This is a genomic window from Amycolatopsis sp. NPDC098790, assembly GCF_044759945.1.
Lineage (GTDB): Bacteria > Actinomycetota > Actinomycetes > Mycobacteriales > Pseudonocardiaceae > Amycolatopsis.
The window spans coordinates 335,696-449,746 of record NZ_JBIWAI010000004.1 but is presented as its reverse complement, the minus strand read 5'-3'; the positions used below and the strand labels follow the sequence as shown (position 1 = coordinate 449,746).

Sequence of the window (114,051 nt, the reverse complement as noted above, 5' to 3'; positions counted from 1 at the left end):
CGCGCCCGACGCCTCCGCGATCCAGGGCACCGGCGAGGGGCACGCGACGCTGGTCGTCTCGCGCAGCCGCAACCAGGCCGTGCTGCTCGCCTCGGACCTGCCCGCGCTCGACGCCGGCCACGTCTACCAGGTGTGGCTGATCCGTGCCGGCGAGGCGCACTCGGCCGGGCTCCTGCAACCGCGGATGCTCATGTCCGACATCCCGCCCGGCACCGACCGGATCGGCATCACCGTCGAACCCGCGGGCGGGTCGGCGGGCCCGACGACCCCGGCGGTCACCCGGATTTCCCTTGCCTAGTCCCCTGACAGGAGTGCGATGAGCACCGCAACCGAACGACCGGCGCCGCGCCGGTGGGTGGCCGCCCTCCTGGGCGTCCTCGCGCTCGCGGCGGCGCTGGCGGCGGGTCACCTCGTCGCCGGGTTCGTCGGCGTCAACGCGTCGCCCTACCTGGCGGTCGGCAACGGCGCCATCGACCTGACGCCGGTGTGGCTCAAGGACTTCGCCGTCCGCACCTTCGGCACGTACGACAAGCTCGTGCTGCTCTCCGGCATGGCCGTGGTGATGGTGCTGGCCGCCGCGGCGGCGGGCCTCGCCTCCCGCCGCACGCCGTGGCCGGGGCTCGTCGTGGTCACCGGGTTCGGCCTGGTGGGCGTCGTCGCGGTGTACGCGCGGCCCGACCTCGACACCGTCGCCCTGCTGGCTCCGCTGGCGAGCCTGGTCGCCGGCGTCGCGACGTTCGCCTTCCTGCACCGGGCCGCCCGGCGCGACGCCGCCCCGGACGCGTCGCGCCGCACGGTCCTGCTGGCCGGCGCCGGCGTGGTCGTCGGCGCGGGCGTGGCGGGCCTCGGTGGTCAGCTCCTCGCCGGCAGCCGGGACGCGGCGTCGTCGCGCGAGGCCGTCGGACGGCTGGTGCCGGCCCGGACCGCGCCGATGATCCCGGCCGACGCCGACTTCGCGAAGCTCGGCACGCCGACGTTCCTCACCCGCAACGCCGACTTCTACCGCGTGGACACGGCGTTGTCCGTCCCGCAGGTGCGGACCGAGGACTGGAGCCTGCGCCTGCACGGCATGGTCGACCGGGAAGTTCGTTACGGCTACGGCGACATCCGCAACCGGCCGCTCGTGGAACGCACCATCACGATGACGTGCGTCTCGAACGAAGTCGGCGGCACGTACGTGTCCACCGCCAACTTCATCGGCGTCGACCTCGCCGACCTCCTCGAAGAGGCCGGCGTCCGGCCCGGGGCGGAGCAGCTGTACTCGTCCAGTGTGGACGGTTGGACGTCCGGTAGCCCGGTGGCCGCCGCGCTGGACCGCGGGCGCGGCGCCATGCTCGCCATCGGGATGAACGGCGAACCACTGCCGATCGAGCACGGGTTCCCGGCGCGCCTGGTGATCCCCGGGCTGTACGGTTACGTGTCGGCGACGAAATGGGTCACCGATCTCGACGTGACGACCTGGCAGGCCCGGCAGGCCTATTGGCTGAAACGCGGCTGGGGCCGGGAAGCGCCGATCAAGACGGAATCGCGGATCGACACGCCGAAGGGTTTCGAAACCGTTCCTTCGGGGAAGGTGCGCGTCGCCGGGATCGCGTGGGCGCAGCACACCGGCGTCGAGAAGGTCGAAGTGCGTATGGACGACGGCCCGTGGCGCGAAGCCACGTTGTCCCACCAAGTGAACGTCGACACCTGGCGCATGTGGTGGGCCGAGTTCGACGCCGCGCCAGGCGGTCACCAGGTCGTCTGCCGGGCGACCGACAAAAGCGGGTACACGCAGACGGACCAGCGCGCCGGAACCGTGCCCGACGGGGCCACCGGATGGCACAGCATCAATTTCACCGCACGGTGACCCGGATCACCCGATCGGAGTCCAATCCGTTTCCGGAACAGTCTCGAATGACTCGTAAGAAGAAGTTCACAGCCGCTTTTTTGGAGTGATTTTCGTGACCAAGCTTCGTGTCGCCGGTATCGGTTTCGCCGCCGTGGCCGCCCTTTCGCTGACCGCGTGCAGCGGCAGCGACACCGCTTCCTCCGGGAGCTCCAGCAGCGCCCCGGCCCCCGCGCCGTCGTCGTCGATGGCGGCGCCGTCGTCCAGCATGGCCGCCGGCGACGGCGTGACCACCAACGCCGACGTCTTCGGCACGGCCTGTTCGCAGCTGCCGCAGGGATCCGCGCCCGGTTCGCTGGACTCGATGGGCCCGCAGCCGGTCGCCTCGGCCGCGTCGACGAACCCGTTGCTGACCAAGCTGGTGGCGGCCGTCAAGGCCACCAACCTGGTCGACACGTTGAACAGCCAGCAGGCCATCACGGTGTTCGCGCCCGCCGACCCGGCGTTCGCGGCGCTCGGTGACGCGAAGTTCAACGAGCTCGCGGGCAAGCCGGCCGAGCTGGCGCCGATCCTGCAGTACCACGTCGTCGGCAAGCGCTACGACGCCAAGGGCCTCGAGTCCGCCGGCACGCTGGAGTCGCTGAACACCGCGGGCGGGCCGCTGAAGATCGAGGGCTCGGGCGAGAACATGACCGTGAACGGCGCGAAGGTCCTGTGCGGCAACATCCCCACGAAGAACGCCACGGTCTTCGTGATCGACAAGGTGCTGACCCCGGGCACCAACAAGTAGGTCAGCGACCGAGTTCCGGGCCCAGGCGTTCCGCGACGTCGGTGAGGATCTGCACGTAGTCTTCGTGTTCGAAGGTGAACGGCAGGGCGAAAGCCACCTCGTCGATCTCGCGGAACGCCTGGTGCGCGTGCAGCCGCTCGGCGATCTCGGCCGACGTGCCGACGAAGTCGGGGGAGAACAGCATCCGCGCCGGGCCCTGCGGTTCTTCGGTGCGCGGCAAGCGTTTCGCGGCGTAGGCCTCGTACTTCGCGCGCTGCTCGGGCGTCGCGGAGTCGGTCGGGATGACGACGAGTCCCTGCGAGACGCGGCCGGCGGGGTGGTGCTCGCGGAACGTCCGGATGTGCGACAGCTGGATCCCGGCGAAGTCCGTGCTCTCGCCTTCGGCCTTGACCACGCTGCTGGTCAGGAAGTTCATGCCGTGCTTGCCCGCCCACTCGGCGGAACGCAGGCTCGCGCCGCCGTACCACAGGCGGTCGCCGAGCCCGGGTGCCTGCGGCTGGACGCGGTCGGAGAAGACCTCGAAGCCCTGGGTGCCGCTGAACCCGGTGGCCGGCTCGCCGCGCACGAAGTCCAGCAGCCGCCGCACGCGGTCGTAGGAGAAGTCCTCGACGTCCGCGGTGTCCGGGTAGAGGGCGCGCTTGACCTCGTCGTAGCGCATCGGCGGCCCGACGCTGATCCCCGGGTTGAGCCGGCCGCCGGAGAGCAGGTCGACGGTGGCGAGGTCTTCGGCGAGCCGCAGGGGGTTCTCCCAGCCGAGCGGGATGACGGCGGTCCCGAGCTCGATCCGCCGGGTCCGCTGCGACGCGGCGGCCAGCACGGCGACGGGCGAGGAGATCCCGTGCTGCAGGTGCCGGTGCCGCACCCAGGCGCTGTCGAACCCGAGCTGTTCACCGAGCTCGATGATCTCCAGGGTCGACTCGTGCCCCCGCCGCGGGTCGGCGGGGTCGAAGAGGCCGATGGTCAGGAAGCCGAGCTTCCGCAGTGGTCGCGACACACCGCCGATTCTGCTCCGGCGCGCGGCGGTGTCCCACGTGCTGGACTACCGGTCCCGCAGCAGGTCCAGGCCGGCGAGGATGAGGTCCAGGCCGAACTCGAACTCCGCCTGGTCGTCGCACCAGCCCAGCGTCGAGTCCGGGTCGTCGTGGGCGATTTCGCTCAGCATTCCGACGAGGTTGGGCAGCTGCGCCGCCAGCTCGGCCGGGATCTCGGCCGACGCGCCCGCGTTCGGGTCGAACACCTCGTGGCTGAACCCCAGGGCCCGGCTGCCGAGCGCGTGCAGCGCGTGGTGGATGCGGTCGTGCGTGAAGCCGCCCTCGTGCATCACCCCGACCAGGCCGTCGTAGTACTTCAGCACCGCGAGGCTCGTCGACGACCGCGTGTCGAACAGCGCCGGGGCCCAGCGGTGGCGCAGGAACACCTCGCGGGCCGTGAGGATGCGCCGCCGGGCCGTCTGCCGCCAGTCGGGCCCCGGCTCCAGCCGGTCGACGGCCTCGTTGATCTCCTGCGCGACGACGTCGACGATCCCGTCGAGCACGTCTTCCTTCTTCGCCACGTGGTAGTAGAGCGACATCGCTTCGGCGCCGAGGTCCTCCGCGAGCCGGCGCATCGTCACCGCGCGCAGGCCGTGCTCGTCGGCGATCTCGACGGCCGCGCGCAGCACGCGCTCTCGGCTCAGCGGGGTCCGGGCATCGGTGGTCACGCCCAAGATCGTACAACGTAAGGCTCAATGATCCCGTACTTGCGTTCACGCACCTTACGGCGTAAGACTTACATTGTACGACTTACAACGTAAGGGAGGCGCCGTGAAAGCTCTAGTTCAGCGTGTGTACGGTCCGCCGGAGGCTCTGGCCTGGGAAGACGTGCCCGATCCGGCTCCGGGGGACGGCGAAGTGCTCGTCCGCGTGCACGCCACATCGGTCAACCCGTACGACTGGCATTTCATGAGAGGCGAGCCCCGCGTCGCGCGCCTGATGACCGGCGGGTTCGGCCTGCGTCGTCCGCCGGCCGGCGCCCTCGGCTGCGACCTGGCCGGCCGGGTCGTGACCGCGGGGAAGCGGTTCTCGCCGGGCGACGACGTCTACGCCCTGCTGCCGAGGGGCGCCCACGCCGAGTACGTCTGCGTGTCCGAGGACCTGCTGGCGCCGATGCCGGCGAACCTGTCCCACGAGCAGGCGGCGACGATGCCGATGGCCGCCGTGACCGCGTTGCTCTCCCTGCGGGGTGTGGAACCGGGGCGCCGAGTCTTGGTCAACGGGGCTTCCGGCGGCGTCGGCACCTTCGCCGTCCAGCTGGCCAAGGCGCTCGGCGCCCAGGTGGACGCCGTGTGCAGCGCCGCGAACGCCGAACTGGTCCGCTCACTCGGCGCCGAAAGTGTCGTCGACTACCGGTCCGAGGACTTCACGCGCGGCGGGCGCCGCTACGACTTCGTGCTGGACGTCGCCGGGGGCCGGTCGGTGTTCGCCTGCCGCCGGGTGCTGGAGCGCGACGGCACGTTCGTCGCGGTCGGCGGCCCGGCCGGGCGCTGGCTGCAGCCCGCCGGGCACGTCTTCGCCGCGCTGGCCGCCGGCCCGTTGGCGCGGCGGCGCGTCGTGCTCGCGGACGCGGTCGCCTGCCGGGACAAGAAAGCCGCTCTGGAGGAGCTGACCGCGTTGGTGGAGCGTGGCGCGGTCACGCCGGTGATCGACCGGACGTACCCGTTCGACGACCTGCCCGCCGCGTTCGCCTACCAGGAAGCCGGGCACGCCAAGGGAAAGGTGTCGATCACCCTCGGCGTGCCCGGCTGACCGGTCAGCCGTTGTGCGGGCAGTTCCCGCGGTAGTCCGAAATGGACAGGCTGGTGTTCGGGATGGGACACAGGAACTGTTCGTAGCGGGTGTCGTTGTCGATGAACCGCTTGAGCCAGGAGAGGGTGTACTTCGCGATCGTCGTGTTCGACGAGTTCGGGGCGAAGTGGCTGGCGCCGCGCAGTTCGAGGTACGCCTTGTCCAAAGAGGACGGCAGGCTGGTGTAGAACGGGATCGAGTGCGTGGCCACCGGGGCGACGGCGTCCGACTGCGCCCCGACGACGAGCGTCGGCACGCGGAGGCTCGACCAGTTCTTGGTCAGGTTCCAGCCGGTCAGCGGGATCGCGGCCTGCAGCGACGGCCGGGAGCGCGCCGCTTCGAGCGTGCCGCCGCCGCCCATCGAGTGCCCGACCACGCCGAGCCTGCTGCTGTCGATGCGGGACCGGACGCTGCTCTGCTGGGTCAGGTAGTCGAGCGAGGCCAGCAGCTGCCTGCCGCGGCTGTCGGGCTGGTCGCTGGTGGTCAAGGTGTCGATGGTGAACACGACGAACCCCTGCGACGCGAGCCGCGGGCCCAGCCAGGCGATGCTCGACTGGAGGGCGGTGAACCCGGGCGCGATCGAGATCGCGCCGAAGGTGCCGGCGGTCGTGGTGGTGGGGTAGTAGATGGTCCCGCCGCCGAAGCCCGAGACGGCCAGCCGCGATACGGTGACGGTGCTGGTCGCGAAGCTGCCGCGGCTCGCTTCGATGCTGGAGGTGGTCGGGGCAGGCCCCCGTTCGTAGGGGTTGTCGGCGGCGGGTGCCGGCGACGCGACGACGGTGGTGACCGTCAACGCGGCCGCCAGGACCCCGGCGGCCTTGGCCCGCCACGAGCGGCGGCGGGAAATTTTCTCACCCGAGCCAGGCGACGTCGGCGGACTGGTGAGTACGGACATGGATCGCTCTCTTTCCCCGGGCAGGGCGAAGCGCGCCCGGACACGGACGGGCAGACCGATGGAACCGTTGCACGGCAACGAAGGGCGTGCCGCGTGCGGGACGCGGGGTAACCGCTTTCCCGTGGACTCATGAAACACTTCGCCGAAATGTTCCACAACACCCGAACGGGTGAGTAGTTGACCGACTGTGCGCTTGCTCAGTGATTCGGGGAGGGGAGGCACTCACGCAGGTGAGCAAAAGCGAGGCAACGATCCGAAGCGGCGGCGCAACTTCCCGGGATGAGTGGCGAGCCGCTGGACCCGCGAACCCCGCGTCAGCGAGCCGCGGCCGGCTCCAAGGCCCCCTGCACCAACGTGTCCAGCAGGGTCGTCGCCACCGTCAGATCCACCGTCCGCGCCGCCAGCACGTCCGAGTACAAGAACGACTCGCCCAGCCGGACCACCGCGAACGCCAGGTCCGGCAACCCCACCAGCGGCGTCAACCCCGCGGCCGAGGCGTCCGCGCGGAACAGGTCCACGTGCGCGTCGACCAGGGCCGGCTGGACCGCGCCGCGCGGGTCCGTCAGCACCCGCAGCGCCACCGTCGACTCCGCCTCGATCAGCTTGCGCATCCCCTCGTTGCCCGCGACCTCGCGGCGGTACTCCTCCATCACCCACAGGCAGCGCAGCCGTCCCTCGGGGGTGCGGACGGCGGACCCGTGGGTCTCCCGCCACAGATCGAGCGCCCGCTGCCACGTGCGGTCGGACAGCAGCCGCAGGCCGGCGCCCATCAGGTCGTCGCGGTTGCCGACGCGGCGGAAGAACGTCGTGCGCGAGATCCCCAGTTCGGCCGCCATCCGGCCGAGGTCGAGGCGGGTTCCGGCGAACAGCAGCCGCGCGGCGTGGCGGACGATGTCGTCGGTTGAGACGGTCACGGCGTCACCCTATCCGCGGGGGGTCCGGGTGGCGGAGCCCCCGGCTCGGGGCGAAGCCCCGGATGTCGCAGCAGGTGATCGCCGGTTACCTTGAAGTGCGTGCCACCGGCCGGGTTAGCTTGGTGACGTGCGCGTCGACATCTGGTCCGATCTCGTCTGTCCCTGGTGCTACCTCGGCAAGCGCCGCTTCGAACGGGCGGTGGCCGAGGTCGGCGCCGACGTCGAGGTCGTGCACCACTCGTTCCAGCTCGACCCGTCGTTCCCGCGTGGGACGTCCCGGCCGACGCGCGAGGTGCTGTCCGAAAAGTACGGCCGGACGCTCGAAGAAGCCGACGCGATGGAAGCGCAGATGGAACAGCGCGCGGCCGCCGACGGGCTCGAGTACCACCTGGACGGCGTCCACATGGGAAACACCGTCGACGGCCACCGCCTGGTGCACCTCGCGGGCGAGCGCGGGCTGGCCGACGCCGTCGTCGACCGGTTCTACAGCGCGCACTTCACCGAGCGGCGGTCGCTGTTCGACCGCGAGTCGCTTGTGGAGCTGGCCGCCGAAGCGGGCCTCGACGCCGCCGAGGCCCGCGCGGTCCTCGAGTCGGACGCCTACGAAGCCGAAGTCGCGGCGGACGGCGAAGAAGCGCGAGCCCTCGGCGCGACCGGGGTGCCGTTCTTCGTCATCGACCGCCGGTTCGGCGTCGCGGGCGCCCAGTCGCCCGAGGTGTTCGCCCAGGTGCTGCGGCGCGTCAGCGACGCCGCCGCCGGCTGAACCGCGACCGGTCGGTGGCGACGCCGGCCAGGTGCAGGGCGACGCACAGCAGCCCGGCGGTGGTGAGGGTCCCGGTGGTGATGATCGGGCCCAGGCCGAACCCGGCGAGCTCCATGAGCAGGGCGAGCCCGAAGAGCACGGCGGCGAGGATGGCGAGCATGACGGCCTCGTTTCTGCTGTGGTACGGCCAAATGGTCCACACCACTGCGACGTTCGCGGGACCGGCGGTCCCGGCTTGGTGGCCGGTAATGCCCGCGGTTCCGCGCGCTCAAACGAGGTTCGTGTTCCGAAGGCGTGGCGATCGCTTGGCGAGGTCGCGAATGGCTCATTCGCGGCTTCGCAGGTCCCGAATGCGTCATTCGCGACCTTGCGTGTTCGTGCCCAGCGCGCAGCCGCCCGGGCCGAGCCGCCGGGGCACCCCCCGTTTTCTACTTTACCGGCGGCCACCGACAATTCCGGACCGCCGCGACACCGCCCCAGGTCAAGCCGGGGGCGGCGCGGTGCTCGAACGGACCACCAGCTCCGTCGGCACCGTCACCGGCTCGCCAGCCTCCGCGCCCGTCTCGATCTCGGCCAGCAGTGCCGAAACCGCGTGCCTCCCCACCGCCTCGAACGACTGGCGGATCGTCGTCAACGGGGGCCAGAAGTGGGCCGACTCCTCCATGTCGTCGAAACCCACCACGCTGACGTCCGCCGGCACGCGGCGGCCCGACTCGTGCAACGCCCGCAGCAACCCCAGCGCCATCTGGTCGTTCGCCGCGAACACCGCCGTCACCGATGGGTCACCGGCCAACGTCAACCCCGCCTGGTAACCCGACGACGGGGACCAGTCGCCGGTCAATACCGGCGGCACGAAAGCGCCCGCCAGTTCCAACGTGGCCCGCCACGACTTGCGCCGACGTTCGGCCGAATAGGACTGCGGTGGCCCCGCGATGTGCCACACCGTCGCGTGCCCCAGTGACAGCAAGTGGCGGGTCGCCGTCGCCGCGCCGTCGGCCTGGTCCGTGTCCACCACCGGGTAGTCGTAGCGCGCGCTCGAGTCGATCACCACCACCGGCAACCCGTGCGGCAGCTCGATCGAGCTCTGGTCGAGCTGGTGCTGCTCGATCAGGATGATCACGCCGTCGACGGCCTGCTCGTTCAGCTTGCTGAACGCGCCCGTCACCTCGCCCTGCGTCGGGCGCGTCACCGGCATCAGGATGATCGAGAACCCCTCCGGCACCACCGCCGCCGCGATCGCGTCGAGCGTGCGGCTGTTGCCGAACGTCGGGAGCGCCGAAATGATCACGCCGATGCTGCGGAACTTGCCGTTGCGCAACGCCCGCGCCGCGCTGTTGGGCCGGTAGCCGATCCGGCGCATCGCCGCGAGGACGCGTTCGCGGGTCGCGTCGTCGACGTTCGTCCTGCCGTTCGCCACCCGGGACACCGTCTGCCCCGAGACACCGGCCTCGCGGGCCACGTCCGCCATCGACGGTCCACGACGGGGGGAAGCAGCCGGCACGAGTGTCTCCTCGGGAGTGTCCTGGACATGTTTACGTCAACACGTTACCCTTCGCCGCGAGAATGTTGACGTAAACATCCACAAAACCCCGGAGGGACGATGACGTCCACAGCGGCACCGCCCGTCGCGGCACCGGCTCGCCCGGCGCCGTCGGCCCGCCGTCCACGGCGGAACTGGCGGGGCTGGCTCTTCGTCGCCCCCTTCATGCTCGTGTTCGCGCTAACGTTCGTCGCGCCCGTGGTCTACGCCTTCGTGCTCAGCCTCTTCCGGGACCAGGCCTTCTTCGGCGGCACGGTGTTCGTCGGCGGCGACAACTACGCGCAGGTGCTCGCCGACCCGAAGTTCTGGGAAGCCTTCCGGCGGGTGCTGGTGTTCCTCGCCGTGCAGGTGCCGATCATGCTGGTGCTCGCACTGATCGCGGCACTCGCGATCGACAGCGCCCGGCTGCACGCCGCCGGGTTCTTCCGGGTCGTCATCTTCCTGCCCTACGCCGTGCCCGCCGTGGTCGCCGCCCTGATGTGGGGCTTCATCTACGGTGACCACTTCGGACTGGCCGCGGACCTCAACCACCTGTTCGGCACCGACGCGATCAAGCCGCTGTCCCAGAACTGGCTGCTCACCTCGATCGGCAACGTCGTCACGTGGGAGTTCGTCGGCTACAACATGCTGATCTTCTACTCCGCGCTCAAGGTGATCCCCAAAGAGCTGTTCGAAGCGGCTTCGATCGACGGCGCCGGAGCGTTCCGCACGATCCTGTCGGTCAAGCTCCCGGCGATCCGCGGCGCCATCGTGATCGCCACGATCTTCTCGATCATCGGCAGCTTCCAGCTGTTCAACGAGCCGAACATCATGCGCAACCTGGTGCCCAACGTGATCGGCACGTTCTACACGCCGAACATGTACGCCTACAACCTTTCCTTCGCCGGCCAGCAGTACAACTACTCCGCCGCGGTCGCGATCGTGATGGGCGTGATCACCGCGGTCATCGCCTACGTCGTGCAGCTGCGCGGCTCCCGGAAGGGGATGTGACGTGGCGACCTTCTCGGTGACGCGGCCGCGCAAGTCCCGCGTCCTCACCGCGGTCATGGCGCTGTACCTGCTCTACACCCTGGTGCCGCTGGCCTGGCTGCTGATCAACGCGGCCAAGACCCAGGACGCCCTGTTCACGACGTCGGGCCTGTCCTTCGGCGGCTCGTTCGCGCTGTTCGACAACATCGCCCAGACGTTCACCTACAACGGCGGGATCTTCTTCCGCTGGCTGGGGAACACGCTGCTCTACGTCGTGGTCGGTGCCGGCGGCGCGACGATCCTGGCCACCGCGGCGGGTTACGGCCTCGCCAAGTACCGCTTCCCCGGCCGCCGCGCGGTGTTCGCCGTCGTCCTCGGTGCCGTGGCCGTCCCCGCGACCGCGCTCGCCGTGCCGACGTTCCTGATGTTCAGCAAGCTCGGCCTGACCAACACGCCGCTGGCCATCATCATCCCGTCGCTGATCAGCCCGTTCGGCCTCTACCTGATCTGGGTCTACGCCGCCGACGCCATCCCCGACGAACTCCTGGAGGCGGCGCGGATCGACGGCGCCGGCGAGCTCCGGATCTTCCTGACCGTGACGCTGCGCCAGCTCGTCCCCGGGATCGTCACGGTCGCGCTGTTCACGATGGTGCAGACCTGGAACAACTACTTCCTGCCGCTGATCATGCTCAGCGAGCCCAAGTGGTACCCGCTGACCGTCGGGCTCAACCAGTGGAGCGCGCAGGCCAACGGTGCCGGCGCCCAGCCGATCTTCAACCTCGTGCTCACGGGGTCGCTGCTCACGATCATCCCCCTCGTCCTCGCTTTCCTGCTCATGCAACGGTTCTGGCAGTCCGGGCTGAGCGCCGGAAGCGTCAAGCAATAAGCCGTCACACCGTCGTGAAGGGACACTCGATGTCACGCATCCGCAGTCGTGCCAAGGCGTTCGCCGCAGTGGCGCTCGCCGCCGCCCTCGCGGTCGGCTGCTCGTCCGGGAGCACGTCCGGCCCCGCCGCCGCCACCGGCACCCAGGACCCGGTCGACGCCGCGCTCAAGGCGGGCGGGACGATCACCTACTGGAGCTGGACGCCGTCGGCCAAGGACCAGGTCGCCGCGTTCGAAAAGGAATACCCCAACGTCAAGGTCAACTACGTCAACGCCGGGACGAACAAGGACGAGTACACCAAGCTCCAGAACGCGATCAAGGCCGGCAACGGCGCGCCGGACGTGGCGCAGATCGAGTACTACGCGCTCCCGCAGTTCGCGTTGACCGACTCGCTGGTCAACCTGGACCAATACGGCTTCGGTTCGTTCGAAAAGGACTACAGCGCCTCGACGTGGGCGCAGGTGAAGAACAGCACCGGACTCTACGGCCTGCCGCAGGACTCCGGCCCGATGGCGCTGTTCTACAACAAGGAAGTCTTCGACAAGAACGGCATCGCCGTGCCGAAGACGTGGGACGAGTACCTCGCCGCGGCCAAGAAGCTGCACGCCGCCGACCCCACCAAGTACATCACCTCCGACACCGGCGACCCCGGTTTCGCGCTGAGCATGATCTGGCAGGCGGGTGGCCGCCCGTTCACCGTGGACGGCAAGAACGTGAAGATCAACTTCGCGGACGCGGGCGTCAAGAAGTGGACCGCCGACTGGGACCAGCTGATCCAGGGCAAGCTGCTCGCCCCGGTCAAGGAGTGGTCCGACGACTGGTTCCGCGCTCTCGGTGACGGCACCATCTCGTCGCTGGTCACCGGTGCCTGGATGCCCGGAAACTTCATGTCCTCGGTGGCCGCCGGCAGTGGGAAGTGGGCGGTGGCACCGATGCCGACCTACGACGGCAAGCCGGTGACCGCGGAGAACGGTGGCAGCACCCAGTCCGTGGTCAAGCAGAGCGCCAACCCGGCGCTGGCCGCGGCGTTCGTCCGCTGGCTCAACCACGGCGGCGGCGTCCAGCCGTTCATCAAGAGCGGCGGCTTCCCGTCCACCACGGCGGACCTGACCTCGCCCGCGTTCGTCGACCAGGCCGTGCCGTACTTCGGCGGCCAGAAGATCAACCAGGTGCTGACCCAGGCGTCGAAGGACGTCGCGCCGGGCTGGACCTACCTGCCGTACCAGACCTACGCCAACAGCGTCTTCAGCGACACCGTCGGCAAGGCCTACCTGAACGGCACCGGGCTCGACGCCGGCCTCGCCGCGTGGCAGCAAGCGCTCGTCGACTACGGCAACCAGCAGGGCTTCACGGTCAGCGCGGGATGACCGTCCACATCGAAGGCGACGCGGGCCGGGTCATCGGCCCGGTGCCGCGTCGCCTCTTCGGCTCGTTCGTCGAGCACATGGGCCGGTCCGTCTACACGGGACTGCACGAGCCCGGTCACTCCACTTCGGACGACCGCGGCTTCCGCGGTGACGTCGTGGAACTGGTCCGGGAGCTCGGGCCGACCGTGCTCCGGTACCCGGGCGGCAACTTCGTCTCCGGGTACCGCTGGGAGGACGGCGTCGGCGCCGACCGGCCGGTCCGGCTCGACCCGGCCTGGCACAGCGTCGAGTCCAACCGCTTCGGCCTGCACGAGTTCGCCGCGTGGGCCGAAGCCGCGGGCGCCGAGGTGATGTACGCCGTCAACCTCGGCACCCGCGGCATCCAGGAAGCCGCCGACGTCCTGGAGTACTGCAACCACGCGGGTGGCACGGAACTGAGCGAGCGGCGGCGCGCGAACGGCGCCGACCGGCCGTTCGGCTTCAAGCTGTGGTGCCTCGGCAACGAGATGGACGGCCCGTGGCAGATCGGCCACAAGACGGCCGACGAGTACGGCCGCCTGGCCGCCGAGACCGCGCGGGTCATGCGGATGATCGACCCGGGCGTCGAGCTGGTCGTCGCGGGCAGCTCGCACGCCGACATGCCGACGTTCGGCGACTGGGAGCGCACGGTGCTGCGCCACACCGCCGAGCTGGTCGACCACATCTCGCTGCACGCCTACTACCAGGAACTGCACGGCGACACCGACAGCTACCTGGCCAGCGGTGCCGCGCTGGACCGCTTCATCGGCACCACCGCGGGGATCATCGACGAGACGCTCGCCGAACTGGGCCTGGACAAGAAGATCGGCATCAGCGTCGACGAGTGGAACGTCTGGGACCTGCGCCGCTGGAACGAGGTCGACCAGGCGCGGCTCGCCGAGGGCGGCTGGCGCGAGCACCCGCGGATCATCGAGGACGACTACACCGTGACCGACGCGGTCGTCGTCGGCTCGCTGCTGAGTTCGTTGCTGCGCAACGTGGACCGCGTCACCATGGCCAACCAGGCGCAGCTGGTGAACGTCATCGCGCCGATCCGCACCGAGCCCGGCGGGCCGGCGTGGCGGCAGACGACGTTCCACCCGTTCCAGCGGGTCGCCGCGCTGGCGAGCGGGGAGAGCCTGCGCCTGTCCGTCGAAGGCGACCGCCTCCGCACCGCGCAGCACGGCGAGGTCGACCTCGTCGACGTCGCCGCGACGGCGGGGGAATCCGGGCGTGGTGCGGTGTTCCTGACCAACCGCGCCACCGCGTCGCACACGGAAGTCCGCATCCGCCTGCGCGGCGCGCGGTACGGCTTGTACGCCGCCGAAACGCTGACCACACCCGACGGCGGGACGCGCCACACGACCAACACCGCCACCGCACAACCGGTCCGGCCGGTGCCGCTGCCCGGCGCCGCCGCGACGTCCGACCCAGGGGGGACGACCATCACCGTGACACTGCCACCGCTGTCCTGGACCGTGCTCCAGCTGAGCCCGGAGGCGGCTTCGCATGCCTGAGTTCGCCATCGGGGAGACCGACTTCCTGCTCGACGGGCAGCCGTTCCGGATCCTTTCCGGTGCCCTGCACTACTTCCGGGTGCACCCGGACCTGTGGGCCGACCGGATCGACAAGGCCCGGCGGATGGGCCTGAACACCATCGAGACGTACGTCCCGTGGAACGCGCACGCCCCTTCGCCGGACGTGTTCGACCTGTCCGGCGGGCTCGACCTCGACCGGTTCCTCGGGCTGGTCGCCGAAGCCGGGATGTACGCGATCGTCCGGCCCGGCCCGTACATCTGCGCGGAGTGGGACAACGGCGGCCTGCCGGCGTGGCTGTTCCGCGACCCGGCGGTCGGGGTCCGCCGGTACGAGCCGCGTTACCTCGCGGCCGTGCGCGACTACCTGACGCGCGTCTACGAAGTCGTTGTCCCGCACCAGGTCGACCGCGGTGGGCCGGTGCTGCTCGTCCAGGTCGAGAACGAGTACGGCGCGTTCGGCGACGACAAGCAGTACCTGCGCGCGCTGGCCGACCACACGCGCGCGGCCGGGATCACCGTGCCACTGACCACAGTGGACCAGCCGGACATGCTCGAAGCCGGCAGCCTCGACGGGCTGCACCGCACCGCGTCGTTCGGCTCCGGCGCGCGCGAGCGGCTGGCGATCCTGCGCGCGCACCAGCCGACCGGACCGCTGATGTGCAGCGAGTTCTGGAACGGCTGGTTCGACCACTGGGGCGCCCACCACCACACGACGCCGTCCGCGGACGCCGCGGCGGAGCTCGACGCGCTGCTCGCCGCGGGCGCGTCGGTCAACCTGTACATGTTCCACGGCGGCACCAACTTCGGCCTCACCAACGGCGCCAACGACAAGGGCGTCTACCAGCCGCTGGTGACGTCCTACGACTACGACGCGCCGCTGGACGAAGCCGGCGACCCGACGCCGAAGTACCACGCGTTCCGGGACGTGATCGCCCGCTACCACAAGGTGCCGGACTCCGTCCCGCCGCCGGCGCGGCCCGCGCCGACCGCGCACGCCGTGCTGCGCGACCCGGTCCGGCTGCTCGACGCCCCGGACCGCTGGGGCACCTGGGAATTCCACGAAGAACTGCCCGCGTTCGACGACCTGACGCCGATGCCGCGCCTGGCGCTGCTGCGCACGACCGTCTCGGGCGACCGGCCGGGCGTGCTGACGTTCGGCGAGGTCCGCGACCGCGCGACCGTGTTCTTCGACGGCGACCCGGTCGGCACGCTGCAGCGCGACCACCACGAGCGGGCGATCGCGTTGCCGCGGGCGCGGGGCGAGCTGCTGGTGCTGGTCGAGGACCAGGGCCGCGTCGACTACGGCCCGCGGATCGGCGAGGCGAAAGGCATCATCGGCGGGGCGGCGCTGCACGGCGAGCCGCTGACCGGCTGGGACGTGCTGCCGCTGGAGCTGGACGCGCTCCCGGAGCTGCGGCCGTCGGCGCCGTCGCTGGTGGCCGGGGCGGTGGCCGGGCCGGTGCTGCTGCGGGCCTCGGTCGACGTCGACGCGTCCGCGGACCTGTTCCTCGACACCGGCGAGTGGGGCAAGGGTCTCGTGTGGTTCAACGGGTTCCCGCTCGGCCGGTACTGGCGGCGCGGGCCGCAGCGGACGCTGTACGTGCCGCGTCCGGTCGTCCGCGCGGGTCTGAACGATCTCGTCGTGCTCGAACTGGACACGATGCTCGACCCGGCGGCCCGGTTCGTGCCGCGGCCGTTGCTGGGCCACACGGAGGCCTGACCCCACCGAAACCGAAGGGCAGTTCGACGATGAACCTGCGGCGTTTGCTGACCGTCCTTTGTGTACCGATCACGGCCGCGGGGCTCGCGGCCGCACCCGCGGAAGCGGCCACGGCGGTGACCGTGAAACCCGACCCCAGCTACCGCCAGCAGCCCTTCGAAGGCTGGGGCTCGAGCCTGGCGTGGATGGCCGAGGCGACCGGCGGCTACCCCGACTCGGTCCGGACCAAGCTGGCCGACCTGGTCTTCGGCCCCGACGGGCTGAACCTGAACATCGCCCGGTTCAACGTCGGTGGCGGCAACGCCCCGGACGTCCCGGACTACCTGCGGCCGGGCGGCGCGATCCCGGGCTGGTGGAAGGCGCCCGCCGGGACGACCCGCGCCGACAAGGACTGGTGGACGCCGGGCGACCCGGCCGAGTTCGACGCCGCCGCGGACCCGAACCAGCGCTGGTGGGTCGACAAGATCAAGAACCGCGTCACGAAGTGGGAGGCGTTCAGCAACTCGCCGCCGTACTTCCAGACCGCGTCGGGGTACGTCTCCGGCGGCTTCACCGCCACCGACGAGCAGCTGCGCCCGGACAAGATCGGCGACTTCACCGCGTACCTCGCGCAGGTGGTGCGCACGCTGGAACGCGCGCACGGCATCAAGTTCTCTTCGGTGGACCCGCTGAACGAGCCGAACACGAACTACTGGAAGACCACCCTCGGCGCCGACGGGAACCCGACCGGCGGCCGTCAGGAGGGCGCGCACATCGGGCCGGCCGTGCAGTCGCGGCTGATCCCGGCGATGGCCGCGGCGCTGCCCGGGAAGGTCGTCTCCGCGCCCGACGAGACCAACCCGGACATCTTCGCCGCGGACTGGGCGGGCTGGTCCGCCGACGCGCGGGCGGCGGCCGGACGGCTCAACGTGCACACCTACGGCACCGGCAACCGGCCGATCCCGCGCGACATCGCGAAGGGCGCGTCGAAGCCGTTGTGGATGAGCGAGGTCGGCGGGAGCTGGCTGGACCGGCAGGACTTCACCAGCATGGACCCGGGGCTCGGGCTGGCCGGCCAGATCACCGACGACCTGCGGCTGCTGGAGCCGGCCGCGTGGGTGAGCTGGCAGCCCATCGAGGACTACGACAACATGAAGCCCGGCGGGGAGTCGGCGGCCGGGATGAACTGGGGCGAGATCCAGGTTCCGTTCGACTGCACCACTTCGGACTGTCCTATTCGGACGAACACGAAGTTCGACACGATGCGGAACTTCACCCACTACATCCGGCCGGGTGACCGGCTGATCGCGTCGGACGACACCGCTTCGACGGCCGCGATGCGCGGCGACGACCTGTCGTCGGTGGTCCACGTCAACTCGGGGACGGCGGAGCAGGACGTCACGCTGGACCTGTCCGGCTTCGGGTGCGTCCGGCCGGGCGCGTCGGTGACGCCGGTCGTCACGGACGTCACGGGTGCGCTGCGCCGCGGCAAGCCGGTGCGGGTGACGTCGGCCAGGGCGACGCTGCGGGTCCCGGCGCGATCGGTGACGACGTTCCTGGTCAACGGGGTGTCGTCGACGGCCGCCGGCACGGGGCTGGGTTCGGGAAAGCCGTTCACGTTCACCGGGGTGCAGAGCGGCAAGTCCCTGTCGGCGGAGAACGGCGGGCTGGTCCAGCGCACGACGGACGCGTCGGCGGCGGCGCAGCGCTGGACGTTGACCGACCGCACCGGCCGCTACGGCAACCGCGACCGGTTCTCGATCACGTCGGCGGCGACGGGCGAGGTGCTGAGCACGTCCGGTGGCGCGGTGACGCTGGCCCCGCCGGGAACGTCGGACGCGGCGGCCCAGTGGACGCTGTCCACGACGGGTGACGGGACGTGGACGTTCGTGAACGCGGCGAGCGGCCAGCTGCTGGACGTGACGGGCGAATCCCGCGACGACGGGGCCCGGATCGGGCTGTACCGGCCGACCAACGGGCCGAACCAGCGCTGGCAGGCCGTGGCCCGCTAAGGCTGTGGACAACCAGGCCGGCCGCGCGCGGAGGGTGCCGGGAACTGTCGGTGCCCTCCGCTAGCGTGGAAACCGGGGGCTGCTCAGCCCGCCGGCTTGAGCGGGTCGTGGCCGATCGACATCAGCCGGTGCCGCCAGTGGACCTCGCCGGCCGTCGGCTCCAGGTCGTCGCGGCGCTGCGCGTGGACCCGGTCGATCACCTTGCGCATCACGTCGGCGTCGTGCTCGTCGGCGTCGCCGCGGCGTTTGCGCAGCACCGACAGCACCTGGTGGCCGGTCAACGGGCCCGCCTCGTCGGGCAGCGGTTCGGCCTCCGGGCCCGCGTCGCGCGTGCGGAGCCAGTCCTCCAGCTCGCGCGACGTCATGTTCACCACCCGGTGGAACTCCGCCCACAACTCGTCGTCGACTGCCGTGTTGCTCATTTTCCCGGGCTACCCGGCGCGGCCCTCGCCAAACCGCACGCACGCGGCCGGTAAGGTTCTCCCGGACCCGTTGAAACGCCAGCGGTGGTCTCGGTTGACGCTGCTGGCGAGCTCTTTCCCATGGCTCGCCGCTTGACGCATGGGAGGGGTGGATCTTGCCGACCACTGGCGACGCCATGGCGGAGCGGGTCGACGAGCTGAACGCCGTCCTGTCCGATCTCGTCGGGGTCCTCGAATCGGTCTCGGACACGCCGGGCTTGCTGGACGCCGTGTGCGGCGAAGCGGTCCGGGTGGTACCGGACGCGGACCTGGCGAGCATCGTGGTGGTCCGCGACGGCGTGACGCAGACCGCGGCTTTCACCGACGAGCGCGCCCGGCGCATCGACGACGTGCAGTACGCGGCCGGTGACGGTCCCGGCCTGTTCGCGGCGCTCACGGGCGAGGTCGTGCGGGTCGCCGTCGGCGACACCGGCGAGCGGTGGCCCGAGTTCGTCGTCGCGGCCAAGGACCTCGGCGTGGGCAGCTACCTGGCGGTCCCGCTGCGCGTGGACGACACGCTCGTCGGGGCGATCACGCTGTTCGGCTTCGGCGCGCACGGCTACCACGAGTTCGACACGAAGGTGCTGCGGCTGTTCACGTTGTGCGTGGAGACGGTCCTGCGGCTGACCCGCCGCTACCGGGAGGCCCGCCGGCTCGCCGACGAACTCCGCAACGCGATGGAAACGCGGGCGGTGATCGAGCAGGCCAAGGGCATGCTGATGCTGATCCACCGCGCGAGCGAGGACGCGGCGATGCAGCGCCTGATCGTCGAGTCGCAGCACACGAACACGAAGCTGCGCGACGTCGCGGCCCGCTTCACCCAGCGGATGAGCTCGGCCGACGGAGGTCGCAGCTAGCGCGGGTCGTGGAGTGACCCAGCTCACAAGCCCTCGTGAGCGGTTGGAACTGCCCTAACCGCTCACGAGGGCTTGCCGGACGGGCGGCGGTGCAGCAGGTCGAACCGCGACCACATCGCCTCCGCGGCCTCGATCGACTCGCTCGTGCGCGCCGGGTCCACCGTCGCCAGCTGGGCGACGATCGCCTGGACCAGCGCCATGCCCGCGGTCAGCGACGGGAAGAACGTCACGCCCTCCGCCGGCACCATCAGCACCTGCTCGACCGCACCCGCCAGGGCCGGGCTCGCCGCGTCCGTCACGGCGAACACCCGCGCGCCGCGGCTCTTCGCCTCGCTCGCCGCCAGGACCGTGCTCTCGTACAGGCGCCAGAAGCTGATCGCCACCAGGACGTCGTCCGACGTCAGTTTCGCCGTCTGGTTGGCGAGTTCCGCGTCGCCCGCCGTCACCGCGTGGACGTCGTAGCCCGCGAGACGCGCGTTGTGCGCGAAGGCGATGCCGACCGCCGCGTAGCTGCCGTCGGCGATCACCAGCGTCCGGCGTGCCGCCGCGATCGCGCGGGCGACCTCGCGGATCACCTCTTCGTCGAACCGCCGGTTCAGCAGGGCGAGGCTGTCGAGGTCACGGCGCAGGGACGCCGACCCCGGTGAGTCGACGCCGCGGTGCTCCTCGGCGACCTGCGGCGCGCTCAGCGACGACATGTACCGGGCCCGCAGCTCCTGCTGCAGCGCCGGCCAGCCGGCGAAGCCCAGCGCCTGCGCCGTGCGCGTCACCGTCGCGACGTTGACGCCGGCCAGCTGCGCCAGCTCGGCCGTCGAGCCGAAGGACGCCCGCCTCGGCTGGGAGACGAGGACCTCCAGCACCGCGGCCGATTTCGGCCGCAGCCCGCGCTCGGGCAGCCGGTCCCGCAGCCACGCCTCGAAACCGTCGTCGGTCTCCGCCACTCGTCCCCTCCCTCGGATCGCGTAAACCGTAACGCAGGGGTGTCGACTTGCAATGAAAATTGCAAAACCGTGAAAACGCAGTATACGTTGTCCGCACTCCCCGGCGCCCGGACACGGAAGGCGTTCCCCCATGACCCTGCTGGCACGACTGGATCGGCTGCCGCTCAGCCGGCCCCACTACAAACTGCTGCTCATCGGCGGGCTCGGCTACACCTTCGACGGCATGGACTCGGCGGTCGTCGCCTTCCTGCTGCCCAGCGCCAAGGCGGCGTGGGGCCTCGACAACGGCCAGCTCGGCCTGATCGGCTCCGCGACGCCGTTCGGCTTCCTCTTCGGCGCGATCGCGGCCGGCCTGCTCGGCGACCGCATCGGCCGCAAGAAGGTCATGATGTACGCGCTGGCCTTCTACGCGGTGTTCTCCGTCATCGCGTCCTTCTCGCCCAACTACGAGGTCTTCCTCGGCGCGCGGGTGCTCGCGGGGGCGGGCGCCGGCGCGGAAAGCGCGATCATCGCGCCGTTCCTGTCCGAGTTCGTGCCGGCCAAGCGGCGCGGCTGGTTCGTCGGCGCGCTCGCCGGGTTCTTCTCCTTCGGGTTCGTCGCGGCCGCGCTGATCGGGCGGTTCGTCGTGCCGTCGTTCGACGAGGGCTGGCGGGTCGCGCAGCTGGTCACCGCGCTGCCGATCGTGATGCTGCTGTGGTGGCGGCGGTCGCTGCCCGAGTCGCCGCGGTTCCTGCTCGCGCAAGGACGGGTCACCGAAGCCGAAAACGTCGTCGCCAAGATGGAACGGGACGTCGAAAAGGCCACCCGCACCACGCTTCCGCCGGTGCCGCCCGCCGACGCGCAGCCGGCCACCGAGACGCCGAAGGTCAACCTGTTCAGCGCGCTGAAGTTCCTGTGGAGCCCCGCGATGCGGCGCCGGACGGCGGTGATCTGGACCGTCTGGTTCGTGATCACGTTCTCCTACTACGGCTTCTTCTCGTGGATCCCGACGCTGCTCGTCGAGCGCGGCATCACGGTCACGAAGAGCTTCGAGTTCTCGATCATCATCTACCTGGCGCAGGTGCCCGGGTACTTCTCCGCCGCGTGGCTGTCCGAACGGCTCGACCGCAAGCACACGATCGCGCTGTACCTCGCCGGTTCGGCCGTGAGCGCGTTCTGGCTGAGCCAGACGAGCGCGCCGTGGTCGATCACGCTCGCAGGGGCGGTGCTGTCGTTCTTCCTCAACGGCACGTACGCCGGGGTGTACTCCTACACGCCCGAGGTGTTCCCGACCTGGATCCGCGCCAGCGGCACCGGCCTGTCCAGCGCGTTCGGCCGGGTCGGCAGCATCCTCGCGCCGACGATCATCGGCCTGTCCTCGGCGAGCCTCGGGTTCGCCGGCGTCTTCGGCATGACGACGGCGGTGCTGGCGGCCGGCGTGCTCTGCGTGCTCGTCTTCGGCCTGTCCACCGCGGGCCGCTCCCTGGAAGAACTGACCGAACACGGTGCGCCGAAGGCCGCCGCGAAGGAGATGACGAAGTGAGTCTGTCCACTGTGGAGGAACGGGTGCGCGACGCGATCGGCGTGCGGCTGTTCACGGTGCTCGCGTGGGTGCCCGAACGCCGTGCGTTGCGGCGGGTGCACAGCAGCCACCCGGCGGAGTACCCGGTGGGCGGGGAGAAGACGGTCGAGGTCGCCGCGGGCTGGCTCGACCGCTGCATCACCGCGCAGGAGCCGTACTTCGGGCGCGACCGCGCGGCGGTGCGCGAAATCTTCGCCGACCACGACCTGATCGAAGGGCTCGGCTGCGGGTCGATCATCAACGTGCCGGTGGTCGCCGACGGCCGGACGCTCGGGGTGCTCAACATCCTCGACGCCGAAGGCAGTTACGACGAAGATGCCGTGGTGGTGGCGGAATCGCTCGCCCCGCTGGCCGTGTCCGCCCTGCTCGACCTGGAGAAGGAGAACCGGTGACCGGATCCCTGCTGCTGCGCAACGCCCGGCTGCTCGACCCGCTGTCCGGCGAGTACACCGAAGGCGACCTGCGCGCTTCGGACGGCCGCATCGTGGAGGCCGGGCCGGGCCTCGCTACTGCCGACGTGCCGACGCTGGACGTGCGCGGCGCGGTCGTGCTGCCCGGGCTGGTCGACGCCCACGTGCACGTCACGGCGTCGACGGCGGACCTGGGTTCGCTGCCGTCGTCGTCACCGTCCTATGTGGCCGCTCAGGCCGCGCAGACCATGAGCCGCATGCTCGACCGCGGGTTCACGACGGTCCGCGACGCGTCCGGCGCGGACTACGGATTGGCCGACGCTCAGGCGGACGGCCTGTTCCGCGGGCCGCGCCTGCTGTTCTGCGGGCGAGCGTTGAGCCAGACGGGCGGCCACGGCGACAGCCGCACCCGCGGCACCCAGGTGAAGGACGACCACCCGTGCTGCGCGGGACTCGGCCGGGTGGCCGACGGCGTCGACGCGGTCCGCGCGGCCGCCCGCGACGAGCTGCGCAAGGGCGCCCACCACATCAAGGTGATGGCATCCGGCGGCGTCGCGTCCCCGACCGACCGCATCGACTCGACGCAGTACTCGGCGGAGGAGCTGACCGCGATCGTCGAAGAGGCGACGGCGGCGAACCGTTACGTGGCGGCGCACGCGTACACCGCCCGGGCGGTCAACCGCGCGCTGGAGCTGGGTGTCCGCTCGATCGAACACGGCAACCTGCTGGACGACCGGAGCGTCTCGCTCTTCCTGTCTCAGGACGCTTACCTGGTCCCGACGCTGGTGACTTACTGGGCGCTCAAGGAGGAGGGCCGCGAGCACGGGCTGCCGGAGTCGAGCTGGCGCAAGGTCGACGACGTCCTGGGCGCGGGCATGGCGGCCCTGGAGCGAGCCGCCCGCGGCGGCGTGAAGCTGGTCTACGGAACGGACCTGCTCGGTGGGATGCACCGCCACCAGAACCACGAGTTCCGCCTGCGCGGGGAAGTCCAGACACCGTTGGAGGTCATCCGTTCGGCGACATCGACAGCGGCGGACTTGCTGAACCTGACGGGTGAAATCGGCACGTTGGCCGTGGGAGCGCACGCGGACCTGCTGGTGGTGGACGGAGATCCGCTGGCGGACATCGGGGTGTTGGCGGACCCGAAGCACTTCACGCACATCATCCAGGGCGGCGAGGTGGTTTCGGGCACGGCGGTCTGACGCCGGAGCATCCCCCGCGGCGGGGGCTGTCGGCCAATTCACGTGCGCGCCCACTGACTTTTCCGTGCTCACCCTGTAGACAGGGAAGTTCCGGGTGCGTCGGGGGTGTTCGGGTGAACGGCGTCAGCGAGGGTGGTCGCAAGGCGGCGACGGGGGCGGATGAGCAGAACGTCGCCCGGTCACCGGGCAGCGAGTGGTTGCCGGACGTGCCGGCCCAGCACGGTGCCGCCGACCCGGAGCCTGCCGCCGTGCCGGGCAGTCCCCGTCAGCTGCCCCCGCCACCCGCGCACTTCGTCAGCCGCGCCGACGAACTCTCGGACCTCGATGCGCTCGTCGGCCCCGGTGGGGGCGCCCGCGCGCAGGTGGTCGTCGTGGTCGGTCCCGGCGGGGTGGGGAAGACGGCGCTGGCCGTGACGTGGGCGGCCGGCCATGCCCACCGCTACCCCGACGGGCAGCTCTACACCGACTTGCGCGGCTTTTCCGCGGACACCGCCGTGGCGCCGGAGGAGGTGCTGGGCATCTTCCTCCGTGCGCTGGGCGTCCCGCCGGAACGGGTGCCGGCCGGGCTGTCCGAGCAGGTCGGGCTCTACCGGACGGTGACCGCCGGGCGCCGCTTGCTGGTGGTGCTGGACAACGCCGTGTCGACCGCCCAGGTGCGTTCGCTGATCCCGGCGTCGGCCGCGTGCGCGGTGGTCGTGACGAGCCGGCTCCGGCTGGACGGGCTACTCGCCGACGGCGCCCGGTTCGTGGACGTGGCGCCGCTGCCCCGTGAAGACGCGATTACGCTGCTCACCCGGACGTTCGGGCCGAGCCGGGCCGGCGCGGAGCCGGCGGCGGTGGCGGAGCTGGCCGAGCTGTGCGGCCGGTTCCCGATCACCCTGCGGGTCGCGGCGGCCCGGCTGGCCGCTCGGCCGCGCTGGCCCGTGTCCCGGGTGGTGGCGCAGCTGCGCGACGAGCGTTCGCGGCTCGCCACGCTGTCCCGGCTGGCGGGCGCTGAGGAGTCGGCGACGGCCGCGTTCGACTGGTCCTACCGCGAGCTGCCGGAGCACGCGGCGGCGCTGTACCGGCTGACAGCCGAAGCCCCGGTGCCGGAATTCACCGCGGGGCTCGCGGCCGCGGTCACCGGCCTGCGGGAGCACGACGTGGGCGACGCGCTGGAGGTGCTGGTCGACGCGAGCCTGCTCGAGGAGGCCGACCTCGATTTCTACCGGTTCCACGACCTGGTCCGGCTGCACGCGCGGGCCCAGCGGGACGAGGACCGGTTCGAAGCCGTGCCCCGCGCCGCCCGGTGGTACCTGCGGGAGCTGACCCGGGCGAACCTGGTCGTGATCCCCTCGCGCTGGCGCCTGAGCCCGGTCGCCGACGAGGTGCGGGCCGAGCCGGCGTCGTTCGCCACGGACGGCGAAGCGCTGGACTGGCTGGCCGGCGAGCTGCCGAACGTGCTGCCGCTGCTGGAGGAGGCGGTGGCCGACCGGCACGACGAACTCGCGTGGCAGCTCTGCGAAGCGTTGTGGGAGCTGCTGCTGTACCGCAAGCACTATCCGGAGTGGCTGCGCTCGCACGAGCTGGGCATCACCGCGGCCCAGCGCTGCCAGGACCGGGTGGCCGAGTCGCGGCTGCGCTACCAGCTGGGGCGGGCCCACCTGGACCTCGGGCAGCTCGACCCGGCCGAGCGGGAGACGCGCTGGGCGGCGGAGCTGGCACGGGAGGCCCACGACCGGCGGAACGAGTCCGCGGCCCTGGAGCAGCTGGGGATGGTGATGCAGAGCCGAGGCGACCTCGACGCGGCGGTCGGGCTGTTCGCCGACAGCCTGCGCATCGAAGAAGAGCTGGGCTTCGAACGCGGGGTGGCGGCGCGGCACTGGCGGATCGGCGAAGCGCTGCTGCGAGCCGGCCGTGAAGCGGCGGCGGCGCGGCACCTCGAGGCAGCAGCGCAGGTCTTCGCGGAAATCGGTGACGACAAGGGAGCGGCCAGGACGGCCATCGGACTGGCCCGGATCGACGCGCGATCCGGGCGTCCCGATGTGGCGATCCGGCGCCTCGAACACGCGCGGGGCGTGCTGGGCCGGCTGGGATCAGCGGTGCACGAGGCGAACGTGCTGCTCGCGCTGGCCGAAGTCGCCGAGGCTGACGACCAAGTCCGTGCCTATCTCACCGAGGCGGTCGAGCTGCTGGCCGACGTCGGCGGCGCGTCGCTGGACCGGGCACGGGCCGCGCTCGAGGCGGTGGACGGCGGCGAGGGCGGGTAGCCGTCGCCCGGTGATCAGCCAGAGGCAGGCGGCGGCCGCGGCGAGTTCGCCGGCGTCGGGATCGACGAGCGTGGTGTCGCCGCTGTGGTCGCCGAGAAGCAGGCCGGACGCACGGATCTGGACGGCGGCCACGGTCAGCCCGGGAAGCCGGTCGAGCAGCGCGGCCAGTGCCGCCCGGCCGTCGGCGTGGCAAGCGCGGGGTTCGGTGAGTATCGCGTCGGCGAGCGAAAGCCGGCCCGGTGGTGTGCCGGTGATCGTCGTACCGCGGCGGTTTTCGCCGCCGTCGGCCGGGAAGCGCCGGTCGGATGGCGAGTCCGTCATCACCGTGCCGTACCGGCCTTCCCAGCCGCAGTACCAGCGCGTGAGGCTCATGCCGGCACCGGCTTCGGCAGCGGCACCGGGGAAACCGGCACCGCACGAGCCGGCTCCGGCAGACCCAGCAGCCGGTAGCAGGTGCGGCGCAGGACGTGCCCGGCCCGCCCGGGCCGGGACGTCAGCAGCTTTCGCACCAGCCCGGGCAGCCCGGCGGCGTCGCGCGCGTCGGCCGCGGCGCACAGCTGAGGCGGCAACGGCTCCTCCGGCCGCCACCGGGGTGCGTGCCGGGCGAGGACCTCGCTCGGCGTGCCGGGCAGGAGCGGCCGGTCCCGGCTCTCCGCGAGCAGGACGGCCGCGCCCGCCGCGGCGCCGTAGCCGGTCACGGATCCGTAGTCGCCGAGGACGTGGTCGGCGGCGGCCAGCGCGGCACGCCACCCCTCGTCCGGCGGGATGAGCGTGAGGCCGGCGCGGACGGCGTCGGCGAGCCAGGACCGGACCTGCCACGCGCCGTGGTGGGCCCAGATCTGCGGGTGCAGGGCGCCGACGACGTGGTAGCGGTCGCGGGGCAGCCCGGCCAGGACGCGGTCGAACAGGTCCGGGTGGCGGCCGAAAGCCGACTGCGGTGACCAGGTGGTCGAGACCACGACGACCTCCTGCCCGTCGGTGGCGCCGAGAGCCCGCCGGTACCGGTCGCGGTGCGGCAGGCTGGCGGTGAGGCGGTCCAGTGCGATGTCGCCGGCGACGACCGCGGCGGGCAGCGCCGCCGGGCAGGCTTCCGCGAGCAACTCGTGCTCGCGGTCGTGGACGAGGACGATCGCGTCGGCGCGGACCCGGCCTTCGTGCATCAGCTGGTCGGGGCCGAGCCCCGTCTGAGGCTGGTGGGTCCGCGCGGTGGCCGGCGGACGCCACGGCCGGTACTGCCCGAACCCGCCGCCGTGGGGGACCAGCACAGCCGGGGCGGTCAGGTCGTCGAGTCCGCGCGTGCTGCCGGCGAGGACGAGGTCGACGTCGGCGCGGCGTGCCTGGGCCCAGGGAAGCACCGTGCCGCCGTGCGCGCGGAGGAAGTCGTGCAGGGCGGGCCAGCTGTCCCCGTCTCCGGGATCGGTGAACACGACCTGGACGCGGTGGTCGGCTTCGAACAGCGGCAGCAAGTCGAGCAACCGCGTCCCGGCCACGATGTGCGGCACGAGCACGAGAACGGATTTGGTGCCGTGCCGGGTGGCGAAGTGCGCGTCGGCGGCTCCGATGGGGCTGCGTACCCAGGTGCTCTCGGTCATCACGGTCCTCCGGAAGTCGTGTCCATTAGTTGTCACGAAAGTCGGGGACCCGTCTGAGAAATGCCTTTCGGCCTGTGCTTTCGCTGCTTGACAATGGATCAACGTTGATCGTCAGCGAGCCTCCCGAATCGCTCTGACCTGGTCCTTCCGTGGAATCAATGGGAAAGTGATCGCGGAGGAGCGGGCGGTGGACGGTGTTCACCGTGGGGAAAGGGGGGCGGCGTGGAAATGGTGTTCGGAATTCTCGGGCAGACGGCCTTGCTGATGCACGGGAAAGTGGATGTGAAGTGGGCCCAGCCGCGGTCGAGGCAGGTGCTCGCCGCCTTGCTGACGTGGCCGAACCACCGGTTCTCCGTCGACGACGTCGTCGAATGGGTGTGGGCCGACGACGAGAGCGTGCCGCGGGGAGCGCTGGCGACCCTGCACCAGAACGCCGCGCACTTGCGGCACGCCTTGCAGGCGAAGGGCATCGACGCACGCGTCGCGGTCGGCAAGACCGGGTGCGTGGTCGAGATCGACCCCGGACTCGTCGACCACGTCGCGTTCGGCCGCCTGCTGGCGCCGGCGCGGCAGCTGCGCGACCAGGGCGACCACCACCGCGCCCACGTCGAAGCGCAGGCGGCGATGCGGCTGTGGCGCGACGAGCCGCTGGCCGACCTGCGCACGCGCCGAGCCGCGGGTTGGCGCGCGCAGTGGCTGCGCAGCCACTGGCTCCCGGCGAACGCGTTGCTGGTCGCCGAACTGCTGGCCGTCGGACAGGCCGACGTCGCGCTCGGCAGGTTGATGGAGCTCGAACAGGCCCACCCGCTGGAGCTGAGCCTCGCGAAGCTGCGGATCCGCGCCCTCGCCGCGGCTGACCGCCCCGGAGAGGTGACCGAGTTCTACCTCGCGATGCGCCGGCAGTACCTCGAAGCGGGGGAGCTGCGGGCCGCGGACGAACTACGGGCGGCGCACGAGGAGGTGCTCGCCGGCGACGGTGCCTTCCCGCGGCAGGTGGTCAAAATCCCCGCCGTCGCGGAGGAACCGGAGTGCCCGCCGGTGTGGCACGTCCCGCCGGACTGCGACGAGCTCGAGGGGCGGGCCGAACTGCTCGCGGAGCTGGACGCGTTCACCTCCGACTCGAGCGGTGCACCCCGCCCGGGCGTGGTCGTGGTGACCGGCGGACCGGGCGTCGGCAAGTCCACCGCGGTGGTGCGGTGGGCGCACCGCACGCGGCGGCGGTTCCGCCACGGCGTCGTCTTGCTGGACCTGCGCGGGGACAGCCAGGCGACGGCCGCGAACGGCGGCGAGGTCGTCGACACGTTGTTGTCGCTGCTGGACTTCCCGGTCGACCAGGTGGTGAACCCGGTGGCGCGTGCGGCGAAACTGGCGGCGTTGCTGCGGCGCCGCCCGCTGTCGGTGGTGCTCGACAACGTCCGCAGCCGCGAGCAGGTCGCCCCACTGCTGGGCGTGCTGGCCGCGTGCACGGTGCTGGTGGTGTCGCGGTGGCGGCTGCCTTCACTGGCCGCCACGGTGTCCCCGCCCGTGGTCACCGTGCAGCCCTTGGCCGCCGCGGACGCGACGGCGATGCTGGAGCGCAGGATCGGCAGGCGCGCCCGGGAAGACCGCCGCGGCCTCGCCGAACTGGTGCGGGTGTGCCGGGGCAACCCGCTGGCGCTCACGCTGGTGGCCGATCGGGCGCTGGCACGCACGGGCATGGTGCTCCCGACGCTGGCCGGGCTGCTGCGCGACGCCGACCTGCTGCTGGACCTCGGGCACGAGGGCGACTGGCCGCAACGCAGCCTGCGCGCGGCGTTCACCGTGTCCTACCAGGCGCTGGCCGCCGACGAGCGGCGCGCGCTCGCGGTGATCGGGCTGCACCCGGGCGCGGAGGTCACGGTCGAAGCCGTCGCGGCCGCGGACGGGCGGCCGCCGGCCGCGGTGCGCCGCTCGCTCGACGTCCTCGTCTCGGCGCACCTGCTCGAGCACCCCGGCGACCTCGACCGCTACCGCGTCCACGACCTCCTGCACGCCTACGCCGCTTCGGTCGCGGCGCAGCTGGACGACGTCGCGGCGGTACGGCGCCGGCTGTTCGAGTTCTACCTGCTGATGGCCCGCGACGCGCACTGCCTGGTGTTCCCGCACAAGCCGCCGCCCCAGCTGCCCGCCACGACCCTGGAGTGGCGAGGTGCCGGTTTCGCCGGCGCCGCCGCGGCGCGGCAGTGGGTGATCCGGGAGAGGAGCCTGCTGGCCGAGGTCGTCGCCGGCGCCGCCGCGGTGGGACTGCACGAGATCGCCTACCACCTCCCGGCGCTGTTCGCGGAGTTGTTCGTGGCGAAGGGCTACTTCGCCGACGCGATCGGCTGCCTCACGACCGCGGTCGGCAGCGTCGAAGCGGTGCTCGCGGAGGCAGGCGGTGAGCAGGCGCGGCTGCGGCAGATGCTGGGCTCGCACCTGAACGACCTCGGCGTCGTCCTGATGCACCGCGGGGAGGAGAAGCAGGCGGAACAGCACCTCCGGCGCGCGCTGGAGCTGGCGGAGGCGGACGGCTTCCCGCTGGGCCGGATCGCCTCGACGCTGAACCTGGCCCGCTGGCACCTGCGGTCCGGTCGCGCGGCGGAAGCCGCGGTGCTGGGTCGGCTGGCGCTCGAGGTGGCCTACGAGCTGGGCGAGCCGTCGCTGTGCGCGGTCGCCGCGCACCGGCTCGCGAACGCGCTGGTGGCGGCGGGCGGGTTCGAGCAGGAGGCGGCCGAGCTGTACGCCGAGGCACTGGCCGACCTGCGGGACACGGCGGAGGTGACGACGCGGCTGGAGATCCACACCGCGTGGGCGTCCCTGCTGACCGACCAGGGACGGCTGGCCGAGGCCGACGAGCAGTGCCGGCGAGCTTCCGAGCTGACGTCCGCGAGCCTGAGCCTGTCGTCGGTGATGAAGCTGAACACGGTCCTGGCCCGGCTGAGGCACGAGCAGGGCAACGCGCGTGCGGCTTTGTGGTACGCGTACCGGGCGGTCGAGCTGGCCGACCGCACCGGGCACGCCACCGGGCAGGCCAGGGCGTTGTCGGCGTTGGCGGCGATCCTGCGCGAGCGCGAGAACCGGGCGGACGCGCGGGCGCTGTGGTTGCAGGCGGCGGAGCTCTACCGCGGGCGGGAGCGTGGCATGCGGGTAGCGGAGCTGGGCGAGCTGATAGCGGAGCTCGACGCGTCGGAGCCGGCCGTTCCGGCCGCGCGCGACGGCGATCGCGACACGGTGGCGATGCTTCCGCCGCGGTTGCAGCGAGAGCGGTAGTCCGGGAATCCCACTTCGTCCGGAGTGCCGGGTTTCCCTTGCGCAGCCATGATCCGCAGATGATTGTCCACAGTGGATTCATTCGATTCGGTGATTGGTGTCCACGGCATGCGATGCGGAGACTCGAACCCGCGGGAGCGGTGGCGTCGGCCACAGAATCGCCGATCCGCGTCATCATCGCCGACCGCGGTCGTTCCACCAGGGGCAGTGAGGGGAGCGGCCATGAGCAGGGAGCGACCGAGCACCACACTCGCGGCGGTTTACCAGCCCGCGGCGATGCCGTTGGCTGGTTGGGTACGGAGTGCCGCGCACCCGGACCAGCTGGGCGGTTGATCTCGTGAGCGACGACCACAGAGCCGAGCCCGCACCTGTGCCCGACGACGTGGTCCGGGAGCTGGCCGAACACTACGCGGCCGGGGAGACGATCGAAGGGCTGGTCGCGCGGTACCCGTACAGCTACCGCAAGATCCGGACGGCGTTGCTCGACGCCGGAGTCACGTTGCGGCCGCCGCGCATCCCGCTACCGCCGACACCGCCCGGGCTGGTCAACGCCTATCTCGACGGGCGGTCGATCCGCCAGCTCGCGACGACCTACGGCATGTCGTACAACCAGACCAGGAACCTCCTGCTGGCCGAAGGGGTAGAACTCCGGCGGCGCGGTCAACCCTGACGCTTCCTGCGCGGCCGGGCTTCGCGAGAGGCGCGAACCCCGGCCGCCATGCGGTCGCGGTCAGTTGGCGCCACGCATGATGATCCACCACAGGGGCAGCATCATGGATTCCTCCTTCGTCGTTCGGGGACCGGCGCGGCGTTGGCGTCGCAGGTGGACGAGGATGAAGATTGGACCTCATCCAACTTGGGACACTTCACGAGTAGGCCTCTTTCGACGGTCATTCGATGGGGTGGGTTGCGTCAAGAGTACGCACCGGATCGAAGCCAATCTTAGCCGGGTCGTCACTCGGCTGAACGACACGGTCGGGTAAATGCCACCCGAAGGTCTGACCTGCGGTGATTGGCGGTTGATCCACAGATTGTGTCGCCGTTGTCGCTCCACTGTAGAGCTTCGCTGGGCAGTGAAGCCGTGGCGCGGCAAGGGATTTGACTTCCCTCACCCCGGGTAGAGCAATGCGGCCACCCGTCCGAGTGGCCGCATTCCTGTCCTGTTCTCGTTCGCCGACAAAATGCGAGAAATATTCACTCGAAAGGGTGGAGTTACCAGTTTAGTATTGCGGGTGCGTACCCCGCCGGCTTGTCGCCCACCTTCGTGTCCGGTGAGACGATCCAGTTCTGGTACTGCGCCGTGAACATCCGGTACACCGACGCCGGCGGGACCGCGCTCGCCTCGTCGAGCACCGTGCGCAGCTCGGCCGGGATCTCGAAGTCCAGCGCCGCCATGCTCGCTTCCAGCTGGCCCGCGCTGCTCGCGCCCACGATTGCCGCGGCTATGCCCGGTTGGGTGGCCACCCAGTTGATCGCCACCTGGGCCATCGTCACGCCCAGCTTGCCCGCCACCTCTTCCAGCGGCTTCAGCAACTGCCAGTCGTGGTCCGTCCACGTCTGGGCGGACGGGTCGGCGAACCGGCCGGAACCGCCGTCGCGGTACTTGCCCGTCAGGAAACCTCCGGCCAGTGGGCTCCACGCCGTGACGCCGAGACCGAGCTCCTGGCCCATCGGGACGTGCTCGGTCTCGATCTGGCGCTGCACCAAGGAATACGGCAGCTGCAGGTTGATCATCGGACTGAGCGAGTTCGCCTCGGCGATGCTCTGGGCGCGAGCCGCGTACCAGGCCGGTACGTCGGACAGGCCCGCGTAGCGGATCTTGCCCGCCCGAACCTGGTCGTCGAGCGTGCGGACGACCTCTTCGACCGGCGTGAGGCGGTCCCACGTGTGCAGCAGGAACAGGTCGACGTAGTCGGTGCCCAGCCGGCGCAGCGACGCCTCGAGCGCGCGGACCAGGTGCTTGCGGCCGTTGCCGCCCGCGTTGGGGTCGCCCGGGTCGACGCTGTTGGTGAACTTGGTGGTCAAGACCACCCGGTCGCGCACCTTCGCTTCGGCGATGAGGCGGCCGAGGATCGTTTCGCTTTCGCCGGCGGTGTAGAAGTCCGCCGTGTCGACGAAGTTGCCGCCCTCGTCGAGGTACTTGCGGAAGATCGGGCGGGCTGCGTCTTCGGTTTTGCCGTAGGCGGCGTGGAAACCGCCGGTGCCGAAGTTCATGGTGCCGAGCGCGAGCCTGCTGACGCGGAGGCCGGAGCGGCCGAGGAGGTAGTACTGGTCGAGTGCCATGACTCCACCGTGCCGAGCCATTTTTGGACCCGCAAGTCCATTCGCTGTGGGTGCCGGAGGGAGGCCGGCACCCACAGCGAACGGTCAGCGGCAGCGGTAGCTCGACGCCACCGCCGGGTCGCCACCCGTGTACCGCGACACCGACGGGAGCGGGCACAGGTTTCGCGTCTTGCCGTCCGCCGAAGCGGCCGTCAACGTGGCCGGGGCCTTGCCCTTTTCGACCCAGTCGACCAGCTGGCCGAGCGCGTTCGTCGGCTCCGGGCCGCCACCGCCGAAGCAGTGCTCGACACCCGGCGCCGAGAACAGCCGGTAGAAGTCGTTCACCCGCTGCGCGCCACCCATGGTGCGCTCGACCTCACGGCGGTAGGACAGCGTGCCGCCCGGCGGGATCAGCTGGTCGTTCGCGCCCACGAACGTGATCAGCTTGCCGCCGGCGCGGCGGAAGGCCGACAGGTCGGGGTCGGACGTGCCGATGACGTCGTCGTACTCGCGCACCGACTGGCGGAACACGTCGGCGAACTGGGCGTACGTCAGCTTCGCGGTGTCGAAGCCCGCCTGCTTCTCGACGAACGACTGCACCCACTTGACGGCCACCGGGAAGCCCGGCGCGACGAGCGTGCCGTCGGGGCCCGGCTGCGTGCCGGCCAGCCACGTGAAGTCCGCGCCCTTGGGCAGCCCGGACCACAGCTTGCGGCCGCGCTCGTCGGTCGGGCCGGCCCAGATCTTGCGCATGACCTCGGCGTCCGCCGCCGTGACGGTGAACTCCTGGCCGTCGCAGACGACCTTCGTCCCGACGAGGGTGCGCGGGTCGTAGCTGCATTCGTCCGGCCGGTCGACGATGCCGTTGGTGACGCCGTCACGCGCGTCGCACGCCTGGACCGCGGCGTTGCGGAACGCCGTGAGCACGCAGGTGCTCGGGAAGTCGTGGCTCTGGTTCATCACGACCTGCGGCCACAGCGTCGCGACGGCGAACTGCGTCCAGTCGACGGCCGGGGCGTTGGCGAGGATGCCGTCGAAGTCGTGGGCGTAGTTCTGCGCTTCGGAATAGCCCTGGCGGCCGCCGGTCGAGCAGCCCGTCCAGTAGGAGTACGCCACCGGGCGGTGGTAGTACCGCTGCGTGACGGCCTTGCCGATCAGGGCCTCTTCGTGCACCGAACGGGTGGCGAAGTTGGTCAGGAGCGTCTGGTCGACCTTGCCCGGCGCGGTCAGCGCCCACGACGTGTCGAGCCCGTCCAGGGACACGCCGGCGTCCGTCGTGACGCCGGTGTAGCCGTCCTTGACGGCCTGGGCGAGCCCGTCGAAGTTGCCGGCGGCGTAGGCGCTGCCGCCGAGGGCCTGCAGGCGGCCGGTCCAGCCGGTGTCGGGCAGGGCCACGGCGACCTTGACGTGGTCGGTGCCGGAGTGGGTCAGCGTGACGGTGATCTGGCAGTACGCGGACTTGTGGTCCGCCTGCACCGACTCGATCTTCGCGCCGGCGGGCGCCTCGACCGGCACCGCGGCGCAGACCGGCGTCGTGGCCGACGCGCTGGGCGCGAGCGGGACCAGGCCGGTCAGCAGGAGCGGCACGGCGGCCGCCAAGAACTTGGGGATGCGTCTCATCGGTTCCTCGGGTCGCTTGCGTGGACGCTGCGAAGCTAGGCGGCCGGGTGCCGCGGCGGCGCCCGTCGGATGACGCTGCCGGTGTACGTCACCCGGCCTTGAGCTGCGGAAACGCGGGTTGGGTAAGGTCGGTTGCATGGCGTTGCACGGGCGGGAAGCCGAGCTGAAGGAGCTGGGCGAGCTCGTCGACGGTCCCGCGGACCGCAGCGGCGTCGTGATCCGCGGCGAGGCGGGCATCGGCAAGTCGGCGCTGGTGGCGGAGACGGCGGACGCGGCGTCGGTCGCGGGCCTGCGCGTGCTGCGGACGACCGGTGCGGAGGCCGAGCAGAACCTCGCGTACGCGGGGTTGCACCAGCTGCTGTACCCGGTCCGGGCGGGGGTGGCCGAGCTGCCGGCGCCGCAGCGGGACGCGCTGAGCACGGCGCTGGGCCTGGCGGACGGCGCTTCGCCGAGCGCGTACCTGGTGGGGTTGGCGGCGTTGACGTTGCTGGCCGAAGAGGCGGTCGCGAAGCCGTTGCTGCTGGTGGCCGAGGACGTGCACTGGCTGGACCGGGCGAGCGCGGACGTCCTGGCGTTCGTGGCGCGGCGGATCGAGAACGAGCCGATCGTCCTGGTGGCGACGCTGCGGGAGGGGGCTGCTTCGCCGTTGCTGGACGCGGGGCTGGCGCCGATGGTGCTGAACCGGCTGGCGGCGGACGACGCGGCGGATCTGCTGGACGCGGTCGCGCCCCGGCTGGCGCCGGCGGTGCGGACCAGGTTGCTGACCGAGGCGGCGGGGCACCCGCTGGCGTTGACGGAGTTGCCGTCGGCGCTGGCGGATTTCGACGGGTTGGACCCGGTGCTGCCGTTGACGGAGAGGCTGGAGCGCACGTTCACGGCCCGGGTGGCGGGGTTGCCGGAGGCGACTCGGACGGCGCTGCTGGTGGCGGCGCTGAACGAGACGACGGCGCTGGCCGAGACGCTCGCGGCGACGGGAGCGCTCCTCCGCGGGGCGTGCGGTGCCGGACCGGGTGGTGGTCGTGCGGGGTGGGCTTTGGGCGGCGGTGTCGAGTGGCCTGGCCAGGCGGTCGCCGGCGGCGCGGGGCCAGCTTCACGCGGCGAGGCCGAGGGGTCGGGTGGCCAGGTGGCTGGTGGCCGCGCGGGGTGGGCTTTGGGCGGCGAGGCCGAGCAGTCGGGCCAGGCGGCTGGTGGCCGCGCGGGGTGGGTTTTGGGCGGCGAGGCCGAGCAGTCGGGCCAGGCGGCTGGTGGCCGCGCGGGGTGGGTTTTGGGCGGCGAGGCCGGGCAGTCGGGCCAGGCGGCTGGTGGCCGCGCGGGGTCGGCTTCGGGCGGCGAGGCCGAGCAGTCGGGCCAGGCGGCTGGTGGCCGCGCGGGGTCGGCTTCGGGCGGCGAGGCCGAGCAGTCGGGTCAGGCGGTCGGTGGCCGCGCAGGGTCGACTCTGGGCGACGATGCCGAGCAGCCGGGCCAGGTGATCGCTGGCCGCGCGGGGCGAGCTTCACGCGGCGATGCCGAGCAGTCGGGCCAGGCGGCTGGTGGCCGCGCAGGGTCGGCTTTGGGCGACGATGCCGAGCAGCCGGGCCAGGCGGTCGGTAGCCGCGCGGGGCGAGCTTCACGCGGCGATGCCGAGCAGCCGGCCCTCGTCGTCGAGCCCGACATTCTCACGCCCGCCGTCGAGGCTCGGCTTGTCGAACTCTCCGCCGGGACCGTCACCTTCCGGCACCCCCTCATGCGCTCCGCCATCCCCGCCGCCGCGACGCCCGCCGAGCGGCGCCACGCCCACCTTGCCCTCGTCCAAGCCCTTCACGACCAGCCCGACCGCCGGGCCTGGCATCAAGCCGCCGCGACCGCCGGGCCCGATGAAACCGTCGCCGGTGAACTCGAACGGACCGCCGAACGCGCCCGCTACCGGGGTGGGGCCGCCGCGGCCATCGCCGCTCTCGAGCAGGCCGCGCGGCTGAGCAAGCCCGACACCCGAACCGCTCGGCTGCTCAAAGCCGCCGAACTGGCCGTCGAGTCCGGGCGGCGCGAGACCGCCGAACGGCTCGTGCACGCCGCCAACCCGGCGAGCAAAACCCACCGCGCCACCGCGAGCCGGCTGCTCAGCGAGTTCGAAGACGGCCTCCGCGAAGATCCCGCCCGCGTTGCCGAACTCGCCGCCACTGCCGAGACCGTCGCCGCCGATGGGGAAACCGCCGCCGCCCTGCGGATCCTCTGGAGCGCCGCCATGCGGTGCTTCTGGACCGAACCCGGGCCGGCCGCGCGAAAAGCGCTGCTCGACGTCGCCGACGCACTGCCCGTCCCGGCCGATGATCCGCGGATCGTGGCCGTCACCGCGTACGTCGCTCCCTTCGAACGCGGCCGGGGCGTCCTGGAAAAACTCGACGAGCTGGCCGCGCGGACCGGGGCCGATCCCGAAGTCGACCGCTACCTGGGCAGTGCCGCCCTGCAGGTCGGGGCCTTCGACCTCGCCGCCCGCTTCTCCGCGGCAGCCGCGCCGGGGCTGCGTGCGCAAGGGCGGCTCGGGGCGCTGCCCCGCGCGCTGGCCGTGCTCGCGTGGAGCCGCGTCCGGCTCGGGGACCTGGCCGGTGCCGTGCCCGCCGCCGCCGAGGCCGCCCGGTTCGCCCGGGAAACCGGCCAGCCGTTCATGTACGGGCTGGCCACCGCCGTCCAGGCCGAGATCGCCGCCCTGCGCGGCGACCACAAGCAGGCGAAAACCCTGACCGCCGAAGCCGAACGCACCGGGCTGGCCGCCGGGGCGCGACCCGTGCTCGCCACCGTCCAGCTCACGCGCGGGCTCACCAACCTGAGCGAGGGCCGCTTCGAGGACGCCTTCGCCGACCTGCGCCGGCTCCTCGACCCCGCCGACCCCGCCTACCAGCTGGCTTTGCGCGCGTACTGCGTCGCGGAGCTGGCCGAAGCCGCGGTGCGGGCCGGGCGGACCGGCGACCTGCGGGACGTCCTGGCCGAGCTGGAGTGCCTCGACTCGCCGTCGCCCGCGCTGCACATCGGCCTGCGGTACGCCCGCGCGGTGCTCGACCCGAGCGACGAGCGGTTCGCCGACGCGCTGGGCGCCGACCTGGGCGGCTGGCCCGCCGAACGCGGCCGCGTCCACCTGGCCTTCGGCGAGTGGCTGCGGCGGCAGCGGCGGGTCGTCGAGTCGCGGACGCACCTGCGGACCGCGCGCGAGGCGTTCGACGCCCTCGGCATGACGGCCTGGGCCGAGCGGGCGCGGCGCGAGCTGCGCGGCGCGGGCGAGTCGAGCCCGAACCGCGGCCCGGACGCGCGCGAGAAGCTGACCCCGCACGAGCTGAGCATCGCCCAGCTGGCCGCCGAAGGGCTGACGAACCGCGAGATCGGGCAGCGGCTGTACCTTTCGCACCGGACCGTCGGCACCCACCTGCACCGGATCTTCCCCAAGCTGGGCGTGAGCTCCCGCGCCGACCTCGCCGCGACGCTGAAAACCCTGGACGGGTGACGTACACCGGCTGCGTCACCTGACGGGCGCGCAAGTCACCGGACCGGCTCTAACGTCGTGAAAGTCCCACGGTCTTTCGCACAGGAGTGAAGATGATCAGCAGGAGAAGGTTCGGGCAGGCGTTCGCGGCGGGGCTGGCGGCGACGTCCTTGGCGGCCTGCTCGTCGAACGCGGCCGCCCCCGCCGCGGCGCCGTCGACGACCCCCGACCTGCGAGCCGGCTCCGGCGAACACACCTCGCTCGGCGAGGTCAAGCACGCCGACGCCGGGGTGCTGACCATGGCCTACTACGAGTCCGGGCCCGCGACCGGGCAGCCGGTGCTCCTGCTGCACGGCTGGCCGTACGACCCGTACAGCTACGTCGACGTCGCGCCGATCCTGGCCGCGGCCGGCTACCGGGTGATCATCCCGTTCCTGCGCGGCTACGGCCCGACGACGTTCAAGTCGGCCCAGACCGTCCGCAACGGCCAGCAGGCGGCGGTCGCGCTCGACGTCGTCGCGCTGATGGACACGCTCAAGATCGACAAGGCGGTCCTCGGCGGGTACGACTGGGGTTCGCGGACGGTCGACGTCATCGCGGCGCTGTTCCCGGAGCGGTGCAAGGCGGTCGTCGCGGTGAGCGGGTACATCGTGACGAACCTGGCGGCCAACCAGAAACCCCTGGCGCCGCAAGCGGAACTCGGCTGGTGGTACCAGTACTACTTCGCGACCGAGCGCGGCCGCGCGGGTTACGCGGCCAACCGCCACGACTTCAACAAGCTGATCTGGAAGACGGCGTCCCCGGCGTGGCACTTCGACGACGCGACCTACGACCGCAGCGCGGCGGCGTTCGACAACCCGGACCACGTGGACATCGTGGTCCACAACTACCGCTGGCGGCTGAGCCTCGCCCCGGGCGAGCCGCAGTACGAGGCGTACGAACAGAAGCTGCAGGCGGGCCCGCCGATCCCGGTCCCGGCGATCACGATCGCGAGCGACTTCGACGGCGCGGCCAAGGACGGCAAGGCGTACCGCTCGAAGTACACGGGCAAGTACGAGCACCGGATCCTGGACGGGATCGGGCACAACGTACCGCAGGAGGCGCCGAAGCCGTTCGCCCAGGCGATCCTCGACGCCGCCCGCATGTGACACCCGTCAGCCGCGCACCTCACCGCCTTCGAGCCGCAGCCACCGGTCGATCCCGATCGCGTCCAGGAACCGTTCGTCGTGGCTCACCACCACGAACGCGCCGCGGTACGCCGTCAGCGCGCTCTCGAGCTGGCCCGTGCTCACCAGGTCGAGGTTGTTCGTGGGCTCGTCCAGCAACAGCAGCTGCGGCGCCGGCTCGGCGAACAGCACGCACGTCAGCGTCGCGCGCAGCCGTTCCCCACCCGACAACACACCCACCGGCAGGTGCACCCGGGACCCGCGGAACAGGAAGCGCGCCAACAGGTTCATCCGCTGCGCCGGCGGCAGCCCCGGCGCGAACGACGCCAGGTTCTCGGCCACCGTCCGCTCGTCGTCCAGCAGATCCAAGCGCTGGGACAGGAACGCGATCCGCCCGTCCGCCCGCGACACCGAACCGGCGTCCGGCGCGAGATCCCCGTTCACCAGACGCAGCAAAGTGGACTTCCCGGCGCCGTTGGGCCCGGTCAGCGCGATCCGCTCCGGCCCGCGGATCGCCAGGTCGACGCCGTCCGGGAACAGCCCGCGCGCCCGCAGGCCCTCGCCGACGAACAGCGTGCGGCCCGCCGGGACCTCCGTGCGCGGCAGCTCCAGGCTGATCTTCTGCTCGTCCCGCCGGGCGCGTTCGGCCTGGTCGAGCTTGGCCTTCGCCGCGCCGACGCGGGCCGCGTGCGTGCCGTCCGCCTTGGCCGCCGACTCCTGGGCGTTGCGCTTCATCGTGCCCGCGAAGATCTTGGGCAGCCCGGCGTTGCCGAGGTTGCGTGACGCCGTGCTCGCGCGACGGGCCGCACGTTCCCGCGCCTGCTGCATCTCCCGCTTCTCGCGCTTGACCTCCTGTTCGGCGTTGCGGATGTTCTTCTCGGCAACCTCCCGCGCGGCGTGGACGGCCTCTTCGTACGACGTGAAGTTGCCGCCGTGGAACCGGATTTCGCCGCGGTCCAGCTCGGCGATCCGGTCCATCCGGTCGAGCAGCGCGCGGTCGTGGCTGACCACGACCAGGCACCCGGACCAGTCGTCGAGCACCGCGTACAGCCGGTGGCGGGCGTCGAGGTCGAGGTTGTTCGTCGGTTCGTCGAGCAGCAGCACGTCGGGCCGCTTCAGCAGCTGCGCGGCCAGCCCCAGTGAGACGATCTGGCCGCCGGACAGCGTGCTCAGCGTCCGGTCCAGTGCGAGGTCGAGGCCGAGCCGGTCCAGCTGGGCGCGGGTGCGTTCCTCGATGTCCCAGTCGGTGCCGATGGTGGTGAAGTGCGCCTCGGCGGCGTCGCCGGACTCGACGGCCGCGATGGCCGCCAGGACCGGCGCGACGCCGAGGACCTCGGCGACGGACGGCTCCCCGCTCAGCGGCAGTTCCTGCGGCAGGTAGCCGAGGACACCGCCGGCGGTGACGCTGCCCGCCGACGGCCGCAGGACACCCGCGACGAGCTTCAGCAGCGTCGTCTTGCCGGAGCCGTTCGGGGCGACGAGCCCGGTGCGGCCGCCAGGGAAGGTGGCGGAGAGGCGGTCGAACACGGGGGTGTCGTCCGGCCAGGAGAAGGACAGGCCGGACAGCACGATTTCGGACATGGTGAAGACCTCGAAGGGGTGTGAAGCGAAAGGGGGACGTCGAAAGCGGCCCGCACCGGCACTGCCGGGGGCCTGCACACTCCGGAGCTACCCGGAGATGTCGACGTCACCTGCCACGACTGGTCTCCTCCACAAGGATCTTCCTTCGAACATAGCAGGGTTGTCCGGCGACCGGCCGGGTAACCGCCCCCGATGCGCATCGTGGTCACGGGAGCAACGGGCAACATCGGCACCGGCGTCGTCGCGGCGCTGAAGGCCGATCCGCAGGTCGAGAAGGTCGTCGGGCTGGCGCGGCGGCCGGCCGAGGGCGTCGTCGCGGCCGACGTCGAGCGCGCCGACCTCGCGCCGCTCTTCCAGGGCGCGGACGCGGTCGTCCACCTGGCGTGGCTGTTCCAGCCGACGCGCCGGCCGGAGACGACGTGGCGCGCGAACGTCCTGGGATCACTGCGCGTGTTCGAGGCCGCGGCCGCGGCGGGCGTGCCGAAGCTCGTGTACTCGTCGTCCGTCGGCGCGTACTCGCCGCGTGTGGACGACGAGCCGGTCACCGAAGACTGGCCGACGCACGGCTGGCCCGGCGCGGCCTACACGCGCGAGAAGTCCTATGTGGAGCGTTACCTCGACGCGTTCGAGCAGCGCCACCCGAACCTCGACGTCGTCCGCGTCCGGCCCGCGTTCGTCTTCCAGCGCGCGGCCGCGACGGCGCAGCGCCGCCTGTTCGGCGGCCCGTTCGTGCCGGGCAGCCTGGTCCGGCCGGGGCTGATCCCGCTGATCCCGGACGTCCGGGGCCTGCGCGCGCAGGTCGTCCACACCGAAGACCTGGCCGACGCGGTCCGCCGCGTCGTGACGCGGCCGGTGAAAGGGCCGTTCAACATCGCGACGGGCCCGGTCGTCGACCCGAAGTTCGCCGCGGAGCTGCTGCACGCCCGGACGATCCCGGTGCCGGCGGGCGTGGTCCGGACCGCGGTGGACGCGGCGTGGCGGCTGCACGCCGTCCCCGCGACCCCCGGTCTCTTCGACGCCGTCATGCGGCTGCCGCTGATGGACACGAGCCGCGCGGAGTCCGAGCTGGACTGGCGGCCGAAGCACGATGCCGCGTACACGCTGAACGAGTTCCTCAAGGGACTTCGCGAGGGCGCGGGCGGAGACACGGCCCCGCTCGCGCCGGACGAGCACCGGCTGCACGAGATCGCGACGGGCGTCGGCAAGCGCCCCTAGCCGCTGGACGGCGCCTTGCTGAGGTCGACGACGCAGAAGCGGTTGCCGTCCGGGTCGGCGAGCACGACGAAGTCCGGTTCCGCGGGATAGCGGTCCCAGTCGACCTCGGTGGCACCCAGCCCGAGCAGCCGGGCGACCTCGGCCGTCTGCTCCGCGGTCGTGTCGACCAGCAGGTCGAGGTGCACGCGCGGGTACGGCTCGACCGGTGACTCGCTGTGCATCAGCCCGAGCGCGTGCCCGGAGCCGTCGGCGTGCTCCAGCGTGCGCCAGCGGTCGCTGGCCCACTCTTCGGCCACGACGAGGTGCAGCGCCGCCGACCAGAACGTGGCGGCGCGGTCCACGTCGGAAACGCCGATCACCGGAAATCCGAGCCTCAGCATCTTTCCGAGGGTAGCCGTTTGCGGGACGCGCGAGCGGGCAACCGCCCGGGAACCGATCCTGGAGGCGACCGTGAAGGCAGTGGTGTGGCACGACGTCGGGGACATCCGGCTGGACGAGGTGCCCGACCCGAAGATCCTCGAACCGAGTGACGCCGTCATCCGGATCACCCGCAGCGCGATCTGCGGCACCGACCTGCACCTCGTGCGCGGCACCATGCCCGGGATGGTGCCCGGCACCGTGCTGGGGCACGAGGCCGTCGGTGTGGTCGAGGAGGTCGGGCCCGCCGTGCGCGGCTTCACCCCCGGTGACCGCGTGGTCGTGACCTCCACGATCGGGTGCGGGACCTGCTCGTACTGCCGGGCCGGCTACTACGCCCAGTGCGACACCGCCAACCCGAACGGCCCGGCCGCCGGCACGTCGTTCTTCGGCGGCCCCGAGACCACCGGCCCGGTCGACGGGCTGCAGGCGGAGTACGCGCGGATCCCGTTCGCGATGACGACGCTGGTCCGGATCCCGGACAACGTCACCGACGACCAGGCGATCCTCGTCTCCGACATCTTCCCGACCGCGTGGTTCGGCGCGCGCCTGGCCGAGGTCGGCGCGGGGGACAGCGTGCTCGTGCTGGGCGCCGGCGCCGTCGGGCAGTTCGCCATCGCCTCCGCCAAGCGCCAGGGCGCGGGCCGCGTGTTCGTCGTGGACGGCATCGCCTCGCGCCTGGACCTCGCCCGCGGCCAGAACGCCGAGACGATCGACTTCAACGTCGAGGACCCGATCGCGCTGGTCAAGGAGCTGACCGGCGGCATCGGCGTGGACCGGGTGATCGACGCGGTCGGCGTCGACGCCCAGCGCCCGGCCCGCGGGCCCGCCGCCGGCCAGGGGAAAGACCTGGAAGCGGAACGCGAGGTGGCCGCGCCGGACGCCGCTCCGGACGGCGACCAGTGGGTGCCCGGGAACGCGCCCAGCCTGGCCGCGCGCTGGGCGGTCGAGGCCGTGGCCAAGGCCGGGACCATCGGCGTGATCGGCGTCTACCCGCCGGGCTTCGACCGATTCCCGTTGGGGCAGGCCATGAACAAGAACTTGACCGTCCACATGGGCAACTGCAACCACCGCCGGTACGTGCCCAAGCTGATCGGGCTGGTCGCCTCCGGGGCGGTCGACCCGACGCCGTTCATCACCCAGCACGAAGAGCCCACGTCCGCGATCGACGCCTACCGGACGTTCGACCGCCGCGAGGAGGGCTGGCTCAAGACGGTCCTGGACGTCGCATGACCACCGAGGTGGCGCTCGCCCTGACGGTCGACGGGAAAGAGCGCCGGGTCACCGCCGACCCGCGGCGGACGCTGCTCGACCTGCTGCGCGACCAGCTCGGCGTGTACAGCCCGAAGAAGGGCTGCGACCACGGCCAGTGCGGCGCCTGCACGGTGCTGCTCGACGGCCGTCGCGTGCTCGCCTGCCTCATCCTCGCGGTGACCTGCGAAGGCGCCGAGGTGACGACGGCGGCGGGCCTGGCGCCGGACGGCGAGCTGCACCCGGTGCAGCGGGCGTTCCTCGAGCACGACGGCTTCCAGTGCGGCTACTGCACTCCCGGCCAGATCTGTTCCGCGGCGGGGCTGCTGACCGAGTTCGCCGAAGGCGCGCCGAGCCACGTCACGGTCACCGAAACTCCACAGTGGACGGATGAGGAGATCGCCGAGCGGATGAGCGGGAACCTCTGCCGCTGCGGGGCCTACGCCGGGATCGTGGCCGCCGTCCGGCAGGCGGGAGGCGGGAGATGAGACCCTTCACGTACGGCAAGCCGGTCACGGCGGCGGACGCGGTCGACGCCGTCGCGGGTGACCCGGCGGCGGCTTTCCTGGGCGGTGGCACCAACCTCGTCGACCACCTGAAGCTCGGGATCACCGCGCCCGGCCGGCTCGTCGACGTCACGGCGTTGACGTCGAAGGAGATCCGCGAAGACGCCGACGGCGGCCTGGAGATCGGCGCGGGCGTGCGCAACAGCGACCTGGCGGCCGACCGGCGCGTGCGCGAGCGCTACCCGGTGCTGGCCCAGGCCCTGCTGTCCGGCGCGTCGGCGCAGCTGCGGAACATGGCGACCACCGGCGGGAACCCGTTGCAGCGCACGCGGTGCCTGTACTTCCAGGACGTCACGACACCGTGCACCAAGCGCAACCCGGGCGAAGGCTGCTCGGCGCTCGGCGGGGCCACCCGCCAGCACGCGATCCTCGGCGCGTCCGAGCACTGCGTCGCCACCCACCCGTCCGACCTGGCGGTGGCGCTGGCCGCGCTGGAGGCCCGCGTCCACGTGCTCGGGCCCGAGGGCGACCGCGAGATCCCGTTCACCGGCCTCCACCGCCTGCCCGGCGACCGGCCCGGCCGCGACACCGTCCTCGAGCACGGCGACCTGATCACCGCGATCACCGTCCCGGCGCTGCCGTGGGCCCGCCGGTCTGCTTACCGCAAGGTCCGCGACCGGGCGTCCTACGCGTTCGCCTTGGTTTCCGTGGCCGCCGTGGTGTCCATTGTGGACGACAAGATCGACGACGTCCGGGTCGCGCTCGGCGGCGTCGCGCACAAGCCGTGGCGCGCCCACCGAGCCGAAGACGTGCTGCGCGGCGAACGACCGGGGGAAGCGCTGTTCCGCGCGGCCGCCGAAGCCGAACTCGCCGACGCCCGCCCGCTCGACGGGATCGACGGGGGAAACGCTTTCAAGCTCCCGCTCGTCACCCGCACCCTGACCGCCGTCCTGCGCGACCTGACCGCCGAGGAGCCGGGCCGATGACCGAACTGCTGGAACCACGGGCCATCGGCCGCGCCCTCACCCGCCGCGACGGGCCGGCGAAGGTCACCGGCACCGCGCCGTACGCCTACGAGGCACCCGTCGAGCACGCCGCCTACTGCCACCCCGTGCAGGCGACGATCGCCCGGGGGCGCTGCACCCGCGTCGGCACCGTCGAGGCCGAGTCGCTCGACGGCGTCCTGCGGGTGCTGACGCCGTTCACCGCCGAACGGCTGGCGGACACCGAGGACGCCGAGCTGGCCGTGCTGCAGGACCGGGAAGTCCCGTTCCGCGGGAGCGTGCTCGCCCTGGTGATCGCCGAGAGCCCGGAGACCGCCCGGCAGGCCGCGGGACTCGTCGAGATCGACTACGAGCGCGACGAAGCCGACGTCGAGCTGCGTGCCGATCGCGACGACCTGTATAAACCGGAAAAGGTCAACCCGTCGTTCCCGACGGACACCGACGAGGGCGACGTCGACACCGCCCTGCGGGAGTCCGAAGTGACTCTCGACCAGACCTACACGACGGCGATGTACCACAACAACCCGCTCGAGCCGCACACCACGACGGCGTTGTGGGAGGACGAGACGCTCACGCTGTGGGATTCCACGCAGGGCGTCCACCCGGTGCGCGGCACGGTCGCGAAGGTGTTCGGCCTGCCCGAAGAGCAGGTTCGGGTGATCTGCCCGTACGTCGGCGGCGGCTTCGGGTCGAAGGGCACCGCGCACGCCCACGTCGTCCTCGCGGCACTGGCCGCGCGGGCCGTGCCGGGCCGCCCGGTGAAGCTCGCGCTGACCCGGCAGCAGATGTTCAGCCTGGCCGGCTACCGCACGCCGACGATCCAGCGGATGCGCCTGGGCGCCGGCCGCGACGGGCGGCTGACGGCGATCCGGCTGGACGTCGTCGAGCAGACGTCCCGGATCAAGGAGTTCGCGGAGCAGACCGCGGTGCCCGCGCGGATGATGTACGCCGCCCCGAACCGGCGCACCAGCCACCGGCTCGCCGCGCTCGACGTGCCGGTACCGTCGTGGATGCGCGCGCCGGGCGAGTGCCCCGGCATGTTCGGGCCCGAAGTGGCGATGGACGAGCTCGCGTACGAGCTGGGCGTCGACCCGGTCGAGCTGCGCGTCCGCAACGAACCCGAGCGCGACCCGGAGACCGGGAACCCGTTCTCCAGCCGCAACCTTGTCGAGTGCCTGCGCACCGGCGCCGCCGAATTCGGCTGGGCGGACCGGGATCCGCGGCCGGGCGTGCGCCGGGACGGCCGGTGGCTGGTCGGCACCGGCGTCGCCGCGTCGGTCTACCCGGCGAAGCGGATGCCGGGCTCGACCGCGGTCGTCCGGTTCGCAAACGGCCGCTACACGGCGGAAATCGGCGCCGCCGACCTCGGCACCGGCGCGTGGACGGTGCTGCCGCAGATCGCGGCGGACGCCCTCGGCGTGCCGGTCGAGGACGTCGACGTCCGCATCGGCGACACCGAACAGCCGAAGGCGACGGTCGCCGGTGGGTCCACCGGCACGACGTCGTGGGGTGCGACCCTCATCGCGGCCGCCGAGGCGTTTCGCGACAAGTACGGCGACGACCCCGGTGACGGGGACGAAGTTTCGGCGGACACACCGGAGAACCCGGACGAGGACCGGTACGCGATGTACGCCTTCGGCGCGCAGTTCGCCGAGGCCCGCGTCGACGCCGACACCGGCGAGGTCCGGGTGGCACGGCTGCACGGCATGTTCGCGGCCGGCCGGATCGTCAACCCGCGCACCGCGCGTTCGCAGTTCCTCGGCGGCATGACGATGGGCCTGTCGATGGCCCTGCACGAGCACAGCCTGCTCGACCCGCGGTTCGGCCACGTCGTCAACCACGACCTGGCGGAGTACCACATCGCGGCCAACGCGGACGTCCTCGACCTGAAGGCGGACTGGCTGGACGAGGTCGACCCGCACGTGAACCCCATGGGCAGCAAGGGGATCGGCGAGATCGGCATCGTGGGGACGGCGGCGGCGGTGGCCAACGCCGTCTTCCACGCCACCGGCGTCCGCGTGCGCGACCTGCCGATCACCCTGGACAAGCTGCTGCCGGGACTGCCCTGATCATTGCCCCTGGATCTCCGGTTCGGGGTACTGGCCGCGGCGGCGGTCGATCGCCGTCGTCGCGATGCCGAGCGCGATCATCGCGACGCCGAGGCCGAGGTGCAGCCAGTCGTCGGCGTCGTCGACCGGGATGAAGTTGGCCGGACTGTCGTGGTTCATCGCCAGCCCGAAGACGAACAGCAGGACGTAGATGCCGCCGCCGATCATCAGGAACGCCCGCGACCCGCCGTTGCCGCGCGCGGCCAGCACGCCGAGCACGCCGAAGAGCAGGTGGACCAGGTTGTGCAGCACGGAAACGGTGAACACGCCGAACAGCCGCGCCCCCGACTCGTGGCCGGCGAAGTGCAGGTCGCCGTAGCCGGCGGTGATCCCCGGCACGAACCCGAGCACTCCGACGACGAGGAACGCGATCCCGACCGCCAGTGCGGCGGTCCGCGCGGTGCTCCGCCGCGACCGGATTTCCGTTGTCATGACACCTCCGCGTGAGTGGTAGCTGCGTGGCTACCCGGCGGGGGCGCGGACAAACCGGTCAGGCCCCGACGGCCGCGCGCACCTCCTCGAGCACCCGGCGTAGGGGCTGCCCGGTGGCGTCCGCGGCGGCCTTGACCTCGTCGTACTCGGGCTGCGCGGTGACGACGGACCCGTTGAGGAACCCGCGTTTCACGCTCACCTCGTGGCCGCGGTAGTCGACGGTGACGCGGTCGCGCGGCAGGGACCGCCGCTCGACCGGGGACAGCCGCACGCCCAGCGTCGACGTGTGGGCGAACACCGCCGCGCAGACGCCGTCGACGCGGTCGTCGGCCGCCAGTGCCGTGAGGACCATGCCCGGCCGGCCTTTCGGCGCGGTCACCGGCGCGCACCACGCGTCGGCGGCACCCGCGCCGCGCAGGGCGGCCAGGACTTCGGGCCAGAGGCGGGGATCGAGGTCGTCGACCGTCGTCTCGACGACGGTCATCTTCGCGCGCACCCACGCGCGGTCCTCCGACGCCGCACCGACGACCACCCGCACGATGTTCGCGTGCCCGGGCGGGTCGGCCGTGCCCGCGCCGACGCCGACCTTGGCCGGCACGCACGCCGGCATCGGGCCGTAGGCATCCGCGAGCGTGACGAGCAGCGCGGCACCCGTGGGCGTGCACAGTTCGCGGGCGGCGGTGTGCTCGGCGACCGGCGCGCCCGCGTCGGTGAGCAGCGCGAGCACGGCGGGTGGCGGCACGGTGAGCCTGCCGTGCGCCGCGGTCACCGTGCCGCCGCCGACGGCGATCGGCGAGACCGTCACGGTAGCGTCCAGCAGTCCCAGCCGGTCGAGCCCGATGGCGCACCCGACGATGTCGGCGATCGCGTCCAGCGCACCGACTTCGTGGAAGTGCACGTGGTCGCGGCCGATGCCGTGCACGGCGGCTTCGGCGTCCGCCAGCCGGTCGAACACCTTGGTGGCAAAGGCTTTCACGGCGTCGGGCAGTGCGGCGGCGGAGATCAGGCCGAGGATTTCCGGCAGGTGGCGGGCATGCCGCGTCTCGGGTGCTTCGACGACGACGTGGCGCGCCCGCAGGCCGTGCCGCCGCACCACCTGCTCGGTCAGCCGGATGCCCTCGACGCCCAGCCCGGCCAGGCCTTCGGTGATCGCGTCGAAGTCCGCGCCCGCGTCGACGAGGGCGGCGAGCAGCATGTCGCCGGCACAGCCGTTGCCCGCGTCGATCCACGCGACGGTCACGGCGCCACCGACTGCCGGGCGACGCGGGCCGCGGCGACGCCCGCGCCGAAGCCGTTGTCGATGTTGACCGTCACCACGCCGGGCGCGCAGCTGTTGAGCATGGTCAGGAACGCGGTCAGCCCGTCGAGGTGCCAGCCGTAGCCGACGCTCGTGGGCACGGCGATCAGCGGCTTGCCGCACAGTCCACCGAGGACGGTCGGCAGCGCGGCCTCCATGCCGGCGATCGCCACGACGGCGTCGGCCTCGGCGATCCGGTCGCGTTCGGCCAGCAGCCGGTGCAGCCCGGCCACGCCGACGTCGACGACGAGGTCCGGCTCCGCGCCGAAGACCGCGACCGTCGTGGCGCACTCCCGCGCGACGGGCAGGTCCGAGGTCCCCGCGCACACGACGGCCACCTTGCCGCGCGGCGGCGGCACCGCGCCCAGCGTCACCGTCCGGCCGGCGTCGTCGATGTCCGCGCCGGGCAAGCGATCCCGGCACAGCGCACGTGCCTCCTCGCCGACCCGCGTGGCGAGCACCGCGCGGCCGGGATGGGCCTCGTGCAGCCGCGCGAGCGCCGCCGCGATCTGCTCCGGCGTCTTCCCCGCGCCGAACACCACTTCCGGATCCCCGGTCCGGGCGGCCCGGTCGAGATCCAATCGCGCAAAACCCAGATCGGCGGTCGCCGCCGTAACCCCAGTCGATACCACCTTCGACACGTTAGCCTTCTTCCGCGTCGTATGTAAACTGCTCCCGGGGGATGCCGCACGAATACGGCAATGGGTTGACTGGGTGGACCCGCCGCGATCGACTTACCACACGCAACACGCCTCGAGTGGAGGACAAGTGCTGTTCTTTTGCCGAAATCGGCTCGCCGTGCCCGCACCACCAGCGGGGACGCCGCAATGATCGCCGGAATCGAAGATCGGCTGCTGGACCGGGTGCGGGCGCTCGGCGGCGTCGCCGTCGCCTTCTCCGGCGGCGTCGACTCCGCGCTCGTGCTGGCCGCGGCCGTGCGGGCGCTGCCCGGCGGCCGCGTGCTGGCCGCGATCGCCGACTCGCCGAGCCTCGCGCGGGCCGAACTGGCCGCGGCGCGGGAGCTCGCGGCCGGCCTCGGCGTCGAGCTCGCCGAGGTCCCGACCGGTGAACTCGCCGTTCCCGGATACCGGGACAACGCCGGGGACCGCTGCTACTTCTGCAAGCGGACGGTGCTGGACGCGATCGGTGCGCTCGCGCTGCGGCGCGGGTTCGCGCACGTGGCGACCGGGACGCACGCCGACGACCACCGCGCCCTGCACCGCCCCGGCCTGCGCGCGGCCCGCGAGCTGCGCGTCGTCGAGCCGCTGGCCGAGGCCGGGCTGGGGAAAGCCGAGGTCAGGGCGCTGGCGGCCGCGTGGGCGCTGCCCGTGGCGGACAAGCCGTCGACACCTTGCCTCGCCTCACGTATCTCCGTGGGCGTGCCCGTCTCTTTAGGGAGGTTGGGACTGGTGGAACGCGCCGAGATCGCGGTGGGCGCGCGGCTGGCCGAGGCGGGGATCCGCCCGCACGACCTGCGCGTCCGCTTGCTCGGCCGGGGATTCCGGGTGGAGGTGGATGGCCCTGCGCACGTGGCTGTCGCAGCGCGGCCGGGGCTCGCCGCGGCCGTGGTCGGCGAACTCGCCGGCCTCGGCCTGACCGGCCACGGCGAGGTCGGGGCCTATCGGGCACCGGCGCTCGCGCCACCTCCTTAGCCCATTCACCCACGCGGCCGTCGTGGTTATTTGTGCCGTCACCGAACGGGCTATGAAAAAACCACACACCGAACCCGCCGCTATCACGTCGGACATATTCGTCGGCCAATTGCGACGATTCGTGCACGGACCGAGTCGATCATTCCCGGCGAGGCCGTGTCGAAAACGCCGTGGCGGTTATTACGTCTTGCCGAGCGCATTTCTCGGCTATATTTCCCGAGATCGGCGGTGACCGCTGCGAGCGGTAGCCGCCCGCACACGGTGGGGGAGGATCGCATGTACTTCGAGTTGCTCGGCACCTTGCGGGTCCGGCGTGACGGGGAGCGGGTGGACCTGGGCGGCCTGCGCCAGCAGCGGCTGCTGGTGATGCTGCTGCTGAACGCGAACAAGGTGGTCGGCGCCGACCGGCTGCTGGAGGCCATGTGGGACGGTGAGCCGCCGGTGACCGCGCGAAGACAGCTGCACAACGCCGTCGCCGCGCTGAGACGCAGCTTCGGGGCGGCCAAGCACCTCGTCGTCAAGGACGGTCCCGGCTACCGGATCACCGCGGACGCCCACGACGTCGACGCGCACCGGTTCACCGCGCTGGTCGCCTCCGCCTCGGCGGCGGCCGCGGCCGGGCGCACCACCTCCGCCGTCGCGCACCTCGAGGCGGCGCTCGCCCTGTGGAACGGGCCCGCGCTGTCCGGGTTGAACAGTTCGGTGTTCGAGATCGCCGCCGCGCGGTTCGAGGAGAACCGGCTGACCGCGACCGAACGGCTCATCGGCCTGCGCCTGGACGGCGGCGAGGCGTCGGCGCTCGTGCCGCAGCTCGGCGAGCTCGTCTCACGGCACCCGTTGCGCGAGGAGACCCGCAAGCTGCTGATGCTGGCCCTGCACCGGTGCGGCCGGACGGCCGACGCGCTCAACGCGTACGAACAGGGCCGGCGGATGCTGCGCGACGAACTGGGTGTCGACCCCGGGGCGAGCATCCGCGAGCTGTACGAACGGATCCTGCGCGACGACCCGCCGAAGCGGCGGCCCGAACCCGCGCCGGGCCGATCGTTCCTGCCCTACGACACCGCGCACTTCACCGGCCGCGCCGAGGAGCTGCGCTTCCTGGCAGGCAGCCGGCCCGCCGGGACCGCGCTGGGCATCCTGGCGATCGACGGGATGGCCGGCGCCGGCAAGACGACGCTGGCCGTCCGGCTCGCCCACCAGCTCGCGCACCGCTACCCCGAGGGGCACCTCTACATCGACCTGCACGGGCACACGGCCGACCAGGAGCCCCTCGAGCCGGACGCGGCGCTGGAGCGGCTGCTGCTGGACTTCGGGCTCCCGGCGTCCCGGATCCCCCGCGACGCCCGGCAGCGCGCGGCCCGCTGGCGGGCCGAGGTCGCCGAGCGGCGCGTCCTGGTCGTGCTGGACAACGCCCTCGACACGCGGCAGGTCCGCCCGCTGCTGCCCGGCACGGGCAAGGCGCAGGTGATCATCACCAGCCGCCGCCGGCTGACCGGCCTCGACGGCGTGACGTCCCGCTCGCTGGACGTGTTCCCGGCGCCGGACGCGGCGGCGCTGTTCACCCGGATCGCCGGCCCGGAGCGGACCGCGGGCCGGCCGGACGCGGTCACGGAGATCGTGGCGCTGTGCGGGAACCTGCCGCTGGCGATCACGATCGCCGCGTGCCGCTTCCACAACCGTCCGGCGTGGTCCTTGGAGGACTTGGCGTTCCGCCTGCGCGACCGCGTGCGGCGCCTGGCCGAGCTCAGCCTCGAGGACCGCAGCGTGGCTTCGCGGTTCGAGGTGTCGTACGAGCGGCTGACGGCCGAGCAGCGCCGGCTGTTCCGGGCGCTGGGCGCGTTCGCCGGCGAGGAGTTCGACGCGGCCGACGCGGCGTTGCTGCTGAGCCGGCCGGTGCCGGAGGCGGAACGGGTGCTGGAGGAGCTGTTCGACGCGCACGTGCTGCGGCAGCGGACCGCGGGCCGGTACCACTTCCACGCCCTGCTCCGGGAGCACGCCCGGGCGAAGGGGGAGCAGCCCGAGGCGCTGCTGACGACGTTCGGCCGGACCACGCTGCCCTCGGTCGGCGAGCTGGAGTGCAGCGTCGGCTGACCCCCGCTGCGATGTAGTGAATGACTCATTCCTGTCGCCAGGCGACAGGAATGAGTCATCCACGTCGTCCGGGCTGCCTTCCGTGACACCTCCGGTACCCAGCGCGAACCCTTGCCTTGCAACGCATCCGCCCCGATGCACCGCCGATGCACCGGTGAGGCAACGCCGATGGTCCCGCCCGGCATCCTCGGGTCCAGGAGCCAAAACCGTGGTCCCGCAGCAGAAAGTGATGCCATGGAGTTCACGCGCAAGACCGTCCTGAGCCCCGAGCTGCGCGCCCGGGTGCTCGCCGACCCGGGCATCGGCGGGGGAAACCTGCTGCCCGCGATGCTCGAGCTCAACCCCTTCCCGGACGAGCCGTTCATCCACTCGCTCACGCCGATCCCGTACACCGACGGCGAAACGAGGCACTGGTTCAGCCTCCGCGACCTCGACCACCTCGTGCAGAGCTGGTCGGTCTGGTACCTGGAGCAGGGCGTCCGCCCGCACGACCGGGTCGCGGTCTTCCCGCCGGACTCCATCCAGTACTTCCTGCACCTCTCGGCGCTCGCGCAGATCGGCGCCATCTCCATGCTGATCAACAGCAACGCCAAGCGGGACAGCGCCGTCGCCCTGATCGAGCGCAGCGGGGCCACCGGTCTCTACACCGACGCCGAGCGGCTCGCGCGCATCGCGCCGGACCTCGACCGGCTGAACCTGAAGTGGGTGCACACCGACCAGGACGGGCCGCCGTCGGCCGTGCTGGCGGACGCGGACCGGTTCCGGCACCACCCGGACGACCCCGTCGGCCTCATGCACTCCTCCGGCACCACCGGCCTGCCGAAGCCCGTGATCCACACCCACAAGACCATTTTGGACGGTCCGAAGTGGCGTGCGGTGAACTACAAGGAAGAGCCGGACGCGCTCATCCTCAACGCGCTTCCGCAGTCGCACCAGGGGTGTGTGTCGTTCAACGCCTACGCCGTGCTGGGCGGGCAGCCGATGGTCGTCCACCGGGACGTCTCCGGGAGTGAGCTGGCCGAGGCCGTCGAAACGCACAAGCCGACGATGGTGATGGCTTTCGGCCACGCCTACCCGGAGCTGGCGGCGATCGAGACGCCGAAGGGTGCGCTCGACTCGGTCAACATCTGGGTGTCCATGGCGGACGCCATCCACGAGCGGCACCTGAAAAACATCCTCGGGCGCCGGTCGCCGGAGCTGCCGCCGGCCGCGTTCCTGGACCGGCTCGGCACCACCGAGCTGGGCTGGGGTGTGCTCATGCAGCCGCGCACCCTCGCGACCGAGCGCAACGACCGCTGCGTCGGCAAGTCGGTCGGGTTCGCCGAGGTCGCCATCGTGCGGGAGAACGGGACGCTCGCCGAGCCCTACGAGTACGGCTTCCTCGGCGCGAAGCCGCCGTCGATGACCGTGGGGTACTGGGGCAACCAGGACACCTACTACCGCAGCAAGCTCGCCGGCTACTGGCTGACCGGGGACGTCGCCTACCGCGACGAAGAGGGCAACTTCTACCAGGTCGACCGCGCGGTCGACGTCGTGCACACCGCGGACGGCCCCGGTTACTCGGTGCTCATGGAAGAACTGATCCTCAACGAGGTCGCCGGCGTCGAGGACTGCACCGTCGTGGCCGGCGGCCACGACGGGCGGAAGGTGGCCGTGGCCGTCGTGACGGGCCGGGACGTGGACGCCGAGAAGGTGCTGTTCGCGGCCAACGAAGCCCTGCGCGCCAACGGGAAACCCGAGCTGTCGGTCGTCGAGGTCGCCACCGGTGACGACGACTTCCCGCTCGGCGTGACCGGGAAGTCGCTCAAGCGCTTCCTGCGCGACAAGTACAAGGACCTCGCCGTCCACGTCCGGGACCGCCGGGGCAAAAACCTCGCGACGAGCGACGCGCTCGCGTGACCACCGGAGAAGAGACGATCGCCGTGACCCACCAAGACCAACTGCTCGTGTTCGACGAGACCGTGACCCGCGCCCGGGTCGACGGCTGGCTGCGGTACCTGGAGTCCGCCGGCTCGCCGACGCAGGTGTACCGCCTCGGCGCCAGCCACGTCCTCCCGGTGTCCGGAGTGGACAACCCCGAGCTGCTCGCCGCGGCGGCGGACCTGCCGTCGCCGACCCGGCGCGTGCCGCGGGGCGGCGAGGCGTGGCTGGGCCGCCGGGAGCTGCGCCCGGCCGGCACCGAGGTCACCCTCGGCCCGACGACGATCGGGGACGGCTCGGTGGCGGTGATCGCCGGGCCGTGCGCGGTCGAGACGCCGGAGCAGATGCTGGCCACAGCGGAGATCGTGGCCGAGCACGGCGCCGTCGCCTTGCGCGGCGGGGTGTTCAAGCCGCGGACGTCACCGCATTCGTTCCAGGGACTCGGGTTCTCCGGGCTGGAGCTGCTCGTCGAGGCGCGGAAGCAGACGGGCTTGCCGTTCGTCACCGAGGTCGTCGACGCGGAGCACGTCAAGCGGCTGGCCGAGGTGGTGGACGGCTTCCAGATCGGCGCGCGGAACATGCAGAACTTCGCGCTGCTGAGCGCGGTGGGCCAGAGCGGCCTGCCGGTGGTGCTCAAGCGCGGGTTCGGCTGCACCGTCGAGGAGACCCTCGCCGCCGGCGAGTACCTGCTGCTGGAGGGCAACGACCAGGTGGTGCTGTGCGAACGCGGCATCCGCACGTTCGAGCCGTCGGCGCGGTTCACCCTCGACCTGACGGCGGTGGCGCTGTGGAAGCAGCGCACGCACCTGCCGGTGATCGTCGACCCGAGCCACTCGGGCGGCCGTCCGGAACTGGTGGAGCCGCTGTCGCTCGCCGCGGTCGCGGCCGGGGCGGACGCGCTGCTGATCGACGTGCACGTCCAGCCGGAGCAGGCGCTCTGCGACGCCAAGCAGGCGTTGCGGCCGGAGCAGTTCGCCGGGCTGATGACCCGGCTCGCCGGCGCCGCGGCCGGGCTGGGCCGCACCTTGCGGAAACGCTGACCAAGACGTCGTGAGTGAGAAACAGTGTTCTAGCCCTGTTCCTCACTCACGACCTGTACGGGAGTGGGAGACAGTGTTCGGGGAGACGTCGGAGATCGCCGTGGTCGGGCTGGGCCCGCGCGGGCTGTCGGTCGCGGAACGGCTGAGCGCCAACGCGCACGCGCTCGTGCCGCGGGGCCACCGGCTCGTGGTGCACCTCGTCGACCCCAGCCTGGCCGACGGCGGCCGGGTGTGGCGCAGCACGCAGGACCGCCTGCTGCTGATGAACACCGTCGCGTCGCAGGTGACGATGTTCGTCGACGACACGGTCGACTGCGCGGGCCCGGTCGTGCGCGGCCCGAGCCTGTACGAGTGGGCGCGGTCGATCGCGCTGCTCGGCAGCCCGGACGTGCCGGACGCTGTCCGGGCCGAAGCCGAGGGGCTGGGTCCGGACGACTACCCGTCGCGCGCGTTCTACGGCAGCTACCTGCGGTGGACACGGCGGCGGATCACCCGGACCGCGCCGCCGTCGCTGCAGTTCGTGGCGCACCAGGCGCGGGCGGTCGACGTCCGCGACACCGGTGGCCGGCAGGAAGTCGAGCTGGACGACGGGACGGCCATCGGCGGGCTGGCGGCCGTCGTGCTCGCGCTGGGCCACCAGCCGCACGAGCTCAGCCCGGCCGAAGCGGACCTGAACCGGTACGCCGGGCGGCACGGCCTGCGGTACGTGCCGCCGGGCAACCCGGCCGACGCGTCGCTCGACGACGTCCCGGCGGGGGAGCCGGTGCTGCTGCGCGGGATGGGCCTGAACTTCTTCGACCACCTGGCGTTGTTCACGCTCGGGCGGGGTGGCGAGTTCACCCGCGAGCCAGGCGGCGCGCTGACGTACGTCCCGTCCGGCCGGGAGCCGCGGCTGGTCGCCGGGTCGCGGCGCGGGGTCCCGTACCAGGCCCGCGCCCGCAACGAAAAGGGTGCGTCCGGCCGGCACGAACCGCGGTTCCTCACCACGGCGGTGATCGAGGGGCTGCGGGACGGCGCCGACTTCCGCCGGGACGTCTGGCCGCTGATCGACCAGGAGGTCCGCACGGTCTTCTACGCAGCACTCGTGCGGGAACGCGGGTGCGCGTGCGACGTCGAGGAGTTCACCGAGGCGTTCGCGGCGGCCGGGCCGGCGGAGGTGCTCGCGGATCCCCTGGCGGTGCGCGAAACCGAGGCCCAGCGGATCGTGCTGGCCAAGTTCGGGCTCGACCGGACCTGGGACTGGCGGACGGTGGCGACGCCGTACTCGGCCGCCGACCTGGCCTCGACGGCGACGTTCCGCGCGTGGCTCCGATCCTCTGTGGACACCGAGCTGGCCGAGGCGCGGCGGGGCAACGTGACCGGCCCGCTCAAGGCGGCCACCGACGTCCTGCGCGACCTGCGCAACGAGATCCGGCTGGTGGTCGACCACGGCGGCATCTCCGGCGCGTCCTACCGCGACGACCTGCGGCGCTGGTACATGCCGCTCAACGCGTACCTGTCGATCGGGCCGCCCGCCGAACGCGTCGAGCAGTTCGGCGCGCTCCTGGACGCGGGCGTGCTCGAAGTGCTGGGGCCGGACCTGCGCATCGAGGCGGTCGGAGGCCGGTTCGCCGCGCGGTCGGCCGCGTGCCCCGACGTCACGATCCGGGCGAAGACGCTGATCGAGGCGCGCCTGCCGGAGACCGACCTGCGGCGCACGACGGACCCGCTGCTGCGCGCGCTCCTGGCGCGTGGCGAGTGCCGTCCGTACCGCATCGGCGAGTTCGAGACGGGTGGCCTCGCGGTGACGCGCCGGCCGTACCACGTGCTGGACGCGGGTGGCCGGCCGCACCCGAGCCGCTTCGCGTTCGGGGTGCCGACGGAAGCGGTGCACTGGGTGACGGCGGCGGGCATCCGGCCCGGCGTCAACTCGGTGATCCTCGGCGACGCGGACGCCATCGCGCGCTCGTGCCTGTCGATCGCCGTGGAACGGGACGACCTGGGGAGGACCGCATGAGCGAGCTGCTCGCTCCCGCGTGGGCCGGCACCGGCGCCGGTGAGCTCGTCGACGACCGCGCGCTGCTGGCCGCGATGCTCGACACCGAAGCCGCGCTCGCCGAGGCGCAAGCCGAGCTGGGCGCGATCCCCGAGACCGCGGCGAAAGCCATCCGGGCCGTGGAAGTGACCGACCTCGACAGGCAGGCGATCGCGGCGGGCGTGCGCGAGACGGCGAACCCGGTGGTCGCCTTCGTCACCGCGCTCACCGCGGCGGTCGACCCGGCCGCCGCCGAGTACGTCCACCGCGGCAGCACCAGCCAGGACATCCTCGACACGGCCTTGATGCTGCTGTGCGCGAGCACCCTCGACCGCGTCGAGCGCGATTTGCGAACCACCGCCGCGAGCCTGGCCGACCACGTCCGGACCCACCGGGACACGCCGATGGCCGGGCGCACCCTCACCCAGCACGCCGTGCCGGTCACCTTCGGGCTCAAGGCGGCGACCTGGCTGCACGGTGTGCTGGACGCCGTCGAGCGGGTGCGCCGGGCACGCGCGGACCTGCCGGTTTCGCTCGGCGGCGCGGCCGGGACCCTCGCCGCGTACGAGGAATACGCGGCCGCCGGCAAAGCGGCACTTTCACGTGAAAGTGCCGCCTCGGTGCTGCCGGACCGGGTGGCGGAAAAGCTCGGCTTGGCCCCGCAAGTCCTGCCCTGGCACGGCATCCGCACGCCGATCGCCGACGTCGCTTCGGCGTTGCTGGTCACCACCGGCGCGCTCGGCAAGATCGCCGCCGACGTCCTCGTGCTGGCGCGCACCGAAATCGGCGAGGTCACCGAGGAGCGCGCGCCCGGACGCGGGGCGTCTTCCGCGATGCCGCAGAAGCACAACCCGGTGTTCGCGACACTCGTGGCGACCGCGGCCCGGCAGCTGCCGGCGCTCGCCGTCGTGCTGTTCGGGTCGATGACCGCCGAGGACGAACGCTCCTCCGGCGGCTGGCACGCCGAGTGGCAGCCGCTGCGGGACGCCCTGCGGATCGCCGCCGGGGCCGCCGCGAACGGCGTCCGGCTGGCCGAGACGCTGCGGGTGCACCCCGAAGCGATGGCGGCGAACCTGCGGCTGACGCGGGGCGCGATCGTCTCCGAACGCGTCAACGCCGTCCTGGCCCCGAAGCTGGGCAAGGCCGCCGCCAAGCGCCTGCTGACCGAGGCCACCGCTGAAGCCGAGCGCACCGGTGCGGACCTGGCCGGCCTGCTCGACGTTTCCCCCGGCCTGCTGGACCCGGCGGGCTACACCGGACTGTCCGGCCCGCTGGCCGACCGGGCCCTGGCCCGCTTCGAACACGAGGAGCGACGATGACGACCCTGGACTTCGGCCGCGAGCGGACCGACCCGATGCCCGCGGAGCAGCGCGAAGAACTCCTGCGCATGCCGGGCTTCGGGTCGCTCTACTCCGATCACATGGTCACCGCCCGGTGGACCACCGGCCGCGGCTGGCACGATGCCACGAGCCGGCCCCTCGCCGCGTTCTCGTTGCACCCCGCCACCATGGTGTTCCACTATGGACAGACGATCTTCGAAGGGCTGAAGGCGTTCTGGCGCCCGGAGGGGAAGCACGTCCTCTTCCGGCCGCACGACCACGCCGCCCGGTTCGCGCGGTCGGCCCGCCGGATGGCCATGCCCGAGCTGCCGGAGGCGGACTTCCTCGCGGCTGCGGAGGCGTTGCTGCGCGTGGACGGCGACTGGGTGCCGCGCACGCGTGGCCACAGCTTCTACCTGCGGCCGTTCATGATCGCCAGCGAGACGCACCTGTCGAACCGGCCCGCCGAGGAGTACCTGTTCGCGGTCATCGGCAGTCCCGCCCGGCCCGCGTCGGCGGAACCGGCGCCGATCCGGCTGTGGGCGTCCCCCGAATACGTCCGCGCGGCCGACGGCGGCACCGGCACGATCAAGTGCGGCGGCAACTACGGCGGCTCGTACATCGCGCAGCGCGAGGCCGCGGCGCACGGCTGCCACCAGGTCGTCTGGCTGGACGCGCGCGAACGCCGGTACGTCGAGGAAGTGGGCGGCTCCAACCTGTTCTTCGTCGAGGGCGACCGGCTCGTGACACCCCCGCTGAGCGAAACGCTGCTGGCCGGCGTCACGCGCGACTCGATCCTGCGGCTGGCCCCGCGGCTCGGGCTGGCCGTCGCCGAAGAGCCGGTGACCCTCGAGGACTGGGAGCGCGGCTGCCGCGAAGGGCGCATCACCGAGACGTTCGCGTGCGGCACGGCCCGCGCGCTGGCTCCGGTCGGGCACGCGGTCACGCCGGAGGGCGAGTGGACCGTCGGCGACGGCACCACGGGCCCGGTCACCCGCCGCCTGCTGAACGCCCTGCTGGACGTCCAGTACGGCCAGGCACCCGACGAGTTCGGCTGGCTGCACACCCCGGAGAGGACCTCGTGAAGATCGACTTCTACTTCGACCCGGCCTGCCCGTTCGCCTGGATCACCTCGCGGTGGATCCTCGAGGTCGAGCAGCACCGCGACGTCACCCTGCGGTTCCGGGTGATGAGCCTCGGCGTGCTCAACGAAGACCGTGAGATCGAGCCGTGGTACCGCGAGTTCTGCGACCGCTCGTGGGGCCCGGTCCGCGTCTGCGTCGCCGCCGCCCAGCAGCACGGCGAGGAGGTCCTGCGCGACCTGTACACCGCGCTCGGCACCCGAATCCACAATGGACGCAACAAGGACTTCCCCGACGTCGTCGCGCAAGCACTGACCGAGGTCGGGCTACCGGCGGGGCTCGTCGACGCCATGGAAAGCACCGAGTACGACGAAGCCCTGCGCAAGAGCCACGCCGAGGCGCTGGCCCCGGTCGGCGCGGACCTCGGCACCCCGGCCATCCACGTCGACGGCACCGGCTTCTTCGGCCCCGTCCTCAACGCCATCCCGCGGGGGCAGGACGCCGCCGACCTCTTCGACGGCGTGGCCGCGCTCTCGCGCAACCCGCACTTCTTCGAGCTGAAGCGCGCCCGGACGCCGGGCCTGAGTTACGAGTAGGGGAACGGACATGAGACGCATCGGGTTCGTCGAGTCGAACCGGTCCGGATCCGGCTTCGACGCCCTGCGGGCGGCACGCGCGCTGGGCCTGCACGTCACCTTCTTCAGCTGCGGGCTGGACCGCTACCACGCGACACCGGGCGGCACCGAGGTGCTCGAAACGTGCGTCGACGAGTTCGTGTCCTGCCCGACCCACGAGCTGGAACCGCTGCTGGAGGCGGTCAAGGCCGTCGACGCCGCCAAGCCGCTCGACGCGCTGCTGTCGGTGGCCGAGTACGAGGTGATCCAGGCCGCCGAAGCGGCCCGCCAGCTCGGCCTGCCCGGCCCTGACCCGGCGGCGATCCGGATCGCCCGCGACAAGGCCGCGCAACGACGGCGGTGGGCCGAGCGCGGGGTGCCCGTGCCGGAGTTCCGCGTCGTCACCACCGCCGAGCAGGCCGTCCGCGCCGCGCAAGAAATCGGGCTGCCGTGCGTGGTGAAGGCGGTGGACGAGACCAGTGGCGCCCACGTCGTCCGCTGCACGACGCTCGACGAGGTCACCGGCACGTTCACGGCGATCCGGTCGGCGACGACCAACCGCCGCGGGCAGGCACGCTCACCCGAGGTGCTCGTCGAGGAGTGCCTCGTCGGGTTCGAGGTCAGCGTCGAGGTGCTGGCCGAGGCGGGCGCGGTCCGCGTGCTCGGCGTCACCGACAAGATCCTCGGCGGCCGCAACCGGTTCGTCGAGCTGGGGCACAGCTTCCCGACGGCGTTGCCGGGCGACGTCCGGCGCGAGCTGGAGGCGGCCGCGGTGGCCGCCACCGAAGCCGTCGGCTTCGACCTCGGCATCGCGCACGTCGAGATCAAGTACACCGGCGACGGCCCGAAGCTGATCGAGATCAACCCGCGGCCGGCGGGCGACCGGATCACCGAGCTGATGGACGCCAGCTTCGGCTGGTGCACGATGGAGCTGCTGATCCGCCAGTACCTCGGCGAGTCGGCCGGCGACGTCGTCACCGAGCCGGCGCGCGGCGCGGCCATCCGGTACCTCACCGCCGACCCCGGCGTCGTGACCGCCGTGACCGGCCTGGACATCGCGGCCGCGGTGCCCGGGGTCCGCGAAGCCGGGGTGTCCGTGGCGCCGGGCGGGCGGGTCGATCCGTTGCGGGTGAACGAAGACCGCGTCGGCCACGTCCTCGCCACGGCCGCGGACGCCTACCTGGCAGGCCGGATCGCCGAGGCCGCCGCCCAGCAGGTCGTGGTGGAAACCCGCGCCGATGCGCCGCCGATGGCCCGCTGATGGCCGCGTCGGCGAGGCTGGACGGAGTCCGGACCGGAGGAAGAGGAGACATGCCGAACCTCGTGATGGTGATGCCCTACAAGGCATACCTCGGCAAGGCGCGGGCGGAGGGCTTCGCGATCACGGCGATCTGGGACCCGGCCGAGGCCACGCGGCTGTTCGGCGCGGACGCGCCCGCGTACCTCAAGGAGGTCGAGAGCCTCGCCGAAAGCCTGTGGCTGGTCGACTTCACCGACCGCGCCGCCTACGCCGAAGCGATCCGCGCGGCCGTCCGGGAAACCGGCGCCCGCCACGTCTGGCACGTCGGCAGCGAGGAGAGCATGCAGCTCGCCTACGAGGTCGCCGACGAACTGGGCGCGGCCGTCAACTCGCCGCGGTCGGTGTTCCTGCTCAACGACAAGCTCGCGATGCGGACCTTGTTGCGTGACAAGGGCATCTCGACGGTCCGGTTCGCCACCGCGGACCGCCGGCAGGACGTCGAACCGCTGCTCGCCGGCTTCACGCTGCCGGTGGTGGTGAAGCCCGCCGCGTTGTCCGCGAGCCGCGGGGTCCGCCTGCTCACCGACCCGGCGGAGCTGCCCGCCTGGGACGCGGAGCTGGCCGGGTACGACGGTCCGGTCCTGGTCGAGGAGTACCTGCGCGGCCCCGAGTTCAGCGTCGAGACGATGACCGTGCGCGGTGAGCACCACGTCGTCGGCGTGACGCGCAAGCTGCTCGGCCCGCTGCCGCACTTCGTCGAGCGGGGCCACCTCTTCGGCGAGCCGGAGACGGCGGAGACGCGGGAGGTGGCCGCACTCGCGGTCGAGCTGCTCGACGCCGTCGGCTACCAGTGCGGCCCGGCGCACACCGAAGTCATCCTGACCGGCGACGGGCCGCGGATCGTGGAGTCGCAGGCCCGGCTGGGCGGGGACAAGATTCCGGACATCATCGGGCACGCGCGCGGCTTCGACGTCAAGCGCGCGATGTTCGCCGCGCTCGCCGGCCGGACCTCGCTGCCGGAGCCGGGTGGGTCGGTGGGACACATCGCGTACTTCTCCTTCCCCACGGGGGTTCTGCAGGCCGTCAAGGGTCTTGATGAGGCTCGTGCACTGGACTATGTGGACACCCTGAACTTCCCCTTCGCGCCCGGAGACGTCCTGCCCGAGACGGTCAGCTCCAAGACCCGGCACGGGTTCGTCATCCTCACCGGGTCCGAGGACGCGGACCAGGCCCAAACCCGCGCGGACCACGTCCGCTCCCTGATCGAGGTAGAGGTCCGATGAGGAGCTTCTTCGCCCTGCACCGCAACGTCCGGGTCCGGATCGGCCTCGCGTTCGTGCACAAGCTGATCGACGCGATGATCCTGACGTTCATCGCGATCTACCTCGCGGCGCACGTCGGCGTCGCGGTCGCCGGCGCGCTGATCCTGGTGTTCGCCGCGTTCGCGGTGGTCGGCATGCTCGTCGGCGGCCACCTGTCCGAACGCTGGGGGCGCCGTCCGGTGCTCGTCATCGGCGACCTCATCGGCACCGGCTTCCTCGCGGTGATGGCCGTCGCGTACTACTCGGAGTGGGGCGCGCTCGCGGTCTACTTCTCCTACGCCGTGGTGAAGTTCGGGACGAACCTGGCGCTGCCGGCCAACGACGCGACGATCATCGACGTGACGCCTCCGGACGAGCGCAAGTTCGTCTACACGGTCAACTACTGGGTGATCAACCTCGCGCTCGGCACCGGCGCGCTGCTCGGCGCTTTCCTGTACAGCGCCCACTTCGGCGCGGTGATCCTCGGCGGCGCGATCGGGATGGCGTTCGCCCTCACGATCACCGTGACGATGGTGGCCGAGACCAAGCCGGAGGTCCCGCGGCCACCCACCAAGCTGACCGGGCTCGCGCAGTTCGTCCAGGGCTACAAGGTCGTGCTCGCCGACTCGACGTTCCGCCGGCTGATCATCGCGGCCACGCTGATCCTGACCCTGGAAGGGCAGCTGAGCACCGCGATCGGCATCCGGCTGTCGACGGACTTCCCGACGCAGCCGGTGTTCCCGTTCGGCGCGGTGACCGGCGTCGAGATGCTCGGCGTGCTCAAGGCGGTCAACACGATCCTGGTCGTCGCCTTCGCGCTGGTGGTCAACACGCTGCTGAAGCGGATGCCGGACCGTGCGCGGCTGTACGCGGGCATCACGTTGTACGCGGGCGGTTTCGCGGTGCTCGCCGTCACCGACGACGCGTGGCTGCTGCTCGTCGCCGTCGTCGTGCTGACCGTCGGGGAGCTGATGAACCTGCCGGTGCAGCAGGCACTCCTGGCCGAGCTGGCCCCGGACGACGGCCGGCCGCGGTACCTGGCCGCGTACTACCTGCACATCCGGTTCGGCCAGATCGTCAACTCGATCCTGATCAGCCTGAGCGCGGTGGTGAGCATGGCCGGGATGGCCGGGATCTACCTGGCCTTCGGCGTCGTGATCATCCTGCAGTACCGGGCGATCCTGGCCCGGCGCGAGACCCGCGTCGCGGTCTCCGCCTGACTCCACTGGGAAGGTAACCATGTCGGCACGGTCCGAGCGGATCACCAAGGCCTACCTCGCCGGGTGCGAGGAGGCGGACAGCCCGCTGCGCCACGCGCGGGCGAGCCTCGAGCTGTCGGAGACCAAGCGCCTGTCCTGGCCCCGGCTGCTGCCGCGGCCGATCGTCGTGGACGAGGCGGAGTACCGGGCGTTCGGCCGGGACCTCGTCACGGTCTACGAACTCGTCGGCAGCCTGCCGCGGCGGCTGTTCGACGGCGACTTCGACCGGTTCCGCCGGTCGCTCGGCATCGACGACCGGCACGCGGCGCTGATGACCCGGCTGCTCGGCGAGGAACCGCCGCCGCTGTACGGCCGCGCCGACGTCTACTACGACGGCTCGGCGTTCAAGCTGCTGGAGTACAACATCGGCAGCGCGCTCGGCGGCCTCGACATGGTCGGCACGCTGCCCAAGGCGTACCTGCGGATCCCGGCCGTCGCGGAGTTCGCCGCCGAGCACGGGCTCGGCTTCCTCGACATGGGCTCCGACCTCGCCGAGGCGCTGCGCAACGCGGGCAAGACGATCGGCGCCGGCGAGCCGGTGGTGGCGATCGTCGAAGGCCCCGGCGGCATGACGACGTACGGCCACCAGCGGCGCGCGATCGCCGAACTCCTGGAAGAAAACGACGTCGCCTGCCGCGTCGGCGAGATCGGCGACCTCGAGTTCCGCTCCGGGAAGCCGTACCTCGACGGCACCGCGGTCGACGTCATCCTGCGCTACTACGGCCTCGAGGAAATGCTGGAGCACCCGGACTGCGACGCCCTCCTGGAACCGGTCTTCCGCGCCCACGAAACCGGCCAGGTCGTGGTCTGGACCCCGACGAACGTGTTCAGCAACAAGGGAACCCTCGCGATGCTGTCGGAGTTCGTCGACACCTTCGAGCCGGCCGAGCGGGCCGCGATCGAACGCGTGCTGCCGTGGTGCCGGATGCTCGGCCGCCCCGGCGCCGGTCCCGACGCGGGCCGCATCGACGAGTGCATCGAGCGTCAGGACCAGCTGGTGTTCAAGCCGACCGGCCTCTACGGCGGCCAGGGCGTCGTCATCGGCCCCGAGGTCGACGCGGCGACCTGGCGGGAGACCCTTGAAGCCGGCTCGCGGACCGGGTCCCTCGTCCAGGAGATCGTGCGGCCCAACCTGGAGACCGTGATCGACCCGGACACCGGCGAGCGCACCGAGTGGTACGCGCTGTGGGCGGCGTTCATGACCCCGGCCGGCCTGTCCGGCGGCGGCGTGCGGGCGATCCCGCCCGGCGGCACCACCGTCATCACGATGATCAACAACCCCGACGTCCGCAACACCTGCCTCTTCACCTGCTGAGCAAGGAGAACCCCGGTGCCCCGACTCGTCGACCTCACCCACGGCTTCTACGACGGAATGCCGTCCTACCCCGCCGACTGGTTCCCGAAGTTCGTCAGCGAACGCTCGATGACGCCGGAGACCGACCCGTACGGCACCAAGCGCACGTTCTCCTACCTGCACGTGTTCCCGCACAACGGGACGCACATGGAGTACAAGCTGCACTTCTACCCCGGCACCGAAGGCATCGACGAGGTGCCCCTGCAGACGTTGATCGGCCGCGCCTGCGTCGCCGACCTGTCGCACAAGGGCGAGCTGGACGAGGTGACCGGCGACGACCTGGAGAAGACGCTGCGCCCGGTGTGGCAGCCCGGCGACCGGTTGCTCATCCGCACGGACTACCTGCGGCACAACTGGGGCCGGCCGGACTACTGGGACCGCCCGCCGTACCTGACGCCGTCGGCCGCGCAGTGGGCCATCGACAACGGCGCGTGCCTGATCGGGTTCGACTGCCTCACCGAGCGTCCGGGCGACGGCGAGTCCCCGGTGCACCACGCGCTGCTGGCCGCCGGCATCCCGTTGCTGGAGTACGTCACCAACATGCACGAGCTGACCAAGCAGGTGGTGCAGCTGATCGCGCTGCCGACCAAGGTCGCCGGCGCCGAAGCCGCGCCCGCGCGCGTAATTGCCGTGGAGGACACCGATGACTGAACAGGTCGCCCTCACGGCCGTCGGCGGTGACGCCGACGTGCCGGACGGCCTGACCCGCATGCTCGACCTGCTCGGCGACCCGCTGGCCGCCCTGCCGGCCGGCGCGGAGGTGCTGATCAAGCCGAACCTGTTCCAGACCGCGCCCGGGTTCCACGTCCGGCCGGCGCTGCTGGCCGCGATCGCCCGCGCCGTCGCCGAACACGGCGCGCGGCCGGTGATCGCCGAGCGCACGCACGCGATCTACGAGATCCTGCGCGACCACGAGGCCGCGAAGTACGCCCGCGTCGTCAGCTTCGACGACTTGCCGCTGCGCATCACCGGCATCCCCGGTGCGACGTCGCTGCGGGTGCCGATCGCCGTCCCCGAGCTGATCCTGGACTGCGACTACTTCATCGGCGTCCCGCAGCTGCGCACGCACGCCAGCGTCGTCTACTCGAACGCGATGAAGAACCTGGTCGGCCTGCTGCCCGGGTACACCACCCGGATCGTGCACATGGCGGGCGTCGACGAGTCCACTGTGGACCTCAACGTGATGCGCCCGCAGGACCTGGTCGTCTGCGACGGAACCACGGTCATCGAGGGCAACTACCCGATGGACGGGCAGGCCCGCGAGGTCGGCTTCCTGGCGGCGAGCCGCAACGCCGTCGCGCTGGACGTCGCCGTCGGGACGCTGGCCGGCTTCGACCCGGACAGCGTCGCGTACCTGCGGGACGCGCACGCGCGGGGGATGGGGCCCCTTTCCCTCGACGACATCGAGCTGCTCGGGACGCCCGTCGACGAGCTGGCGTTCGACATGGTGAAGGCGCCGGTCGAGATCGTCGTGCCCCGCGAAGGGATCCACGTCTACGCCGACAACGCCTGCCCGGCGTGCAGCCGGTTCGTCGCCGGGGCCATGCGGGCGCTGGCCGGCGAACTGTGCGAGTGGGACGGCGAGATGACGGTCATCTCCGGGCCCCAGGTCGAGGTCCCGCCCTTGCGCGGCGAGGTCATCCTCGTCGGGAACTGCCTGTACGAGAGCCGGGACCTCGGCATCTTCGTCGAAGGCTGCCCGCCGCGGGCGATCCAGCTCGCCGCGTTCCGCTACGCCATGGGCAAGCCCGTCGGCGACCACGAACGGACGCAGTTCCGGGTGCCGGCGGTCGCGCGATGATCACGTCCGCGCTGCCCCCGGGCGCCCGGCTGCACCGCTGCGCCGTCCCGCTGGCGTCCACAGTGGACCCGGTGGCGGCGGCCGCGGCCCTGCGGCCGGCGGGGCGCGTCATGCTCACCGCCGGACCGGGCGGCCGGGACGCGGTGCTGGCCGCGGGCGAACTCGCCGTCCTCTCGCACCCCGGCGGCGACGGACCCGCCCCGCTCACCGCCGCGGTGGACCTGCTGGCCGGGCTGGACCTGCCGCCGGGCACCACCGACGCCGAGGCGGCCTGGTACGGGTTCCTGGCCTACGACGCCGCGCGCGACTTCGAGCGGCTGCCCAGCCGGCACCCGGCGAGCGGGCGCCCGGTGTACGAGTTCTTCCTGCCCGAGGTGCTGGTCACCGAGGGGCGGGTGATCGGCCGGGGCACGACCCCCGCGGCCGCCCGCAAGGCGGCCGAGCAGGTCGCCCGGACGCTCGACCGGCTCGTCGTCGCTCCACTCGGCACGGTCGCGGTCGGCACCGGGACGTTCGGCTTCGAGTACGACGAGTACGTCCACGCCCTGCGGCGCGCCCAGCAGCACATCCTCGACGGCGACGTCTTCCAGCTGGTGCTGTCGAACCCGTGGACCGCTCCGGCCACTGTGGACGGACTGGCCGTCTACCGCCGCTTGACGGAGATCAACCCGTCGCCGTACCACTTCTGGTACGGCGGACCGGAGTTCGAAGCCGTGGGCGCGTCGCCGGAGCCGTGCCTGACGCTGTCGGGTGGCCGGGCGCTGATCCGCCCGCTGGCCGGTACGCGACCGCGGGGCCGCGACGGCCGCGCCGACCGGCTCGCCGAAGACGACCTGCGCTCGTCGGTGAAGGAGCTGGCCGAGCACCGGATGCTGGTCGACCTGGCCCGCAACGACCTCGGCCGCGTGTGCCGCCCCGGCACGGTGTCGGTCGAGCGGCTGATGGCCGTCGAGCGGTACTCGCACGTCATGCACCTGACGTCCGACGTGTGGGGCGAGCCGGCCCGCGAGCGCGGCACGGCCGAGCTGATCCGGGCGACGTTCCCGGCGGGCACCATGACCGGCACGCCGAAGGTGCGGGCGATGGAGATCATCGATTCGCTGGAGCCCGCGCGGCGCTGGTTGTACTCGGGCGCGGTCGGCTCTTTCGGGGTGTCGCATGTGGACCTCTACTTGACGATCCGCAGCATGGTCTGGTGCGACGGCGAAATCCGGCTGCAGGCGGGCGGCGGCATCGTCCACGACTCCGACCCGGCGGAGGAGTACGCGGAGTGCCTGGCGAAGCTCGGGTCCGGGGCGCGCGCCCTCGGCGTGACGGTGGAAGGGGCGGCCGCGTGATCTGCGTGCTCGACAACTACGACTCGTTCGTCTACAACCTCGTGCAGTACCTGGGCGACCTGGGCGCGTCGTGCCAGGTGTACCGCAACGACGAGGTGTCGGTGGCCGACGTCGCCGCGCTCGAGCCGGAGCTGGTGCTGATCTCGCCGGGCCCGGGCGCCCCGGCGGACGCGGGCATCTCGGTCGAGCTGGTCCGCGCGCTGGCGGGCCGGGTACCGATCCTCGGGGTGTGCCTCGGCCACCAGGCGATCGGCGCGGCGTTCGGCGCCCGGGTGGTGCACGCCGCCGAGCCGATGCACGGAAAGTGCTCACCCTTGGCCCACGACGGCCGCGGCGTGTTCGCGGGGTTGCCGAACCCCTTGACGGTGGCCCGGTACCACTCGCTGGTGCTGGACCCGGCGTCGCTGCCGGCGGACCTGCTCGTGACGGCGTGGTCGTCGACGGGCGAGGTGATGGGGGTCCGGCACCGCGAGCTGCCGATCGAGGGGGTCCAGTTCCACCCGGAGTCGCTGTTCACCGAGGGCGGGATGGCGATGGTGGCGAACGCGATGCGCTCGCGCACCCTCGTCCGCAGCTAGACGAGCTCGGCCGAGACGACCGACGGCAGCGAGCGCAGGCGGTCGAGCAGGGGTTCGGTCTCCTCGGCGGCCAGCAGGACCGCGCAGACCATGCTGCTCTCGCGGACGCCGTCCTTGATGTCGACGGACAGCTCGTGGACGAGGTGGCCGCCCAGGGCGCTGACCAGCGCCGGGATCTCGTCGGCGCCGCCGACGAAGTACGTGGCGATGCGGCGGCGCAGCAGCATCGCCGAACGGGTCGCGGGAATGGCGAAGGAAGTGGACACGGCTGATCTCCCGAACTGAGAAGGAATGAGATCGGGGCCAGGTCCCGAGAAAGAGCGATCGCCTACGCCGCGCGCCGGCGACCTGGGTTCAGCCGGCGCGCCGGGTTACGAGTCGCGAGGACGTCATGAGGCGCTGCACGGCGACAGGCTAACACGACGCCCACGCCCCGGGGCAACACCGAGCGCCCGGACGTCATGAACGACTCTTTCAGCGCGCCGGACGTCATGAACGACCCTTTCATGACGTCCGCGGGCTGGGCCCTGGTCAGCCGGCGCGGATGACGCCCAGGCCCAGCGGCGTGATCTCGTGGATCTGCGACTTGCCCGACCGGGCGCTGGTGATCAGCCCGCTCGCCCGCAGCACCGACGCGTGCTGGCTGGCCGTCGCCAGTGACACGCCCGTCGCCGCCGCCAGCTCGCTCGTGTTGCACCTCGTCGTCGCGACCGTCACCAGGACCCGCGCCCGCGTCTGGCCCAGCAGCGCCACCAGGGACTTCCCCGGCTCGGCGTCGCTGTCGAAGCGCGGCTGGCCGATCGAGTACACCAGCACCGGCGGCAGGTCCGGGTCCTTGTACGTCGTCGGCATGCCGTGCGCGAAGAACGTCGGGATCAGGCGGAGGCCGCGGCCGTCGAGGTGCAGTTCCTGCTCGATCGGGAAGCGCACCCGCAGCACGGGCGGCGTCCAGGTGACGTCCGGGTGCACCGTCGAAAGCAGCAGCTGCGGCCCGCCGCGGTCCAGGTTCGCCTGCAGCCGGCGGCGGTCGCGGGCGACGGCGTGGCGGACCGTCGCCCAGTCCGGGGCCAGGCACCGGCGGTAGTAGTCGTGCAGGCCGGTGCCGAGCCGGTGCAGTTCGCGGGTCTCGCCGCCCGCCAGCCGGCGCAGCCACGGCGTGACGCGCGTGCCCTGCGCCGCCAGCTCGGCGACGTCCGCGGCCAGCGCCTTCGCCGGGGTCCCGAGCACCGCGGTGACGCCGTCACCGATCGTGGCGTGCCCGGCCGGGGTGAGGAAGTCCGGGCAGTACCCGTACGGCGGGACGGCCGACATCAGCAGCCTGCCGGACTCGGGGACGGCGGTGCGCGAGCCCTTGCGCCACCGGCCGAAGAACGGCTCGCCCTCGGGACGGCGGATCCGGTAGCTGCTCATCAGCAGCTCCCACATCGGATCGGCGTCCTCGGCGATGGTCACCTTCGCCAGGTCCGCGTCGGTGAAGTGGATCTTCAGCATGCCCGCACCGCCCTTTCCCGGCCGAGGATAGCCGCGGTGACGCGGAGTGACGTTTCACCCAGGCGCAAAAGGTCCGCGCGGCTGTTGACGCTGCTCACGAGCCGCTGGCACCGTCGTGCTCACCTCCCGCCGGATTTCACGGCGAGTGGCGCGGGCCGGCTGGGGGTCGGCCCGGCCGGCGACCGTCCGAAGCGGACGGAAATTCACGCACTCCGCGAAGGCGAAAAGCCGAGTCGCCGCCCATTACCCTGTGTAGCTGATGCATACGGGGGAAACGGCTGCCGTTCCTTGACAGCACCGCCGCCCGCGGAGTTATGTCTCCGGTCTGAATTCCGGAAAAAAGTTCCCGGAAATCGTTCTCGGGTCACCGGTACGAATCGAGCCACGCCACCGATGAAAGAAGATGAACCGCTTCGCCGTCGTTCCGCCGCGTCGTGGAATCCCGGTAGCTGGCGGCTGCGCACCAAGATCTCCGTCGTGTTGCTGCTGCCCGTCCTGGTCGCGCTGCTGCTGGCCGGCGGGCGGGTGCAGGCCGAGCTCGCCCAGGCCGGCGCGTTGAGCGCCGTGCGCGACCAAATGCCGGTCGTGCAAGGGATCGCCGAGCTCACCGGCCTCGTCGACGAGGAGCTGATCCACGACGGCGCGGCCGCGCAGACCGCCGCGGTCGACGCGAAAACCGCCACGATCCGCCACGACGCCGAATTCGCGCAGCTCGGCCCGGAGCTTTCCCGCGCACTGGAAGATCAATTGGGAAAATTGGCCGGCCTGCGTGAACAGGAAGGACCGGCCGGGGCGAAAGCCGCCGCTTACCACGACTTCGTCGTCGGCTTGAGCGAAGTGATCCCCGGCGTCGTCGCCCAGGCCGGGAACGTCGATCTCGACGCCCCGGCCGATATCACGAAAGCATTGACGCAGCTGAGGACGTCGCTGGCCGGCCAGGAGGTGCCTGCCGGAAGATCCGCGGACTCGCTCGCGGCCGCCGTCGCCGAAGAGGCGGTGCTCACCGGGCAGATCCGCCGCGCGCTGCCGTCCGGTGCGGCGGCGGCGCGGTTCGCCGCCGCGACCATCCCCGGCGCCGGCGGGCCCGCGGCCAAGCGCGCGGCGCTCGGAACCATCCTGGACGACCAGGTGAAGACCCTTTCCGACGCGGTCGGCGCGCGGACCAACCTCATCCGGTCCGACGCGCTGCGCGACGCCGCCCTGGTGATCGCGGCGCTGCTCGGCGCCCTCGCCATCGCGCTCGCCGTGGCCCGCTCGGTGGTCGCCCCGATCCGGCGCCTGCACGTGGCCGCCGTCGACACCGCGCGCCGCCGGCTGCCCGCCACCATCGAGCGGATCCGGGAGGGCGACGACGTCGACTGGCAGGCGACCGAACGGCTGCCCGTCGAGTCCGACGAGGAGGTCGGCGAACTGGCCCGCGCCTTCGACGACATGCACCGGCAGGCGGTGCGGCTGGCCGTCGGCGAGCAGGCCGAGATGCGGATCCAGGTCAGCGAGATGTTCATGACGCTGTCGCGGCGCAGCCAGTCGCTGGTGGAGCTGCAGCTGTCGGTGATCGAGGACCTCGAAGCCGACGAGCAGGACCCGCAGCGGCTGGCCGAGCTCTTCCGGATCGACCACATCGCCACCCGGCTGCGGCGCAACGGCGAGAACCTGCAGGTCCTCGCGGGCGGGCGGCCGGTGCGCCGCGACGTCGGCCCGGTCGCGACGGTCGAGCTGCTGCGCGCGGCGACCTCGGAAGTCAAGGACTACCAGCGCGTCACGCTCGGCAACGCGCCCCGCGGGTCGGTGCAGTCCGAGGCCGCGGCCGACGTCGTGCACATCCTCGCGGAGCTGCTGGAGAACGCGATCCGGTCGTCCCCGCCGGACGAGCAGGTCGTGCTCACCGCCGACCGCGGCTTCGACGGCGGCGTGCTGATCGAGGTCGTCGACGTCGGCCTCGGGATGACCCGCGAGGACCTCGAGGCGGCGAACGCCCGGCTGGCCGCCGGCGCGTCGGTGAGCCCGGAGACCACCCGCCGGATGGGCCTGTTCGTGGTCAGCAGGCTCGCCGCGTCGCACGGGATCACCGTGCGGCTGCGGCACACGACCACGCGGACCGCGAGCGCCGGCATCACCGCCAGCGTGCACGTGCCGGGGGCGCTGATCCTGGTCGACCTGCCCCCGCGCCCCGGGCTCCCCGCGGCGCCGCCGCCCCGCAACGGCACCGCCCGCCACGAGCCGGAACCCCGGTGGCCCGCCGAAGAACCGCCGTCCGTCGCGGACCCCGCGCCGATGCCGACGCCGATCTTCGACCAGATGCTTTCGCACTGGTTCGCCGACCCGCCCGCGCAACCGGCGCGTCCCGGCGAGTGGGCGACCCCGGCCGACGACGTCCGGCAGGCCGCCGAAGCCGCGGTCGGCACGCTGGACGACCTCGAGTTCACCGAGTCCGGCCTGCCGACCCGGCAGCCCGGCGCCCAGCTCGCGCCCGGTTCGGTCACCCCGCGCAAGCCGCCGGAGGCCGACACGTCGTTCCGGGACCCGGCCGCGGTGCGGAGCAACCTTTCCCGGCACTACAGCGGCATGCGAGCGGCCCGCCACCGGGTCGCGACCGACCCGAAGGGCCAGTGATGGAGGGAGCGGAAGTGATCGAGGGGTCCCGGAACTGGCTGGTTTCGGCGTTCACGCAGGAGGTGCCGGGCGTCGCGCACGCCGCGCTCGTCTCGGCGGACGGCCTGCTCGTGGCGGCGAACGACTCGATGCCGCGTGACCGGGCGGACCAGCTCTCCGCGATCGCGTCCGGGCTCGCGAGCCTGGCGCTGGGCACCGCGGACCTGTTCACCGCCGGCCGGGTCGTGCAGTCGGTCATCGAGATGGAGCAGGGCTTCCTGCTGCTGATGAACGTCGGCGACGGCTCGAACCTGGTGGTGCTGGCCAACCCGGGCTGCGACATCGGCCTGGTCGGCTACGAGATGACGCTGCTGGTCGACCGGGTCGGGAAGAGGGTCGAGACGCCCGCGCGGCCGGCAGCGGCACCCGGGGCGAGCCGGTGACCGAAGGCCGGCGACGCGAAGGCGGGCGGCACGCGGCATCACTGGCCCGCCCGTACGCGTGGACCGCCGGGCGCACCCGGCCGACGGTCGACCTGGCGGTGGAAGCCCTCGTCGAGACGACGGCCGAGGGGCGGACGGCGCCCTTCAGCCCGACCAACCCCCTGGCCGCGGTGACGCAGCTGTGCCTGCAGCAGCGCTCGGTGGCGGAGGTCGCGCTGCACCTGGGCGTGCCGCTGGGCGTGGCCCGGGTGCTCATCGGCGACCTGCTGGTCGCCGGCCAGGTGTCCATTCGCGACACGCTCACCGCGGACGCCTCCTTCGACGAACGCAACGACCTGCTCGAAAGGGTCCTCAGTGGACTACGTGCTCTCTGACAAGCGGATCACCTCGGCCAAGATCGTGGTGGCGGGCGGGTTCGGGGCCGGCAAGACGACGTTCGTCGGCGCCGTCTCCGAAATCGACCCGCTGCGCACCGAAGCCGTGATGACGGCCGCGGCCATCGGGGTCGACCGGACCGAAGCGGTGCCGGGGAAGTTCGCCACGACGGTGGCGATGGACTTCGGCAGGCTCACGCTGGCCGACGACCTGATCCTCTACGTGTTCGGCACGCCGGGCCAGCACCGGTTCTGGTTCATGTGGGACGACCTCGTCTGCGGTGCGGTGGCGGCGATCGTCCTGGTCGACACGCGCCGGCTGGCGGACAGCTTCGCCTCGATCGACTTCTTCGAGTCGCGCGGGCTGCCGTTCCTGATCGCGGTCAACCAGTTCCAGGACACCCGCCAGCACCCGCCGGAGCAGGTGCGCGAAGCGCTGAAGATCCCGGCGGAGGTCCAGGTCATCACCTGCGACGCGCGTTCGCCGGAATCGACGAAGCAGACCCTCATCGCCGCGGCCGAGTACGCCTTGGCCGCATTGCACGCGCCGCGGCAGCGGCAAGCCTGACGGGAGCCGGGAAATGCACATGGACCACGACGACTTCGCGATGGGTAACTGGCTCGTCGTGCTCGCCTACCTCACTTCGGTGGTGGGGTGCGCCCTCGGCCTGGCGTGCACGCTGCAGGCGCGCACGACGGACAACGCGCGCACCCGGCTGACCTGGCTCGGGCTCGCGGCGCTGTCGATCGGCGGCGTCGGCATCTGGGTCATGCACTTCATCGCGATGCTCGGGTTTTCGACGCCGGGGCAGCCGGTGCGCTACGACATCCCGCGCACGGCGCTGTCCGCGGTCCTGTCGGTGGCGGCGGTGTTCTGCGGCCTGCTCGTGTTCGGCGTCCGCAACCGGTTCGCCTGGCGGCGGCTGCTGCTCGGCGGGCTGCTGACCGGGCTCGCCGTGGCGGTCATGCACTACACGGGGATGTGGGCGGTCGAGGTCAAGGGCACGATCGGCTACGACCCGGCACTGGTGGCGCTGTCGGTGGTGATCGCGGTGGTGGCCGCGACGGCGGCGCTGTGGTTCACGGTCGGGCTGGACAAGCTGCTGCCGCGCCTGGCGGCGGGTTTGGTGATGGCGGCGGCGGTGACGGGCATGCACTACACGGGCATGGCGGCGGTCCGCCTGCACCTCGACCCGGGAGCACCGGATCCCTCGGGTGCGGAGGTGTTTTCGTTCCTGTTCCCGGTGTTCGTGTTGGCGGCGCTGGCGATGGCGGTGCCGATCTGCGCGGTGCTGATGGCATCGTCCAGCTCGGACGCCCCGCGGCACACGACGACGGTCTCGTGAGCGGCGTGCGCAGCCGAGGTCTTGAATGACTCATTCAAGACCTTTCGAGGAGGGCGGTGGCCGGTCAGTCCGATGTGGACATCGGCGGCGGTGGTGCGCCTCGATCAGCTCGAGGATTCGGGACCCCAGCAGCGCGCCCCCGTCGACGGTCGGCAACGCCATCGCGCCTTGAGAACTTGAACGTGTTCCGCGCTACCAGGTCGGCCGCGCGGTGACCCCGCCGTCGACGACGAGGTCGTGCCCGGTGACCCACGAAGCCAGCGGGGAAGCCAGGAAGACGCACGCGTTGCCGACGTCTTCCGGCGTGCCGAGCCGGCCCAGCGGCGCGGCGCGCTGCCAGCGTTCGACGCCCTCGGGCCAGTCGCGCTCGAGTCCGTCTCGCGCGATCAGCCCGGGCGACACGGTGTTGACGCGGATCCCGCGCGGCCCGTACTCGAGTGCGGCACCGCGGGCGTGCATGACGAGCGCCGCCTTGGCCGCGCTGTAGTGGACGTGCCCGGGCGCGGGCTGCCGGGCTTCGATCGACGCGACGTGCGTGACGCTGCCGCCGTCACCCAGCAACCGCGCGGCCGCTTGGGTGCAGGAGAAAGCGCTGGTGAGGGTGGCGTCGAGCATGGCGCGCCAGTCGTCGACGGTCAGGTCCGCGAGGGGCGCGACGGGCTGGGCGCCGGCGTTGTTGACGAGCGCGTCGAGCCGCCCGCCCCACTCCGCGACGGCTGCCAGGAGTGCGTGGCAGGCGTCGTCGTCGGTGAGTTCGGCGGCGAAGGCGCGAGCGAGACCGCCCGCGGCTTCGATGGCGTCGACGACGTCGTCGCCCGCACCGGGACGGCGGTGGTGCACGGCGACCGCACTGCCGGCTTCGGCGAACCGAAGGGCGATCCCGCGGCCGATGGTGCCGGACGCGCCGGTGACGCAGGTGACGGTCCCGGAGAGGTCGGGAAGGTGGCTCGGCACAGCGCGGATCGTAGCTCCCGGCGGAATTCTCCAGGCGGATTCGCCGCTTTTCCCCGGTATCGTGCCGTCATGCTGCCGCTCACCCAAGCCGCACCGGGGTCCGCGCCGTGGTGGGGTGTGCCCGTGATCGCCGGGGGCTTCCTGCTCGCGGGCGTGGTGATCGCGTTCCTCGCGACGTCGCTGAGCGATCGGCGGCGGCTGAACCGCGAGGACCGGCGCCAGTGGGACCGCGACATCCGCGACGCCTACCTGGAGATCACCCGGTACTTCGGGCGGATCACCGCGTTCCGCTACCAGGTGCTGAGCGCCGAAGGCGACCGCCGTTCGAGGTACCAGGCCGGCGCGGAGGCGCTGGCGGGCCTGCGCGAGCAGGTCGCGATGCTGGAGGTGATCGGGACGCCGGCCGTGATCGCCCGGGCGCACGAGCTGGAAGACCGCAGTGCCGCGGTCGTTTCCCTGTGGCACGAGCTGATCAACCCCGGGAAACCCGAGTACCGGGCCCTGAACGCGGCCCGCAACGACCTGCTCGACGCCGTCAAGGACAGCGTCCGGGGCGCCCGCCGCTCGTAGCCCGCGCGGCCGCGAAGGCCGTACCTTGTCAGGCATGGCCGATACCCAGCGTTCGAAGTTCTCCGAACTCCTGCAGGCGCAGATCCGGCACGAGTTCACCGCCGCGCAGCAGTACATCGCCCTCGCCGTCTGGTTCGATGCCCGTGACCTGCCGAGGCTGGCGAAACGCTTCTACCGGCAGTCGATCGAGGAGCGCAACCACGCGCTCGCCATGGTCCAGTACCTGCTCGACCGCGACCAGCCGGTGGTGATCCCCGGCAGCGGCGACGTCCGCAACGAATTCTCCAGCGCCCACGAGGCCATCGAGCTCGCCCTCGACCAGGAGCGGGCGGTGACCGCCGACATCGAGGCCATGGCGAAGGCCGCGCGGGTGGAGGAGGACTACCTCGGCGAGCAGTTCGTCGCCTGGTTCCTCAAGGAGCAGGTCGAAGAGGTGGCCCAGATGTCCACGCTGCTCACGGTCGTCGAGCGCGCCGCGGACAACCTCTTCGAGGTCGAGAACCACCTCTACCGCGAGGCGGCCACGGGCGTCGAGGACGCGCCGGACATGCCGCCGGTCGCCGGCGGCAAGCTCTGACGGCTACATGACGGCGGTCAGCCACATGGCCAGCCAGAGCGTCTGGCTCAGCGCCACCGCGAGCAGGCCCAGCTTGGCGATCCGCCGGCGCCGTTTGACCAGGCCCGCGACGAGCACGAAGAGCCCGAGCAGCAACGCGGTCAGGGCGGCCAGGTAGGTCATCACCCCGAAGAAGGTGAGGAGCCCTTCGTCGCTGTCGCCCGAGGACCGCTCCCGCAGCCAGAACGCGAAGTCGGCCAGTGCGGCGAACACGGAGGTGGCCGCGCCCGCGCCGACGGCCACGGCGGCCGCGCGGGCGAGCTTCCGCCCGGGTGGCTGCTCGACGGCGGGGGCGGGCGGCGGCGCGGGCAGCCGCGGCGAACCGGCGGGCGCCCGCGGTGGGGGCGCGGCGACCTGCCGCTTGGCCCGCGAAGCGCGCCACTGCGCGAAGGCGACCCAGGCCCCGACGGCGGCCGCGATCGCGTTGATGAGCCCGGTGAGCACCGAAAGGAACTCGTTCACGGCGTCCAGTATCGGCCCTTTCCGGCCGAACGTTCGATCTACGGACCAGCGCGGAGTACGATCAGGGCAGTCGTACAGGACGATCGCCCTGATCGGAGGCTCCATGACTTCACCGGCGGCCGCGCGCGGCGCGGAGGTCCGGCAGCGGCTGCTGGCGGCGGCGGCGGAACTCGTCCCGGAACGCGGCTGGCCCGCGGTCAGCACCCGGGTCATCGCCGACCGCGCGGGCGTCACGCCCAGCGTCGTGCACTACCACTTCGCCTCGGTGCAGGTGCTGCTCGCCGAGGCCGTGCTGGCCGCGATGCGCGCCGTGGCCGGCGAGGTCGAGCCGGTGCTGGAGCGGGCGCGCACGCCCGGAGAGGTCGTCGACGCGCTGGCCGGCTCGGTCGAGCGGTACACCGGCGCCGATCCGGCGTCGCTGCTGTTCGTCGAGGCATACCTGGCCGCGACGCGCGACGAGGCCCTGCGGCGCGGCATCGCGGAGATCCTCGACGGCCTGCGGACGCGGCTCGGCGCCCGGTTCCGCGCCCTCGGCGTCCCGGACGCCGACGCGACCGCGGCGGTGCTCGTCGCCACCGTCGACGGGTTGCTGCTGCACCGGCCGCTGAGTCCCGCTCCGGCACCCGCGGCCGTCCTGCGCCGGCTGGTCCGGCCGTGACGGCGGCGCGGCCCGGACGGGTCCTGCGAGCGGTCTTCCGGGCCCCGGTGCGCCTGTACGACCACGGCTTCGGGTGGCTGCTCGGCCGGCGGTTCCTGTGCCTGACGCACGTCGGCCGCCGCTCGGGGCGGGCCTACCGCACGGTCCTGGAAGTCGTCGGCGTCGCGCGCGGCGAGTACTTCGTGGTGGCCGGGCTGGGTGCGGGCGCGGACTGGTTCCGCAACGTCCAAGCCCGGCCACCGGTCGACGTCGTGGTGGGCCGGCGCCGGTTCGCGCCCCGGCACCGGGTGCTCGACGAGGCCGAAGCCGTCGACGTACTCGCGCGCTACGAGCACCGCAACCGGTTCGCGGCCCCGATCCTGCGCCACGTGCTGAGCAAGCTCCTGGGCTGGAGGTACGACGGCAGCGAGGACGCACGCCGGCGGATGGCGAGCCAGTTGCCGATCGTGGGACTCCGGGCCTAGCGAAGCGGAAGCGGCACACCCCCAACGCGTGCCGCTTCCGCCTCTTTTCAGCGGCAGAACGAGACTTCCGGATAACCCGGCGCATCGAGCACCGGCCGATTCTCGCCCCGCAGGTGCCGGTCGAAGAACGCGGTCACGTACGCCCGCGTGATCTCCTGCGTCCGCGCGGCGCTCGTCGTCGCGCCGACGTCGACGCCGAGCTGGTCGCCGACCAGGCCCACGTCGGTGAAGGACGCGTGCCGCGTGCCCGCCACCTCGACCCAGCGCTTCCAGCCCGTCATCTGCGCCCAGTCCCGTTCCCACTCGACGTTCCCCGGCGCGCACTTCGGGGTCTGCTCGTGGTTGACGAACAGGAACGGCCGCGCCAGCCCGGGTGCGGTGAGCGGGACCTCCGTGCGTCCGTCGATGTCGATCCCGGCGCGGATCCGGGAGTCGGCGACCATCGCCGGGATCGTGCTCGCGCCGCCCATGGAGTGCCCCGCCATCCCGATCCGGGACGCGTCGACCAGCGGCGCCCACCGGGAGTGCGTCAGGGAGTCCAGCACGAACGACACGTCGGCGGCCCGGCCCAGTTCCAGCTTCGTCCAGAAAGCGTTGTCGTGCGGCACGTCGCAGGACGCGCACCCGGCGAAGCGCCCGTCGGGGAAGCTCGTGCCGGTGTTCTCGTAGGTGTGGCCGACGAGCGCGACGGCGTACCCGTGGCTCGCCAGATCCTCGGCCAGGGCGCTGAGCGTGGCGCGGGGTTTCGTGTAGCCGGGCGAAAGCACCACCAGCGGCAGGTGGGCACCGGCCGGCCGGGCGTCGGCCACCGAGTTGGTCACCAGCTTCGTGAGCAGGTCCGGTGGCACGTCGAGGCCGCTGCCTGCGAGCAACGCCGCCGATTCGGCCGCCGTCAGGTACCGCGTCTTCGGCCCGGGCGAAGGAACCGCCGGGTAGAAGAGCGACACCATCAGCTCCCGGTACGGCACCGACGGCACCCACGGGTCGGGCCGCGAGGTGTCCTTCAGGTACACCTGCGTGCTGCCGACCGGCCGGTCTCCGGTCGGCGCGGGCAGGTAGGGCGTGGACGTCATGGCGAAGTCGACCTCCGGGTACCGCGGTGACGGCTGGTCCAGCAGCGGCTGCGGCCGGCCGCGCAGGTGCTGGTCGAAGAACGCGCGGACGTAGGCCGCCGTGATGGCCTGCCCGCGCGGGGCCGGGGTGGTCGCGCCGAAGTCCAGGCCGAGCTGCTCGCCCACCAGGCCGATGTCGGTGAACGACGGGTGCTGCATGCCGGCCACGGTCAGCCAGCGCTTCCAGCCCGTCAGCTGCTTCCAGTCCTCGGTCCAGGTGGCCGACTCGACCCCGGTTCCCGGTGCGTACGTGTTCTGCCTGCCGAAGAACAGGAACGGCCGGTCGAGGCCGGGAGCGAGCAGGGGATCCTCCTGCGTGCCGTCCACGTCGATCCCGGCCTTGATCCGGGGGTCGGTCACCATCGCGTTCACCGTGCTCGTGCCGCCGACGGAGTGCCCGGCCATGCCGATCCGGGACGGGTCGAGCAGCGGTGCCCACTTCGAGCGCGTCAGCGAATCCAGCACGAACGACACGTCCTTCGCCCGGCCGCGCTGCAGTTTCTGCCAGAACTCGGTGCTGTAGCTGCCGCAGGCCGCGCAGCCGGTGACCCGGCCGTCCGGGAAGGTGGTGGCCACGTTCTCGTAGGTGTGGTCGAGGAGGACGACGAGGTAACCGTGGCTCGCCAGGTCCTCGGACAGCGAGGTCAGCTCGGCGCGGGGCCGTTTGAAGCCGGGGGACAGGACGACGGCGGGCAGGCCGTGCCCGGCCGGCCGGGCGTCGACGACGGCGTCGGTGTGCACCGTCGTCAGGACCGACGGCGGGATGCCCTCGATGCCGGCTTCGTCGAGGACGGCCTTCGCTTCGGCTTCGGACATGAACCGCTTCGCCGCCCCCGGCGCGGGAACCGCCGGGTAGAACAGCGAAACCATCAGCTCGCGGTAGGGCACGGCGGGCACCCACGGGTCGGCGCGCGAAGTGTCCTTCAGGTGCAGCGAGGTGGTGCCGACCGGCCGGGTGCCGGTCGGTTTCGCCAGGGACAGCGCCGGGGTCGCCGAAGCGGCCGGGGAGGCCAAGCCGAGCGCGAGCGCGGTGACCGCCGTGAGGATCGTCGTCTTCATCCGATGAACGTCACTTCCGGGTAGGCGGGCGAAGGCGCCGCCAGCAGCGGCTGCGGCCGGCACCGCAGGTGCAGGTCGAAGAAAGCGCTTACGTAGTTCCGCGTGATCGTCAGCGCGCGGCCGGCGTCGATCGTCGCGCCGAGGTCGACGCCCAGCTGCTCGGCCAGCACCCCGAGGTCGGTGAACGACGCGTGCGCCGTGCCGGACACCATGAGCCAGCGCTTCCAGCCCGTGAGGTGCGTCCATTCCGTTTCCCAGTCGTCGTACGGACCCTGCTGACCCGGCACGTAGTCGTCCATGCTGCCCAGGAACAGGAACGGCCGCGACAGCCCCGAAGCCGGCAGCGGGACGTGGATGCTCCCGTCCACGTCGGCCCCGGCCCGGATGCGCGGGTCGGCCAGCATCGCCTGTGTCGTGATCGCGCCGCCCGCGGAGTGGCCGGTCATGCCGATCCGCGCCGGGTCGATCAGGGCGCCCCACTTCTTCGAGCGCAGCAGCTCGTCGAGCACGAACGACGTGTCCTTCGACCGGACTTGCGCGAACTTCTCCCAGAACCCGGGCTGGTCGTCGACCTCGCAGGCGGCGCAGCCGGTGACGTGCCCGTCGGGGAACGTAGTGGCGCGGTTTTCGTAGGTGTGGTCGATCGCCGCGACGGCGTACCCGCGGCTGGCGAGCTCCTCGGCCAGCGCGGTGAGCGTGGCGCGCGGCTGCGTCCAGCCCGGGGACAGCACGACCAGCGGCAGGCCGTGCCACCGCCCGGCCGGCTTCGCGTCGACGACGGCGTTCGTCTTGACGGTGCTCATGATGTCCAGGGGCAGCCCCGGGATGTTCTCCCGTTCGAGGTTGCGTTCGGACTCCAGCGGTGTCATGTACTGCTTCGTGGGCCCGTGCGCCGAGGCCGCCGGGTAGAAGACGGAAACCATCAGCTCCCGGTAGGGCACGGCCGCCACCCAGGGATCGGGGCGCGACCTGTCCACAAGAAACAGTGTGCTGACGCCGACGGGCTCGTGGCCGGTCGGGCGCGGCAGGTAGGGCGTCGTGGCCGCCGATGCGGACGGCGACGCGGAGAGCGTGAGTGTCAAAGCGGTGGCTATCGCGAGAGTGCGCATGATTCCCCCAGGAATCGTCGTTCAGGAAAGGTGGCGGACACGACGGAAGCAGAACCAGGTGAGCAACGCCGTCATGGCGAGGAAGAGCGCGAGTTCGAGCCACTGCAGCGGCCAGAACCGCGAACCCGGCTGGTAGGTCAGGTGCTGCTGGTAACCGTGCTGACCGAGCTGCGCCATGCAGTTTTCGGCGTCGCCGCGGCTCGGCACGGGGCCGCCGCCCGGCTTGGGCATGCAGCTCTGCACGAAGTCCGGCAGCGGCTCGGCCACGTTGCCCGCCGGGTCGAGCGTTTCGTTCGCCAGCACCCACGCGCCGGGCGGGTTGCGCACGCCGATTTCCCTTACCGTGCCGGTGTTGTCGCCGGTGATGTTCGTGATCTCCTCGCTGACGATCGGGACCGTCAGCTGCACGGGCGGGATGAGGTACGGGCGCACGAAGTTCGGGACGACGAGCAGCACGGCGGCGAGCGCGACGAGCGTGACGGCCATGGCCGCGACCGTCCGCTTCACCAGCATCCCGACCGCGACGCCGAGTGCGAGGGCGAAGGCCGCGTAGCCGATCGGGACGATCCCGCGCGCGCCGAACACCACCGGCGCGATGCGCGAGAGCATCCCGTGGTCGGTCTGGGCGGCCGCGAGCGCGTCGATCGGGCTCGCCCACCAGGACACGGCCCAGCCGAGCAGGCCGGCCGCGACCATCGCGGTCAGCAGGCCGATGCCGAGCTTGGTGGCGAGCCACCGCTTGCGCGTGACGGTCTGGTTCCACACCAGGCTGTGCGTGCCGCTTTCCAGCTCGCGCGTGATCAGCGGAACGCCCCAGAACACGCCGATCACCGCGGGCAGCAGGTAGAGCACCAGGATCGTGCCGCCGAACATCGTGTCCTGGTCGGAGAAGTTCGTGCGCCCGACCAGTTCCGGGCCGGTGATCCCGAGCACGAGGCCGATCACCGCCAGCGCGGCGAACACGGACAGCGCGGGCAGGCGGAACTGGCGCCAGGTCAGCCAGGTCATTTCAGGACCTCCAGGGCGGGGCGGGCGGCGGCGGGGTTGCTCATGTACTCCAGGACGAGGTCTTCGAGACCGATCCGCGCGACCGTCCACGCGGGATCGAGGATCGGCGCCTCGGTGCGCACGAGCACGGTGGTCTGGCGGTCGGTGTGCGTCTCGGAGACGACGTGCTGCTCCGCCGGCAGCGTGCCGACGTCGCGGCGCGGCCCCGACAGCCGGTGGTGCGTGGCGAGCAGGTCTTCGACGTCGCCCATCACCCGGACCTGCGAGTCCACCAGCACGACGAGGTGGTCGCAGACGCGTTCCAGGTCGTTGACGAGGTGCGAGGACATCACGACGGACAACCCGTGCTCGGCGACGGCTTCCATGAGGTCCTGCAGGAACTCCCGGCGCGCCAACGGATCCAGTGCGGCGACGGGCTCGTCGAGCAGCAGCAGCTCGGGCCGCTTGGCGATGCCGAGGGTGAGCGCGAGCTGCGCGCGCTGGCCACCGGACAGCTTCCCGGCGTGCTGCTTCGGGTCGAGCCCCAGGCGTTCGATCCGCTTCTCGGCGAGCGCGGTGTCCCAGCGCGGGTTGAGGTGCGCGCCGAGCCGCAGGTGGTCTTCGATGGTGAGCCCGGTGTAGACGGGCGTGCTCTGGGCGACGTAGCCGACTTTCGCCAGCTGGTCCGGCCCGCTGCCGGGGGTGCCGCCGCACACCTCGATGCTGCCGGTGGTCGGCTCCAGCATGCCGGACGCGATGTTCAGCAGGGTGGACTTGCCTGCCCCGTTGGGGCCGACGAGCCCGGTGACGTGGCCGGCTTCGATTTCGAGCGTGCAGCCGGTCAGCGCCCACTTGCGCTTGTACTTCTTGCCCAGTCCCTGGGCACGCAGGACGGTCACGCTATGTCCTCTCTGGCGGAGTCGCGAAACGTGGACATCAGCAGGGCCTCGATGCTCTCTTCGTCGAGACCGGCCTTGCGGGCCTTGCCCAGCCACCGGCGCAGGTCCTGCCGCAGCGACCCGAGCACGGCGAAGGAGGTGCCGCCGTTGAGCGTGGCGGTGACGAAGGTGCCGACACCGGGGCGCGCCGAGACGAGGCCGTCGTGCTCCAGTTCGCGGTAGGCCTTCAGCACGGTGTTCGGGTTGATGGCGAGGGAGGCGACCACGTCCTTGACCTTCGGGAGCTGGTCGCCTTCGGCGAGCAGGCCCAGGCGGAGGGCGTGCCGCACCTGCTGGACCAGCTGCTGGTACGGCGAGAGACCCGACCGGGCGTCGAGGTGGAATTCGATCATCGGCAACTCCATTTAACTAGTTGCCTAGTACTATAGCTAAGGGGTGGAAGTCCGCGCCAGTGCTTCGGTGCGATGGTGGGCTTCGGAGGTCTTGAATGAGTCATTCAGGGCTTCGGAGGTCCTGAATGACTCATTCAAGACGGGGGGTGGGCGGGGCGGTCTCGGATCCGGGGCGGGTGGCTTGCGGCGGTGGGTTGCGGCCCGCCTCTCGGGTGTGCTGCGCCTGCCGCCGCCGGCCGGCTGTGCCCGCGCCCGCCGGGTGCGCTCGGCCCGGGTTGGCTGCGCTCGCGTCCGCCGGCTGCGCCCGCCGCGCGGGCGGGCTGGCTGCGCCTGCCTCTGCCCGCCGCGCCCGGCCTGGATGTCATGAAAGAGTCGTTCATGGCGTCTGGCGAGGTGAACGGGTCGTTCATGACGTCGCCGGGCGGCTTCCGGAGCCGAGCCGCCGCCCGCCGCCCGCCGGCTGCGCCCGCCGCACGCCCGCCCGCCGGCCGGCTGCGCCCGCGCCCGCCGCGGGTCGGCTGCGCCCGCCCGCCCGCCGCCCGCCGCCCGCCGCGCGGGCCGGCTGCGCCCGCCGCCCGCCCGCCCGCCCGCCGGCAGGCTGCGCCCGCCGCCGGCCAGCTGCGCCCGCCCGCCCGCCGCGCGCCGGCTGCGCTCGCGCCCGCCGGCTGCGCCCGCGCCCGCCCGCCGGCTGCGCCGGCTGCGCCCGCCCGCCGGCTGCGCCGGTTGCGCCCGCGCCCGCCCGCCGGCTGCGCCGGCTGCGCCCGCCCGCCGGCTGCGCCGGCTGCGCCCGCGCCCGCCCGCCGGCTGCGCCCGCTGGCTGCGCCCGCCGCCCGCCGGCTGCGCCCGCTGGCTGCGCCCGCCGCCCGCCGGCTGCGCCCGCGCCTGCCGCCCCTCGCCATCAGCCGGCCACACGACAACCGCGCAATCACCCCCGGCAAGCCCCCCCCCGCGCGGGAACCCGCCCCGGGCCAAACGCGAACAACCCAAAGGCGGCCGCAATCTTTTCCGCGTGGCTGCCAACCCCACCGCCCCCTCGCCCGTCTGTGGGGGTGATCGTTCCTCCGACGAAAGGGTTCTTCGTGCGTCGATTTCCTGGGGGAGGCATCGTGCGCGGCGTCGTCGTCGCGCTCGGTGTCTCGATGGCCGTCGTGGCCTCTCCGGCGGTGGCTTCCGCCTCCGTCGACAGCGTTCCGACACCCAAGCTGAGCTGGGCCGGCTGCGAAGACGGCTTCCAGTGCGCCAAAGCGTCGGTGCCGCTGGACTACGACCGGCCCGCCGGCGCGAAGATCGATCTCGCGCTCATCAAGCTGCCCGCCACCGATCCCGCGCACAAGATCGGCACGCTGTTCGTCAACTTCGGCGGGCCGGGCGCGTCCGGGCTGCAACGCCTGCGGGAACGCGGGAAGTGGCCGTGGTTGTTCTCCGACCAGCTGCGCGCGCGCTTCGACGTCGTCTCGTGGGATCCGCGCGGCATCGCCAACAGCGCCGCCGTTCGGTGCTTCGACACCGTCGCCGAACAGGAGTCGTTCTTCGGCTCCTTCCCGGAAATGCCCGGCGACCCGAGCGGTAACGCCGCCTTCTACGCCAAGTCCAAGGAACTGGCCGACCGCTGCGCCGCGAAGGCCGGCCCGATCCTCGAGCACGTCTCGACGGCCAACACCGCGCGGGACCTCGAACTGCTGCGCCGCGCGGTCGGCGACGCGAAGCTGACCTACCACGGCATTTCCTACGGGACCCAGCTCGGCGCCACCTACGCCAACCTGTTCCCGAACCGCATCCGGGCGATGGTGTTCGACGGCACCATGGACTTCGCCGGCAACTCGACCGGTCAGAACGGCAACGGCAAGAGCGTCCCGCTGGACACCCGCCAGGACGTCGCCACCGGCATCTCGCAGACCTTCGACCAGTTCCTGCGCCTGTGCACCGAAGCCGGCCCGAAGTGCGCGTTCTCTTCAGGTGACCCGAAAGCGAAGTGGGCGGCGCTGACCGCCCGCGCGAAGCAAGCACCGATCACCGTCGACGGCGAAACCTGGACGTACTCCGGGATCATCAACGCCGCCGCCGACCTGTCCGACTCCCGCGGCTGGCCGGACATCGCATCGCTGCTGCAGCGGCTTTACGAGGCCCCGCAGGCGTTCAAGGCGGGCGAGCCGTACACGTCCAACCGCACCGAGGCGTTCAACGCGATCCAGTGCAGTGACAGCGACGTCCCGGCCGACCCGGCGATCTACAGCCGGTACGCGGAATCCGAAGACCAGCGCGTGCCGTACTTCGGCCGGATCGCGGTGCTGGACATGATGAGCTGCGCGTTCTGGCAGGCGAAGGACACCGACCGCTACACGGGCCCGTGGAACCGCCCGACGTCGGCGGAGATCCTGGTGCTGAACAACCGCTACGACCCGTCGACCCCGCTGCACGGCGCCCAGGACGGGGCCGCGGAGCTGGCCCGCGCCCGGGTGTTCGTCACCGAGGGGTACGGCCACTCGTCGATGTACGTGCCGAGCACCTGCACCGAGCAGGTGAAGCGGGACTACCTGATCTCCGGGACGTTCCCGGCGGCGGGCAAGACCTGCGCGATCGACGCGAGCCCCTTCGCGGGCTGAGGCCAGGGGCGGCACTTTCACGTGAAAGTGCCGCCCCGAGCTCACCCGGCCAGTTCGACGAGCCGTTTCGCGGCCACCGACGCGCCGTCGGGACGGATCTCGCCGCCCACGGCCTTCGCCCGGCTCTGCGCGGCGAGCGCCGTGTCCAGCGCGGCGGACAGGGACTCGACCGTCGGTGCCGGCTCCAGGTGCGCCGCGCCGATGCCCAGCTCGGCCACCCGCACCGCCCAGTGCGGCTGGTCGGCGATCCGCGGCACGACCAGCTGCGCCGCGCCGGCCCGGGCCGCCGTCGTGGTGGTGCCGGCGCCGCCGTGGTGCACCACCGCCGCCACCCGGCGGAACAGCGCTTGCTGGTTGACTTCCCCGACGGCGAAGCAGTCGTCACCCTCGTCGATCGGGGCCAGGCCCGCCCAGCCGGCGGCCAGCACGATCCGGCGGCCCCGTGAGCGGACCGCCTCGATGGCGATCCGCGCGATGCCGTCGGGCGCGTAGGCGGCCATGCTGCCGAAGCCGACGTACACCGGCGGCTCGCCGTCGTCGAGGAACTCCTCGAGCCCGTCCGGCAGCGGCCGGTCGTCGGGCATGATCCACGCCCCCGTCTGGAAGGTGTCCAAGTCGGTCTTGCCTTCCGACGGGCACAGCAGCGGGTCCGCGGCCAGCCACGGCCGATCCGTGAAGACGTAGTCGCGGACGTTGTCCACCGGGGGCAGGCCGAGCGCCGCGCGATGGCTCCGCACGGCCGGGCCGTACAGGGCGTCGACCCGCTCGGCGTCCTGCTGCCACAGCACCCGGTTGTCGGTCTCGTCCGGCGAGGACGGCGTGCCCGGCCGCGCCCCCGGCGGGAAGTGCCGCGACGGCAGCCCCAGCAAGTGGAAGCACGCGAACACGTACGGCAGGCCGAGGTGGTCCGCCACGTCCCGCGCACCGGCGGGCAGCAGACCCGTCGCCAGCAGCGCGTCACACCCTTCGGCCGCCGCGGTGAGCGTTTCGAACCGCGCGTCGACCAGTCGCGGCGCGAGCTTGAACGCGTCCTCGGCCGTCGGCGGCTTCGGACCGGCGACGACCGAGCGGACCGTCGGGCCCAAGGGCACCAGCGGCACCTCCGCCCGCGCCAGCAGCCGGCCGAAGTCGTCGTCCGGCGGTGCGCACACGACCGCGTCCGCGCCCTGTTCCCGCAGGGCCACCGCGAGCCCGGCCAGCGGTTCGACGTCCCCTCGCGAACCCCACGTCGTCAACAGCACCCGCATTGAGCTTCCCCCGTTTTCCCTGGTGAATGGCGTACGGCGGGCCATTCTGGGGGATCACCCCCGCCTTGCGGCAAGCCCCGGGTTCGGCTATACCTTGAAGGGGGCGGGGAGATCTTTCCCTTCCGGTCGCGCACCGCCGCTGACGAACGCCTCGCGCGGGTGCTGCACCGAAGCCAGCGACAGGATGTCGCGGCCGAACAGCGCCGCCGTCAGCCACACCGCGAGCACGCGGATCTTGCGTTCCCAGCTCGGCACCGCCAGCACGTGGTAGCCGCGGTGCATGAGCCACGCCGGCAGGCCGGTGATCACCAGGCGGCGGTACTGGAAGATGCCGCGGCCGAGGCCGAGGGTCGCGATCGACCCGAGGCTGTGGTGGACGTACGGCTTCGGCTCGCCGCCGCGCAAGGTCGCGATGATGTTGCGCGCCAACAGTTTTCCCTGCCGGTAGGCGTGCTGCGCGTTGGGCACCGTGCGTGCGCCCGGGACCGGCGAGGCGAGGTCGGGCACCGCGGCGTCGTCGCCCGCGGCCCAGGCGTCGGGCACGCCCTCGACCCGCAGGTCCGGCCGCACGACGACCAGGCCGCGCGCGTCGACCGGGAGGTCGGTGTGCTTGCCGACGACGGGGTTAGCGCCGTTGCCCGCGGTCCAGACGATCAGTTCCGAGTCGAACTCCTCACCGGTCGAAAGCGTCACGTGCCCGCCGGTCGCCGACGTCACCAGCGTGTCGAGGTGGACGTGCGCACCCCGCCGTTCCAGCTCGCGCACGACCCAGCGCCCCGGCCGGTCGGTGACCTCGGGCAGGATGCGGCCCGACGCCTCGACGAGGTGGAACGCCAGTTCGTCGCGGCGCAGCTCGGGATAGCGCTTGAGCAACGCGGTGGCCAGCGACAGCAGCTCGCCGAAGCCTTCGACTCCCGAGAAACCGCCACCGACGAACGTGACGGTGAGCAGCTTCCGCCGTTGCGGGCCTTCGGGGAGCACGGCGGCGCGGTCGAACGCGGTGAGCAGCCGGTCCCGGATCGCGACCGCCTCTTCGACGTGCTTGAGGCCGATCGCCTCTTCGGCGACCCCGGGCACGGGCAGCTTCCGCGTGACGGCCCCGGCGGTGACGACGACGATGTCGTAGCCGAGCTCGAAGGCGTCGCCGTCGGCCGGCCGCACGGTGACGACGCGGTGCGCGTGGTCGATGGCCGTGACGCTCCCGGCGACGACGCGGGTGCGGCGCAGGTGCCGCCGCAGCGACACGGCGGCGTGCCGCGCTTCGACGGCCCCGGCGACGACTTCGGGCAGGAACGGTTGGTAGGTAAGGTAAGGGCGCGGGTCGACGAGGGTGACCTCGGCCTCGTTCTTCCGGAGTTTCTTTTCCAGCTTCCAGGCGGCGTAGAACCCGGCGTAGCCACCGCCGACGATCAGGATCCGGCGCATCTCGTCCTCTTTTCTCGCTTCACCCCTTGGACGAGGTGGCCGAGGACGGCGTGACAGGGATCCGCGTCACAGCGAGGACCCGCTCCCGGTGGTGCTCCTCGTGGAGATCGCGGCGCCGGGCGTGCAGCAGCTGGGCGAGCGTGATCACCCCGCGGACGTGGGCGGGCTCGGCGCGGTCGACCACCACGGCCTGCGTGACGTCGCCGATCGCCAGCTTGTTCGCCACTTCGCGGAGCGTGTCGTCGGGGTGGCAGACCGTCCGGCCTTCGCGCGCCAGCAACGCCTGGCCGGCCTCCGGGTTCGCTGTCATCACCTCGTGCGCGAAGAACGTCTCCAGCGGGTCGGTCGTGTACTCGCGGGTGAGGTGCAGCCGGCGGCGGGCGATCTTCTCGGTCAGCACCGAGCGCTTCAGCAGCAGCACGGACACCGCGTACGCCGACACCGACGCCACCACCAGCGGCAGCAGGTCGTTCCACGCGTGCGTCAGCTCGAGCGTGAACACGATGCCCGTCAACGGCGAGCGCATGACACCGCCGACGACCGCGGCCAGGCCGCACACGGCCCAGAACCCCGCGGACACGTGGGGGAGCAGGCCGCCTTCGGCCGCCCCGAGCGCCGCGCCGATCATGAACACCGGCGCCAGCACCCCGCCCGACGTGCCCGAGCCGAGCGACAGCGACCAGATGAGCGTCTTGACCACCAGGACGCCGATGATCAGCGACGTCGTCGCCTGCCCGGTGAGCAGCTGGTCGATGACGTCGTAGCCGACGCCGAGCGCGCGTGGCTCGACGAGGCCGCCGACACCGATGACCAGCCCGCCGATCGCCGGCCACCACATCCAGTGGATCGGCAGCCGCGCGAAGCCGTCTTCGGCGAGGTAGACCAGCGCCGTCGCGGCGATCGCGAGCAGGCCGCCGGTGATGCCGGGCACGAGGGCGAGCACGGCGGCGCCCGGGCCCGGCGCCGGCGCGGCGGGCAGGCCGAAGACCGGGGCGGTGCCGAGGAGGAAGCCGCGGCAGAGCGTGCTGGTCAGGACGGCGGCGGCGACCGGGACGAAGCTGCGCGGCCGCCATTCGAACAGCAGCAGCTCGACCGCCAGCAGGATCGACGCGAGCGGGGCGTTGAACGTCGCGGCCATGCCACCCGCGGCGCCCGCGACGAGCAGCGTCTTGCGCTCGTCGGCGGAAAGGTGCAGCAGCTGGGCGAGGATCGACCCGACGGCGCCGCCGGTCATGATGATCGGGCCCTCGGCGCCGAACGGGCCGCCGGTGCCGATGCTGACCGCGGCCGACACGGGCTTCAGCACGGCGACGCGCGGCGCGACCTTGCTCTCGCCGGTCAGGATGGCCTCGATCGCCTCCGGCATGCCGTGGCCGCGGATCTTTTCCGAGCCGAACCGCGCCATCAAGCCGATCACGAGTGCCCCGGCGACGGGCGCCGACAGGATGAGCCACCACGGGTGCGCGGTGGCGCCGGGCGCGACGAGCGCGGTGTCGAACCGTTGGTAGAACACGAGGTTCGTGATGAGGCCGATGAGCTTGAGCAGCGCGAGCGCGGCCAGCGAGGCGGCGGCCCCGACGGGGACGGCGAGCAGGGCGATCAGCAGCATGCGCGGCCGCACCTGGAAGTCGCCGAGGTGCGTGGCGCGCGGGTGCGCGGGGGTGCCGCCGCTCATCGGGCCTCCGTTCGTCGTTGCAGTCAGCAATACTTGTAGTGGCGAACGGTTGTGGTCAAGTCGAGGCGTGGTCGAGTGGCGGGGTTCACTGCGCACGACGAGGGGACGTTCCCCGCGCCGGGCGGGAGGTACGTCCCCTTCGGGTGGTTCGGGTCAGCCCCAGATGGCTTCGGGTGCCGCGGCGGCGGGCGGTTCCCCGCCGGCTTCGGCGAACGCCGTGAGCGCGTCGACGAGCCCCTGCCTGCTCTCCACCGGCATCCGGGCGACGATCTTGGCGATCTCGCGGCGCCGCCGGGTCGTCACCTGCCGGACGATCCGGGCGCCCTCGCGGGTGATGTCCAGCACGATCTCGCGGCGGGAAACCGGGCTGTGCTGCCGGTCGACGAGCCCGGCGGCGACCAGCCGGTCGACCATCCGGCTGGCCGTGGACGGCGTGACGCCGAGGTGCTCGGCGAGTGTCGCGTGCTTGAGGGGGCCGCGGGTGTGCAGCACCACGAGGAGCCGGAACTGCGGCAGGGTCAGGCCGTCTTCGGCCGCGGCGATCGACCGGACGGACACGGCCACGAGCAGCCGCGACGCGGTGAGGACCGCGTCGGTCAGCGTGTCGACGCCGGCGGCGTCCATGCCCGGGTTCGTGCGGGTCATGCCGTCCAGTGTGCCGGAACACCCCTGCCCCGCCGGGGTGACCCCCGGCTTGACAGCGGGCCGCTCGTCTCGCACTATGCGAACAAGTGTTCGACAACTTGGTTCTGGGTGCGCCCGTTCGACGCGGGTGTCTCCGGTGCGAGTACGTGGTGCTGGAGGTGAGCGGTGGTGGCGGTGCCGGATGCGCTGGCCGGGCTCACGGCGATCCCGGGTGTTCACACGGCGGCGCAGCTGGGCTCTGCCCCGGCTGCCGACGTGCTGGCGGTGCTGCCACCGTTGGCCGGCCTGCTGCCGGGCGGCGGCTTGAAGCGAGGCACGACGGTCTCGGTGCGCGGCGCGACGTCGCTGGCACTGGCCCTGCTGGCGGCGGCGACCCGCGACGGTTCCTGGGCGGCGGTGACGGGCTTGCCCGAGCTGGGCTTGGCCGCGGCGGCGGAGCTGGGTGTCGACCTGGAGCGGATCGCGCTGGTACCGCACCCGGGAGCGGAGCTGACGGGCGTGCTGTCGGCACTGGTGGACGGGTTCGACCTGGTGCTGCTCGGCCCGGTGGGCGTCCGGCCCGAGCTGGCGCGCCGGTTGGCGGGCAGGGTCCGCAACCGCGGCACGGTGTTGCTGGCGGTGGGCCCGTGGCCGGGAGCGGACGTGGAGCTGAGGGTGACGGGCCGCCGTTGGCACGGCTTGACGGCTGACGGCTACGGCCATTTGAGGACGCGCGAAGTGGCGGCGACGAGCGCCGGCCGCGGCGCGGCGGTGCGGCCGGTGTCGGTGTCGTTGCAGTTGCCGGGACCGGGAGGGGCGGTCGCGGCGGGCGAGCCCCGCCGTCGGCGGCTGGCCGGGGTGGCCGGGTGAGCCGCGGTGCCGGGGCCACGCCGTCGAGCAGTTTCCCGCGATGTCCCGTCCTGCGCTGACCGGCGCGTCATTCCTGTGTGTACCGGTCGAATTCCCGCGGTGAACCAGGATCCACTGCCGCGCGAGCCGTTCGCGGGATGAGCGGTTCACCACGGCTGCTGGTGCTGTGGTGCCCGGACTGGCCGGTCGTCGCCGCCGGGGCTGTGGCCGGTACCCCGCCCCTCGCTCCCGCCGCCGTCTTCTCCGGCAACCGCGTTGTCGCCTGCTCCGCCTCCGCCCGCCGCGATGGGGTCGGGCGGGGCATGCGACGGCGCGATGCCCAGTCCCGGTGCCCGGACCTCGTCGTCCACCAGCACGATCCCGACCGCGACGCCCGGCTCTTCGAACCCGTCGCCGCCGCCGTCGAACGGCAGGCCGTCGGGGTCGAGGTCGTGCGGCCCGGCATCGTCGCCGTTCCCGTCAGCGGTGCCGCCGGGTACTTCGGTGGCGAGGAAGCCCTCGCCGAACTCCTCATCAACGAGGTCGAAGCCGGTGCCGGCGTCGAATGCCAGGTCGGGATCGCCGACGGGCTCTTCGCCGCGACCCTCGCCGCCCGGCGCTCGGCCCTCGTGCCGCCCGGCGCCACCCAAGACTTCCTCGCGCCCCTCCCGATCGCCGAGCTGAACCAGCCGGGCGACGACCGCGGCGAGCTCGTCGACCTTCTTCGGCGCCTGGGCCTGCGTACCCTCGGCGCGTTCGCCGCGCTGGCCGAACGCGACGTCGCCGGCCGCTTCCCCAAGGACGCCATCACCGCCCACCGGCTCGCCCGCGGCCTCGCCGAACGCCCGCCGCTGCGCCGCGCCCTGCCGCCGGACCTGGCCGTCACCGAAGAGTTCGACCACCCCCTGAGCCGTGTCGACGAAGCCGCGTTCGTCGCGAAGACCCTCGGCGAACGCTTCTTCGCCGGCCTCGCGAACCACGGCCTCGCCTGCACGCGCCTGGCGATCGTCGCGGTCACCGAAGCGGGCGAAGAACGCGTCCGCGTCTGGCGCTGCGCCGAACCCCTGACCGCCCGCGCGACGGCGGACCGCGTGCGCTGGCAGTGCGAAGGCTGGCTCACCGCGCGCGACCGGCCCAGCGCCGGGATCGTCCGGCTGCGCCTCGACCCCGAAGAGGTCGTCGGCGGCCAGGCGCTGCAGCTGCAGTTCGGTTCGCTGGGCCGCGACGCCGACGCGGCCGAGCGCGCGGGCCGCGCCCTGGTGCGCATCCAGGGCCTCCTCGGTCCCGGCGCGGTGGTCACGCCGCTGCTGGACGGCGGCCGCGGCCCGGCCGAGCGGGTCCGCCTGGTCCCGTGGGGCGAGCCGCGGAAGCCGGCCGTCGAGGACCGTCCGTGGCCGGGCCGCCTCCCGGCGCCGTCGCCGACGCGGGTGCCGCCCGAGCCGCCGCCGGCGACCGTGCTGGACGCGGTGGGCGACCCGGTCGCCTGCACGGCCCGTGGCGAGCTCACGTACCCGCCGGCGACGATCGCGGTCGACGGCGGCCCGGTGCGCCGCGTCCTGGGTTCGGCGGGGCCGTGGGTGGTGCACCCGGCCCTGCCCGGTCACCGCGGCGAACGGCCGCTGGCCAGGGTGCAGGTGGTGCTGGAGGGCGAGCACGACGACCTGGCGCTGCTGCTCCGCGTCACCGTCGGGGTCGATCCACAATGGACGGTCGAGGGTGTCTACGACTAGAACCGCGGAAGTTGCCCCTTGGGGCCGGTAGTGGCGGCGGTGACGTTGAACCGTCCCGGTCCGAAAGTTTCTTCGCCAGTGGGACCGGACGAGATCTGGCGGATGCTCGCCGTCAGGTCCGCTTCGACGCCGCCCGGAAGCTTCAACCGGATCAGGAACGGCAGAACCAGCCCGATGACCACCAGACCGACGAGTACCGGGGTGAGTGTCATCAGCATGACCCCGGTGATCTTTTCGGAGACGAAGAACGCGATCCACAGGGCCAAGAGCGTTGCGACGCCGATGCTGACGACGACAACACTGCCCCTGGTGCTGCTCCGCGTGATCCGCAGGCTTTCCTCCATGATCCGCAGGCTGCGCTGCGCCTCGACGTTTCCCGGGTCGATCTGCACGCAGCGCCGCAGGTCGCGGACGGCTCGACGCCGTTGCGCCGGTTTTGCGGGAAAGTCGCCGGCGGTCTCTGCCAGTTTGTAGCGGGCGACGGCGGCGACGAAGTACGGCTCCGCTTCGTCTGCCGCTCGCGCGATGGCCTCCTGCGCGTGTGCGAGGGCGTCGGTGTAGAACTGGCGTCCCTGAGTGGCATCGCCTCGTCCGATGAGCAGCTTCGCCACGGCAACGAGTAGGTGCCAGCGGGGCAGGTCGCAATCCGGGCGGCGGAGAGCCTGCTGGAGCACTTCTTCGGATTCGGTGAAGTCGCCGGCCGACCTGGTGAGGGCGAGCGCCAGTCCCAGGCTGGCGCTGCCGTTGGCCGGATCGATCTGCCTGGCCTGGCGGAAGTGCCGTACCGCGTCGGCACCGTGCTTCGCGGACGGGTCTTCGATGTCGCGCTGGATCTGCAGGTGCCCCAGTTCGACGTGCGCTTGGGCGTCGTACCAATCTCGCGCGAGCGCGAGATTGAGGTACTGCTCCGCTTCGTCGAACCGGCCGAGTTGCGAGTAGAAAGCACCGAGGTCGACGTGACTCGCGTGGTGGTCGTCCAGCTCGACGGCTTTGCGGAAGTGCTGTTCCGCCTGGGCGAACCGCTGACGTTGGTAGTTCAACACGCCGAGGCACGTGTGTGCCGAGTGGTTCATCGGATTCTTGTCGAGTACGGAGAAGCACAGCTGTTCGGCTTCGTCACGCGCCTGGGGTGTCGACTGCCGGACCAGGCACCAAGCCAGGCCGAACCGATAGCGGAGATTCTCCGGATTCTTCTCGTGTGCGGCCCTGAAGAATTCGGTGGCGATCCGGTATTCGCCTGCCGCGAATCGAACCCAACCGGTCTGCGAAATTGCCTCCGCCTGCTCCCGGGGGCTCACCCCGTCGGCTCGCAGTCGGCTGACGACCCGCTCGGCTTCGTCCAGCTGGTGGTTGTCGTGGTGGATCCAGACCAGCTCACTGCGCAGGGTGCGTTCCCACGGCATTCGCTCGAGTGCACTCGTCACCTGCTGCGCGGCTTCGTCGAACCGACGCAATGACCGCAACGCACCTGACCGGGCGGTGATCGACTGAACATGGCCGGGATCCAGCGCGAGTGATCGTTCGAACCAGCCGAGACTTTCCTCGTAACGCAGTTGGTCGTCGCAGACGTATCCCATTTCCAGGAGGAGGTCCGGGTTGTCTGGACGCAGCTCGATGGCTTTCCTGGCGGCAGCCTCGGCATCGTCGAACCGCCGTAGTCTCCTCAGGGCGGTCACTCGCCACTCCAGTGCCTGGGCGTGCCGCGGATCGGCTTCCAAAGCTCGTTCGAACCAGTGCAGCGCCTTGGCGTACTGGAACTGGCTGGTGTGCACCCAGCCCATCTCGAGGAAGGGTCCGGGTTCGTTCGGGCGTAACTTGATGGCTTCACGAACGGCTGCCTCGGCTTCTTCGAAGCGGCGCAGCATGCGCGAGGCCGTTGCGCGCCATTCCCAAGCCAAGGCGTACCGGGGATCCGACTCCAGAGCGCGGTCGTACCAGACGAGAGCCTCTTCGTGCCGGAGCTGGTGACTGTAGACCCAGCCCATCCACAGCAAGGCGTCGAGATCACCCGGACGCCGGTCGATCGCCTCTTGCGCGGCAGCCGAAGCTTCGTCGTAACGGCGCAACCGTCGCAAGGTCAACACCCGTGACCGCAGCGCCCAACTGTGTCGAGGGTCGATGTCGAGGACCCGCTGCAACACGGTCAGGGCTTCTTCGTAGCGGCGCTGGTCGCCATACACCCACCCCAGCCCGATCATGATTCCCGCTTCGTCGGGACACAGCTCGATGGCCTCCCGCGCGGCCGTCTCAGCTTGGTCGAACCTCCTCATCAATCGCAGTGCCGCTACTTGCGACTGGAGCGCCCAAATATGGCGGGAGCTGATCTTGAGAGCGCGTCGAAACCACGTCAGCGCTTCTTCGTGCTGGAACTGTTCGCCGTGAACCCAGCCCATCGCCACAAGGAGGTCAGGTTCGTCGGGGCGTAGCTGGATGGCCTCCCGTGTCGCGGCTTCCGCTTGGTCGAACCTTCGCAGTGACCGCAGGGCGCCGATTCGCCACCTCAACGCCAAGGCATCGCGCGGGTCGACGTCTAAGGCACGGGCGTACCAGGTCAGAGCATCCTCGAGACGAAACTGATCATCGAGCAACCAACCCATCTGCAGGATGGCGTACACGTCGAGCGGGCGTCGGTCGATGGCTTCCTGTGCGGCGGTTTCGGCCTGATCGAACCTTCTCAGCGACCGCAATGCCGCTGCCCGCGACCGTAACGCCCAGCCGTGGTCCGGGTTGATGTCGAGGGCCCGACTGAACCAAGCCAGTGCCTCTTCATGCTCGAGTTGGTCACTGTGCACCCACCCCATTTCCACTAGAAGGCCGGGTTGGTCCGGTCGTAGCTCGATCGCCTCCTGTAAAGCGATCTGGGCTTCGTCGAACCGCCGTAGCCAGCGTAGGGCCGTTCCCCTCCACTCCAACGCCGATGCGTCGTAGGGGTCGACTTTCAGCGCGCGGTCGTAGCAGGCCAACGCCTCATCGTGATGGAGCTGGTCGGAGTGCACCCAGCCCAGCTCCATCAGGAGATCGGGTTCGTCGGGGCGCCGCTCGATACCTTCCCGCGCGGCCTGCTCCGCTTCGTCGAACCACCGCAGCTGGCGCAGTGCAGCCACTCGCGATCCCAAAGCCCAGCTGTGGCGGGGGTCGATCTCCAAGGCGCGCCGGAACCAGTTCAAGGCCTCTTCGTACTTGAACTGGTCACCGTGCACCCAGCCCAGCTGAATCAAGAGATCAGGTTCGTCGGGGCACCGGTCTACAGCGTCGCACGCCACCGCCTCGGCTCGGTCGAACTTCCTCAGGTACCGCAATGCGCTTACTCGCTTCGCCAGTGCAGACGTGTTCCGAGGCTGGGCGTCCAGTGCGCGATCGCACCAAACCAGGACGTCGTCGTAGCGGAGCTGGTCGTCGCACAGCCACGCCATTTGCATCATCAAAGTTGTGTCGCCAGGGCGCAGCTCGATGCCCTCCCGGGCTGTCGTTTCGGCCTCCGCGAATTGTCGTAACCGTCGCAGGGCGATCACTCGCGATCGTAAAGCCCAACTGTGGTGGGGTACGGGTCCCAGGGCCCGCTCGAACCACGCCAGCGCTTCTTCGTAGCGGAACTGATCTACGTATACCCAGCCCATCTGCACTAGGAGGTCGGGTTCGTCGGGGCATCGCTCGATCGCGTCTTGGGCAGCTGCCTCTGCCTGGTCGAACCGCCGGAGCGGCAGCAAGGCCGATATCCGCCATTCCAGTGCTTGGGCGTGGAATGGATCGATTTCCAGTGCTTGGTCGAACAGGGGCAAGCTCGCAGCCCATTCGTACTGGTCGATGTACGCCCGGGCATGAGCGACAAGGATGTCCGGACTGCGCGGGAACCGTTCAAGACCAGCCTCGGACGCTTCCCGTGCTTCGTCGAATCGCCGGAGCCGGCTCAAAGCCGCGACCTGCCAGGCTGCGGTCATCGATGTCGGCTCAGGGCAGCGCCCCGCTCGCTCGAAGCAGCTCAGTGCGTCTTCATGCAGGTACTGGTCCAGTTTGACTCGACCGAGTGCGACCCACGCGGCCGGGTTCTCGGGAGAAACCTCGACGATCTGACTGCCCAGCGTCTCGGCTGCTGCCAGCTCGCTGTTCTGGCGTAGCCGGTCGACTTCGCTCACGCTGACTTGCCTGCCACCCGGTTCCCCCACTGCGGTTCCTTTCGCTGCCGAGTTCCGACCCCACCCAAGATGCTGGCTCGGTCACCTGCCGCGCGAAGGTGTGGCCACGTCGATGAAGACGACTCGGCGCACTCGTGTGTTACGGCTTGAGGCCGGTAGTGACTGATCAGCGGAACCCGCGCCGGACCCTTGTGATCGACGCGACTGCCGAGTTGACACCGGGCCCCGCGGGGCTCAGGATCGATCCACTGTAGTCGTACGTGTGTTCGAACCGTAGTCGCTGGCTTCCCCACAGCGAACTTCCTTGTGGGGAGCGGAGTTTTGGCGTTCAACAACCCGAGTGTGCCGTGGTCCGAAGTGGAGCGGATCGCCTCCGGGCGGCCACCCGTGCCCGGGGACGGCAGCGATGCCCCCGCGTGGTCGCGCAAACGCGAAGGGTATGCCGGGGCGCCGCCCGATCTGCGCAGCCGGAAAAGCCGGGACGACGGCGGCGACCGCATCCGCGCCCCCTACGCCGAGCTGCACGTCCACTCCAACTTCAGCTTCCTCGACGGCGCCTCCCACCCCGAGGCGCTCGTCGAGGAGGCCGCGCGGCTCGAGCTCGACGCCCTCGTCCTCACCGACCACGACGGCCTCTACGGCGCCGTCCGGTTCAACGACGCCGCACGGGAGCTCGGCGTGCGCGTCGGGTTCGGGGCCGAGCTCTCCCTCGGCCTGCCCGCGCCGCAGGCAGGCGAGCCCGACCCGGCCGGTTCGCACCTGCTCGTGATCGCGCGGCAGCAAGCGGGTTACCACCGGCTCTGCAAGGTCATCTCGCGCGCGCAGCTCGCCGGCGGGGAGAAGGGCAGGCCCGTTTACGACCTCGACGAGCTGACCGACGAGCTGGCCGGGCACGTCGTCGTGCTCACCGGGTGCCGCAAAGGGCCGGTGCGCTGCGCCCTCGCCGCCCACGGGGCCGCCGCCGCGCGGGCCGAGCTGGGCCGGCTCGTCGACCGGTTCGGGCGCCGGCACGTCGCCGTCGAGCTGATCGACCACCGGCAGCCCCTCGACGACGCGGCCAACGACCTCCTCGCCGAGCTGGCCCGCGACCTGCGGCTGCCGACCGTCGTCTCGAACAACGTCCACTACGCCCGCCCCGAGGACGCCGTCGTCGCCGAGATGGTCGCCGCCGTCCGGGCGCGGCGCTCGGCCGAGGACCTCGAAGCCTGGCGGCCGCCGTCCGGGCAGGCGTTCCTGCGGTCCGGGATGGAGCAGCGCCGCCGCTTCGAGCGCCGCTACCCGGGCGCGGTCGGGCGCGCCGCCGTCCTCGGCGTCGAGGTCGCGTTCGACCTGAAGCTCGTCGCCCCCGACCTGCCGCCGTTCCCGGTGCCGCCCGGGCACGACGAAATGTCGTTCCTGGGCGAACTGACCTGGCGCGGCGCGGCGAAACGCTACGGAACCCGGGACGACAACCCCGAGGCCTACGCCCAGCTCGACCACGAGCTCGACGTCATCGAAAAGCTCGGTTTCCCCGGCTACTTCCTCGTGGTGTGGGACATCGTCCGGTTCTGCAAGGAGGCGAACATCCTGTGCCAGGGCCGCGGTTCCGCGGCGAACTCCGCGGTCTGCTACGCGCTGGAAATCTGCCACGCCGACCCGGTGAAGTGGAACCTGCTGTTCGAGCGCTTCCTCGCCCCGGAGCGCGACGGCCCGCCGGACATCGACATCGACATCGAGTCCGACCGCCGCGAGGAGGCCATCCAGTACGTCTACGAAAAGCACGGCCGGTTCCACGCCGCGCAGGTCGCCAACGTGATCACCTACCGCGCGGCCTCGGCGATCCGCGACGCCGCGAAGGCCCTCGGCCACAGCCCCGGGCAGCAGGACGCCTACGGCAAGCTCGTCGACCGGTGGGGCGCGATCAAGCAGCAGAACGCCGGCGAGATCCCCGCCGACGTCCTCGACCTGGCCGCCCGGATCGAGGACTTCCCGCGCCACCTCGGCATCCACTCCGGCGGCATGGTCATCTCGAAGCAGCCGGTGTCCGAAGTGGTCCCCGTCGAATGGGCGACGATGGCGGACCGGTCCGTGCTGCAGTGGGACAAGGACGACTGCGCGGCCGTCGGCCTGGTCAAGTTCGACCTGCTCGGCCTCGGCATGCTTTCGGCGCTGCACTACACGATCGACCTCGTCGCCGAGCACCACGGTTCCACTGTGGACATCGGCAAGCTGGACCTCGCCGATCCGAACGTCTACGACATGCTGTGCGAAGCCGACGCCGTGGGAGTGTTCCAAGTGGAGTCCCGCGCGCAGCTGGCGACGCTGCCGCGGTTGCGGCCCAGGGAGTTCTACGACCTCGTCGTCGAAGTCGCGCTGATCCGGCCCGGCCCGATCCAGGGCGGTTCGGTGCACCCGTACATCCGGCGCCGCCGCGGTGACGAGCGGTGGCAGCACGCCCACCCGCTGCTGGCGTCCAGTTTGGACCGGACGCTCGGCGTGCCGCTGTTCCAGGAGCAGGTGATGCAGATGGCCGTCGACGTCGCTTCCTTCACCCCGGCCGAGGCGGACCAGCTGCGCCGCGCGATGGGCGCCAAGCGGTCCAGCGCCAAGATGAAGGCGCTGATGGCGCGGTTCTTCGCCGGCTGCGAAGCCAACGGCCTCGACCGCGAACTGGCGACGCGGATCTTCGAGCAGATCCACGCCTTTTCCGGCTACGGTTTCCCCGAGGCGCACTCGATGTCGTTCGCGTTGCTGGTGTACGCGTCCGCGTGGTTCAAGCACTACTACCCGGCCGCGTTCTGCGCCGGACTGCTGCGCGCGCAGCCGATGGGCTTCTACTCACCGCAGTCCCTGGTGGCGGACGCGCGCCGCCACGGCGTCCGCGTCCGCGAACCGGACATCAACGCCAGCCTCGCCCACGCGACGCTCGAACCCGACGACGGGAGCACCGGCGGCGTCGCGCTCCGTCTCGGCCTCGCCGGCGTCCGGCACCTCGGAGACGCCGTCGCCGACGAGATCGTCGCCGAACGCGTGGCGAACGGCCCGTACACCGGGGCCGGCGACCTCACCCGACGCGTCCAGCTGAAGAAGAACGTCGTCGAGGCACTGGCGACGGCCGGCGCGTTCGGCGGCGACCGGCGCCAGGACCTCTGGGCGGCCGGCGCCGCGGCGGCCACCCGGCCCGGGCACCTGCCGGGCCTGGCGCCGGGCCTCGACGCGCCGGCGCTGCCGGGCATGACGCGGCTGGAGGTCACGGCGGCGGACCTGTGGGCCACCGGCGTCTCCCCGGACAGCCACCCCGTGGAGTACCTGCGCTCGCTGCTCGGGAAGCGCGGCGCGATCACGACGGCGGAGCTGGCCCGGGCCGAGGACGGGACGCGCGTCTGGGTCGGCGGCGCGGTCACGCACCGCCAGCGCCCGGCGACCGCCGGCGGGATCACGTTCCTCAACCTGGAGGACGAGACCGGCATGGCCAACGTGGTCGTGTCGCAGGGGCTGTGGCGCCGGCAGCGGCTGGTCGCCCACACGAGCGCCGCGCTGCTGGTCCGCGGGTACGTCCAAGCCGCCGAAGGGGTCGTCACGCTCGTCGCGGACCGGCTCGAGCCGCTCGACCTGTCGATGCGGACGGCGCCGTCCCGGGACTTCCGTTGACTTCCGGGCCCCGCGCTGGTTCTCTGCTCTGAGAGCGCTTCCAGCCATCCGTTCGTGCCCGACGAGAGGATGGACCCTTCGATGACAGCTCGACGTCTGCGCTGGGCGGCGTGGCCGGTGGCCGCGGTGCTCGTGGCGGCGGTGCCGGCGGCCGCCGCGGCGACGCCGGCCGGAACGACCGTGACCGTCAACGCGAAAGCGGGGCTGGCCACCGTGCCGGACACCGCGGTCGGCGTCAACCACGCCGTGTGGGACAGCCAGCTCGGCACCGATGCCGTCGCCGACCTGTACGGCGCCGCCGGGGTCCGCACCATGCGGTACCCGGGTGGCTCCTACGGCGACATCTACCACTGGAAGGACAACACCGCGCCCGGCGGTTACGTGGCGCCGGACACGGATTTCGACACGTTCATGGGCGGCGTCCGGCGCGCCGGTGCCCAGCCGGTCGTCATCGCCAACTACGGCACCGGGACGCCGGAGGAGGCCGCGGACTGGGTGCGGTACGCGAACGTGACCAAAGGCTACGGGGTCAAGTACTGGGAGATCGGCAACGAGCTGTACGGCAACGGCCACTACGGCGCGAACTGGGAAGCCGACAACCACGAAGACAAGAGCCCGGCCGCGTATGCCGCGGGTGTCGTGGCGTACGCCGAAGCGATGAAGGCCGTCGACCCTTCGGTGAAGATCGGTGCGGTGCTGACGACCCCGGCGAACTGGCCGGACGGCATCGTCGCGGCCGGCGACACCGGCACGTGGAACCAGACGGTGCTCTCGATCGCGGGCCCGCACGTCGACTTCGTGGTGCTGCACTGGTACCCGAGCGGGTCGACGGCGGAGGAAGCGCTTTCCCGCACCGAGCAGGTGGACGACATGCTCTACCTGGCGCGGGAGCAGATCACGCGGTACGCGGGCCGGTCGCTGGGCATCGCGCTGACCGAGACGAACACGCCGGTGGGCATGAACACCCAGCCGGGCGCGCTGTTCGCGGCCGAGGCGTACGCGTCCATGCTGGAGAACGGCGTGTTCACCGTGGACTGGTGGGACACGCACAACGGACCGACCAAATTGTCCACAGTGGCCGGATACCCGGACTACGGCGACTTCGGACTGCTGTCCAGCGGGACCTGTTTGGACGGTGGCTGCGAGCCGGCGCTGAACACGCCGTTCGCGCCGTACTTCGGGTTGAAGATGCTGAGCACGTTCGCGCGCCCGGGTGACCAGTTCGTCCGCGCGGAGGCGGACGACCCGCTGGTCGACGCGCACGCGGCCCGCCGTCCGAACGGGGACATGGCCGTTCTCTTGGTGAACAAGGACCCGGCAGCCGCGCGGGCGGTCGACCTCGCCTTCGAGCCGTCGTCGGTGTCCGAGGTGTACACGTTCACGAACGGCGCGTCGTCGATCGCCCGTTCGTCCACATGGGACCGGACGTTGCCGCCGTATTCCTTGACGACGGTGGTGTTCCATGCCGCTGCGTCGCCGTTGGCCGCCCCGGGCCAGCCGACGGCGACGACGACCGACACGACGGCGACGATCACGTGGCCGGCGTCGGCCCCGGGCGTGAAGTACGAGGTGTACCGCGAACTGGGGGCGGTGAGCGAGGAGTGGGGCGAGACGACGGGGACGTCGCTGTCGGTCGAGAACCTGGTGCCGGGAACGCGCTACACGGTGAACGTACTGGCCCGCGACGCGGCGGGTCACGTGTCGTGGGCGTCGCCACCGGTGACGTTGACAACGGGCGCGCCGGCGTCGAGCAGCTGCACGGTCCGGTTGACGGACGTCAACGACTGGGCGAGCGGTTTCGTGGGCGGAATCCACGTGTCGTCGTCGGTGGTGACGGGCGATTGGACGTTGACGTTCACGTGGCCGACGGCCCGGCAGCGGGTGACGAGCGGCTGGAACGGAACGTGGGTCCAGGAGGGTGCGGCCGTGACGGTGACGTCATCGGCGGGGTTGGCCTCGGGCGCGGACGTCGGGTTCGTGGCGGACTACGGCGGGCCGAACATCCTGCCGACGGCCTTCCGGTTGAACGGCACCCTCTGCTCGCTCGGCTGAACCGACGTGAATGACTCATTCATGTCGCCTGACGACATGAATGAGTCATTCACTACGTCGGTGCGGGTCAGCCGGAGTTCGCCAGGTGGGCCAACGCCGCCCGCAGCACCCGGCGCTCCTCGGCGCTCAACCCCGCCAGCTTGCGCTCCTCCAGCTCCCGGACCGCGTCGCGGACCGCCGTGTGGCGCTCGATCCCCAGCTCCGTCAACCGCACCACTCGCGCCCGGCGGTCTGCCGGGTCCGGGGCTCGGCTCACCAGCCCCGCCGCTTCCAGCCCGTCCAGCAACGCGATCAACCGCGTCTTGTCGTAGTGGATCTGCTGGGCCAGCACCAGCTGGCTCGGCGCCGCGCCCGGGGACAGCGCCGACAGCACCACGTACTGCCACATCGTGAGCCCGTGCGACTCCAGCACCGGGCGCTCGGCCTCGGCCAGCGCCCGGCCCGCTCCGGCGCACAACGCCCCGAGATCGTCGTCCTCGTTCACGGGAGAAGATTTTACGCGTGGACAGATGATAAGCAGGTGCGTATCGTTTGTCCCATGGCCACATTCAAGCCGGGGCGCGCCGAGACGCGCACCATCTCCGTCTCCGCGCCGCCCGCGCGGGTCTTCGCCTACCTTTCTGACGCCCGCCGCCTGCCCGAGTGGGCGCCGGGTTTCGCCACCACGATCGAGCACGACCACGGTGACGTCTGGCGCGTCGGCGAGGACGCGCGGCCGGTCGTCGTTAAGGTTGCCGCGGACCACGGCGTCGTCGACTTCGTCAGCGCCGACGCCCCGAACCTCGGCCTCTTCGCGCGCGTCGTGCCCAACTTGACCGGCGCGGAGCTGATCTTCAGCCTGTTCTTCCCGGAGGACGCGGAACCGGCGGCCGTCGACGCGCAGATGGCGGTCGTCGACCAGGAACTGCGGGCCGTGCGCGCGCACGTCGAGCGGTGAACCGGGACATCCGGTCGGTCGACGACCTCGTGCGGATGCTGGACGGCCTCTTCGAAAACATCGAGTGGGACGGCTTCTACGCCGACCGCGAGCGGCCGATCCCGTTCTTCGCCGAAGAGCCCGACGAGAACCTCGACGCCTGGCTCCGCGACGGGCCGCTGACCGGCGGCCGCGCGCTGGAGCTGGGCTGCGGGCCCGGCCGCAACGCGCGCAGGCTCGCCGAAGCGGGCTATGACCTGGACGCGGTCGACGGCTCGCCCACCGCGATCGCCTGGGCGCGCGAACGCGTCGACGGCGTCCGCTTCCACCAAGCCGACATCTTCGCGATGGACCTGCCACACGAGGAGTACGACCTGGTCTACGACTCGGGCTGCCTGCACCACCTCGCGCCGCACCGGCGGATCAGCTACCTGGCCCTGCTCGACCGGTACCTGAGGCCGGGCGGGCACTTCGGCCTCGTCTGCTTCGCCGCCGGCACCGGAAACCCCGATTCCGGCACCGAAATCCCGGACGCGCAGCTGTATCGCGACCGCAGTCTCCACGGCGGTCTCGCCTACTCGCCGGACGAACTGCGAAAGCTCTTCGACGGCTTCACCGAAGTCGAACTGCGCCCGATGAAGGAAAACACCGGCCGGTTCGGCGAACCCTTCCTACTCGCCGGACTGTTCCGAAAGGACTGAAAACCCCGGCGGCAGCCGCAGTTCGGTGACCTCGCCGTCCACGGAAATGGACACGTCGAGGGTGCCACCCGCCAGCGGCAGCCCCGTCACCCGCAACGCCCCTACCGGGCTCGGCCGGGGTGGGGTCAAGGAAACCGTGCGCGCCGGGACGTCCACCTCCAAGCCGAGGAACGCCACCAGCAAGCTCACCGCGGCCGCCGCCGACCATGCCTGGGGGCGGCACGATGCCGGGTACGGCAACGGTGACGACGTCTCCGCGACCCCGTACCCGGCGAACAGCTCCGGCAGCCGGTAGCCGAACGCCGGTGCGGCCGAAAGCAGTTGCGCGGCCAAGGAAGCCGCCCGTGCGCCCTGGCCCGAGTGCTGCAGACCCCGGACGACGATCGCCGTGTCGTGCGGCCAGACCGAGCCGCAGTGGTAGCTCAACGGCGAATAGCCGCCCGAGGTCGCACTCATCGTGCGCAATCCGTACCCCGCCGCCAGCGACGGGTCCAGTACCAGCGAACCGATCGACTCGCTCTCGGACGCGGAAAGCAGCCCGGTGCCGAGCAGGTGGCCGATGTTGCTCGTCAGCGCGTCCACCGGTCGCTTGTCGCCGTCCAGGGCCAGTGCCGGGTAGTGACCGTCCGGAGTGGACACCCAGAACTTGTCCCGGAACCGCGAGCGAAGCGAAATGGCCCACTCGGAAAGACCATCGCACGGCTCGTCCAAAGTGGTCAATAAGTCGACCGCGCGAACGACGGCTTCGTGTTGGTACGCCTGGACCTCACTCAACGCGATCGGCGGTTTCGCCTGCGTGCCGTCGTGGAAGCGGACCGCGTCGCCGGAGTCCTTCCAGCCCTGGTTGGCCAGGCCGTGGCCGCTTTCGTCGCGGTACTCGGCGAACCCGTCGCCGTCCGGGTCCGCGGCGCCGGTGATCCAGGACAGCGCGAGCCGCAGCGTCGGCAGCAGGTCGCGGACCTCCTCCTCGGGCAGGCCCCAGCGCCACGCGTCGTGCAGCAGGCACACCCACAATGCGGTCGCGTCGACCGTCCCGTAGTACTCGGCGGGCAGCGACGCGCCACCGATCGTCTCGAAGACGTCCCGGCGCCGCTCGTGCAGGATCTTGCCCGGCGCCTCGCCGGTCGCCGGGTCGTGGCGCGTGCCCTGCGCGCGGGCGAGCGTCCGGAGCGTTCCACCGGCCAGGCTGACCGACAGTGGCAACGCCAGCCGCGCGGCCCACAGGCTGTCGCGGCCGAACAGCGTGAGGAACCACGGCGCACCCGCGCCGGCGAACGCGTCCCCGGGGTAGTCGCGCTCGGCGAGGAGCAACGCGTCGAGGTCGTCGAGCGCGCGGTCCAGCAACGCGGTGAACCGGCGGTCGTCGGCGTGCACCGCCGGCCGGGGCAGCCGGACGCCGGCCGGGCCGAACAGCGCCCGTTCGTCGGAAACCCGTAGTGACCAGCGCAGCGTCGCCGCGCCTTCGACGGTCCAGCGCAGCCGGAGCCGCGGCCCGTCGACGACGACTTCGGCGCCTTCGGCCGTCACCTCGGAGACCGCCGAGGAAGCGGCCCACCGGGGGCCGGCCGGGACGACGGGGTCGCGCCGGCCGCCCGACTTGATCTCGTCGATCGGCGCGAAGTCGGCCGCCAGCACGACCTCCACGACGCACCGGCGGTTCGCCGAAGCCGTCGAGACCAGCGAAAGCTCTTCGGTCATCCCCGACGCCGTGACCGTGCGCTCGCGCCGCAGCCACACCGTCGGGTCGGGGCCCGGGTCGCCGAGCCGGCGCAGCAGGCCGGTGAACCGCGCGCGGTCGGCGCCGGGCTCGTCACCGCCGATGGCCTCCGGCTCGTCGCCGTCCACCGTCACGACGGCCTCGCTGAGCAGGCGGAGGTCGCCGTGCAGCAGGCCCTGCGTGCCGCCGGCGCGGATCTGCCCGTTACGGCCGGACAGGACGACGGTCGGGGCGTGCAGGGCGATCGCGAGGTCGTGGAGCAGGGGCTGGAGGTCGGCCATGACTACGATTGGATCGATCAAACGAAAGAATGTCAACTGACTTCGGGGTCTTGACAGCTCAGCGCTGCGGGTTCAGAGTTGCCGCCAGTTGAACGTTCAAACCGGAGGCGACGACATGGGCCGGCCCACGCTGAACTCGGTGGCGGAAGCGGCCGCGGTGTCGCGCCAGACCGTGTCCAACGTGATCAACTCGCCCGAGGTGGTGAGCCCGGAGACGCGCGAGCGCGTGCTGGCCGCCATCGAACGGCTCGGCTACCGCCCGAACACCGCGGCGCGGCAGATGCGCACGACGCGGTCGCAGATCATCGGGCTGTGCATCCCGCCGTCGGGCAACGGCGTGAGCGGCGTCGTGCTCGACCAGTTCCTGCACTCGCTGACCGCGACCGCCGAGCGCTACGACCACCGGATCATGCTGTTCACCGCGGCCGACGACGAGGCCGAGACCCGCGCGTACGCCGACCTGATCGCGTCGGTCGGGATCGACGGGTTCGTGCTGACCAACACCCACCACGACGACCTGCGCACCCGCTGGCTGCTCGAGCGCGAGCTGCCGTTCGTCACGTTCGGCCGGCCGTGGGGCGCGGAGGACACGCACCCGTGGGTCGACGTCGACGGCGCCGCGGGAACCCGGTTGGCGACCGATCACCTGATCCGCCAGGGGCATCGGCGGATCGCGTTCGTGGGGTGGCCGGAGGGCTCGGGCAGCGGCGACGACCGCCGCGCGGGCTGGGCGGCGGGCCTGGCCGCGGCCGGGTTGGGGGAGGGCCCGCAGGCCGCGGTGTTCGACGGCGTGGAGGGCGGCCGCTCGGCCGCCGCGAGGCTGCTGGACGCGGGTGGGGCGGCCGAGAGCGGTGACGGCGGCGTCGCGAATGACTCATTCGCGACCTCCGGCGTCCCGAATGAGTCATTCGCGACGCGCGCGGCGACCCCGGGTGGTGGGGGCCGCGCCGCACACCCCGCCGGCAGCGGCACGCCGACCGCCTTCGTCTGCGCCAGCGACTCGCTGGCCCTCGGCGTCACCGCCGAACTCCGGGACCGCGGGATCCGCCCCGGGGCCGACGCGTCCGTCATCGGCTTCGACGACACCCCCACCGCCGCCGTCCTGGGCTTGAGCAGCGTGGCCCAGCCCATCGCCGACGTCGCCGCCGAATGCGTGCGGCAGCTGCGGACCATCCTGCGGGGCGAACCCGAGCCCGCGACCACCCTCTTCACCCCGCACCTCGTGCTCCGCACCACCTGAGTCCCCGCGCGATCAAGGAGGATCGATGCTTCCCCGCCGAACCGTGGCCGCCTTCGCGGCGGCCGGCCTGCTGCTCCCGCTTTCCGCCTGCGGCAGTGGCTTCGACGACTCGTCCCGGCCCGCCACCCAGCAGGCCGGGCCCGCCACGCTCAAGGTGATGATCGCCGCGAGCGGGGGCGCCGAGCTCAAGGCCATGCAGGACGCCGCGGCCGCGTGGCACCCCGAAGGATCGAAAGCCGAGGTCGTCAGCGCCAACGACCTCGCGCAGCAGCTCAGCCAGGGGTTCGCCGCGGGCAGCCCGCCGGACGTCTTCGCCGTCGACGCCACCAAGTTCCAGGGCTACGCCGACGAAATGCTCCCGTACGGCGACGGTCTGTCCTACAAGGACGACATCTACCCGACGCTGCGCACGACGTTCACCAAGGACGGCAAGCTCTACTGTGCTCCTAAGGACTTCTCGACCCTCGCCCTGGCGATCAACACCGACGACTGGGCCGCCGCCGGCCTCACCGACAACGACGTCCCCAAGACGTGGGACCAACTCAAGACCGTCGCGCAGAAGCTGACCACCGGCGGCCGCACCGGGCTCGTCTTCAACGACACCCGCGACCGCATCGGCGCCTTCCTCGTCCAGGCCGGCGGCTGGGCCGTCGACGCCGACCAGAAGACGGCCACCGCCGACACGCCGCAGAACCTCCAGGCCCTGACCTACGTCCGCGACCTGCTCGCGTCCGGGGCGGCCAAGTACCCGAAGCAGATCGGCGCGGGGGACTCCGGCGAGGCGTTCGGCCAGCACAAGGCGTCGATGAGCATCGACGGCAACTGGATGGCCGGCGGCATGAAGAAGGACTACCCGAACGTCAAGTACCGCGTCGTCGCGCTGCCCGCCGGGCCGGCCGGGCCCGGGACGCTGTCGTTCACGCAGTGCTGGGGCATCGCCGCCAAGAGCAAGTTCCAGGAGCAGGCCAAGCAGCTCGTCGACTCGTTCATGCAACCGCAGCAGCAGCTTGCGTTCGCCGAGGCGTTCGGCGTGATCCCGTCGCGGCAGTCCGTGCGGACGCAGTACGAGCAGAAGTTCCCCGCGCAGGCCGCGTTCGTCGCCGGTGCCGAGCACGCGCACGGGCCCGTGACCCTGACCAAAATGGACCCCGTGCTGACCGACTTCGACGCCCAGCTGCAGCAGCTGCCGGGCGCCGACCCGAAGCGGATCCTGCAGCAGCTGCAGCGCAACACCGCGGCCGCGCTGGGGCAGTGACGCCATGGGCACCGTCCTGACCGCTCCGGCCGCCGCGCCCGCGCGGGGCGGCCGGAGCCGCCGCCCCCTCCGGCGCGACGGCCGGGCCGGCTGGCTCTTCCTCGCCCCGACGCTGCTCGTGCTCGGCCTGTTCATGGTGCTGCCGATCCTGATGGCGCTCTGGGTGAGCGTCAGCGACTGGACCGGCAACGGCAGCCCGTTCTCCTCCCGCGTGCACTTCGTCGGCGGGGACAACTACGCCGCACTGCTCGCCGAACCCGGGCTGACGCGGCAGAACTTCGCCACCAGCGTCCGCAACAACGGCTACTTCGTGCTGTTCGTCGTGCCGCTGCAGACGGCGCTGGCGTTGTTCCTCGCGCTGACCCTGCACCAGAAGAAGCTCAAGGGGCGCCAGTTCTTCCGGACCGCGTTCTACTTCCCGACCGTCACCAGCTCGGTCGCGATCTCGGTCGTGTTCCTCTTCCTGTTCTCCAGCACCGGCACGGTGAACGCCGCGCTGAAGCTGTTCGGAGTGGACGGTCCCAGCTGGTTCGCCGACCCGCGCGGGATCTTCCACCTCGCCTTCGGCGACCCGGCGAACCCGCCGTCCGCCCTGGCCGGCCACGGTTTCCTCGGACTGTCCTGGTGGGACTGGCTTTCCGGCCCCAGCGTGGCGATGTGCTCGATCATCGTGCTCGTCGTCTGGACCTCCACCGGCGGCTTCATGCTGATGTTCTACGCGGCACTGCAGAACCTGCCGCCGTCGGTCGACGAAGCCGCGTTGATCGACGGCGCGACGTCGTGGCAACGCTTCTGGCGCGTCACGCTGCCGCAGCTGCGCCCGACGCTCTTCCTCGTGCTGACGCTCGGCCTGATCGGCACCTGGCAGGTGTTCGACCAGGTCTACGTGCTCAGCCGCGGCAACCCGGCCAACACGACGCTGACCCCGGCCTACCTGTCGTACTCGACGTCGTTCGTCGGCCACCAGTGGGGCCAGGGCGCCGCGATCGCGTTCCTCCTGTTCGTCGTGATCGTCGCCTTCACGCTGGTGCAGCGCTGGGCCCTGCGGGAGCGCCGATGAAGAGGCGCTGGCTGGGCTACGCGGTCCTCGTCCTGGTCGCGGCGCTGTACATCTACCCCTTCCTGATCCAGCTCGCGACGGCGTTCAAGACCGACGCCGACGCCACGGCGCACCCGCTCCTGCCGTGGCCGCAGCAGTGGTCCGTGAGCGTCTTCCGGACGCTCGCCGAGCAGGAGTTCCCGCGCTGGGCCATGAACTCCGTGTTCGTCTCGGTGACGATCACCGTCGGCCGGGTCGTCTTCAACTCCCTCGCCGGCTACGCCCTGTCCCGGCTGAGGTTCCGCGGCCGGAGGGCGGTCTTCGGAGCCGTCCTGGCGGTGATCGCCGTCCCGAGTGTCGTGCTGCTGATTCCGAAGTTCCTGGTGCTCAACCAGCTCGGCATGTACGACACCTACGCGGCGATGATCATCCCGCTGCTGGTCGACGGCACCGGCGTGTTCATCATGAAGCAGTTCTTCGACACCGTGCCGGTGAGCGTCGAGGAAGCCGCCCGGATCGACGGCGCCGGTCCATTCCGGATGTTCTGGTCGGTGGTGCTGCCGATGTCGAAACCGGCGTTGATCACCGTGACCATCCTGTCGTTCCAGGGATCGTGGAACGAGCTGCCGCACTACATCGTGTCGCGGCAGGACCCGGCGCTGAACACGCTGACCAGCGGCGTGGCGAGCCTGGTGTCCGGAGAGCTGGGCCAGGGCAACCAGTTCCCGCTCAAGCTCGCCGCGGCGCTGCTGATGACGCTGCCGGTCGCGATCGTCTACTTCGTCTTCTCGCGCCGGTTCACCCAAGGCACGTACGAAGGAGCCGACAAGTAGCTCAGCGGATCAGCTCGTCGGCGACCCACCGGACGACGCCGTCCGGGTACGGGTTGCCCAAGCCGAGCACGACGTGTCCGAACCCGGCGTCGACGGCCTCTTCGATCTTCTCGCGCGTGGCGGCCGGCTTGGCGTAGTCGACCGGCAAGAAGATCGAACGCAGGATCGAAGCCGGGTCGCGGCCGATCTCCGCGCAGTAGCGGTCGAGGAGCCTGCTGCGGCCGGCGAGGTCGTCGATGTCGCCGCCGCCCGGGATGTTCCACTGGTCGGCGTGCTCGGCGACCACCCGCAGCGTCGCGCTCGCCCGGCCGCCGATCATGATCGGCGGGTGCGGCCGCTGCACGGGCTTCGGGTTGCCGAAGGCGCCCTTCAGCTTGACGTACTCGCCGTCGAAGTCGAACGGTGCGTCTTCCGTCCACAAGCGACGGATGACCGTGCACGCCTCGGCGAGCGCGGCGACGGCGTCGTCCTGGGTGTGGTACGGCAGGCCGTGACCGTCGTATTCCCGGCGGGCCAGGGGATGGCTCGGGCGGGAACCGGCGCCGATGCCGAAGTCGAGCCGTCCGCCGGACACGACGTCCACTGTGGTCGCGATCTTCGCCAGCACCGCCGGCGGCCGGAAGCGGTTGCTGGTGACCATCAGGCCGAGCCGGATCCGGTCGGTCTGCGCGGCCATGGCCGAAAGCAGCGTCCAGCCCTCGTAGATCGGACCGTCCGGGTCGCCGCCGATCGGCATGAGGTGGTCGAACAGCCACGCGTGCTCGATCTCCGGGATCTTGTCGGCTTCACGCCAGACGCGCTGGATCTCGTCGTAGCCGACGTTCATGGGTGCGGTCATGATGCCGAAGCTGGTCATCAGCGCCTCCGCAGGGACTTCTCGAGCAGGGCGGGCGGGGTGTCGAACTTCTCGTGCGCGGCCAGGTCGACCCCGGGCGCGACGACGGCGTCGATCTCGTCGAGGACGTCGGCGGGCAGGACGGTGTCGGCCGCCGCGAGCTGCGCCTGGAGGTGGTCGAGCGTGCGCGGGCCGATGAGCGCGCTGGTCACGCCCGGGTGCGCGGTCACGAACCCGAGCGCGAG

At 71.8% G+C, this 114,051-nt stretch carries 95 protein-coding genes (2 of these 95 only partly in view); 61 read left to right on the top strand and 34 right to left on the bottom strand.

Annotation, left to right across the window (positions count from 1 at the left end; translation table 11 throughout):
* The 3 genes from ACIQWX_RS31460 to ACIQWX_RS31450 all read left to right on the top strand — a co-directional run.
* On the top strand, positions 1-298 hold the end of the coding sequence (locus ACIQWX_RS31460; protein WP_400878718.1) for an anti-sigma factor domain-containing protein. The gene continues 401 nt to the left of window position 1, outside the view; the window shows 298 of its 699 coding nt (coding positions 402-699); its start codon lies beyond the left edge, outside the window; its stop codon occupies positions 296-298.
* Positions 299-316: 18 nt separating this feature from the next.
* A complete protein-coding gene (locus tag ACIQWX_RS31455) occupies positions 317-1,849 on the top strand; it encodes a molybdopterin-dependent oxidoreductase (protein ID WP_400878715.1) in 1,533 nt (510 codons plus the stop codon).
* A gap of 94 nt (positions 1,850-1,943) precedes the next feature.
* Entirely contained in the window at positions 1,944-2,618 is a 675-nt protein-coding gene (locus ACIQWX_RS31450) for a fasciclin domain-containing protein (protein ID WP_400878713.1), read from the top strand.
* 1 nt (position 2,619) lies between these two features.
* On the opposite strand, the gene ACIQWX_RS31445 is transcribed toward ACIQWX_RS31450, so the two are convergent.
* Positions 2,620-3,612: an LLM class flavin-dependent oxidoreductase gene (locus ACIQWX_RS31445; protein ID WP_400878710.1), complete on the bottom strand. Its 993-nt coding sequence runs from the start codon at positions 3,610-3,612 to the stop codon at positions 2,620-2,622.
* A 45-nt stretch (positions 3,613-3,657) separates the two neighbouring features.
* Positions 3,658-4,317, bottom strand: coding sequence for a TetR/AcrR family transcriptional regulator C-terminal domain-containing protein (locus ACIQWX_RS31440; protein ID WP_400878707.1), 660 nt, complete (start codon positions 4,315-4,317; stop codon positions 3,658-3,660).
* A 103-nt stretch (positions 4,318-4,420) separates the two neighbouring features.
* Here ACIQWX_RS31440 and ACIQWX_RS31435 point away from each other — a divergent pair, with 103 nt between their 5' ends.
* Positions 4,421-5,401, top strand: coding sequence for an NAD(P)-dependent alcohol dehydrogenase (locus tag ACIQWX_RS31435; RefSeq protein ID WP_400878704.1), 981 nt, complete (start codon positions 4,421-4,423; stop codon positions 5,399-5,401).
* Positions 5,402-5,405: 4 nt separating this feature from the next.
* Here ACIQWX_RS31435 and ACIQWX_RS31430 read toward each other — a convergent pair whose 3' ends face one another.
* Together ACIQWX_RS31430 and ACIQWX_RS31425 are read right to left on the bottom strand one after the other, a co-directional pair.
* Complete coding sequence (locus tag ACIQWX_RS31430; protein WP_400878701.1) at positions 5,406-6,335, bottom strand: alpha/beta hydrolase family protein; 930 nt, start codon at positions 6,333-6,335, stop codon at positions 5,406-5,408.
* A 314-nt stretch (positions 6,336-6,649) separates the two neighbouring features.
* The gene (locus tag ACIQWX_RS31425) at positions 6,650-7,249 is read right to left on the bottom strand and encodes a QsdR family transcriptional regulator (protein ID WP_400878698.1); all 600 of its coding nucleotides are present in this window, start codon (positions 7,247-7,249) and stop codon (positions 6,650-6,652) included.
* Between the two features lie 139 nt (positions 7,250-7,388).
* Here ACIQWX_RS31425 and ACIQWX_RS31420 point away from each other — a divergent pair, with 139 nt between their 5' ends.
* Positions 7,389-8,012, top strand: coding sequence for a DsbA family oxidoreductase (locus tag ACIQWX_RS31420; protein ID WP_400879775.1), 624 nt, complete (start codon positions 7,389-7,391; stop codon positions 8,010-8,012).
* On the opposite strand, the gene ACIQWX_RS31415 is transcribed toward ACIQWX_RS31420, so the two are convergent.
* Entirely contained in the window at positions 7,990-8,172 is a 183-nt protein-coding gene (locus ACIQWX_RS31415; RefSeq protein ID WP_372664434.1) for a hypothetical protein, read from the bottom strand. The two genes, ACIQWX_RS31420 and ACIQWX_RS31415, sit on opposite strands and share 23 nt — an antisense overlap.
* Before the next feature lie 321 nt (positions 8,173-8,493).
* Positions 8,494-9,480, bottom strand: a complete 987-nt coding sequence (locus tag ACIQWX_RS31410; RefSeq protein ID WP_400878695.1) for a LacI family DNA-binding transcriptional regulator — start codon at positions 9,478-9,480, stop codon at positions 8,494-8,496.
* A 132-nt stretch (positions 9,481-9,612) separates the two neighbouring features.
* Here ACIQWX_RS31410 and ACIQWX_RS31405 point away from each other — a divergent pair, with 132 nt between their 5' ends.
* The 6 genes from ACIQWX_RS31405 to ACIQWX_RS31380 are packed head-to-tail and all read left to right on the top strand — an operon-like array spanning position 9,613 to position 18,041.
* Positions 9,613-10,542 (top strand): carbohydrate ABC transporter permease, encoded by a 930-nt coding sequence (locus ACIQWX_RS31405; RefSeq protein ID WP_400878692.1) that lies wholly within the window; start codon positions 9,613-9,615, stop codon positions 10,540-10,542.
* Between the two features lies 1 nt (position 10,543).
* Entirely contained in the window at positions 10,544-11,407 is an 864-nt protein-coding gene (locus ACIQWX_RS31400; protein WP_400878689.1) for a carbohydrate ABC transporter permease, read from the top strand.
* A gap of 29 nt (positions 11,408-11,436) precedes the next feature.
* Entirely contained in the window at positions 11,437-12,774 is a 1,338-nt protein-coding gene (locus tag ACIQWX_RS31395; RefSeq protein ID WP_400878686.1) for an ABC transporter substrate-binding protein, read from the top strand.
* Positions 12,771-14,309, top strand: a complete 1,539-nt coding sequence (locus ACIQWX_RS31390) for an alpha-N-arabinofuranosidase (RefSeq protein WP_400878683.1) — start codon at positions 12,771-12,773, stop codon at positions 14,307-14,309. The genes ACIQWX_RS31395 and ACIQWX_RS31390 overlap by 4 nt, the downstream gene beginning before the upstream one ends.
* Positions 14,302-16,050, top strand: a complete 1,749-nt coding sequence (locus ACIQWX_RS31385; protein ID WP_400878680.1) for a beta-galactosidase family protein — start codon at positions 14,302-14,304, stop codon at positions 16,048-16,050. Before ACIQWX_RS31390 ends, ACIQWX_RS31385 begins: the two co-directional genes overlap by 8 nt.
* 29 nt (positions 16,051-16,079) lie before the next feature.
* Positions 16,080-18,041, top strand: coding sequence for an RICIN domain-containing protein (locus ACIQWX_RS31380; protein WP_400878677.1), 1,962 nt, complete (start codon positions 16,080-16,082; stop codon positions 18,039-18,041).
* Positions 18,042-18,124: 83 nt separating this feature from the next.
* On the opposite strand, the gene ACIQWX_RS31375 is transcribed toward ACIQWX_RS31380, so the two are convergent.
* Positions 18,125-18,463, bottom strand: coding sequence for a DUF3140 domain-containing protein (locus ACIQWX_RS31375; protein ID WP_400878674.1), 339 nt, complete (start codon positions 18,461-18,463; stop codon positions 18,125-18,127).
* 176 nt (positions 18,464-18,639) lie between these two features.
* Between ACIQWX_RS31375 and ACIQWX_RS31370 the strand changes: the two genes are divergently transcribed.
* Positions 18,640-19,359: an ANTAR domain-containing response regulator gene (locus ACIQWX_RS31370; protein WP_400879772.1), complete on the top strand. Its 720-nt coding sequence runs from the start codon at positions 18,640-18,642 to the stop codon at positions 19,357-19,359.
* 62 nt (positions 19,360-19,421) lie between these two features.
* On the opposite strand, the gene ACIQWX_RS31365 is transcribed toward ACIQWX_RS31370, so the two are convergent.
* The gene (locus ACIQWX_RS31365; RefSeq protein ID WP_400878671.1) at positions 19,422-20,300 is read right to left on the bottom strand and encodes a MurR/RpiR family transcriptional regulator; all 879 of its coding nucleotides are present in this window, start codon (positions 20,298-20,300) and stop codon (positions 19,422-19,424) included.
* Between the two features lie 130 nt (positions 20,301-20,430).
* Between ACIQWX_RS31365 and ACIQWX_RS31360 the strand changes: the two genes are divergently transcribed.
* The 4 genes from ACIQWX_RS31360 (at position 20,431) to ACIQWX_RS31345 (ending at position 25,722) form a co-directional block, all read left to right on the top strand.
* Positions 20,431-21,822 (top strand): MFS transporter, encoded by a 1,392-nt coding sequence (locus ACIQWX_RS31360; protein WP_400878668.1) that lies wholly within the window; start codon positions 20,431-20,433, stop codon positions 21,820-21,822.
* Entirely contained in the window at positions 21,819-22,253 is a 435-nt protein-coding gene (locus ACIQWX_RS31355; protein ID WP_400878665.1) for a GAF domain-containing protein, read from the top strand. The genes ACIQWX_RS31360 and ACIQWX_RS31355 overlap by 4 nt, the downstream gene beginning before the upstream one ends.
* The gene (locus tag ACIQWX_RS31350) at positions 22,250-23,473 is read left to right on the top strand and encodes an amidohydrolase family protein (protein ID WP_400878662.1); all 1,224 of its coding nucleotides are present in this window, start codon (positions 22,250-22,252) and stop codon (positions 23,471-23,473) included. Before ACIQWX_RS31355 ends, ACIQWX_RS31350 begins: the two co-directional genes overlap by 4 nt.
* A gap of 113 nt (positions 23,474-23,586) precedes the next feature.
* The gene (locus ACIQWX_RS31345) at positions 23,587-25,722 is read left to right on the top strand and encodes a tetratricopeptide repeat protein (protein WP_400878659.1); all 2,136 of its coding nucleotides are present in this window, start codon (positions 23,587-23,589) and stop codon (positions 25,720-25,722) included.
* 368 nt (positions 25,723-26,090) lie between these two features.
* Here ACIQWX_RS31345 and ACIQWX_RS31340 read toward each other — a convergent pair whose 3' ends face one another.
* Positions 26,091-27,314 carry a hypothetical protein gene (locus tag ACIQWX_RS31340; RefSeq protein ID WP_400878656.1) on the bottom strand — a complete coding sequence of 408 codons (1,224 nt, stop codon included), beginning with the start codon at positions 27,312-27,314 and terminating at the stop codon, positions 26,091-26,093.
* A gap of 228 nt (positions 27,315-27,542) precedes the next feature.
* Here ACIQWX_RS31340 and ACIQWX_RS31335 point away from each other — a divergent pair, with 228 nt between their 5' ends.
* Both ACIQWX_RS31335 and ACIQWX_RS31330 read left to right on the top strand, forming a co-directional pair.
* Complete coding sequence (locus ACIQWX_RS31335; RefSeq protein WP_400879769.1) at positions 27,543-30,581, top strand: BTAD domain-containing putative transcriptional regulator; 3,039 nt, start codon at positions 27,543-27,545, stop codon at positions 30,579-30,581.
* A gap of 337 nt (positions 30,582-30,918) precedes the next feature.
* Positions 30,919-31,251: a helix-turn-helix domain-containing protein gene (locus tag ACIQWX_RS31330; protein ID WP_400878653.1), complete on the top strand. Its 333-nt coding sequence runs from the start codon at positions 30,919-30,921 to the stop codon at positions 31,249-31,251.
* Between the two features lie 542 nt (positions 31,252-31,793).
* Here ACIQWX_RS31330 and ACIQWX_RS31325 read toward each other — a convergent pair.
* Positions 31,794-32,864, bottom strand: a complete 1,071-nt coding sequence (locus tag ACIQWX_RS31325; RefSeq protein ID WP_400878650.1) for an aldo/keto reductase — start codon at positions 32,862-32,864, stop codon at positions 31,794-31,796.
* An 84-nt stretch (positions 32,865-32,948) separates the two neighbouring features.
* A complete protein-coding gene (locus ACIQWX_RS31320; RefSeq protein WP_400878647.1) occupies positions 32,949-34,463 on the bottom strand; it encodes a tannase/feruloyl esterase family alpha/beta hydrolase in 1,515 nt (504 codons plus the stop codon).
* A gap of 136 nt (positions 34,464-34,599) precedes the next feature.
* Between ACIQWX_RS31320 and ACIQWX_RS31315 the strand changes: the two genes are divergently transcribed.
* Positions 34,600-37,935 (top strand): AAA family ATPase, encoded by a 3,336-nt coding sequence (locus tag ACIQWX_RS31315; RefSeq protein WP_400878644.1) that lies wholly within the window; start codon positions 34,600-34,602, stop codon positions 37,933-37,935.
* A gap of 92 nt (positions 37,936-38,027) precedes the next feature.
* Positions 38,028-39,062, top strand: coding sequence for an alpha/beta fold hydrolase (locus ACIQWX_RS31310; RefSeq protein WP_400878641.1), 1,035 nt, complete (start codon positions 38,028-38,030; stop codon positions 39,060-39,062).
* A gap of 6 nt (positions 39,063-39,068) precedes the next feature.
* Here ACIQWX_RS31310 and ACIQWX_RS31305 read toward each other — a convergent pair whose 3' ends face one another.
* Positions 39,069-40,661 (bottom strand): ABC-F family ATP-binding cassette domain-containing protein, encoded by a 1,593-nt coding sequence (locus tag ACIQWX_RS31305; RefSeq protein ID WP_400878638.1) that lies wholly within the window; start codon positions 40,659-40,661, stop codon positions 39,069-39,071.
* 192 nt (positions 40,662-40,853) lie between these two features.
* On the opposite strand from ACIQWX_RS31305, the gene ACIQWX_RS31300 reads away from it, so the two are divergent.
* Positions 40,854-41,876: an NAD-dependent epimerase/dehydratase family protein gene (locus ACIQWX_RS31300; protein ID WP_400878635.1), complete on the top strand. Its 1,023-nt coding sequence runs from the start codon at positions 40,854-40,856 to the stop codon at positions 41,874-41,876.
* On the opposite strand, the gene ACIQWX_RS31295 is transcribed toward ACIQWX_RS31300, so the two are convergent.
* Positions 41,873-42,256 carry a VOC family protein gene (locus ACIQWX_RS31295; RefSeq protein WP_400878633.1) on the bottom strand — a complete coding sequence of 128 codons (384 nt, stop codon included), beginning with the start codon at positions 42,254-42,256 and terminating at the stop codon, positions 41,873-41,875. The two genes, ACIQWX_RS31300 and ACIQWX_RS31295, sit on opposite strands and share 4 nt — an antisense overlap.
* A gap of 70 nt (positions 42,257-42,326) precedes the next feature.
* On the opposite strand from ACIQWX_RS31295, the gene ACIQWX_RS31290 reads away from it, so the two are divergent.
* Genes ACIQWX_RS31290 through ACIQWX_RS31275 form a run of 4 tightly spaced genes read left to right on the top strand, consistent with a single transcriptional unit; the run spans position 42,327 to position 47,123 of the window.
* A complete protein-coding gene (locus ACIQWX_RS31290; protein ID WP_400878630.1) occupies positions 42,327-43,526 on the top strand; it encodes a zinc-dependent alcohol dehydrogenase in 1,200 nt (399 codons plus the stop codon).
* On the top strand, positions 43,523-44,032 hold the full coding sequence (locus ACIQWX_RS31285) for a (2Fe-2S)-binding protein (protein ID WP_400878627.1): 510 nt from the start codon (positions 43,523-43,525) through the stop codon (positions 44,030-44,032). The genes ACIQWX_RS31290 and ACIQWX_RS31285 overlap by 4 nt, the downstream gene beginning before the upstream one ends.
* Entirely contained in the window at positions 44,029-45,036 is a 1,008-nt protein-coding gene (locus ACIQWX_RS31280; RefSeq protein ID WP_400878625.1) for an FAD binding domain-containing protein, read from the top strand. Before ACIQWX_RS31285 ends, ACIQWX_RS31280 begins: the two co-directional genes overlap by 4 nt.
* Complete coding sequence (locus tag ACIQWX_RS31275) at positions 45,033-47,123, top strand: xanthine dehydrogenase family protein molybdopterin-binding subunit (protein ID WP_400878622.1); 2,091 nt, start codon at positions 45,033-45,035, stop codon at positions 47,121-47,123. The genes ACIQWX_RS31280 and ACIQWX_RS31275 overlap by 4 nt, the downstream gene beginning before the upstream one ends.
* Here ACIQWX_RS31275 and ACIQWX_RS31270 read toward each other — a convergent pair whose 3' ends face one another.
* The 3 genes from ACIQWX_RS31270 to larB are packed head-to-tail and all read right to left on the bottom strand — an operon-like array spanning position 47,124 to position 49,532.
* Complete coding sequence (locus tag ACIQWX_RS31270; RefSeq protein WP_400878620.1) at positions 47,124-47,594, bottom strand: DUF4383 domain-containing protein; 471 nt, start codon at positions 47,592-47,594, stop codon at positions 47,124-47,126.
* Positions 47,595-47,652: 58 nt separating this feature from the next.
* On the bottom strand, positions 47,653-48,834 hold the full coding sequence (gene larC, locus ACIQWX_RS31265; RefSeq protein ID WP_400878617.1) for a nickel pincer cofactor biosynthesis protein LarC: 1,182 nt from the start codon (positions 48,832-48,834) through the stop codon (positions 47,653-47,655).
* Positions 48,831-49,532, bottom strand: coding sequence for a nickel pincer cofactor biosynthesis protein LarB (gene larB / locus ACIQWX_RS31260; RefSeq protein WP_400878615.1), 702 nt, complete (start codon positions 49,530-49,532; stop codon positions 48,831-48,833). The genes larC and larB overlap by 4 nt, the downstream gene beginning before the upstream one ends.
* Before the next feature lie 186 nt (positions 49,533-49,718).
* Here larB and ACIQWX_RS31255 point away from each other — a divergent pair, with 186 nt between their 5' ends.
* The 16 genes from ACIQWX_RS31255 (at position 49,719) to ACIQWX_RS31180 (ending at position 69,493) form a co-directional block, all read left to right on the top strand.
* Complete coding sequence (locus ACIQWX_RS31255) at positions 49,719-50,543, top strand: asparagine synthase-related protein (protein WP_400878612.1); 825 nt, start codon at positions 49,719-49,721, stop codon at positions 50,541-50,543.
* Positions 50,544-50,819: 276 nt separating this feature from the next.
* A complete protein-coding gene (locus tag ACIQWX_RS31250) occupies positions 50,820-52,634 on the top strand; it encodes a BTAD domain-containing putative transcriptional regulator (protein WP_400878610.1) in 1,815 nt (604 codons plus the stop codon).
* 234 nt (positions 52,635-52,868) lie between these two features.
* Entirely contained in the window at positions 52,869-54,533 is a 1,665-nt protein-coding gene (locus ACIQWX_RS31245) for a class I adenylate-forming enzyme family protein (RefSeq protein WP_400878607.1), read from the top strand.
* Complete coding sequence (aroF, locus tag ACIQWX_RS31240) at positions 54,530-55,594, top strand: 3-deoxy-7-phosphoheptulonate synthase (protein WP_400878604.1); 1,065 nt, start codon at positions 54,530-54,532, stop codon at positions 55,592-55,594. Before ACIQWX_RS31245 ends, aroF begins: the two co-directional genes overlap by 4 nt.
* 73 nt (positions 55,595-55,667) lie before the next feature.
* Positions 55,668-57,590, top strand: coding sequence for an FAD/NAD(P)-binding protein (locus ACIQWX_RS31235; RefSeq protein WP_400878601.1), 1,923 nt, complete (start codon positions 55,668-55,670; stop codon positions 57,588-57,590).
* Positions 57,587-58,927: an adenylosuccinate lyase family protein gene (locus ACIQWX_RS31230; protein ID WP_400878598.1), complete on the top strand. Its 1,341-nt coding sequence runs from the start codon at positions 57,587-57,589 to the stop codon at positions 58,925-58,927. Before ACIQWX_RS31235 ends, ACIQWX_RS31230 begins: the two co-directional genes overlap by 4 nt.
* The gene (locus ACIQWX_RS31225) at positions 58,924-60,012 is read left to right on the top strand and encodes a branched-chain amino acid aminotransferase (RefSeq protein WP_400878595.1); all 1,089 of its coding nucleotides are present in this window, start codon (positions 58,924-58,926) and stop codon (positions 60,010-60,012) included. The genes ACIQWX_RS31230 and ACIQWX_RS31225 overlap by 4 nt, the downstream gene beginning before the upstream one ends.
* On the top strand, positions 59,982-60,605 hold the full coding sequence (locus ACIQWX_RS31220; RefSeq protein ID WP_400879766.1) for a DsbA family protein: 624 nt from the start codon (positions 59,982-59,984) through the stop codon (positions 60,603-60,605). Before ACIQWX_RS31225 ends, ACIQWX_RS31220 begins: the two co-directional genes overlap by 31 nt.
* Positions 60,606-60,615: 10 nt before the next feature.
* A complete protein-coding gene (locus tag ACIQWX_RS31215) occupies positions 60,616-61,884 on the top strand; it encodes an ATP-grasp domain-containing protein (RefSeq protein ID WP_400878592.1) in 1,269 nt (422 codons plus the stop codon).
* Positions 61,885-61,934: 50 nt separating this feature from the next.
* A complete protein-coding gene (locus ACIQWX_RS31210) occupies positions 61,935-63,146 on the top strand; it encodes an ATP-grasp domain-containing protein (RefSeq protein ID WP_400878589.1) in 1,212 nt (403 codons plus the stop codon).
* Complete coding sequence (locus ACIQWX_RS31205) at positions 63,143-64,384, top strand: MFS transporter (RefSeq protein WP_400878587.1); 1,242 nt, start codon at positions 63,143-63,145, stop codon at positions 64,382-64,384. Before ACIQWX_RS31210 ends, ACIQWX_RS31205 begins: the two co-directional genes overlap by 4 nt.
* 19 nt (positions 64,385-64,403) lie before the next feature.
* Positions 64,404-65,738, top strand: a complete 1,335-nt coding sequence (locus ACIQWX_RS31200; protein WP_400878585.1) for a hypothetical protein — start codon at positions 64,404-64,406, stop codon at positions 65,736-65,738.
* Positions 65,739-65,753: 15 nt separating this feature from the next.
* Positions 65,754-66,428 carry a cyclase family protein gene (locus tag ACIQWX_RS31195; RefSeq protein WP_400878582.1) on the top strand — a complete coding sequence of 225 codons (675 nt, stop codon included), beginning with the start codon at positions 65,754-65,756 and terminating at the stop codon, positions 66,426-66,428.
* The gene (locus ACIQWX_RS31190; RefSeq protein WP_400878579.1) at positions 66,421-67,578 is read left to right on the top strand and encodes a DUF362 domain-containing protein; all 1,158 of its coding nucleotides are present in this window, start codon (positions 66,421-66,423) and stop codon (positions 67,576-67,578) included. The genes ACIQWX_RS31195 and ACIQWX_RS31190 overlap by 8 nt, the downstream gene beginning before the upstream one ends.
* A complete protein-coding gene (locus ACIQWX_RS31185; RefSeq protein WP_400878576.1) occupies positions 67,575-68,915 on the top strand; it encodes an anthranilate synthase component I family protein in 1,341 nt (446 codons plus the stop codon). Before ACIQWX_RS31190 ends, ACIQWX_RS31185 begins: the two co-directional genes overlap by 4 nt.
* Positions 68,912-69,493 carry an anthranilate synthase component II gene (locus ACIQWX_RS31180; protein WP_400878573.1) on the top strand — a complete coding sequence of 194 codons (582 nt, stop codon included), beginning with the start codon at positions 68,912-68,914 and terminating at the stop codon, positions 69,491-69,493. The genes ACIQWX_RS31185 and ACIQWX_RS31180 overlap by 4 nt, the downstream gene beginning before the upstream one ends.
* Here the strand turns inward: ACIQWX_RS31180 and ACIQWX_RS31175 are convergent.
* Both ACIQWX_RS31175 and ACIQWX_RS31170 read right to left on the bottom strand, forming a co-directional pair.
* Positions 69,490-69,759 (bottom strand): hypothetical protein, encoded by a 270-nt coding sequence (locus ACIQWX_RS31175; protein ID WP_400878571.1) that lies wholly within the window; start codon positions 69,757-69,759, stop codon positions 69,490-69,492. The genes ACIQWX_RS31180 and ACIQWX_RS31175 overlap by 4 nt on opposite strands.
* 265 nt (positions 69,760-70,024) lie before the next feature.
* The gene (locus ACIQWX_RS31170; RefSeq protein WP_400878568.1) at positions 70,025-70,984 is read right to left on the bottom strand and encodes an ArsR/SmtB family transcription factor; all 960 of its coding nucleotides are present in this window, start codon (positions 70,982-70,984) and stop codon (positions 70,025-70,027) included.
* Positions 70,985-71,377: 393 nt separating this feature from the next.
* Between ACIQWX_RS31170 and ACIQWX_RS31165 the strand changes: the two genes are divergently transcribed.
* From ACIQWX_RS31165 to ACIQWX_RS31145, 5 genes are read left to right on the top strand one after another with little or no spacing between them, the layout of a single operon-like run.
* Complete coding sequence (locus ACIQWX_RS31165) at positions 71,378-73,597, top strand: ATP-binding protein (protein WP_400878565.1); 2,220 nt, start codon at positions 71,378-71,380, stop codon at positions 73,595-73,597.
* Positions 73,597-74,019: a roadblock/LC7 domain-containing protein gene (locus ACIQWX_RS31160; protein WP_400878562.1), complete on the top strand. Its 423-nt coding sequence runs from the start codon at positions 73,597-73,599 to the stop codon at positions 74,017-74,019. The genes ACIQWX_RS31165 and ACIQWX_RS31160 overlap by 1 nt, the downstream gene beginning before the upstream one ends.
* Positions 74,016-74,393, top strand: coding sequence for a DUF742 domain-containing protein (locus ACIQWX_RS31155; protein ID WP_400878559.1), 378 nt, complete (start codon positions 74,016-74,018; stop codon positions 74,391-74,393). Before ACIQWX_RS31160 ends, ACIQWX_RS31155 begins: the two co-directional genes overlap by 4 nt.
* Positions 74,374-74,961: a GTP-binding protein gene (locus tag ACIQWX_RS31150; RefSeq protein ID WP_400878556.1), complete on the top strand. Its 588-nt coding sequence runs from the start codon at positions 74,374-74,376 to the stop codon at positions 74,959-74,961. Before ACIQWX_RS31155 ends, ACIQWX_RS31150 begins: the two co-directional genes overlap by 20 nt.
* A 19-nt stretch (positions 74,962-74,980) precedes the next feature.
* Positions 74,981-75,739: an MHYT domain-containing protein gene (locus ACIQWX_RS31145; RefSeq protein WP_400878554.1), complete on the top strand. Its 759-nt coding sequence runs from the start codon at positions 74,981-74,983 to the stop codon at positions 75,737-75,739.
* Between the two features lie 192 nt (positions 75,740-75,931).
* On the opposite strand, the gene ACIQWX_RS31140 is transcribed toward ACIQWX_RS31145, so the two are convergent.
* Positions 75,932-76,693, bottom strand: a complete 762-nt coding sequence (locus tag ACIQWX_RS31140; RefSeq protein ID WP_400878552.1) for an SDR family NAD(P)-dependent oxidoreductase — start codon at positions 76,691-76,693, stop codon at positions 75,932-75,934.
* Positions 76,694-76,762: 69 nt separating this feature from the next.
* Here ACIQWX_RS31140 and ACIQWX_RS31135 point away from each other — a divergent pair, with 69 nt between their 5' ends.
* Together ACIQWX_RS31135 and ACIQWX_RS31130 are read left to right on the top strand one after the other, a co-directional pair.
* Positions 76,763-77,263 (top strand): hypothetical protein, encoded by a 501-nt coding sequence (locus ACIQWX_RS31135; protein WP_400878549.1) that lies wholly within the window; start codon positions 76,763-76,765, stop codon positions 77,261-77,263.
* A gap of 34 nt (positions 77,264-77,297) precedes the next feature.
* The gene (locus ACIQWX_RS31130; RefSeq protein WP_400878546.1) at positions 77,298-77,840 is read left to right on the top strand and encodes a ferritin; all 543 of its coding nucleotides are present in this window, start codon (positions 77,298-77,300) and stop codon (positions 77,838-77,840) included.
* Between the two features lie 3 nt (positions 77,841-77,843).
* Here the strand turns inward: ACIQWX_RS31130 and ACIQWX_RS31125 are convergent, their stop codons facing one another.
* Positions 77,844-78,341 carry a hypothetical protein gene (locus ACIQWX_RS31125; RefSeq protein ID WP_400878544.1) on the bottom strand — a complete coding sequence of 166 codons (498 nt, stop codon included), beginning with the start codon at positions 78,339-78,341 and terminating at the stop codon, positions 77,844-77,846.
* Positions 78,342-78,444: 103 nt separating this feature from the next.
* On the opposite strand from ACIQWX_RS31125, the gene ACIQWX_RS31120 reads away from it, so the two are divergent.
* Positions 78,445-78,999 carry a TetR/AcrR family transcriptional regulator gene (locus ACIQWX_RS31120; RefSeq protein ID WP_400878541.1) on the top strand — a complete coding sequence of 185 codons (555 nt, stop codon included), beginning with the start codon at positions 78,445-78,447 and terminating at the stop codon, positions 78,997-78,999.
* Positions 78,996-79,463 (top strand): nitroreductase family deazaflavin-dependent oxidoreductase, encoded by a 468-nt coding sequence (locus ACIQWX_RS31115; RefSeq protein ID WP_400878538.1) that lies wholly within the window; start codon positions 78,996-78,998, stop codon positions 79,461-79,463. The genes ACIQWX_RS31120 and ACIQWX_RS31115 overlap by 4 nt, the downstream gene beginning before the upstream one ends.
* Positions 79,464-79,510: 47 nt before the next feature.
* On the opposite strand, the gene ACIQWX_RS31110 is transcribed toward ACIQWX_RS31115, so the two are convergent.
* The 5 genes from ACIQWX_RS31110 to ACIQWX_RS31090 are packed head-to-tail and all read right to left on the bottom strand — an operon-like array spanning position 79,511 to position 85,021.
* On the bottom strand, positions 79,511-81,634 hold the full coding sequence (locus tag ACIQWX_RS31110; protein WP_400878535.1) for an alpha/beta hydrolase family protein: 2,124 nt from the start codon (positions 81,632-81,634) through the stop codon (positions 79,511-79,513).
* The gene (locus tag ACIQWX_RS31105) at positions 81,631-82,743 is read right to left on the bottom strand and encodes an alpha/beta hydrolase family protein (RefSeq protein WP_400878533.1); all 1,113 of its coding nucleotides are present in this window, start codon (positions 82,741-82,743) and stop codon (positions 81,631-81,633) included. The genes ACIQWX_RS31110 and ACIQWX_RS31105 overlap by 4 nt, the downstream gene beginning before the upstream one ends.
* Positions 82,744-82,764: 21 nt before the next feature.
* Positions 82,765-83,751, bottom strand: a complete 987-nt coding sequence (locus ACIQWX_RS31100) for an ABC transporter permease subunit (RefSeq protein ID WP_400878530.1) — start codon at positions 83,749-83,751, stop codon at positions 82,765-82,767.
* The gene (locus tag ACIQWX_RS31095) at positions 83,748-84,629 is read right to left on the bottom strand and encodes an ABC transporter ATP-binding protein (protein WP_400878527.1); all 882 of its coding nucleotides are present in this window, start codon (positions 84,627-84,629) and stop codon (positions 83,748-83,750) included. The genes ACIQWX_RS31100 and ACIQWX_RS31095 overlap by 4 nt, the downstream gene beginning before the upstream one ends.
* Complete coding sequence (locus tag ACIQWX_RS31090; protein WP_400878524.1) at positions 84,626-85,021, bottom strand: GntR family transcriptional regulator; 396 nt, start codon at positions 85,019-85,021, stop codon at positions 84,626-84,628. The genes ACIQWX_RS31095 and ACIQWX_RS31090 overlap by 4 nt, the downstream gene beginning before the upstream one ends.
* A gap of 1,106 nt (positions 85,022-86,127) precedes the next feature.
* Here ACIQWX_RS31090 and ACIQWX_RS31085 point away from each other — a divergent pair.
* Positions 86,128-87,624, top strand: a complete 1,497-nt coding sequence (locus ACIQWX_RS31085) for an alpha/beta hydrolase (RefSeq protein WP_400878521.1) — start codon at positions 86,128-86,130, stop codon at positions 87,622-87,624.
* A 41-nt stretch (positions 87,625-87,665) separates the two neighbouring features.
* Here ACIQWX_RS31085 and ACIQWX_RS31080 read toward each other — a convergent pair whose 3' ends face one another.
* From ACIQWX_RS31080 to ACIQWX_RS31065, 4 genes are all read right to left on the bottom strand, one after another.
* A complete protein-coding gene (locus tag ACIQWX_RS31080; protein ID WP_400878519.1) occupies positions 87,666-88,871 on the bottom strand; it encodes a glycosyltransferase in 1,206 nt (401 codons plus the stop codon).
* A gap of 87 nt (positions 88,872-88,958) precedes the next feature.
* A complete protein-coding gene (locus ACIQWX_RS31075; RefSeq protein ID WP_400878516.1) occupies positions 88,959-90,296 on the bottom strand; it encodes an NAD(P)/FAD-dependent oxidoreductase in 1,338 nt (445 codons plus the stop codon).
* Between the two features lie 19 nt (positions 90,297-90,315).
* Complete coding sequence (locus ACIQWX_RS31070; RefSeq protein ID WP_400878513.1) at positions 90,316-91,971, bottom strand: chloride channel protein; 1,656 nt, start codon at positions 91,969-91,971, stop codon at positions 90,316-90,318.
* A 153-nt stretch (positions 91,972-92,124) separates the two neighbouring features.
* Positions 92,125-92,616 carry a MarR family winged helix-turn-helix transcriptional regulator gene (locus ACIQWX_RS31065; protein WP_400878510.1) on the bottom strand — a complete coding sequence of 164 codons (492 nt, stop codon included), beginning with the start codon at positions 92,614-92,616 and terminating at the stop codon, positions 92,125-92,127.
* A 168-nt stretch (positions 92,617-92,784) separates the two neighbouring features.
* Here ACIQWX_RS31065 and ACIQWX_RS31060 point away from each other — a divergent pair, with 168 nt between their 5' ends.
* The gene (locus ACIQWX_RS31060; RefSeq protein WP_400878507.1) at positions 92,785-93,465 is read left to right on the top strand and encodes a hypothetical protein; all 681 of its coding nucleotides are present in this window, start codon (positions 92,785-92,787) and stop codon (positions 93,463-93,465) included.
* Positions 93,466-93,602: 137 nt separating this feature from the next.
* Positions 93,603-95,174, top strand: a complete 1,572-nt coding sequence (locus ACIQWX_RS31055; protein ID WP_400878504.1) for a DNA polymerase Y family protein — start codon at positions 93,603-93,605, stop codon at positions 95,172-95,174.
* Here ACIQWX_RS31055 and ACIQWX_RS31050 read toward each other — a convergent pair.
* Positions 95,171-99,307 carry a tetratricopeptide repeat protein gene (locus tag ACIQWX_RS31050; RefSeq protein WP_400878502.1) on the bottom strand — a complete coding sequence of 1,379 codons (4,137 nt, stop codon included), beginning with the start codon at positions 99,305-99,307 and terminating at the stop codon, positions 95,171-95,173. The genes ACIQWX_RS31055 and ACIQWX_RS31050 overlap by 4 nt on opposite strands.
* Positions 99,308-99,628: 321 nt before the next feature.
* Between ACIQWX_RS31050 and ACIQWX_RS31045 the strand changes: the two genes are divergently transcribed.
* Positions 99,629-102,937 carry an error-prone DNA polymerase gene (locus ACIQWX_RS31045; protein ID WP_400878499.1) on the top strand — a complete coding sequence of 1,103 codons (3,309 nt, stop codon included), beginning with the start codon at positions 99,629-99,631 and terminating at the stop codon, positions 102,935-102,937.
* 81 nt (positions 102,938-103,018) lie between these two features.
* Entirely contained in the window at positions 103,019-104,989 is a 1,971-nt protein-coding gene (locus ACIQWX_RS31040) for a cellulose binding domain-containing protein (RefSeq protein WP_400878496.1), read from the top strand.
* A gap of 67 nt (positions 104,990-105,056) precedes the next feature.
* Here the strand turns inward: ACIQWX_RS31040 and ACIQWX_RS31035 are convergent, their stop codons facing one another.
* Complete coding sequence (locus ACIQWX_RS31035) at positions 105,057-105,473, bottom strand: MarR family winged helix-turn-helix transcriptional regulator (RefSeq protein WP_400878493.1); 417 nt, start codon at positions 105,471-105,473, stop codon at positions 105,057-105,059.
* Positions 105,474-105,527: 54 nt separating this feature from the next.
* Here ACIQWX_RS31035 and ACIQWX_RS31030 point away from each other — a divergent pair, with 54 nt between their 5' ends.
* Both ACIQWX_RS31030 and ACIQWX_RS31025 read left to right on the top strand, forming a co-directional pair.
* Positions 105,528-105,926, top strand: a complete 399-nt coding sequence (locus ACIQWX_RS31030; RefSeq protein ID WP_400878490.1) for an SRPBCC family protein — start codon at positions 105,528-105,530, stop codon at positions 105,924-105,926.
* Positions 105,923-106,606: a class I SAM-dependent methyltransferase gene (locus tag ACIQWX_RS31025; RefSeq protein WP_400878487.1), complete on the top strand. Its 684-nt coding sequence runs from the start codon at positions 105,923-105,925 to the stop codon at positions 106,604-106,606. Before ACIQWX_RS31030 ends, ACIQWX_RS31025 begins: the two co-directional genes overlap by 4 nt.
* Here the strand turns inward: ACIQWX_RS31025 and ACIQWX_RS31020 are convergent.
* Complete coding sequence (locus tag ACIQWX_RS31020) at positions 106,577-108,604, bottom strand: glycogen debranching N-terminal domain-containing protein (protein WP_400878484.1); 2,028 nt, start codon at positions 108,602-108,604, stop codon at positions 106,577-106,579. The genes ACIQWX_RS31025 and ACIQWX_RS31020 overlap by 30 nt on opposite strands.
* 115 nt (positions 108,605-108,719) lie before the next feature.
* On the opposite strand from ACIQWX_RS31020, the gene ACIQWX_RS31015 reads away from it, so the two are divergent.
* Genes ACIQWX_RS31015 through ACIQWX_RS31000 form a run of 4 tightly spaced genes read left to right on the top strand, consistent with a single transcriptional unit; the run spans position 108,720 to position 112,971 of the window.
* The gene (locus ACIQWX_RS31015; protein ID WP_400878481.1) at positions 108,720-109,844 is read left to right on the top strand and encodes a LacI family DNA-binding transcriptional regulator; all 1,125 of its coding nucleotides are present in this window, start codon (positions 108,720-108,722) and stop codon (positions 109,842-109,844) included.
* Positions 109,845-109,869: 25 nt separating this feature from the next.
* The gene (locus tag ACIQWX_RS31010; RefSeq protein ID WP_400878478.1) at positions 109,870-111,099 is read left to right on the top strand and encodes an extracellular solute-binding protein; all 1,230 of its coding nucleotides are present in this window, start codon (positions 109,870-109,872) and stop codon (positions 111,097-111,099) included.
* Positions 111,100-111,103: 4 nt separating this feature from the next.
* On the top strand, positions 111,104-112,159 hold the full coding sequence (locus tag ACIQWX_RS31005; protein WP_400878475.1) for a carbohydrate ABC transporter permease: 1,056 nt from the start codon (positions 111,104-111,106) through the stop codon (positions 112,157-112,159).
* The gene (locus ACIQWX_RS31000; protein ID WP_400878472.1) at positions 112,156-112,971 is read left to right on the top strand and encodes a carbohydrate ABC transporter permease; all 816 of its coding nucleotides are present in this window, start codon (positions 112,156-112,158) and stop codon (positions 112,969-112,971) included. The genes ACIQWX_RS31005 and ACIQWX_RS31000 overlap by 4 nt, the downstream gene beginning before the upstream one ends.
* A 1-nt stretch (position 112,972) precedes the next feature.
* On the opposite strand, the gene ACIQWX_RS30995 is transcribed toward ACIQWX_RS31000, so the two are convergent.
* Together ACIQWX_RS30995 and ACIQWX_RS30990 are read right to left on the bottom strand one after the other, a co-directional pair.
* Positions 112,973-113,827: an LLM class flavin-dependent oxidoreductase gene (locus ACIQWX_RS30995; RefSeq protein WP_400878469.1), complete on the bottom strand. Its 855-nt coding sequence runs from the start codon at positions 113,825-113,827 to the stop codon at positions 112,973-112,975.
* Positions 113,827-114,051: the 3' portion of an aldo/keto reductase gene (locus ACIQWX_RS30990; protein WP_400878466.1), read on the bottom strand. The gene runs 795 nt beyond the window's last position; the window shows 225 of its 1,020 coding nt (coding positions 796-1,020); the start codon falls outside the window, past its right edge — the gene reads right to left on this strand; its stop codon occupies positions 113,827-113,829. Before ACIQWX_RS30990 ends, ACIQWX_RS30995 begins: the two co-directional genes overlap by 1 nt.

What these genes read in the sequence shown, in the direction of transcription:
- ACIQWX_RS31130 (WP_400878546.1), top strand. Translation starts at nt 77,298, where the DNA reads ATGGCCGATACCCAGCGTTCGAAGTTCTCCGAACTCCTGCAGGCGCAG.
- ACIQWX_RS31375 (WP_400878674.1), bottom strand. Translation starts at nt 18,463, where the DNA reads ATGAGCAACACGGCAGTCGACGACGAGTTGTGGGCGGAGTTCCACCGG.
- ACIQWX_RS31335 (WP_400879769.1), top strand. Translation starts at nt 27,543, where the DNA reads ATGGTGTTCGGAATTCTCGGGCAGACGGCCTTGCTGATGCACGGGAAA.
- ACIQWX_RS31300 (WP_400878635.1), top strand. Translation starts at nt 40,854, where the DNA reads ATGCGCATCGTGGTCACGGGAGCAACGGGCAACATCGGCACCGGCGTC.
- ACIQWX_RS31080 (WP_400878519.1), bottom strand. Translation starts at nt 88,871, where the DNA reads ATGCGGGTGCTGTTGACGACGTGGGGTTCGCGAGGGGACGTCGAACCG.
- ACIQWX_RS31455 (WP_400878715.1), top strand. Translation starts at nt 317, where the DNA reads ATGAGCACCGCAACCGAACGACCGGCGCCGCGCCGGTGGGTGGCCGCC.
- ACIQWX_RS31100 (WP_400878530.1), bottom strand. Translation starts at nt 83,751, where the DNA reads ATGACCTGGCTGACCTGGCGCCAGTTCCGCCTGCCCGCGCTGTCCGTG.
- ACIQWX_RS31295 (WP_400878633.1), bottom strand. Translation starts at nt 42,256, where the DNA reads ATGCTGAGGCTCGGATTTCCGGTGATCGGCGTTTCCGACGTGGACCGC.
- ACIQWX_RS31200 (WP_400878585.1), top strand. Translation starts at nt 64,404, where the DNA reads ATGTCGGCACGGTCCGAGCGGATCACCAAGGCCTACCTCGCCGGGTGC.
- ACIQWX_RS31205 (WP_400878587.1), top strand. Translation starts at nt 63,143, where the DNA reads ATGAGGAGCTTCTTCGCCCTGCACCGCAACGTCCGGGTCCGGATCGGC.
- ACIQWX_RS31020 (WP_400878484.1), bottom strand. Translation starts at nt 108,604, where the DNA reads ATGGCCGACCTCCAGCCCCTGCTCCACGACCTCGCGATCGCCCTGCAC.
- ACIQWX_RS31015 (WP_400878481.1), top strand. Translation starts at nt 108,720, where the DNA reads ATGGGCCGGCCCACGCTGAACTCGGTGGCGGAAGCGGCCGCGGTGTCG.
- ACIQWX_RS31305 (WP_400878638.1), bottom strand. Translation starts at nt 40,661, where the DNA reads ATGTCCGAAATCGTGCTGTCCGGCCTGTCCTTCTCCTGGCCGGACGAC.
- ACIQWX_RS31105 (WP_400878533.1), bottom strand. Translation starts at nt 82,743, where the DNA reads ATGCGCACTCTCGCGATAGCCACCGCTTTGACACTCACGCTCTCCGCG.
- ACIQWX_RS31075 (WP_400878516.1), bottom strand. Translation starts at nt 90,296, where the DNA reads ATGCGCCGGATCCTGATCGTCGGCGGTGGCTACGCCGGGTTCTACGCC.
- ACIQWX_RS30995 (WP_400878469.1), bottom strand. Translation starts at nt 113,827, where the DNA reads ATGACCAGCTTCGGCATCATGACCGCACCCATGAACGTCGGCTACGAC.
- ACIQWX_RS31225 (WP_400878595.1), top strand. Translation starts at nt 58,924, where the DNA reads ATGACGACCCTGGACTTCGGCCGCGAGCGGACCGACCCGATGCCCGCG.
- ACIQWX_RS31360 (WP_400878668.1), top strand. Translation starts at nt 20,431, where the DNA reads ATGACCCTGCTGGCACGACTGGATCGGCTGCCGCTCAGCCGGCCCCAC.
- ACIQWX_RS31405 (WP_400878692.1), top strand. Translation starts at nt 9,613, where the DNA reads ATGACGTCCACAGCGGCACCGCCCGTCGCGGCACCGGCTCGCCCGGCG.
- ACIQWX_RS31165 (WP_400878565.1), top strand. Translation starts at nt 71,378, where the DNA reads ATGAAAGAAGATGAACCGCTTCGCCGTCGTTCCGCCGCGTCGTGGAAT.
- ACIQWX_RS31250 (WP_400878610.1), top strand. Translation starts at nt 50,820, where the DNA reads ATGTACTTCGAGTTGCTCGGCACCTTGCGGGTCCGGCGTGACGGGGAG.
- ACIQWX_RS31385 (WP_400878680.1), top strand. Translation starts at nt 14,302, where the DNA reads ATGCCTGAGTTCGCCATCGGGGAGACCGACTTCCTGCTCGACGGGCAG.
- ACIQWX_RS31160 (WP_400878562.1), top strand. Translation starts at nt 73,597, where the DNA reads ATGGAGGGAGCGGAAGTGATCGAGGGGTCCCGGAACTGGCTGGTTTCG.
- ACIQWX_RS31145 (WP_400878554.1), top strand. Translation starts at nt 74,981, where the DNA reads ATGGACCACGACGACTTCGCGATGGGTAACTGGCTCGTCGTGCTCGCC.
- ACIQWX_RS31010 (WP_400878478.1), top strand. Translation starts at nt 109,870, where the DNA reads ATGCTTCCCCGCCGAACCGTGGCCGCCTTCGCGGCGGCCGGCCTGCTG.
- ACIQWX_RS31065 (WP_400878510.1), bottom strand. Translation starts at nt 92,616, where the DNA reads ATGACCCGCACGAACCCGGGCATGGACGCCGCCGGCGTCGACACGCTG.
- ACIQWX_RS31325 (WP_400878650.1), bottom strand. Translation starts at nt 32,864, where the DNA reads ATGGCACTCGACCAGTACTACCTCCTCGGCCGCTCCGGCCTCCGCGTC.
- ACIQWX_RS31315 (WP_400878644.1), top strand. Translation starts at nt 34,600, where the DNA reads ATGGCGTTGCACGGGCGGGAAGCCGAGCTGAAGGAGCTGGGCGAGCTC.
- ACIQWX_RS31340 (WP_400878656.1), bottom strand. Translation starts at nt 27,314, where the DNA reads ATGACCGAGAGCACCTGGGTACGCAGCCCCATCGGAGCCGCCGACGCG.
- ACIQWX_RS31390 (WP_400878683.1), top strand. Translation starts at nt 12,771, where the DNA reads ATGACCGTCCACATCGAAGGCGACGCGGGCCGGGTCATCGGCCCGGTG.
- ACIQWX_RS31030 (WP_400878490.1), top strand. Translation starts at nt 105,528, where the DNA reads ATGGCCACATTCAAGCCGGGGCGCGCCGAGACGCGCACCATCTCCGTC.
- ACIQWX_RS31110 (WP_400878535.1), bottom strand. Translation starts at nt 81,634, where the DNA reads ATGAAGACGACGATCCTCACGGCGGTCACCGCGCTCGCGCTCGGCTTG.
- ACIQWX_RS31215 (WP_400878592.1), top strand. Translation starts at nt 60,616, where the DNA reads ATGAGACGCATCGGGTTCGTCGAGTCGAACCGGTCCGGATCCGGCTTC.
- ACIQWX_RS31310 (WP_400878641.1), top strand. Translation starts at nt 38,028, where the DNA reads ATGATCAGCAGGAGAAGGTTCGGGCAGGCGTTCGCGGCGGGGCTGGCG.
- ACIQWX_RS31370 (WP_400879772.1), top strand. Translation starts at nt 18,640, where the DNA reads ATGGCGGAGCGGGTCGACGAGCTGAACGCCGTCCTGTCCGATCTCGTC.
- ACIQWX_RS31185 (WP_400878576.1), top strand. Translation starts at nt 67,575, where the DNA reads ATGATCACGTCCGCGCTGCCCCCGGGCGCCCGGCTGCACCGCTGCGCC.
- ACIQWX_RS31285 (WP_400878627.1), top strand. Translation starts at nt 43,523, where the DNA reads ATGACCACCGAGGTGGCGCTCGCCCTGACGGTCGACGGGAAAGAGCGC.
- ACIQWX_RS31275 (WP_400878622.1), top strand. Translation starts at nt 45,033, where the DNA reads ATGACCGAACTGCTGGAACCACGGGCCATCGGCCGCGCCCTCACCCGC.
- ACIQWX_RS31190 (WP_400878579.1), top strand. Translation starts at nt 66,421, where the DNA reads ATGACTGAACAGGTCGCCCTCACGGCCGTCGGCGGTGACGCCGACGTG.
- ACIQWX_RS31245 (WP_400878607.1), top strand. Translation starts at nt 52,869, where the DNA reads ATGGAGTTCACGCGCAAGACCGTCCTGAGCCCCGAGCTGCGCGCCCGG.
- ACIQWX_RS31255 (WP_400878612.1), top strand. Translation starts at nt 49,719, where the DNA reads ATGATCGCCGGAATCGAAGATCGGCTGCTGGACCGGGTGCGGGCGCTC.
- ACIQWX_RS31395 (WP_400878686.1), top strand. Translation starts at nt 11,437, where the DNA reads ATGTCACGCATCCGCAGTCGTGCCAAGGCGTTCGCCGCAGTGGCGCTC.
- ACIQWX_RS31410 (WP_400878695.1), bottom strand. Translation starts at nt 9,480, where the DNA reads ATGGCGGACGTGGCCCGCGAGGCCGGTGTCTCGGGGCAGACGGTGTCC.
- ACIQWX_RS31005 (WP_400878475.1), top strand. Translation starts at nt 111,104, where the DNA reads ATGGGCACCGTCCTGACCGCTCCGGCCGCCGCGCCCGCGCGGGGCGGC.
- ACIQWX_RS31230 (WP_400878598.1), top strand. Translation starts at nt 57,587, where the DNA reads ATGAGCGAGCTGCTCGCTCCCGCGTGGGCCGGCACCGGCGCCGGTGAG.
- ACIQWX_RS31000 (WP_400878472.1), top strand. Translation starts at nt 112,156, where the DNA reads ATGAAGAGGCGCTGGCTGGGCTACGCGGTCCTCGTCCTGGTCGCGGCG.
- ACIQWX_RS31170 (WP_400878568.1), bottom strand. Translation starts at nt 70,984, where the DNA reads ATGCTGAAGATCCACTTCACCGACGCGGACCTGGCGAAGGTGACCATC.
- ACIQWX_RS31280 (WP_400878625.1), top strand. Translation starts at nt 44,029, where the DNA reads ATGAGACCCTTCACGTACGGCAAGCCGGTCACGGCGGCGGACGCGGTC.
- ACIQWX_RS31070 (WP_400878513.1), bottom strand. Translation starts at nt 91,971, where the DNA reads ATGAGCGGCGGCACCCCCGCGCACCCGCGCGCCACGCACCTCGGCGAC.
- ACIQWX_RS31270 (WP_400878620.1), bottom strand. Translation starts at nt 47,594, where the DNA reads ATGACAACGGAAATCCGGTCGCGGCGGAGCACCGCGCGGACCGCCGCA.
- ACIQWX_RS31055 (WP_400878504.1), top strand. Translation starts at nt 93,603, where the DNA reads ATGAGCGGTTCACCACGGCTGCTGGTGCTGTGGTGCCCGGACTGGCCG.
- ACIQWX_RS31135 (WP_400878549.1), top strand. Translation starts at nt 76,763, where the DNA reads ATGCTGCCGCTCACCCAAGCCGCACCGGGGTCCGCGCCGTGGTGGGGT.
- ACIQWX_RS31430 (WP_400878701.1), bottom strand. Translation starts at nt 6,335, where the DNA reads ATGTCCGTACTCACCAGTCCGCCGACGTCGCCTGGCTCGGGTGAGAAA.
- ACIQWX_RS31320 (WP_400878647.1), bottom strand. Translation starts at nt 34,463, where the DNA reads ATGAGACGCATCCCCAAGTTCTTGGCGGCCGCCGTGCCGCTCCTGCTG.
- ACIQWX_RS31415 (WP_372664434.1), bottom strand. Translation starts at nt 8,172, where the DNA reads ATGCTCGCCATCCTCGCCGCCGTGCTCTTCGGGCTCGCCCTGCTCATG.
- ACIQWX_RS31040 (WP_400878496.1), top strand. Translation starts at nt 103,019, where the DNA reads ATGACAGCTCGACGTCTGCGCTGGGCGGCGTGGCCGGTGGCCGCGGTG.
- ACIQWX_RS31120 (WP_400878541.1), top strand. Translation starts at nt 78,445, where the DNA reads ATGACTTCACCGGCGGCCGCGCGCGGCGCGGAGGTCCGGCAGCGGCTG.
- ACIQWX_RS31210 (WP_400878589.1), top strand. Translation starts at nt 61,935, where the DNA reads ATGCCGAACCTCGTGATGGTGATGCCCTACAAGGCATACCTCGGCAAG.
- ACIQWX_RS31380 (WP_400878677.1), top strand. Translation starts at nt 16,080, where the DNA reads ATGAACCTGCGGCGTTTGCTGACCGTCCTTTGTGTACCGATCACGGCC.
- ACIQWX_RS31090 (WP_400878524.1), bottom strand. Translation starts at nt 85,021, where the DNA reads ATGATCGAATTCCACCTCGACGCCCGGTCGGGTCTCTCGCCGTACCAG.